67 protein-coding genes (1 of these 67 cut by a window edge) are annotated in these 82128 nt (G+C 57.7%); 39 read left to right on the top strand and 28 right to left on the bottom strand.

Going from position 1 to position 82128, the window contains the following annotated elements; translation table 11 throughout:
- Positions 1-8 precede the first annotated feature (8 nt).
- A protein-coding gene (locus AB5Z05_RS11330) for an IS3 family transposase (RefSeq protein ID WP_368150226.1) occupies positions 9-1171 on the bottom strand; the annotation gives its coding sequence in 2 pieces (ribosomal slippage) (positions 9-916 and positions 916-1171; 1164 coding nt in all).
- Positions 1172-1429: 258 nt separating this feature from the next.
- Entirely contained in the window at positions 1430-1873 is a 444-nt protein-coding gene (locus tag AB5Z05_RS11325; RefSeq protein ID WP_080630556.1) for an antitoxin Xre/MbcA/ParS toxin-binding domain-containing protein, read from the bottom strand.
- A gap of 547 nt (positions 1874-2420) precedes the next feature.
- Between AB5Z05_RS11325 and zorA the strand changes: the two genes are divergently transcribed.
- From zorA to zorD, 4 genes are read left to right on the top strand one after another with little or no spacing between them, the layout of a single operon-like run.
- A complete protein-coding gene (zorA, locus tag AB5Z05_RS11320; RefSeq protein ID WP_088869620.1) occupies positions 2421-4928 on the top strand; it encodes an anti-phage ZorAB system protein ZorA in 2508 nt (835 codons plus the stop codon).
- 11 nt (positions 4929-4939) lie between these two features.
- Complete coding sequence (gene zorB1, locus AB5Z05_RS11315) at positions 4940-5683, top strand: type I Zorya anti-phage system protein ZorB1 (protein ID WP_024941361.1); 744 nt, start codon at positions 4940-4942, stop codon at positions 5681-5683.
- Positions 5683-7674 carry a type I Zorya anti-phage system protein ZorC gene (gene zorC, locus AB5Z05_RS11310; protein ID WP_368151548.1) on the top strand — a complete coding sequence of 664 codons (1992 nt, stop codon included), beginning with the start codon at positions 5683-5685 and terminating at the stop codon, positions 7672-7674. Before zorB1 ends, zorC begins: the two co-directional genes overlap by 1 nt.
- Entirely contained in the window at positions 7674-10916 is a 3243-nt protein-coding gene (zorD, locus tag AB5Z05_RS11305) for a type I Zorya anti-phage system protein ZorD (protein ID WP_368151546.1), read from the top strand. The genes zorC and zorD overlap by 1 nt, the downstream gene beginning before the upstream one ends.
- Positions 10917-11287: 371 nt before the next feature.
- Here zorD and AB5Z05_RS11300 read toward each other — a convergent pair whose 3' ends face one another.
- Complete coding sequence (locus tag AB5Z05_RS11300) at positions 11288-12841, bottom strand: methyl-accepting chemotaxis protein (RefSeq protein WP_368151544.1); 1554 nt, start codon at positions 12839-12841, stop codon at positions 11288-11290.
- A 203-nt stretch (positions 12842-13044) separates the two neighbouring features.
- Between AB5Z05_RS11300 and AB5Z05_RS11295 the strand changes: the two genes are divergently transcribed.
- Entirely contained in the window at positions 13045-13755 is a 711-nt protein-coding gene (locus AB5Z05_RS11295; RefSeq protein ID WP_368151542.1) for an HAD family hydrolase, read from the top strand.
- Between the two features lie 125 nt (positions 13756-13880).
- Here the strand turns inward: AB5Z05_RS11295 and AB5Z05_RS11290 are convergent, their stop codons facing one another.
- Complete coding sequence (locus AB5Z05_RS11290) at positions 13881-14951, bottom strand: permease (RefSeq protein WP_368151540.1); 1071 nt, start codon at positions 14949-14951, stop codon at positions 13881-13883.
- Positions 14952-15057: 106 nt separating this feature from the next.
- On the opposite strand from AB5Z05_RS11290, the gene AB5Z05_RS11285 reads away from it, so the two are divergent.
- Positions 15058-15384: a helix-turn-helix transcriptional regulator gene (locus AB5Z05_RS11285; RefSeq protein ID WP_128815807.1), complete on the top strand. Its 327-nt coding sequence runs from the start codon at positions 15058-15060 to the stop codon at positions 15382-15384.
- A 100-nt stretch (positions 15385-15484) separates the two neighbouring features.
- Here the strand turns inward: AB5Z05_RS11285 and AB5Z05_RS11280 are convergent, their stop codons facing one another.
- Positions 15485-16867, bottom strand: coding sequence for an amino acid permease (locus AB5Z05_RS11280; protein WP_005333893.1), 1383 nt, complete (start codon positions 16865-16867; stop codon positions 15485-15487).
- Between the two features lie 347 nt (positions 16868-17214).
- Here AB5Z05_RS11280 and AB5Z05_RS11275 point away from each other — a divergent pair, with 347 nt between their 5' ends.
- Complete coding sequence (locus AB5Z05_RS11275; RefSeq protein WP_323875106.1) at positions 17215-17550, top strand: hypothetical protein; 336 nt, start codon at positions 17215-17217, stop codon at positions 17548-17550.
- A gap of 239 nt (positions 17551-17789) precedes the next feature.
- Here AB5Z05_RS11275 and AB5Z05_RS11270 read toward each other — a convergent pair whose 3' ends face one another.
- Positions 17790-18602 carry a pyruvate, water dikinase regulatory protein gene (locus tag AB5Z05_RS11270; protein WP_005333888.1) on the bottom strand — a complete coding sequence of 271 codons (813 nt, stop codon included), beginning with the start codon at positions 18600-18602 and terminating at the stop codon, positions 17790-17792.
- 347 nt (positions 18603-18949) lie between these two features.
- Here AB5Z05_RS11270 and ppsA point away from each other — a divergent pair, with 347 nt between their 5' ends.
- Complete coding sequence (ppsA, locus tag AB5Z05_RS11265) at positions 18950-21322, top strand: phosphoenolpyruvate synthase (protein ID WP_368151537.1); 2373 nt, start codon at positions 18950-18952, stop codon at positions 21320-21322.
- Positions 21323-21391: 69 nt separating this feature from the next.
- Here ppsA and AB5Z05_RS11260 read toward each other — a convergent pair whose 3' ends face one another.
- Together AB5Z05_RS11260 and AB5Z05_RS11255 are read right to left on the bottom strand one after the other, a co-directional pair.
- Positions 21392-21850 carry a hypothetical protein gene (locus tag AB5Z05_RS11260; RefSeq protein ID WP_106842997.1) on the bottom strand — a complete coding sequence of 153 codons (459 nt, stop codon included), beginning with the start codon at positions 21848-21850 and terminating at the stop codon, positions 21392-21394.
- 18 nt (positions 21851-21868) lie between these two features.
- Positions 21869-23743, bottom strand: coding sequence for a S8 family serine peptidase (locus tag AB5Z05_RS11255; RefSeq protein WP_368151534.1), 1875 nt, complete (start codon positions 23741-23743; stop codon positions 21869-21871).
- A 603-nt stretch (positions 23744-24346) separates the two neighbouring features.
- Here AB5Z05_RS11255 and AB5Z05_RS11250 point away from each other — a divergent pair.
- Complete coding sequence (locus AB5Z05_RS11250) at positions 24347-25132, top strand: MetQ/NlpA family ABC transporter substrate-binding protein (RefSeq protein ID WP_127007641.1); 786 nt, start codon at positions 24347-24349, stop codon at positions 25130-25132.
- Positions 25133-25218: 86 nt separating this feature from the next.
- On the opposite strand, the gene AB5Z05_RS11245 is transcribed toward AB5Z05_RS11250, so the two are convergent.
- Together AB5Z05_RS11245 and AB5Z05_RS11240 are read right to left on the bottom strand one after the other, a co-directional pair.
- Entirely contained in the window at positions 25219-27069 is a 1851-nt protein-coding gene (locus tag AB5Z05_RS11245) for a DUF3413 domain-containing protein (RefSeq protein ID WP_005352950.1), read from the bottom strand.
- A gap of 47 nt (positions 27070-27116) precedes the next feature.
- Positions 27117-27344: a YejL family protein gene (locus AB5Z05_RS11240; protein ID WP_005333874.1), complete on the bottom strand. Its 228-nt coding sequence runs from the start codon at positions 27342-27344 to the stop codon at positions 27117-27119.
- 73 nt (positions 27345-27417) lie between these two features.
- Here AB5Z05_RS11240 and yejK point away from each other — a divergent pair, with 73 nt between their 5' ends.
- From yejK to AB5Z05_RS11215, 5 genes are all read left to right on the top strand, one after another.
- Positions 27418-28467: a nucleoid-associated protein YejK gene (yejK, locus tag AB5Z05_RS11235; protein WP_005361452.1), complete on the top strand. Its 1050-nt coding sequence runs from the start codon at positions 27418-27420 to the stop codon at positions 28465-28467.
- A 408-nt stretch (positions 28468-28875) separates the two neighbouring features.
- Positions 28876-30057 carry a maltose/maltodextrin ABC transporter substrate-binding protein MalE gene (gene malE, locus AB5Z05_RS11230; protein WP_005333871.1) on the top strand — a complete coding sequence of 394 codons (1182 nt, stop codon included), beginning with the start codon at positions 28876-28878 and terminating at the stop codon, positions 30055-30057.
- Positions 30058-30132: 75 nt separating this feature from the next.
- Complete coding sequence (gene malF / locus AB5Z05_RS11225) at positions 30133-31785, top strand: maltose ABC transporter permease MalF (protein ID WP_042053124.1); 1653 nt, start codon at positions 30133-30135, stop codon at positions 31783-31785.
- Positions 31786-31797: 12 nt separating this feature from the next.
- A complete protein-coding gene (gene malG, locus AB5Z05_RS11220) occupies positions 31798-32688 on the top strand; it encodes a maltose ABC transporter permease MalG (protein ID WP_005333868.1) in 891 nt (296 codons plus the stop codon).
- A gap of 68 nt (positions 32689-32756) precedes the next feature.
- Positions 32757-33893, top strand: coding sequence for an ABC transporter ATP-binding protein (locus tag AB5Z05_RS11215; protein ID WP_005333867.1), 1137 nt, complete (start codon positions 32757-32759; stop codon positions 33891-33893).
- Positions 33894-34005: 112 nt separating this feature from the next.
- Here the strand turns inward: AB5Z05_RS11215 and ppk2 are convergent, their stop codons facing one another.
- Positions 34006-34821 carry a polyphosphate kinase 2 gene (gene ppk2, locus AB5Z05_RS11210; protein WP_005361444.1) on the bottom strand — a complete coding sequence of 272 codons (816 nt, stop codon included), beginning with the start codon at positions 34819-34821 and terminating at the stop codon, positions 34006-34008.
- Positions 34822-34949: 128 nt separating this feature from the next.
- Here ppk2 and AB5Z05_RS11205 point away from each other — a divergent pair, with 128 nt between their 5' ends.
- Positions 34950-35750: an alpha/beta fold hydrolase gene (locus tag AB5Z05_RS11205; RefSeq protein ID WP_368151531.1), complete on the top strand. Its 801-nt coding sequence runs from the start codon at positions 34950-34952 to the stop codon at positions 35748-35750.
- A gap of 111 nt (positions 35751-35861) precedes the next feature.
- Here AB5Z05_RS11205 and AB5Z05_RS11200 read toward each other — a convergent pair whose 3' ends face one another.
- From AB5Z05_RS11200 to AB5Z05_RS11190, 3 genes are read right to left on the bottom strand one after another with little or no spacing between them, the layout of a single operon-like run.
- Positions 35862-36668 (bottom strand): MipA/OmpV family protein, encoded by an 807-nt coding sequence (locus tag AB5Z05_RS11200; RefSeq protein ID WP_167569957.1) that lies wholly within the window; start codon positions 36666-36668, stop codon positions 35862-35864.
- Positions 36669-36703: 35 nt separating this feature from the next.
- The gene (locus AB5Z05_RS11195; RefSeq protein ID WP_005352935.1) at positions 36704-37774 is read right to left on the bottom strand and encodes an AI-2E family transporter; all 1071 of its coding nucleotides are present in this window, start codon (positions 37772-37774) and stop codon (positions 36704-36706) included.
- Positions 37775-37799: 25 nt separating this feature from the next.
- Complete coding sequence (locus AB5Z05_RS11190; RefSeq protein ID WP_069555700.1) at positions 37800-38033, bottom strand: sulfurtransferase TusA family protein; 234 nt, start codon at positions 38031-38033, stop codon at positions 37800-37802.
- Between the two features lie 121 nt (positions 38034-38154).
- Between AB5Z05_RS11190 and AB5Z05_RS11185 the strand changes: the two genes are divergently transcribed.
- Positions 38155-39609, top strand: coding sequence for a M48 family metalloprotease (locus AB5Z05_RS11185; RefSeq protein WP_005333848.1), 1455 nt, complete (start codon positions 38155-38157; stop codon positions 39607-39609).
- 90 nt (positions 39610-39699) lie between these two features.
- On the opposite strand, the gene AB5Z05_RS11180 is transcribed toward AB5Z05_RS11185, so the two are convergent.
- Entirely contained in the window at positions 39700-40182 is a 483-nt protein-coding gene (locus AB5Z05_RS11180; protein WP_064336686.1) for a TlpA disulfide reductase family protein, read from the bottom strand.
- Positions 40183-40242: 60 nt separating this feature from the next.
- Here AB5Z05_RS11180 and arsC point away from each other — a divergent pair, with 60 nt between their 5' ends.
- Together arsC and AB5Z05_RS11170 are read left to right on the top strand one after the other, a co-directional pair.
- Positions 40243-40593 carry an arsenate reductase (glutaredoxin) gene (gene arsC / locus AB5Z05_RS11175; RefSeq protein WP_128835936.1) on the top strand — a complete coding sequence of 117 codons (351 nt, stop codon included), beginning with the start codon at positions 40243-40245 and terminating at the stop codon, positions 40591-40593.
- Positions 40590-40973, top strand: coding sequence for a DUF2069 domain-containing protein (locus tag AB5Z05_RS11170; RefSeq protein WP_103251542.1), 384 nt, complete (start codon positions 40590-40592; stop codon positions 40971-40973). The genes arsC and AB5Z05_RS11170 overlap by 4 nt, the downstream gene beginning before the upstream one ends.
- Before the next feature lie 56 nt (positions 40974-41029).
- Here the strand turns inward: AB5Z05_RS11170 and AB5Z05_RS11165 are convergent, their stop codons facing one another.
- Positions 41030-41638, bottom strand: a complete 609-nt coding sequence (locus AB5Z05_RS11165; protein ID WP_106842988.1) for an ACP phosphodiesterase — start codon at positions 41636-41638, stop codon at positions 41030-41032.
- Between the two features lie 163 nt (positions 41639-41801).
- Between AB5Z05_RS11165 and iadA the strand changes: the two genes are divergently transcribed.
- Positions 41802-42932: a beta-aspartyl-peptidase gene (gene iadA / locus AB5Z05_RS11160; RefSeq protein ID WP_368151555.1), complete on the top strand. Its 1131-nt coding sequence runs from the start codon at positions 41802-41804 to the stop codon at positions 42930-42932.
- A 103-nt stretch (positions 42933-43035) separates the two neighbouring features.
- Here the strand turns inward: iadA and AB5Z05_RS11155 are convergent, their stop codons facing one another.
- Positions 43036-43938 carry a lysine exporter LysO family protein gene (locus AB5Z05_RS11155; protein ID WP_005337312.1) on the bottom strand — a complete coding sequence of 301 codons (903 nt, stop codon included), beginning with the start codon at positions 43936-43938 and terminating at the stop codon, positions 43036-43038.
- A 533-nt stretch (positions 43939-44471) separates the two neighbouring features.
- Between AB5Z05_RS11155 and AB5Z05_RS11150 the strand changes: the two genes are divergently transcribed.
- The 13 genes from AB5Z05_RS11150 (at position 44472) to dcuC (ending at position 58597) form a co-directional block, all read left to right on the top strand.
- Entirely contained in the window at positions 44472-45242 is a 771-nt protein-coding gene (locus tag AB5Z05_RS11150; RefSeq protein ID WP_005337310.1) for an ABC transporter ATP-binding protein, read from the top strand.
- A gap of 49 nt (positions 45243-45291) precedes the next feature.
- Complete coding sequence (locus AB5Z05_RS11145; RefSeq protein ID WP_005337307.1) at positions 45292-46065, top strand: ABC transporter substrate-binding protein; 774 nt, start codon at positions 45292-45294, stop codon at positions 46063-46065.
- Between the two features lie 211 nt (positions 46066-46276).
- Positions 46277-47017, top strand: a complete 741-nt coding sequence (locus AB5Z05_RS11140; RefSeq protein WP_005352911.1) for an ABC transporter permease — start codon at positions 46277-46279, stop codon at positions 47015-47017.
- 3 nt (positions 47018-47020) lie between these two features.
- Positions 47021-47713, top strand: a complete 693-nt coding sequence (locus tag AB5Z05_RS11135) for an ABC transporter permease (protein ID WP_139462178.1) — start codon at positions 47021-47023, stop codon at positions 47711-47713.
- Between the two features lie 175 nt (positions 47714-47888).
- Entirely contained in the window at positions 47889-48548 is a 660-nt protein-coding gene (locus tag AB5Z05_RS11130; RefSeq protein WP_139462179.1) for a TIGR01621 family pseudouridine synthase, read from the top strand.
- A gap of 26 nt (positions 48549-48574) precedes the next feature.
- Positions 48575-49243, top strand: coding sequence for an HAD family hydrolase (locus AB5Z05_RS11125; RefSeq protein WP_368151528.1), 669 nt, complete (start codon positions 48575-48577; stop codon positions 49241-49243).
- Between the two features lie 224 nt (positions 49244-49467).
- Positions 49468-50604, top strand: coding sequence for a 4-hydroxyphenylpyruvate dioxygenase (gene hppD / locus AB5Z05_RS11120; protein WP_040066486.1), 1137 nt, complete (start codon positions 49468-49470; stop codon positions 50602-50604).
- Positions 50597-51748, top strand: a complete 1152-nt coding sequence (locus AB5Z05_RS11115) for a homogentisate 1,2-dioxygenase (protein WP_040066484.1) — start codon at positions 50597-50599, stop codon at positions 51746-51748. Before hppD ends, AB5Z05_RS11115 begins: the two co-directional genes overlap by 8 nt.
- A gap of 10 nt (positions 51749-51758) precedes the next feature.
- The gene (locus tag AB5Z05_RS11110; protein WP_216977483.1) at positions 51759-52754 is read left to right on the top strand and encodes a fumarylacetoacetate hydrolase family protein; all 996 of its coding nucleotides are present in this window, start codon (positions 51759-51761) and stop codon (positions 52752-52754) included.
- A 139-nt stretch (positions 52755-52893) separates the two neighbouring features.
- A complete protein-coding gene (maiA, locus tag AB5Z05_RS11105) occupies positions 52894-53529 on the top strand; it encodes a maleylacetoacetate isomerase (RefSeq protein ID WP_172953960.1) in 636 nt (211 codons plus the stop codon).
- Positions 53530-53994: 465 nt separating this feature from the next.
- The gene (locus tag AB5Z05_RS11100; RefSeq protein ID WP_204476795.1) at positions 53995-55491 is read left to right on the top strand and encodes a C69 family dipeptidase; all 1497 of its coding nucleotides are present in this window, start codon (positions 53995-53997) and stop codon (positions 55489-55491) included.
- A 484-nt stretch (positions 55492-55975) separates the two neighbouring features.
- Complete coding sequence (gene pepT, locus AB5Z05_RS11095) at positions 55976-57214, top strand: peptidase T (protein ID WP_111900579.1); 1239 nt, start codon at positions 55976-55978, stop codon at positions 57212-57214.
- Positions 57215-57223: 9 nt separating this feature from the next.
- The gene (gene dcuC, locus AB5Z05_RS11090; protein WP_368151525.1) at positions 57224-58597 is read left to right on the top strand and encodes a C4-dicarboxylate transporter DcuC; all 1374 of its coding nucleotides are present in this window, start codon (positions 57224-57226) and stop codon (positions 58595-58597) included.
- A 102-nt stretch (positions 58598-58699) separates the two neighbouring features.
- Here the strand turns inward: dcuC and AB5Z05_RS11085 are convergent, their stop codons facing one another.
- The 5 genes from AB5Z05_RS11085 to AB5Z05_RS11065 all read right to left on the bottom strand — a co-directional run bounded on the left by AB5Z05_RS11085 (position 58700) and on the right by AB5Z05_RS11065 (position 64216).
- Positions 58700-59224 carry an acyloxyacyl hydrolase gene (locus tag AB5Z05_RS11085; RefSeq protein ID WP_368151523.1) on the bottom strand — a complete coding sequence of 175 codons (525 nt, stop codon included), beginning with the start codon at positions 59222-59224 and terminating at the stop codon, positions 58700-58702.
- 244 nt (positions 59225-59468) lie between these two features.
- The gene (asnB, locus tag AB5Z05_RS11080) at positions 59469-61133 is read right to left on the bottom strand and encodes an asparagine synthase B (RefSeq protein WP_159158689.1); all 1665 of its coding nucleotides are present in this window, start codon (positions 61131-61133) and stop codon (positions 59469-59471) included.
- Between the two features lie 192 nt (positions 61134-61325).
- The gene (locus AB5Z05_RS11075; RefSeq protein WP_368151521.1) at positions 61326-61694 is read right to left on the bottom strand and encodes a cupin domain-containing protein; all 369 of its coding nucleotides are present in this window, start codon (positions 61692-61694) and stop codon (positions 61326-61328) included.
- Positions 61695-61837: 143 nt separating this feature from the next.
- Positions 61838-63412: a cation:proton antiporter family protein gene (locus AB5Z05_RS11070; RefSeq protein ID WP_139444273.1), complete on the bottom strand. Its 1575-nt coding sequence runs from the start codon at positions 63410-63412 to the stop codon at positions 61838-61840.
- 54 nt (positions 63413-63466) lie between these two features.
- The gene (locus tag AB5Z05_RS11065) at positions 63467-64216 is read right to left on the bottom strand and encodes an HAD-IIA family hydrolase (protein ID WP_005337281.1); all 750 of its coding nucleotides are present in this window, start codon (positions 64214-64216) and stop codon (positions 63467-63469) included.
- A gap of 197 nt (positions 64217-64413) precedes the next feature.
- Here AB5Z05_RS11065 and AB5Z05_RS11060 point away from each other — a divergent pair, with 197 nt between their 5' ends.
- Positions 64414-65478 carry an adenosine deaminase gene (locus AB5Z05_RS11060; protein ID WP_368151519.1) on the top strand — a complete coding sequence of 355 codons (1065 nt, stop codon included), beginning with the start codon at positions 64414-64416 and terminating at the stop codon, positions 65476-65478.
- Between the two features lie 113 nt (positions 65479-65591).
- On the opposite strand, the gene AB5Z05_RS11055 is transcribed toward AB5Z05_RS11060, so the two are convergent.
- The 4 genes from AB5Z05_RS11055 to AB5Z05_RS11040 form a co-directional block, all read right to left on the bottom strand.
- Positions 65592-66578, bottom strand: a complete 987-nt coding sequence (locus AB5Z05_RS11055) for a zinc-binding dehydrogenase (protein WP_368151517.1) — start codon at positions 66576-66578, stop codon at positions 65592-65594.
- A gap of 146 nt (positions 66579-66724) precedes the next feature.
- Positions 66725-67846: an alkene reductase gene (locus tag AB5Z05_RS11050; protein ID WP_368151515.1), complete on the bottom strand. Its 1122-nt coding sequence runs from the start codon at positions 67844-67846 to the stop codon at positions 66725-66727.
- A 195-nt stretch (positions 67847-68041) separates the two neighbouring features.
- Positions 68042-69577: a TerC family protein gene (locus AB5Z05_RS11045; protein ID WP_368151513.1), complete on the bottom strand. Its 1536-nt coding sequence runs from the start codon at positions 69575-69577 to the stop codon at positions 68042-68044.
- A 301-nt stretch (positions 69578-69878) separates the two neighbouring features.
- Complete coding sequence (locus AB5Z05_RS11040) at positions 69879-70805, bottom strand: cation diffusion facilitator family transporter (protein ID WP_368151511.1); 927 nt, start codon at positions 70803-70805, stop codon at positions 69879-69881.
- Between the two features lie 167 nt (positions 70806-70972).
- On the opposite strand from AB5Z05_RS11040, the gene AB5Z05_RS11035 reads away from it, so the two are divergent.
- From AB5Z05_RS11035 to AB5Z05_RS11010, 6 genes are all read left to right on the top strand, one after another.
- Positions 70973-74044 carry an FAD-binding and (Fe-S)-binding domain-containing protein gene (locus AB5Z05_RS11035; protein ID WP_368151509.1) on the top strand — a complete coding sequence of 1024 codons (3072 nt, stop codon included), beginning with the start codon at positions 70973-70975 and terminating at the stop codon, positions 74042-74044.
- Positions 74044-74532 (top strand): hypothetical protein, encoded by a 489-nt coding sequence (locus AB5Z05_RS11030; protein ID WP_139740347.1) that lies wholly within the window; start codon positions 74044-74046, stop codon positions 74530-74532. The genes AB5Z05_RS11035 and AB5Z05_RS11030 overlap by 1 nt, the downstream gene beginning before the upstream one ends.
- Positions 74533-74700: 168 nt before the next feature.
- Complete coding sequence (locus AB5Z05_RS11025; RefSeq protein ID WP_257725400.1) at positions 74701-75162, top strand: hotdog fold thioesterase; 462 nt, start codon at positions 74701-74703, stop codon at positions 75160-75162.
- Positions 75163-75342: 180 nt separating this feature from the next.
- Entirely contained in the window at positions 75343-77244 is a 1902-nt protein-coding gene (locus AB5Z05_RS11020) for a DEAD/DEAH box helicase (protein WP_005337260.1), read from the top strand.
- A 333-nt stretch (positions 77245-77577) separates the two neighbouring features.
- Positions 77578-78060 carry a molybdopterin-dependent oxidoreductase gene (locus AB5Z05_RS11015; protein ID WP_335841812.1) on the top strand — a complete coding sequence of 161 codons (483 nt, stop codon included), beginning with the start codon at positions 77578-77580 and terminating at the stop codon, positions 78058-78060.
- 1 nt (position 78061) lies between these two features.
- Entirely contained in the window at positions 78062-79978 is a 1917-nt protein-coding gene (locus AB5Z05_RS11010) for a putative bifunctional diguanylate cyclase/phosphodiesterase (RefSeq protein WP_368151506.1), read from the top strand.
- Positions 79979-80111: 133 nt separating this feature from the next.
- On the opposite strand, the gene AB5Z05_RS11005 is transcribed toward AB5Z05_RS11010, so the two are convergent.
- Together AB5Z05_RS11005 and rnt are read right to left on the bottom strand one after the other, a co-directional pair.
- Positions 80112-81434: a Na+/H+ antiporter family protein gene (locus AB5Z05_RS11005; protein ID WP_005344933.1), complete on the bottom strand. Its 1323-nt coding sequence runs from the start codon at positions 81432-81434 to the stop codon at positions 80112-80114.
- A 273-nt stretch (positions 81435-81707) separates the two neighbouring features.
- Positions 81708-82128, bottom strand: the 3' portion of a protein-coding gene (gene rnt / locus AB5Z05_RS11000) for a ribonuclease T (RefSeq protein WP_005333780.1). The gene runs 257 nt beyond the window's last position; the window shows 421 of its 678 coding nt (coding positions 258-678); the start codon falls outside the window, past its right edge — the gene reads right to left on this strand; its stop codon occupies positions 81708-81710.

Raw genomic sequence — 82128 nt, 5'->3', positions numbered from 1 at the left:
TGTAGTGGTCAACTAAATCCGGACACTTGGTTAGGCCGATCCTCGGCTTTTGCTGGCGGTATCCCGTCATTGTATTGATGTGGACGTCGCCAGTTGTAGTGATCCATCAGGTAATAACTGATATCCCGCTTTGCTTCCCGCAGGCTCATATATCCCCTTGCCGGGAGCCACTCTGACTTCAGGCTTCTGAACAACCGTTCCATCGGGGCGTTATCCCAGCAGTTGCCACGCCGACTCATACTCTGGGTCATGCGATAGCGCCACAGTCGTTGCCGAAATGCCCGGCTGCCATATTGGCTGCCCTGGTCAGAGTGAAACAGCACGCCTGACGGACAACCCCGCTGCTGATACGCCATCTCAAGTGCTTTGATGGCCAGCTCGGCATCTGGTTTATCTGACATCGCCCACCCCACAACCCGCCGGGTATGCAGGTCAAGCACCGCTGCCAGGTAATGCCAACGACCACCTGCCCAGACGTAGGTGATATCGCCACACCACACCTGATTGGGTTGTTGGACATCAAATTCGCGGGCCAGCAGATTGGGAATGTCCGGTCGTTCAGACCGTGCCACCTTATAGCGGTGTGCGCCCGGCTGTTTGGATGCCAGGCCGGCTTCCTTCATCAGGTTACGTACTTTGAATCGACCAATCTGATACCCCAACTCTCGCATCATCGACATCAAGGCGCGGCTGCCAGCCGAATCCCTGCTCTCTTTGAACAAACGGCGCAACTCAGAGCGCTGTTGCATGCGCTCACGGTTAATCGTCCGCCTGCGAGCCAGATAATCGTAAAAACAGGAGGTGGGAACATCGAAGGCGCAGCAGACCAGAGTGATGGGGGCTTGCTCCCTTAATCGGTCTATCAGCGCGTACGTGTGAACTCGTCCGTCATCAAGAGAGCAGTAGCCTTTTTTAGAATGTCCTTCTCACGTTCGAGCCGGTTGATGCGGGCTTCCAGTTCCTGAATTTTTTGCTGCTCCAGAGTCAGTGCTTTGCTGATTGGGGTAGTGCCACTGCGTTCGGATTGCAGTTGCCGAACCCAGCGGCGAAGTATGGTTTCACCGATATCCAGTGAACGACTGGCTTCGGGGACAGAATATCCCTGGTCGAGCACCAGGGATGCGGCTTCGAGTTTGAATTCGGCAGTAAATGAGCGACGTAATCTTGTCATTGAACACCTCAGGTCATGGTGGCGACTGTACCACCTAAAATGGTGTCCGGGATGATTAGACCACTACAGATCAATTTGGGAAAATTGAAGGCAATCGAGAGCTTATCTAACCACGATTTGAGTGGTTGTGTTGATCAGCTCATCAAGTGAGCCGATTGGTCGAGGTGATCGGCTCATCAAATGAGCCGATTGGTCGGGGTGATCGGCTCACCAAATGAGCCTATTGTTGGTGCTTTATGGTCACGTATGAACTGTTAATCAACAGGGGATGCCATGCCTAATCCGGCCGACAAGATCGATAACTGCCTGCGCTCCCATAGGCGTAGTAATCACATCGGCCGGTTTTTCACCACCTAATCCCCACGCAGAGCGGGTGAGCCATCTCATCGTTTTAGCAGTATCTCCCCGGTGTAGGGATATGGCTGCGTCCACTGCTAAGGCTGCCCAGTAAACGCGATCTCCCTGAGCTGTCGATAAGCGATTGCCCCGTTTGATTTGGCGATTCAGTGTGTCTCGGCTAATGCCAATCATCTGGCAAATTGTTCGGGTATTAGACCCCAATAGCTTGCTCAGTTTGACGACGATCTCAGGAGATACACCAGACACTATGTGCTGATGGGCGGCTAGCCAGTTACGTGGTAGACCGAGCGACTCCAGAACAGATAGATTGCTGGTTGGGGGAGATTGCTCTACATGAGTCATTATGAGTCTGCGCCTCCGTCTGGGGGTTGTTGATGGCAGCCCAATGCGAATCATCACTCAGGAGTTCATTGGGTCATCATCTAGTTTGGGGCATTTCGCAAGTCGTTGGCTAAAAAATTGACATTATAATTTAATTCAATGTAATCAATGCGTTAAGTGCATTCATTCCAATTGGATTCGTCATCGCTCAACACAAGCGCGCACCGATTGGTTGATGGTCTCCATATGACAATTATCGTTCGCTCAATCTGTTCCCTGCCTGGCTACTATTAATCAACCTATTCGCGGCTCTACAAATATTCAATCCTCCAGAGCTGCCATGGCCTCTCGTGAGAATCAAAGGTTTGGCTTCAGGCCTAAATTGCATGAAAAGTGTGGTCGATTTGCGAAACGAGGCCGGTAATTAAACATAATGGGGTCACTTTGAATAAGTTTTTTCGGGGGATAGCTATCGAGCCTTCTTCACTGGACCCAATTGCATGATTTCGATTAAAAAAGTGTTCATTGGAATTGGTATACTGCATCACTTCAAAATCGGGAGTGATGCATGAATTTCACCTTGTTGTTCGATTGGCTCAAGCTTCTTGAGCCGACTTCTGCCCCTACTTTCGTGGTCTGCCTGGTCGGGCTGCTGTTAGTGCTTTTTGGCTTGTTCTATCTTTGGCCATCTCTGTTTGTGGCGAACAATCTGAAGCAGGCAAGCAAAGGATTAGAACCACTGCGTGACCTGCCTGCTTTTGAGAAGTTGGAGCAGGCAACAGCAATGTTTGCATCGCCAAAATTTATAGCTATGAAGCATGCGTGGAAAGAATATGAAGACACTTTGCATAAGCAGAGTGAACTGGCCGAGGGAGAGAGTCGCTTGATAGCTGTTCGCGCGACAACCCTGTCAGCGACCTTCTTCTCAGTGCCAAGTATGGTGGAAATGCCGCTTCGCACTGAGGTTTTCAAGCATCTACCAGGCGTACTTACTGGTATCGGTATTGTCGGCACCTTTTTAGGACTGATGTTGGGATTGTCGCATTTTGATGTATCAGATCCCGCGAAAGTGACCGAAAGTGTTTCTCGCCTGCTCAGTGATGTACTTTACGCTTTTGTTGGGTCTTCATTTGCAATTTTGGCCTCTATTTTAGTTACTGGGTTTGAGAAGGCTCGATGGGGACGTTGCCTTGTATTGCTGGAAAAGCTGACCGAGTCCATTGATGAACTCTTCAAGGGGGGGGTGGGTGAGGAATATTTAGCCGACCTGGTTAAGGCCAGCAATGAAAGTGCAGTGAATGCCCGGCAACTGAAAGACAGCTTGGTGAATGACCTACGCACCATGTTGCAAAACCTGGTTGATACCCAGGTACAGGAAAACTTCAAATTAGCCAACACTCTCTCAACCTCTTATCAAGAAGTCGGTGCGTCTTTAGCTAACCAAATTGGGCGTTCTATCGAAGATAGTCTTAAAGACCCGTTGGAAAAAATTGCTGGATCTGTGAAGCAGGCAAGTGGCGATCAGTCGGGCCAGGTACAGCATCTATTGACTGATGTACTGAGTGCTTTCATGAGCAAACTAGATGCATCTTTCGGCCAACAGTTCAGCGGTTTGCATGAGATGCTCGGTCAGTCCGTAACAGCAATGCAGTCCATGCAGCAAGGCTTTATGGCATTGGTTGACGATATGCGACGAGCTGGAGAATCCTCTTCTCAGCAAAGTTCCTCCATGATCGCGCAACTTCTTGCTGATATGCAGGCTGGCCAAGCAAGTATGCAGACGGGCATGAATGAAATGCTGTCACAGATGCAGACTACGGTAGAACGAATGGGAAGTTCGGGCGAAGATGCCAGTGAGCGTATAGCTCACCAACTTGAGAAATTGTTTGCTGAGAGTGAGGTTCGTCAGCAACAGATGGCCGAAAGTCTGACCAGCTTTATAGAGCAGGTCCAGCAAAGTGTTGGTCAGGGACAGGAAGAGATCATGAGCAACATGTCCACCAACTTGACTCTCTTGAGCTCCCAACTCAACCAGATGTTCCAGACCTTTTCCTCTAACCAAGAGGGAATGGATGCTGCTCATCGTCAGGCACAGGCCGATATCAGGAACACAACGGAGACTGTTATTGGTGGGTTGGATAAGCAGCTTAAAGAGACGCTGCAATTGGTCGAGCAGCAGAGAGAAGTGGCACAGCGGGCTAGCGATAGCCAGCAACAAGCAATGGTTGAGAATCTGGATCATTTTATTGCTCAGATTCAGCACCGAGTAGGTCAGGGGCAAGAAGAGGTTATGGCGAGCATGTCGAGCTCACTAACTCATTTGGGCTCCAAGCTTGAGCAAATGTTCGAGACGTTTGCGACCAATCGAGAGGGCATGGATACAGCGCATAGCCAAGCATTAACTAACGTTCGTACTATGACTGAGAACATTGTTGATGGTCTGCAACAACAGATTCGAGGTTTGATGGCGCTGGTAGAACAGCAGCGCGAAGAAGCGCAGCAAGTTATTGAGGTTCTTGGTCAGCAAACAAGGGAGCACTTGCAGCAGATGGCACAAGGGGCGGACAAAATGCGCCTCGCTGCGGATCGGTTCGACACGGCAGGCAATAGTGTGGCTCAGGTTGGTGAAACTACTGCCAAAGTGATGGAGTCGGTACAGCAAGTTGGTGGAGACCTGGCAGGCGCTTCTCGTGAGCTCACAACTATCATCGCAGAATACCGCGCTCATCGAGAGTCTGCCGTCAAAATTCTGGGTACTATCGAGTCTGTTGTCGCTGGAGCGCAGAGCGAACAGAGCCAGCGAGTGCAACTTATTAGCGATCTTAAACAACACGGTGAGCGAATGCGTGATCTGAACCGTGAGGCTACAGAATACCTCGACCAGATCGGCAACGCGATGGCAAAGGGGTTCAACGAGTTTGCCGATGGGCTGAATCGAAATCTGGTTAAGACCATGGGGAGTTTGGATAGCGAGTTGGATAAGGCAGTGAAAGGCCTTGCTGGTGGTATTGATGAAATGAAGGAAGGGATTGAGGATCTTTCTGAGTTGTTTGAGTCGGTCAAGGTACGACGCTAAGGGGCTAACTTATGTTCGGGATGAAAGGGGCCTCAACCTCACGTCGCTATGATGAGGCGGAAAAGCCATTTTGGATATCTTATGCCGATCTGATGACCGCCATGATGGTGTTGTTCCTAGTGGTTATGGTTGCCTCACTTGCATCTGTGACCCAGCGAATTCGGGAAGTAGAGGCTGGGGAAAAGCAAAGAGGACAGGATATTACCCGTATCTGTCAAAGCCTGGAGATTCAGGCGCGAAAGAAGAGCAATATCATCAAGGTAGACTGTCGCGACAACCGAATTAGCTTTGGGGAGGCTGGTCGCTTTGGCCACAACCAATATTTTCTCGACCCACAGGGTCAGCAGGCATTGCAGGATGTGGTGCCATTGATCTTGGATGTTGCCGATAGCCCGGAAGGGCAACGTTGGATGAAGCAAGTGGTGGTCGAAGGTTTTACTGATACGGATGGTTCTTACCTCTATAACCTCCATCTGTCCCTACAGCGTTCCGAGTGGGTAATGTGTTCTCTGCTTGATGGGCGGAGTCAGTTGCAGCAGTCCCTATCAGCCGAGCACCAACAGCAGATCCGCAGCTTGTTTTTAGCTGGAGGCGTTTCTTTTAACAATGCAAAGGACAGCAAAGAGGCAAGTCGTCGAGTAGAGTTGCGCATGCAATTTTATGGACTCAAGGAAGACAAGCAGCAGGCAGTGGAGAGCGCACCTCATTTTTCTGGTTTGATGACTGCTGAACGCTGTCAATTGGAGATGCGTTGATGGTGGATGCAATTTCCCGTTTTACCGCGACCTTGGAGTCCAGTGTAGAACGGGTCAAGGAACACTATCTGGAGCGACCTCTACATTCTTTTGCTGCTTTGAAGCAAGCTAGTGCTGAGGTTGAGGCAAGCTTTGACCAAGCGGATGCTGCACCAGAACCACCGAAGGAGAAGCGTCATGCCGCTTTGGCGGCTTTCCTGCGCAATGAACCACTCACTCGACGACAGTGGCGGCTGGTATATGCAGGACTTGTTGACTCTGTTGAGGCAGGTAAACAACTACTAGATGATGAAAGAGTCTTTCCACGAGTGGGTAGGCATGTTCGTGCTCACATCGATAACAGTGGGTTAGCTCGTCGAGATTGGTTGGCACTTTGTTTTAGCTATTTTGGCTATCAGGCAATCGATCCAGAAAAGAGTCAAAACTGGCAACAGTTGCGCACCTATATCCGGGATGGTTACCGAGTTTTACGGAATCCGGCGAAGCTGAAAGCTTGGATGCGGATAGTTGATGAGCACCAAGATCTTTTTCAGAGTGAGGCTGGCTTGCAGTTAGGGCAGCAGATATTTGAGGGGACTGTAACAGACCTTACTCAGCTTCAGACTCTTGCCCAGATCCCGGCAGAAAGTTGGCTCTGGCATCAAGTTATCGCGGTCGTGCAGAAGAAAATTACCGAACTTGATGAGACGAGATTTTTAGCCCGGTTACCGGAGTTGCTGACGCTTATGGGGGTTAACAATAGACGACATGCTGACGAGATCTTAGCCGCTTGTCTTACTCGGTATCGTGATTGTCACTGTCATGCTCAGCCACAACCCCATTTGATGCAAGATGGTCTGGAGATCTGGGGAAATCCCCAGTTGAAGTCAGAGCAGAATCGTTGGCGCCACCATGTAGGCAAACCAGTGTGCGACATGGTGGGTGCTTGGCTTGCCAAGCAGGATTTACAACATTTCTTTAGTTTACTTAAAGGCGAAGGTGAGGTTGATCAGGCTCGCCTCTTCTATTGGCTGCGTTTTGCTGATCAAATGAGCTACACCCGTATCGTAATGGGACAAGATGCTAGAGAGAATAAAAATGAGGATTTTGTCCAGTTTCGCAAAGAAAATATGGGACGTTTTGGGAGCCTAATGAAAGAGGCTGGAACAAAGCCAGCGGATAATGCGGTCATTATGCAGATTGGTGACTACATCTTTGTCGAGTTTTCGCACACAGGAAATGCTTGTTATGTATACCGAGCTGATTCCTGTGGATTTAATCCTGATGCAAGCACACTGTACTTAACTCGTGATTTGAAACAAAAAAAACTTGCGAAGGGGCGCTGGATACATGTCCCCAAACCATTGAAGCCCAATGCGATGGACGGGTGGCAGCAAAAATATGATGATGAGTTACGGTTGCTTGGCATTGTTCCAACCTCACAGGGCGCCAGTCAGTCGTGGAGTCAAGTTGTCAAGCCAACAGCTCAATCCAATCAAACATCCTCTACCAAATCAGAACCTAAGCGCCAACCTGACAATGCACCTGAATGGCAGACGGCAGTCACTCACTCAGCGCATTCAGAAAGCAAAGGAAAAAGGGATTTTACTCTGTTGCTCGAGCTGCTTGGCGATAACTTGCTGCACTATGTGGATAACCGCAGCAAGTATGGGACTTTTCATATAGAGCTTAGGGAACGGCATGAACGGAATGAACAGTTATTAAAAAACTGTAACTTCATCGCTGACAAAATCAAACCTCTCATGTTCAGTACCGTTGTTCAGGACAATGAAAGCACTATTACTCCCCAACCGGTAGTGTCGATAAAAAATGATTTCTCTCTACTGCTAGAACAGTTAGGCGGAAACCTGCGGCGCTATACCGATCATCGCGCTAAGGGTGGAGCCTTCCACATTGTTCTCAATAAGCACCTTAGCGAACATGCATTGTTGTTAAGGAAGCATGGTTTTGTGAATAAAACGGGCATGTTGCTCGAATATTGGAAAAAGTGATGCTTGGACGTTGGTTTAGCAAATTGGGGAAAAATAAGCATGACCCGGTTGATCTCAGCCCATGTTGGCAGGCGGATCAGAGAGGGCTCGTGTTTGCCGAAAGTATACAGGACGAACCTGCGCGATGGGCCTTGGTTGCCTATTTGGAACAGCTTGCTGAGGAGGATTACGCCGCAGAGCTTAGCGACCGCTGGCTCCTAACTTGGCGTAACTTGTATCGATTACTAGCGGATCCCGAGCATGAAAGCAGTCTGGCGTTGTTATCTTTGCCTCACTTTGCTGATGTACGCCCCAAATTGGAATGTATTGGTAGCCTGCTTGATGCTCATTTTACCGTTGCGATTACTCACTGGTGTGATGGCGTAACAGGAGAACATGTTGAGTTAAAACGCCAAGGGGCGTTAGTAACAACGGCAAAAGGACAGGGTTTGCTGAGCGAGGCTAGCTGGCAGCTCTGTGAAGCGTTGCGTGATCTTGTTCGTTGTCAGAAGGATCAACCAGGTGAGGCGACCAACTATGAGGGATGGGCCGTTATTCGCAGCGCAGCTAAGGCAGCTAATGCTGACATGGATGGTTTTCTTGCCAAGACCGTGGTTGTCAAACCTCAGCGACTAGCCTTGCGACCACGGAAGGCTGAGATCGATTCCTGTCCCGTCATTGAGGTTAGCGTTGATTTTCCTGAACAACCGGCAGGGTTCCTTTCCTCATTTGATGCCACGCAACGGGTGCAGGATAGATACCGTATAACGCAGCCAGATGGCACTATTGCTCATGTGGTGATAGAGCCTGAAATTAAACATGTGCTCGAAGCCATCAAGGCGATCCCTGGCAGAAGAGTTGCTGGGGATTCGGCTTTGTCTTTGTTACGTAACCCCTATGCCCTGCTAGGAGAAAAGACCAGCGTAGTACTCGATCCAGATCAGCACGAGCAATCGCTTGTCGATGCGGGGATTTATTTTCATCACTTTCGTCTGGAGCCGCAATTCGAGGTCGAGAGTGGGAAAATCACCATCGTATTGCTGCACCTTTCCCCAATAAGCCGAAAGCCACTCCCAGATGTAATCCTTTGTTTCAATTCACCAGGAGTATTTGCTCCTTTTGTACAAGAGCTTCGCCTTAAGATGGCTGCTGGTATGAGTGCAGGTTTCTGGCAGGGTTTTGAGCTTGAGCTCGGCGACTTTGACGAACAGCAGTTGTTCGACATCGAAAAGTTGCTAGATCGCTGGCAAAGAGAGGTGGCCGGAGAGTTGTTCGATTCTTTGTTTGAGCTTTCTCGCTATGGGGATCGCATCATCGGTCTGGGCGAAGTCGTTCCTGTTTCATCGCCCTTTCTGGCTAGAACCACGGGGCAGGATTGGCTATCGAGCGCGAGCGAGTCGCATGAAATAGAGGAATCCTTGGGAGATGCTATCGCACAGATCAATTTTGATGATTCAGCTCTGCTAGATGAGTTGTCAAAGAGGATTGATGCTGCGCTTGCAAACGACATTGGACATCTTTGTTTGCCCGGTTCTGAGCAACCAGTCCCGTTGCGCTTGGCTGAGCAGTTACAAAAGGAATGGCAAAAGCGCCTTCAAAGCGAAGATACAACAGTTCAAAAATCCATGAGGAAAAATGGCATTGGCTTGTTGATGGAAGAAAACATCGATGAGGTGGGTTATGCCAAGTGGCGACAAGATGTGATTGAACAGGCGCATCTTTCTTCCCCTTCCTTACCGGAGAGACTTAAGCCAGAAATTTCGCTGCGTGAGCACCAATTGCACGGTGTGGCATGGTTACAGCATCTGTTCGAACTGTCGCCAGAACATGTATCTGGTTGCCTCTTAGCCGATGACATGGGCTTAGGTAAAACGATCCAATTGCTGACCTTTGTGGTTGATTATCTGGAACGTCAACCTAGTGGCGATCCTGTTCTTATCGTTGCCCCGGTTTCGTTATTGGATAACTGGGAAGCAGAATTGCGAAAGTTCTTCTATGCCGATGACATTGTCGTCATGCGACTCTACGGTGACGCTCTATCAGAGGCAAAGTTTCGTAGCTATGAAATCCCAGAATCATTGCGTCAGCAGGGTGTAACAAATTTGCTGCGTCCCGGTTGGTTGAAGGAGGCTCGTATCGTGTTAACAACATACGAGACGATGCGTTCCCAAGAGATCTCCTTGGGTCGTCAGTCATGGGCCATGGTGATCTGTGATGAAGCCCAAAAAATCAAAAATCCGGCAGCTATGGTGACTAGGGCTATAAAAGCCATGAAGTCTAGGTTTCGTATCGCTTGTACTGGGACTCCAGTAGAAAACACCCTGATCGATCTTTGGAGCCTGTTTGATTTTGTCCAGCCTGGTTTGCTCGGGGCCTTGAACCAATTTGGTCGTGAATACCAAAAACCAATTGAAGAGGGAGAGTGCAAGGATCTAGCTGCTCTGGCTCGATTACGCTCCTTGATTGAACCTCAAACCTTACGGCGAACCAAGCAGGACGTTGCTAAGGATTTGCCTTCCAAGATAGAAGATCGCACTTGCCGCAATCTGACCATGGTTAGTCGGCAGCGTTCTCTCTATAACCAGCAGATTGGTGAATATCGACAGCGACAATTGGTGCAGGAGGCCGCAGGGAGTAAAGAGAGTTTCATCCTTCCTGTGTTGCATAAACTCAAGCTGGTCTGTGCTCACCCCTATTGTGTGGAGCCTGACCTTTGGTTACGTGAACATTCCCCTAAGATGAGGTGGCTTTTAGAACAACTGGATAACATCCGTCGCAGCGGGGATAAGGTTATCATCTTCACCGAACTACGGGATGTTCAGCGTGAAGTACAGCACGCGGTTAAGGTCCGTTTCGATATATCCCCAACAATCATTAATGGGGACACCAGTACAAGTAGCGATAGCCTGAATAGTCGCCAACGTCTGATTGATCGTTTCCAGGCTGTGACCGGTTTCAATGTAATTATTCTTTCCACCGTGGCGGTGGGGTTTGGTGTCAATGTGCAGGGAGCAAACCATGTGATCCATTTCACCCGATGCTGGAATCCGGCCAAAGAAGATCAGGCGACCGATCGAGCATACCGTATCGGCCAGACCAAGGATGTATTTGTCTATTATCCAACCATACGTGATGCTGAAATTCAGACCTTTGAGGCAACGCTCGATGATTTGCTGGATCAGCGGAGATTGTTAGCGAGTGATATGTTGCAGGGGAAAAAGGATTTACAACTATCGGATTTTGATGGTGTGCTTAACAAATGATGTCATTGCCACACTTTTCAACACTAGCATGTAGCCTTTCTCCTAACGCGCACAAATGACAAGCGTCTGCTCACTAATCCTCATAAGAGGTAATTAGCTGTTTTGTAATTTAGTTACATAGTCACTGTCACGGCAAACAGAACTTGGTTTCCAACTTCAATGTCCTGCTTGTTGGTTGAGCTGGCGGAGGATTGCTATTGAGTTTCCAACTTAAATGTCACTTGTGGGGTCGCTAAGTTACTGAATCGATTGATCAGCTAGTTTCCAACTTAAATGGTCATGATCATTTAGGAGCTACATTTAAGCCTTATAAACAACAGGGCCACCCAGACGGGTGGCCCTTCGTTTACATGGACTTTATCTGCATGCTGCTATCCGAACGTCCGGCTTAAGTCCTTGAGCTGGCTCGCTTTGCTCTGCAAGTTGGCACTGGTTTCACTCACTTGATCGATTTTGAGACTGTTATCGTGAGAGAGCGAGGATATCTGGTTGATATTGCGACTGATCTCCTCGATGACCGCTTGTTGCTCGGTGGCCGCGGCGGTGATCTGGTTGGAAAAATCAGAGACCTTGTCTATCTCGACCACAACCTGATTCAGGTTGCCGGTACTTGCCCGGGTAGTGGCGAGGCAGGCGTTGGTTCTGGTCACATTGAGATGCATCATCTCTTTCCATCCCCCCAGGGTTTGCTGGATATGGCCAATGCTGTTCTGGATCTGCTCTGTCGCCTTGTGGGTTCTGGTCGACAGGCTGCGAACCTCGTCCGCCACCACTGCAAAGCCGCGCCCCTGATCGCCTGCCCGTGCGGCTTCGATGGAGGCATTAAGCGCCAGCAGGTTGGTTTGATCTGCAATGCCGCGAATTTCGCTCATGATGGTGCCGATCCGCTCGGATTCGCTCGCCAGCTCAACGGCTGACTGGAAGGCCTGCTCCGCCTGGGTGGCCAGCGCCGACATCTCTGCTCCTGCTTCCGAAAGCTGGGTGCTGGTGGTGATGCAGTGGCTGCGGGCCTCTTCAATCTGGCTGTTGCTGTCTTGAATATTGCGGTTGATCTCCTCGGCGGCCGAAGCCATCTGGGTGACAGCGGTGGCAATCTGCTGGATCTGCGTGTCTTGCGAAGAGATATCCTGGCTGGCCAGCGAGGCGGAGCCGCGCAGGTCATTGGCCATGGCATTGAGCGACGCGGTGGTGTCATCCACCCGGCCGAGTACGGTACGGATCTTCGCTTGCCCGAGCTTGATATGGAAATCGGCAATGCTGTGAGGGGCATCCCCCGAGAAGATAAGGCGGCTGATGCTGTCGTAATCCTGTTCGAGTTGCTGCAAGAATCGCGGTGTGAGGAAGAGAGGGTGGCGATTGAACCAGATGGCTGCCAAGAGGGGAATGATGACCCAGAGCGCCTGCAGCGGTGAGAGCAGCCAGACCGCGCTGATCACGCTGACGAGCAGCAGGGGGATGGTCATCATGGCCGGTGTGAGTTGACGCAGGCCCATGTGAATGGCAGAGCCGGTTTCACGGGCTTTAAGGGTTTTGTACATCTTGCTGGCACGCGCTTTGTGCTCTGCGGCGGGACGGCAGCGGACGGATTGGTAACCCACCATCTTGCCATCTTCATAAATCGGGGTGACATAGGCATCAACCCAATAATAGCGACCATCTTTGCAGCGGTTTTTTACCATGCCTCGCCATGGTTTGCCTGCCTGCAGGTGGGCCCAGAGATCGGCAAACGCTGCCTTGGGCATGTCGGGGTGGCGCACCAGATTGTGATGCTGCCCCAACATCTCTTCCAAGCGATAGCCTGCCACCTGACAAAACGCCGGATTGGCGTAGGTGATGTCCCCTTTGAGGTCGGTCGTCGATACCAACTGGATATCGTCGGCAAATTCAACCTCGGTATCTGTGGTGTGAAGCGAGCTGGTTACCATGATCAGGCTCCGGTTTCGGCGTAACGGAATACTTCGTCTGAGTATGGCAGAGGATGTTCATTTATTGTGTTGTTGCACATTAACTCTTGTGCTACTGCGTGGGGACGGGATGGGTCTCACATTTTTACAGCACGGTTTGGCGAGGGGAGGCAAGCCAAGTAACATGGGGTGACTTATGGCTGTGCAGCGAGACAGATAACGCAATGAAGTTGGATGCGATTTTATGGGATTATGATGGCACCTTGGTCAATTCGGTGCCGAAGAATATCGATATCACCAAGCAGATCCTGGCTGAGGTCGCCCCCCATCTGACCGGAGAGCATCTGCCGCGCTATCTGCGCAGCGAAGCGGAGTATCACCATGCCAATCACGCCGCCAAGAACTGGCAGGCGCTCTATATGGATTACTACGGTTTGTCGCGGGACGAGATGGTGCTGGCTGGCAGTCTGTGGGCCAAGCATCAGGAGATGAACCGGACCGAGGTGAGTTTTTGTGCGGGGCTGGAGGCGGTGATTGACCATTTCTCTGCCATTCCCCACGGAATTTGTTCGCAGAACTCCCAAAAGAACATTCGCCGGGTACTGGAGCAGCATGGCGTGAACAGCCTGTTCAAGGCTGTGGTCGGCTATGATGACGTGCCCGGACAGCAGCAAAAACCCAATCCTTACGGTGGCCTCAAATGTCTGGAGTCTATCTTCGGCCCAGCCAGGTGCCAGTCGCTGATCTATATCGGTGACCATGAAGCAGATGTGCAGTTTGCCCGTCATTTGCAAGCGGCGCTTGGCGAGCAGAGCCGTGTGATCTCGGTGGCTGTCGCCTATAGCCGCGCGACCCCGGAGCGCTGGGAACACCAACCCGACCATATCGCCCGTGACGTCGAGGATCTGCTCCCCATCGTCGGGCAATATCTGTAACGCCGGTTGCAGATTGCCGTACGGAATAGACAAACGCCGATCAGTTGATCGGCGTTTGTCTATGGGAAGCCTGATGGTTTCACACTCAGCTGGCTTAACACCCTGTCTGTTTAATGATGGGCGACTTAAAACAGCAGTTGCGTCAGGTAGCCCATCAGGATCGCCATGCCAAGGATCACGGTAAGGAAGGCCGCAATCATCGGGGTTCTGAACATGGATTTGAGCAGGATCACCTCGGTCAGGCTGGCGCCGGCACTGCCGATGATCAGCGCCATGACGGCGCCCATCCCCATCCCTTTGCCCAGCAGCACCGATGCCAGCGGGATTACGGCCTCGGCACGGATGTAGAGCGGGATCCCGACGATGGCGCTGAAGGGAATGGCCAGCGGGTTGTCGGCGCCGGCATGGGCGGCGATCCACTCGGCCGGAATAAAACCGTAAATAAACGAGCCGATGAGCACCCCCAGCAGCAGGAAGGGCAATACCGCTTTGAACTGCTGCCAGGTATCGATGCGAGCTTTGACCCAGGCGGTGGGGAGCAGTGGTGCTCTGGTCAGGGCTGCCGTGCCATCGCCGCAGCAGGAGAGGGTGGCCTGTTCTGCCATCTCTGGTTGAGGTGCCGGGCTGCATGCTGCCCCGTTGAGGGGTTTGATTGCACGAATGGTGCTGCGTTGGTTGTCACTGCAATGTGCTTGAGTGGTGGCGCGGGTCGCCGGGCCACAGCCGCTACCGCAAGAGGGGGTGGCCTCTTTGGGGTCGATGACATGGCGCTCGAACCCGAGCCTGTCGAGCTGCATGCTCGCCATGATGGAGACGCTGGCAGCGATCACGGCGTAGAGCAGGGTCACTTTCCAGCCGAAGGTGGCCCACATCAAGCCGACGATGATGGGGTTCAGCAGTGGCGAAATAAACAGGAAGGTGAGGGTGGGGCCAAAGCCAGCCTTGGCCGAGAGCAGCCCTCTTAGCATGGGGATGGTGGAGCAGCTGCAAAAGGGGGTGACGGCACCGAGCAGGGCCGAGAGCAGATAGCCCTTGCCATGTCTCGCCCCCAGCATCCGCTGGATCTTCTCGTCGGGGATCTTCTGACGGATCAGGCTGACCCCGGCGCTAATGACCAGAAACAGCACCGACAGCTCGACAGCCAGAAACAGGAACATCTGGGCTGCATCGGTCAGCATGGTTAACCACTCATTCATTGTCGTATCCTCACTTGGTTTCTATATTTCCAAAATAATCGAAATGAATGGTCGGTCAAGATATTTCTGGTATTATCGAAATATCAAATTTGTGGAGGGCGCAGAGATGCAACTGGAAGAGGTCGCCAAGGCATTGAAAGAGCTGGGTCATCCGACCCGGCTGTTTATCTTCAAGCATCTGGTCAAGGCGGGAGAGCAGGGGCTGCCGGTGGGTGAGCTGCAAAAGCAGCTGGTGATCCCCGCTTCCACCCTCAGCCACCATATCGCGGCGCTGGTCTCGGTGGGGCTGGTGAAGCAAAACCGGGAGAGTCGCACCCTGCTTTGCGTCTCTCAATACGCGGTGTTGGAGGAGATCATCGCTTTTTTCCGCGATGAGTGTTGCGTCAACAGCCCGGAGCATCGGCAAGATCAAAGGCAAGAGCTGCCTTCCTGAGGGCTATGGCTGCTAGTAGTGCGGTCAGTTGCGCTGCGCGCAATAAAAAAACGCCGATCATGTGATCGGCGTTTTGCATTGATGTCGCTAGATTCGGGCATTAACCCAGATTGGCTGCGACCTTGCTTTGGGCTTGTCCTTTGCGCTTGATGACAAAGCCAATGCCCAACACCACCAGCCAGGCGGGGATCAGTTCGACCGAGATGCGGAAATCCGGGGTCATATACATGATCACCAGGATACCAGCCATGAACGCGAGGCAGAGGTAGTTGCCGAAGGGATACCAGAACGCCTTGAACTTGGGCTGGACGCCTTCTGCGACCTTGGCCTTGCGGAACTTGAGGTGCGCGAGGCTGATCATCGCCCAGTTGATCACCAGTGCGGAGACCACCAGCGCCATCAGTAGACCGAACGCCTTGCCCGGCATCAGGTAGTTGATCAGCACGCAGAGCAGGGTGGCGATGGCCGAGACCGAGAGGGCAACCAGCGGCACGCCGCTCTTGTTGGTCTTGAGCAGGGCTTTCGGGCCGTTGCCCTGTTTGGCCAGACCGAACAGCATCCGGCTGTTGCAGTAGACGCAGCTGTTGTAGACCGACAGTGCCGCCGTCAGCACCACGATGTTGAGCACGGTGGCGACCAGATTGCTGTCCAGAGCGTGGAAAATCATCACGAACGGGCTGCCGCCTTCCACCACTTTACCCCAGGGGTAGAGGGACATCAGGATAGCCAGAGCGCCGATGTAGAAGATGAGGATGCGGTAGATCACCTGATTGGTGGCCTTGGGAATGCTCTTCTCGGGATTGTCCGCTTCGGCGGCGGTAATACCGACCAGCTCCAGACCGCCGAAGGAGAACATGATCACCGCCATCGCCATCACCAGACCGCTGATGCCGTTGGGGAAGAAGCCCCCTTGTGCCCACAGGTTGGTGACGCTTGCCTCGGGTCCGCCGGCACCGGAGATGAGCAGATAGCCGCCAAAGCCAATCATGCCGATGATGGCGACCACCTTGATGATGGCGAACCAGAACTCCATTTCGCCAAACGCTTTGACGTTGGAGAGGTTGATGGCGTTGATCAGCACGAAGAAGAAGGCTGCCGACATCCAGGTCGGGATCTCGGGCCACCAGTACTGGACATAGATGCCCACCGCGGTCAGCTCGGCCATGCTCACCAGCACGTAGAGCACCCAGTAGTTCCAGCCGGACGCAAAACCGGCAAACTCACCCCAGTATTTGTAGGCAAAGTGGCTGAATGAACCGGCTACCGGCTCTTCCACCACCATTTCACCGAGCTGGCGCATGATCAGGAAGGCGATAAAGCCGCCGATGGCATAACCCAGCAGGACTGAGGGGCCTGCCATCTTGATGGTTTGGGCAATGCCCAGAAAGAGGCCGGTGCCGATGGCGCCGCCCAAAGCAATCAACTGAATGTGGCGGTTTTTAAGGCCGCGCTTCAGCTCCTCACCGTCTTGTTTCAAATCCATGGGTCTGTCCTTACGTCTCTGTTGTCTCTGGTCGGTGTTGGGCTCATCCTGAGCAGGCCGCATTGCGTAGCCAAAACCTGACGAAATCTGTATTTATTTCGTTACGCCATGCCGTTTTCAATTTTTAATGTTGGCTGGCAACCGAAGCAGAATAGTGATAATCCGCCATGAATGCACCTATTTTCCATCTCTAATGGCCGTATTTTGTACCAAAGGCAGCTTTTTCATGATTTGAAGAGGCTTCTTGGTAGTTTTTGGTTGATGTTTGTGCAATCGAATTCTGTTTTGTTGACATTTTGTCTTGTTGGTGTGCTTTTGTGGTGCCAAGCCACAAATGGATGCAAATGATGCCAAACAAGCAAGAGTACAGGGAAGAGTGCAGGGAGTTGGAGTACAGAGAGCGCGAAAGCGTGCTGCAACAAGGGGTTGCCCGGGGTGTGCTGGTGGCGCTCTGGTTAGGGATTGCTGCCAGTCCGCTGTTGTTGCTGGTGGCCGCGATTATGTTGCTGGGTTGGCTGTTACTCGGTGATCAGGGATTGCTGCACTACTGGCAGCCGCTGTTGCTGATTGGTGGGGTAACGGGGGCGCTCGTTGGCGGCTGGCTGGCGGAGCGGGTTCGCCTGCGCCACGGTTTGCTGGCCTTCTATGCCCGGTTGATGAACAACCCTGAGCTCAATCGTTAGTGAACGCTGGCTGTTTGCCGAGCGCAGCAGAACGGAATCGAATAGCGGCTAACTGGCAGCAGGTGACAAGGGCACAACGCCAAGGTCGACAAGAAGAGGGATAAGCATTTGTGGTGCTTATCCCTTTTTTATCCACGCTTTTCACTGTCATCTATGTGAATTGCAGTTCGCCACAGCTGACTTTCGCCGCGACACTGTAATTTTTATCTTTTGTTGATGCCGATAGCTGTCAAGCTGGCTTAACAGAGCTGGCGGCGCAGACCGGTCGCCTCGAGGACCTTGGCGCTGATCTCCTCCACCGAGTGGGAGCTGGTATCGAGGAAGCGGATCGCCTCCTGGCGAAACAGTCGCTCCACGCAGGCCAGCTCCTGCTCGCATTGTTCGATGGAGGAGTAGCGGCTGTTGGCACGGCGCTGGTTACGGATCTCATGCAGCCGCTGCGGCGCTATGGTGAGGCCAAACAGCTTGTGACGGTTGGCCTTGAGGGGGGCGGGCAGCTCCAGCATCCCCATGTCCTGCTCGATAAAGGGGTAGTTGGCGGCGCGAATGCCGAACTGCAGCGCCAGATAAAGGCTGGTGGGGGTCTTGCCGCAGCGGGAGACCCCGATCAGGATGATGTCCGCCTCATCGTACTCCCTGGTGGTGATGCCATCGTCGTTGGCCAGTGCGAAGTTGACCGCCTCGATGCGATCGTCATAGAGCTTGCGGTTCTCCATGCCGTGGGTGCGGTGGAGGCGGGGCTCGGCTTTTACCCCCAGCTCCTGCTCCAGCGGGCTGACGAAGGTGTTGAGAAAGTCGTGGCCGCACGCCTCCGATTTCAGTACCTCTTCCCGTACCAGCGGGTCGACGATGGTGTGAAACAGGATGGGGCGTACCCCGGTCTGACGGAACTGCTCGTCGATCCGCATTCGTACCTGACGGGCTTTCTCCAGTGTCTCCACAAAGGGGATAGTGATCTGCTCGAAGGCCAGCGGAAACTGGCTCAGTACCGCGTGGCCGAACACTTCGGCGGTGATGGCGGTGCCGTCTGAAACATAAAATACGGTGTGCACGTAGGGCTCCTGTGATACCGCGGGTGGGGTCGCATGGGGTAAGGGGTGAGAAGTATCTCCCGAAACCATACCAGTTTTGTCAACCGGTCTGCTGTGCCCAAGTTGTGAAGTGGCTTGCAAACCTGAATCGTTATCTTTTTGTGTCGCCATTGTAGAATGTTCCGGTCATTCGACCATCCCCACCTCTTGCTCGGGGATTTTTTTGAAAACCAGTAGAAAACGTTTTCATTGTCGTTGGCAACAAAAGAAACAGACAATAACGCACCTGACTTACCCATAACCTCATCGATTAAATCGGGCGCACGAGGTGCTATGGCATCGGTGCCCACCAACCTGGAGACATCCAAGTGCAACAGTACGTGCTCTGGTACGAACAACTCCGAATGCAGGACGTAGAACGAGTTGGCGGCAAGAACGCATCCCTTGGCGAGATGATCAGCAACCTCTCTGGCGCCGGCGTATCCGTGCCGGGGGGCTTTGCCACCACCGCCTTTGCGTTTAACGAGTTTCTGGAGTCAAGCGGCCTAAACGGCAAGATCCACCATCTGCTCGACAATCTCGACGTGGACGATATCGCCGCCCTCAACCGGGCCGGTCAGCAGATCCGCGACTGGGTGATCGAAGCCCCGTTCCAGCCCGAGCTGGAGCAGGCTATCCGGGTTGCCTATGAAAAGTTGAGTGCCGGTGTCGAGGCCTCGTTTGCGGTGCGCTCCTCCGCCACCGCCGAGGATATGCCGGACGCCTCCTTTGCCGGTCAGCAGGAGACCTTCCTCAACGTACGTGGCATCGATGCCGTCATGACGGCGGTCAAGCATGTGTTTGCTTCCCTGTTCAACGATCGCGCCATCTCCTATCGGGTGCATCAGGGCTACGACCACAAGGGTGTTGCCCTCTCGGCCGGGGTACAGCGGATGGTGCGTTCCGATCTCGCCGCCTCCGGCGTCATGTTTACCCTGGATACCGAGTCCGGTTTCAACGACGTGGTCTTTATCACCGGCGCCCATGGTCTTGGTGAGATGGTGGTGCAGGGCGCGGTCAACCCGGATGAATTCTATGTGCACAAGCCGACTCTCAAGGGGGGCCGCCCGGCGGTGGTGCGCAAGACCCTCGGCTCCAAGCTTATCAAGATGACCTACTCGGACGATGCCGGTCACGGCCGTCAGGTGAAGATTGTCGACACCAATGAGGCCGAGCGCAGCCGCTTCTGCATCAGCGATGAGGAGGTGATGGCGCTGGCGAAACAGGCCCTCATCATCGAGCAGCACTATGGCCGCCCGATGGATATCGAGTGGGCCAAGGATGGTCAGGATGGCCAACTCTACATAGTGCAGGCACGCCCGGAAACCGTGCGCAGCCGCCAGGAGGCTAACACCCTCGAGCGTTTTGCCCTCAAGCAAGCGGGCAAGGTGCTGATCGAGGGGCGGGCTATCGGTCACAAGATTGGCGCGGGCCCGACGCGGGTCATCTCATCCATCAGCCAGATGGACGAAGTACAGCCCGGCGATGTGCTGGTGACCGACATGACCGACCCGGACTGGGAGCCCATCATGAAGCGGGCCTCCGCCATCGTCACCAACCGGGGGGGGCGCACCTGTCACGCCGCCATTATCGCCCGTGAGCTGGGCATTCCGGCTGTGGTCGGCTGTGGCAACGCTACCGATCATATTCAGCCGGGCCAGCGGATCACCGTCTCCTGCGCGGAAGGGGATACCGGTTTTATCTATGACGGCGAGCTGGACTTCGATGTGGCGGTGACCGAGGTGGGCAATATGCCGCGCCTGCCCATCAAGATCATGATGAACGTCGGCAACCCGGACCGCGCTTTCGACTTTGCCCAGTTGCCCAATGCCGGGGTAGGGCTGGCGCGTCTTGAGTTCATCATCAACCGGATGATCGGGGTGCACCCCAAGGCGCTGCTGGAGTTTGACCAGCAAACCCCAGAGCTCAAGGCCACCATCGGCAAGATGATCGCCGGTTACGACAGCCCGCGGGAGTTCTATGTGGCCAAGCTGACCGAGGGGATCGCCACTCTGGGGGCCGCCTTCTGGCCGGAGCGGGTGATCGTGCGGATGTCGGACTTCAAGTCCAACGAGTACGCCAATCTGGTGGGCGGTCGTGGCTACGAGCCCCACGAGGAGAACCCGATGATCGGTTTTCGTGGCGCATCCCGCTACATCGCCGACAGCTTCCGCCCCTGCTTTGCCCTCGAGTGCGAGGCGATCAAGAGGGTGCGCGATGTGATGGGGTTGACCAACGTCGAGGTGATGATCCCCTTCGTGCGCACCGTGGGCGAGGCGGAGCAGGTGATCGACATCCTGGCCGAGAACGGTCTGCGCCGCGGCGAGCGGGGGCTCAAGGTGATCATGATGTGCGAGATCCCAAGCAACGCCCTCTTGGCAGACAAGTTCCTCGAGCACGTGGACGGCTTCTCCATCGGCTCCAATGACATGACCCAGCTCACCCTTGGGCTGGATCGGGATTCCGGGCTAATCGCCCATCTGTTCGACGAGCGTAACGAGGCGGTCAAGGCGCTGCTGGCGATGGCTATTCAGGCTGCGCGCAAGGCGGGCAAGTACGTGGGGATCTGCGGTCAGGGCCCATCTGATCATCCGGACTTCGCCGCCTGGCTGGTGGAGCAGGGGATCGATTCGGTGTCTCTCAACCCCGATACCGTGGTCGATACCTGGCTCTATCTGGCGGAGCAGCATGGTGCCAAGTAAGCCACTATCAAAATGAGCTGCACAGAAAGGGGGCCATAATGGCCCCCTTTGTTATCTGTGTGTCGCGGCCTATTTCGGCTGCTGTTCGGTCCCCGACAGCTCGATCTGCACATTCACCCCTTCGCTCTTGAGCTTGGTGGCGATGGCGTTGAGATCGGTGCCCGGTTTGGCCTCAAGCAGGGCAATGCCACCGCTGCTCTGCTTGAAGTTCAGGCCGTGGCGCGTCGCCAGCGCCTTGGCGCTGGCATCGTCAGCTTCCACCAGCAGGGTGCCGCTTACAGTCAGCTCCGGGCTAGCGGCCCCTTGCATCAACACGTCACCGCGGCGCAGGGTCTGTTGCGGGACCTTGCTGTCAAGGCTGCGGGCGACTCGCTTCTTGCTGCCGTTGTCGGGAATGAGGTAAGTCTGGCCGTTCACCTCTATGGTGCTGTATTGTTTGCCATCCATGGTGACGGACTCCTGGGCGCAGAGCTGTCCCGAGAGGGGGGCCAGCAGGGTTGCCAGAAGCAAGGTAACAGGTTTGTTCATGGTAATACTCCTAGCGTGTTAGCTGCGGTTGGCATCGTGACCCAGGACCCGCAGGGACCATGAGATCAGCTTGCCCGGTTGGCGATTGTTGCGCTCGGTCAGGGTGGTACGCTCACGGGTCTCGCGATTGAGCAGAGAGACCTGACGGGTACCGTTGGCAACGTCGGTTACTTCCAGTCGCCATGTGCCTTGCGCCGATTCGCCGTAGAACTTGTTGGATAGCATCCGCATGTCGCGCAATCCCTTGGTTCGCACAAAGCCCAGCTGCTGCTGGTCGAGAGATTGGCCGACCAGGCTGTTGAAGGGGCTCAGCAGGATGCTGCGGGTGCCAGCGGGGGAGACCAGTTCGATCAGCAGATCGGGCAGGCGCTGATGATCCAGACTCACCATCACCTGAACCGCTTCTACCGTCAATGGTGTCGCGATGCGGGTTGTCGAGCTGGTCGGGCTGTTGCCCACATCCGCAATGGCGGCGGCACTGCCGCTGACATTGATCTTCTGCCATGGCAGTTGCACCAGCGGGGGCAGGGGCTGGTGATTGGCTGCCAGCTCAAGGGCCTTGTTGACGTCGATCAGACCAAAACCGTAAGTCGGGCTGAACCACATGCCGGCGGCATTGCGCTCCCACCCTTCCAGCCCTTTCACATCGCGCACCTTGCCGGTGCTGCTGGTGTAGCTGACCATCACAGGTTTCTGTGTGGCATCGACCCGGGTTGCGCTGCGCGCCAGCAGATCCCGCAGGTCACGTACCGACAGATCCGGGTAGGCAGACATCAGCAGCGCCATGGCGCCGGAGGTGCTGGGGGTGGCGGAGGAGGTGCCGTTCATCACGCCGTTGTAGTCGCAGCTGGCATCCAGTTGCGGGTTGCCGTGCAGCCGGTTGGTGCTGGGATCGTCGGTGCGGTTGTAACCCATGTCGCAGCCGGGCAGATCAGTGGTCACCATCGCCGGAGCGTCGGTACCGTACTCGCCGCCGGTCGCGCTCAGGAAGATGTTGCTGCCGACGCTGGAGTAGGAGGATCTGACGCCATCGGCGTTGAGCGCGCTCACCACCAGGTTCCAGAAGTTGCTGTTGGAGGGATCGAGGTTGCTGTTTTCAAACGGCAATTTAGGACCATTGCCGGTGCGGTTAAGCACATAGCCGCCCGCCGCTATCTTGTTGAAGCCGTTGCCAGCGGCCTTGATATAGGCCGCGCCCTGCGCCTTGAGGGTTTGCTGTTCAAACAGACGATCAAGCTGGGATTGGTCCAGAGAGTTGGCAGAGCGGGGATCCACCACACTCATGCCGTAGCTCTGGTTGAACACCCGGTTGTCGCGGCTGGCATCGCTGTCGCCAAGGGCGTAGAGCCAATCCTTCTGCAACTGCTGGCTGTTGTCATCCAGCAGGTTGAACCCCTGCAGCTGGGCTCGCGGGGCAATCCCCTTGGTACCGATGGCGTTGTCTACCGCCGCAATAATGCCGGAGACCGAGGTGCCGTGGGCCGTATCCGGATCGGTCGGTGTCGGGTCATCGCTGCCGGTCACCACGTTTTTCGAACCCGGACGCACGTTGTCCGCCAGATCCGGGTGGGCGATGGCCAGACCATCATCCACCACGGCCACATTGACTCCCTGGCCCAGCACGCCGGTGCGATGAGCCCACCAGAGGTTGAGATCATTGCTCGCTATACCGCCACGGGCGCTGAACCCATCCTGGCCGCTGTTGAGCAGATACCACTGCTGATCCTGCAGGGGATTGGTACCTGGCAGGCAGCGCTCGGTGCTGCTGCGTCCGATATCCATGCCGCTCTCCTTGCCGGTGAGCGGCGCACAATCTTCATTTGCCTGAACGAGCGCACTGGGCAGGGTCGACAGCAATGCTGTGATCGCCAGTGCTAACGATGTTTGCTTCATTATTTTTTTAACTCCATCTTGGATCGCACCATCCTGAGTGCGACGGAAATCTATACACGGGTGGTAGGGGTTCAAAAAGAGCCATTTTTAAAAAACGCAATGAGGTTCAAAGAAATCCGATCTGGTTTATGGTAGGTATTCCAATGACGCTGGTTATGTGTTTTATTGAGAATGGTTCTCACCGCTCACTACTGATCTTTTTATCTGTAATTCACTCCTCTCGCGACTCTCCTTCGCCGCAGCCATCTCGATTCGGGGCAATCCCGAGGGGAGCTCGTGCGCTCTTGAACGTGAGCGGCATGGTTGTGTGTGCCAACGTGAGTACAGCTATGCATTCGGGGGTGACAGCAAGGGTGATGAGGTGGAACCAGCGGTTTATTGCTTGGCGGCGGTGGATGGCTCTGTTATGGTAATTAAAATAGCCGTTTGGATGGCTAGATTGCTGCTGTTTGAGGGGCTTAATCTCTGAGAGCCACCCCGCCGCAGTCCCATAGCTTGATGCGTACCTGACAGGGAGTCCCTATGCCGTTTCGTTCCTTCTTATCTTCTCCTTTGACTGCTTCCTTGCGCGCCAATGCTGGCGCCAGCACCTTTATTGCCGCGATGGCGGTCGGGAGCCTCTCTTTTTCCGCGGCTGCCGCCGATGCGTCCTTGCCGACCAAACAGGAGATCGTGATTGGTACCACGGTGGGGGATTTTGCCGACATGGTGACCGATTCCATCAAGCCGCAGCTGGAGGCCAAGGGGTACAAGGTCAAGCTGGTGGAGTTCACCGACTATGTGACTCCCAATATTGCTCTGGCTGACGGATCACTGGATGTGAACTGCTTCCAGCACAAACCCTATCTGGAGAGTTTTGCCAACGATCGCGGCTTGTCGCTGGCGCCCATTACCCAGGTGCCAACCGGTCCGATGGGACTCTATTCCGGCAAGCTGGCAGCACTCGACAAGGTGAAAGAGGGAAGCACGGTGGCCATTCCCAACGATCCCACCAATCAGGCGCGGGCGCTGTTGATGCTGCAGGATCTTGGTTGGCTCACTCTCAAGGAGGGGATAAACCCGCTAAAAGCGAGCGAGTTTGATGTGGTGAACAATCCGCACAATCTCAAGCTGGTACTGCTGGAAGCCGCGCAGTTGCCCCGCTCGCGGGAGGATGTGGACTTCTCGGTGATCAACGGTAATTTTGCCGCCTCCAGCGGAATCCCGTTCAGTGAAGGACTGTTTCTGGAGCGCAGCTACGATTTTATCAACTGGGTGGTGGTGAAAAGCGCAGATGCGGATCAGCCTTTTGCCAAAGATGTGGCGGCGGCCTACAACTCGGCGGCTTTCAAAGCCTATGCAGCCAAGCGTTTCGTCGGCTACAAGTACCCGCAAGGGTGGGGTGGCTAACTGTCGTGAACGTGGCCCGGCTATACAACGAAAAACGCCCCGAATTCGGGGCGTTTTTTTATGGTATCAAGCCATCAACGGGCGCTTCACTGGTTGCGATAGAAGCGGTTCAGCTCGTTCATCACCTGGATCATGGCGCCCATATCCGGGGTGCCGTGCTTGATCGGGCGATAGCTGTTGCGCTCCAGCAGTTCGAAGTCACCCTGCTTGTTGAAGTGGGTGATGGTGTCCCCTTCATAGATGGCGAAGTCGTTCTGATCCCCGGCCAGCAGCCAGTTGCGCGGGCTGGTATCAAACAGCGAGCGGCCAACGCTGTAATCGCGCGCCGGATTGCGCACGCCCAGCATCCCCTGCATCAGGGTCGGCGCCAGATCGAAATGGCTGCTCGGTTGTTCCCGAACGTCACTGCCGCGCCCCGGCCAGGCCAGTACCAGCGGTACCTGCACCTGATAGGGTGAGTAGTTGCTGCCTGCGCCCCAGCTGTTGCTGCGGGTGTCGTTGAACTCCTGACCGTGGTTGGAGGTGATGACGACGATGGTGTTGCTGTCCATCCCCTGCGACTGCAATTTGGTCAGCATCTGCTCAAGCAACTGGTCGGTATAGAAGACCGAGTTCTTGTAGCGGTTCTCCAGTTTTTGCAGGTTCTCCGCCCGATAGGCGGTCGCCGGATTGAAGTTGGCAAGCTCCGGTTGGAACGGCCCCTTCATGGTAGCGGGCAACTGGTAGTCGCCAGGGCTGGAGAGATAGACCAGCGAGAACCAGGGACGCTCGGGAGAGCGCTTCTCCAGCCACTGTTGCCAGTCGGTCAGCAGCTTGCCATCGTCACTCTGCTCTGAGACAAACACCTGTTTGCGCAGACCGGCGAGGATGCTCTTGCGATACTTCTGGGCATCTTCCATCGCGCCGAACAGCCCGAACTGGTAATCCTGGCGCAGCATCTCGTCGAACAGCACCGGTGGACGCTTGTCGCTGCTGATGTCCTTGTAGTAGTGACCGGGCAACCCGTAGAAGAGGCTGAACATGCCCATCAGGTCGTCGTTGCCGCCACTCAGGTGATTGCGGAACGTCAGATGCTGATCCGCATAGCGCTGCAGATTGGGCATGTTGATGTTGTTGAGCATGTCAAAACGCAATGAGTCGACCACCACAATCAGCAGATTGTTGTGAGTCAGGGGGGCGTTGACGTTGAGCGGGCGCAGCGGATAGTGCATCCGGCTGTCGCTGTTATCCCCCTGGGAGGCCGCCTGCTTCTCGTACTGATCCAGATCCAGCCAGCCATGTTTGGCCAGGAAGGAGCGGGCCGTCATGGGGTAGGAGAGGGGGAAGTTGGCTCTCTGCATGGTGATCGGCTGATAGAGGGTCGCATCCGCCCAGCTGTTGACCACGTGGGTCAGAATAAAGCAGATCAGCAGGGCCAGCCCCACCTGGTTGCCGTACTGGCGGCGCTTGCGCTTGTTGATCTTGCGCCAGACATAGGCCGACAGCAGCAGTTGCAGCAGGAAGATGGTGGGCACGGCAACGAAGATGATGCTCCAGATTGAGCCCTCTTCGGTCTGCGCCTGATCCAGCAGCAACTGCCATACCTGACTGTTGAGGTGGAACTTGAACAGCCGGAATACCTGGGTGTCGATCAGCAGCAGCACCAGCGCCAGGGTAGCGATGATGGCCGAGATGAACCGCAACGACTTCTCCTTGGGCAGCACGAAGCTGAGCGGGAAGATCGTCAACAGGTAGGTGACAAAACTCAAAAACGAGAAGTGGCCAATCCAGCTTACAACGAGATAGATCACGCCAAGCGTGGTCGATGGCCAGCTGATGGCACCCAGATAACGGGTGGCGATGAGCATGGCCAGAATAATGTTGAAGAAGGAGAACCAATGCCCCCAGGTGATCAGGCGAGAGACATTATCACGATAGGGGTTACCGGTTTCGACCATAGTGATCCATCTGCGTTGAGAAACGTCAAATCAACAGAGTCGGGGACTCAGTGTGCGTCGTGGCGATTATCGACCGATGCGGTCAGGGCCTGGACAAACTTTTCAGTGATGGCCTGGCGCTGGGCCGGTGCCATACCGTTGATGATATTGGTGGTCAGATTGCCAAGCACCATAAGGCTGAGATCTACCGGCGCTTTATGCTTTTCCAGCGCGGTGATCAGGTCGTTCATCAGGGCGTCAAATTGCTCGTTATTGTACTTTGATACGATAGGCATAATCTTCAGTTCATCTCGGTTCAAAGCGCCTTATAATACTTCACCCTTTCGGCTAACACTATGGCTTTGTGACATGAGTCTCGATATCGACAAGATCATTCTTCACTCCTTGCGCCAGGGCGGCGATGGTCAACCCCACGCCGATACCCGCAGCCAGACCCTGCCCCCTGATGAGGCGGTACAGGGACTGATGGCGGAACTGCATCGGATCTACAACGGCAAGGGCGGCAAGGGCTTTGGCTTCTTTGCTGACCCCGAGGCCGCCGTCGCCGAGCTGGCCGACGGCATCGATGCTCCCAAGCAGCCTTCACCCGCGTTTCGTATCGCCCTCGAACAGCTGCTCGACGAGCAGACCGAATTCGTTCCCTTCTCGGTCACTGTGACCCAGATGCTGGTCAAGCAGCTGGTGGAGCACGCCCTCGATGAGCAGGGGGTGCTGCTGTTTGCCAAATATAACTACGTCGGGGTCGATTATCTGCTGATTGCTCTGCTGGAGGGCAAGGAGAGCGTCACCGTCAGCGAAGCGCTGGAATTACGCCATATCCAGTATCTGGATATAGGCAAACTCAATCTGGTGGCCCGCATTGATTTGACCGAATGGAAAACCCAACCGGATTCGCGCCGCTATATCACCTTCAGCAAGGGACGCATTGGTCGCAAACTGGGCGATTTCTTTATGGATCTGCTGGGTGCCCGCGAGGGCATGGATGCCAAGGTACAAAATAAAGGCTTGCTGCAGGCGGTCGAAGATTATTGCGACAGTCGTCAGCTCGAACCGACCGAGCGCAATGACTATAAAAAGCAGGTCTTCAAATATTGCACCGAACAGGCGAGTGCCGGTGAAGAGATCGAAATCAAGGAGTTGTCTGCAGAATTGCCTGGCGACGGTGACCTCGATTTTTACAGCTTTATCGGTCAGGAGTATGAGCTGGAAGAGCGTTTCCCGGCGGATCGCTCTACCCTGCGTGGTTTGACCAAGTTTGTCGGCTCCGGCGGCGGTCTGACTCTGAGCTTTGAGCAGAAGCTGTTGAACAGCCGGATTTTTTACGACCCCCAGACCGACACCCTGACCATCAAGGGTGTGCCGCCCAATCTTAAGGATCAGCTGCTGCGCCAGTCGTAGTCATGCTCCCGAGTGTGATCAACTCGTCATTTCTGGCAAAAAGAGACTCCGCCCCGGCGGGGTCTCTTTTTTTATTGCGCCCGGGCAGACCTCGAAACTGGCGCGGTACTTTGTTAACAAATCAAACAAAATAAACCATCTGAAAGGGTTTTCATTGAGGTGAAAACCCTTTCATTCATGAAATTTTATTTCATTTTGGTAATTATTATTCTGTGGTTGTCTGGAATTAAGTCGATAAATGGCCGTAATTCCCTGAAATAAGAAAATGTTTTCAAAACTTTCTGGAAGGAAATACGTAATTGCATTTCAAAAATGCGAGTTGCGTCATGTGAGCCGTTTGCCGCTTGGGATAATATTCATCTCGCACACAATGCTCTTACAGCGCGGAACTAATACAAGGAAAGGCTCATGAAAAAGAAATTGCTGTCATCCCTGATCGGTCTGGCCACTCTTGGCGTCGCTTGCTCTGCTACTGCTGCCATCGATGAAGGCCAGCTGACCATCTGGATCAACGGTGACAAGGGATACAACGGTCTGGCTGAAGTGGGTAAGAAGTTTGAAGCAGAAACCGGCATCAAGGTTACTGTGGCTCACCCGGATCAGGTTGAAGTGAAATTCCAGCAAGCCGCCGCCACTGGCAACGGCCCGGACATCTTCTTCTGGGCTCACGACCGTTACGGTGAGTGGGTCAAAGCCGGTTTGCTGGTTCCGGTAACGCCGAACGCTGCCACCAAAGGCAAATTTGAACAGCTGGCATGGGATGCCATGACTGTTGATGGCAAAACCTATGGCTACCCGGTTGCCATGGAAGCAGTCAGCCTGATTTATAACAAGGACCTGCTGCCCGAGCCGCCGAAAACCTTCGAAGAGATCGCCAAGATTGACGAGACTCTGAAGAAAAACGGCAAGCGCGCCATCATGTGGGCTTATGACACCCCGTACTTCAGCTATCCGCTGGTGGCTGCCAACGGTGGTTACGCCTTCAAGAAAACCGCTACCGGTTATGACGTGAAAGATACCGGCGTGAACAACGCAGGTGCCAAGATGGGCGTGGGCTACATCTCCGAGATGATCAAGTCCGGTCACCTGGAAAAAGGCATCGACTACGGTGTGATGGACGCCAAGTTCAACAAGGGCGAAGTGGCCATGATGATCAATGGTCCCTGGGCCTGGAGCAACCTGGACAAGAGCGGCATCAAGTACGGCGTAGCGCCGCTGCCGACCCTGAACGGCAAGCCGGCCAAAGCCTTCGTTGGCGTACTGGGTGCCACCATCAACGCTGCCAGCCCGAACAAGGATCTGGCTATCGAGTTCCTGGAAAACTACCTGCTGACCGATGCCGGTCTGGCGCCGGTTAACGCCGACAAGCCGCTGGGTGCCGTTGCGCTGAAATCCTTCCAGAAGACCCTGGAATCCGATCCGCACATCAAGGCCACCATGCTGAACGCCCAGGCTGGCGAGCCGATGCCATCCGTTCCCGAGATGAGCCGTTTCTGGTCTTCCTTCGAAACTGCCCTCAAGAACGTGACCTCCGGTCGTCAGGGTGTTGACGAAGCTCTGGATACCGCTGCCAAGCGTATCGTTCAGTAAGTACGCACTACCCGGGAGGCCGTCATGGCCTCCCACTCTCTCAAATCTCTCTTGGCGTTATAAAGGTTAATTGGCATGGAAGTAGTACCTTCTGTTGAGTCCTATGCCGGTCCGAAGGATAAGCACACCTGGCTTAAGTGGACCATAGCGGCCCTGGTTGCCATCCTCAACGGCTACGCAGCCGTGATGATGTACGCCAGTGGCGAGTGGGTATTCGCGCTGCTGGATCTGGTGGTGGTTTCCGTCGGTCTGTATGTCTTCATGAACAAGAAGACCTATGCCCATCGCTACATCTTTCCGGGTGTTGCGGGCATGGTTGTGTTTATCATCTTCCCTCTTGCCTACACCATTGGCATTGCCTTCACCAACTATTCGGGGTCCAACTTGCTCTCCGTGGAGCAGGCGCGGGACTACCACCTGAAGAAAACCTACAAGGTGGCGGGCGGTGAATTCGATTTTACCCTGCTGGGTGGCGACAACGGCCAGTTCCAGCTGCTGCTGACACAGGATGATCAATCCTTTATCAGCCAACCTGTTTCCCTGATGACCAACAAGGCCCGTGAGCTGGCGTCCCGCGAGGGCCGTGTGCAGAACACCCAGCAAGTGGTCGAGCTGCAGCCCTTCACTGGCGAAGCGGCCAGCAAGGCCGCACCGATCCGCGCCATTGTTGAGCATCGTACTCATCTGAGTGACCTTGATCTGGTACTGCCGGATGGCGGTACCCACCTGACCCTGAGCAGCCTGCGCAAGTTTGCCGCCCAGAAGCAGCAATACATCCGCTTGGTTGATGGTATCAAGCTCGAATCCGGCGTGGTGATCAAAGACAGCAACTTGCTGCGTGATACCCAGAATGGCGAGCTGATGCTGCCCAATGGTGAGACCGGCTTCTATCAGTACATCGACGAACAGGGTCAGTTTGTCGGCAAGGGTATTGCTCCGGGCTTTGTGGTGAGCGTCGGTTGGAAGAACTTCGCGCGCATCGTCACCGATCCGGGCATCCAGTCACCCTTCCTGCAGATCTTCATCTGGACCGTGATCTTCTCAACCTGCTCCGTCGCTTTCACCTTGGCTATCGGCATGGTGCTGGCCTGTCTGGTGCAGTGGGAAGAGCTCAAGGGGCGCGGTTTCTATCGGGTCATGTTGATCCTGCCCTATGCGATCCCGGCGTTTATCTCCATCCTGGTGTTCAAGGGGTTGTTCAACCAGAACTTCGGTGAGATCAACATGTTCCTGGAAGCGGCGTTTGGCATCAAGCCGGACTGGTATACCAACCCCTTCCTGGCCAAGGTGATGATCCTGATTGTCAACACCTGGCTCGGCTACCCCTACATGATGATCCTCTGCATGGGCCTGCTCAAAGCCATTCCGGAAGATCTCTATGAAGCGTCCGCCATGGACGGTGCCGGCCCGGTACAGAACTTCTTCAAGATCACCGTGCCGCTGCTGATGAAGCCGCTGACACCGCTGTTGATTGCCTCGTTCGCCTTCAACTTCAACAACTTCGTGCTTATCCAGTTGTTGACCAACGGTGCGCCCGACATCATCGGCGCCAGCACCCCGGCCGGTACCACCGACTTGCTGGTGAGTTATACCTACCGGATTGCGTTCCAGGGATCGGGTGGTCAGGACTACGGTCTGGCCAGTGCCATCGCCACAGCTATCTTCCTCATCGTAGGTGCGCTGGCGCTGCTCAACCTGAAATTGTCCAAAGCCGACAAGCAGCTGTAAGGAGGCTTCAACATGGCAATCGTACAACCCAAATCAGTCAAATACCGGGTGTGGGCAACCCACCTGGTCATGTGGGGCTTCCTGGCGTTGATCATCTTCCCGTTGATCATGGTTATCGCCATCTCGTTCCGTAACGGTAACTTCGCGGTAGGGGAGATCATCCCCTCCAATCCGACCCTGGATCACTGGAAGCTGGCGCTGGGCATGTCTATCACCAACGCCGACGGCAGCATCACGCCGCCGCCGTTCCCGGTGCTGACCTGGTTGTGGAACTCCATCAAGATCGCCGGCATCACTGCCCTGATGATCGTGACGCTCTCCACCACCTGTGCTTACGCCTTTGCCCGCCTGCGCTTTCGTGGCAAGTCCACCATCCTGCAGGGCATGCTGATTTTCCAGATGTTCCCGGCAGTGCTGGCACTGGTAGCCATCTACGCGCTCTTTAACAAGATTGGTGACTACATCCCCTGGCTCGGTCTCAACACCCACGGTGGCCTGATCCTGGCGTACATGGGGGGGATTGCCCTCCACGTCTGGACCATCAAGGGCTACTTCGAGACCATCGACTCCTCCCTGGAGGAGGCGGCGGCCATCGACGGTGCGACCCCGTGGCAGGCATTCCGTCTGATCCTGTTGCCCCTGTCGGTGCCCATCCTGGCGGTAGTGTTTATTCTGGCCTTTATCGGTTCCATTACCGAGGTGCCCATGGCCTCCATCCTGCTGCAGGATGTGAACAATCTGACCCTGGCGGTCGGGGCCCAGCAGTACCTCTATCCGCAGAACTATCTGTGGGGTGATTTCGCGGCGGCCGCAGTGCTCTCCGGTTTCCCCATCACAGTGGTCTTCCTGTTGGCACAGCGCTGGTTGGTTGGCGGTCTGACTGCTGGTGGTGTGAAAGGTTAAGTTTATGGCCGGGGGAGCTCACTCCCCCCGCTATCACGATTTGCAAAGATTCAAGAGCGGAGCTCGTCATGGCTGAAGTAGTACTCAACAACGTTCGCAAAAATTACGATCCGGCTGTTCACAAGGACACCCTGCGCAACATCAACCTCTCCATCAAGGAGGGCGAATTCATCGTCTTCGTCGGCCCGTCCGGCTGCGGTAAATCCACCCTGCTGCGGATGATCGCGGGTCTGGAAGACATCACCAGCGGTGAGCTGACCATCGGCGGTCGCTACATGAACGACGTGCCGCCGGTAGAGCGCAACGTCGGCATGGTGTTCCAGTCCTACGCCCTCTATCCGCACATGAACATCTACGAGAACATGGCCTTTGGTCTGAAGCTCAAGAAAATGGACAAGGAGAACATCCACAAGCGGGTGATGCGCGCTGCCGAGATCCTGGGTCTTGAGCCGCTGCTGGACAGAAAGCCCAAGGCGCTCTCCGGTGGTCAGCGTCAGCGGGTCGCCATCGGTCGCTCCATCGTGCAGCAGCCGCAGGTGTTCCTGTTTGACGAACCGCTCTCCAACCTGGATGCCGCGCTGCGGGTCAAGATGCGGATCGAGATCGCCAAGCTGCACAAAGAGCTTAACTCCACCATCATCTACGTGACCCACGATCAGGTGGAAGCGATGACCCTGGCCGACAAGATTGTGGTGCTGAGCCCGCTCAAGGCCGAGGCTGCTACCAACCTGGAGCAGTTCGGTTCACCGCTGGATCTCTACCACAACCCGGACAACAAGTTCGTGGCGGGCTTTATCGGCTCTCCCAAGATGAACTTCCTGGCGGGCGAGTTGCTGGAGATTGGCGAGCAGGAGTGCCTGGTCAAGTTGACCTCTGGCGATACCGTGCGGGCCCGGGTCGATGCCCGCAGTGGCGCTGTGGGTGACAAGGTGGAGCTGGGTATTCGCCCCGAGCACCTGATGCCGCTGGATCACCCCCATGCGCACAGCAAGGTGAGCGGGATCGTGCAGGTGGCCGAGCACCTGGGCGCCGAGTCCTTCGTTTATATGGATGTGGATGGTCACGACTTTACCGTCAAGGCCACCTCGGATGTGGATGTGGCGACCGGTCAAACCTACAGCGTGGGTATCCCGGCCGAAGCCTGCTACCTGTTCGATGCCAAGGAGCAGGCGTTCCCCCGTACCGCCAAATATATCCGTACCTGATTTTTTGTTGTGCTGGTTTTCCTTTCTTAATAATCAATGCCTTTTTGCCGGTCGTCAGACCGGCTTTTTATTGCCTGCGATTTGAACATGCAGATAGGCAAGGTAGCCCGGTTCAAGCCTCGAGTTCGGCGGTAATATCGGGCACAAAGGTCTGGCTGGCCAGCGGCGGGCGCTCATACCCTTCGGTCTTGATGGGGGGGAGCTTGATAGGCTCGTAGTGGATCGCCTCGTAGGGCACCTTGCTCAGCAGATGGGCGATGCAGTTGAGGCGAGCACGGCGCTTGTCATCCGCCTCCACCACGAACCAGGGGCAATCCTCGGTGTCGGTGTAGGTGAACATGTCATCCTTGGCGCGGGAGTATTCCACCCAGCGCGAGCGGGACTGCAAATCCATCGGGCTGAATTTCCAGCGCTTGATGGGGGTGTTGATCCGCTCCTTGAAGCGCTTCTCCTGCTCCTCGTCGCTGACCGAGAACCAGTATTTGATCAAGGTGATGCCGGAGCGGATCAGCATCCGCTCAAACTCGGGGCAGGCGCGCAGAAACTCGCGATACTCGGCGTCGCTGCAAAATCCCATCACCCGCTCGACTCCGGCCCGGTTGTACCAGGATCGGTCAAACAGCACCATCTCGCCAGCGGCGGGCAGGTGGGCCACATAACGCTGAAAGTACCACTGGGAGCGCTCTCGATCGGAGGGGGCGGGCAGCGCCGTGACCCGGCAGACCCGGGGGTTGAGCGGCTCGGTGATCGCCTTGATGACGCCCCCTTTACCGGCGGCGTCGCGTCCCTCGAACAGTACCACTACCTTTAACCCCTCCTGCTTGACCCACTCCTGCAGCTTGACCAGCTCCTCCTGCAGATGGGCAAGGTGGTGCTCGTAGCACTTCTTGTCCAGACGTGGCCGCTTCTTGCTCTTCTCCTTCGCCATGGGCTTCTCCTTTTGGCATCCTTTCATGGGTGACTTCTTTGAGTCACTGTCAGCTTGCACCAGGGAGGCGTCACCTGCCAAGGGGGACGTGATACACTGCCCGCCCATCGCTGGCAACAGGAGATAACATGAAGCATTTTATGGAGATAGCGGGCCGCCGGATGGCCTATCTGGACGAAGGGCAAGGGCCGGTACTGCTGTTTGGTCACAGCTATCTGTGGGACAGCGCCATGTGGGCGCCGCAAATCGAGGCGCTCAAGGGCAGCTATCGCTGCATCGTTCCCGAGCTGTGGGGCCACGGCGATTCCGACCTGCTCCCCGAAGGTAGCTGCACCCTGGCGACTCTGGCGCGGGATCACCTGGCGCTGCTCGATGCCCTCGGGGTTGACGAGTTCGTACTGGTGGGCCTCTCCATCGGCGGCATGTGGGGTGTGGAGCTGGCGCGCATGGTGCCAAACCGCCTTAAGGGTCTGGTGCTGATGGATAGTTTTGTCGGCTTGGAACCGCAGATCACCTGCGAGCGCTACCTCGGCATGCTGGCGATGATCGAGCAGCTCGGCACCGTGCCGGCGCCCATCATCGAACAGGTGGCGCCGATCTTCTTTGCCAACCAGCCCGATGCCGACTTGCTGGCCGATTTCAAGGCGCGTCTGGCCGTCTGGCCAAACGAGAAGATTGCCGCCATGGTGGCGGTGGGCCGCAGCTTTGTGACCCGCGAAGATCGTATCGAGTGGCTGGAGGAGATCACCACTCCCGCACTGGTGATGACCGGCTGCGAAGACAAGGCCCGTCCGGTGCTGGAGGGCTATCTGATGGCCGAGGTGCTGGGTTGCCCGTTCAAGGAGATCCCGATGGCTGGCCACATCTCGTCGCTGGAAAATCCGGCCTTCGTCAATCAGCAGCTGACCGAGTTTCTGGCGGCGCTGTAAGCCTGAATTGGCAGCTTGAGCAGGCTGTACTACCAGCCTGATGGTCGTGAAAAAGGGAGCCGAGGGCTCCCTTTTGTTTGGTCGTGTCTCACGGTTCAAGACTCATAACCGTTACCAGATATAGCCCAGCGCAAAACCCGCATAGAGCTCGCCATCGTGCTGGACGATGGGGCTGTTTTTGATGTCCCGATCATACCATTCGTAGTTCATGGCAAACATGCCAATCCAGTTGGGGCTGAAGCGGTAGCTGGTGATGAGGGCCGCCATCGGGGATAGGGTGGTACCGGTATCCCAAGCGGGCCGCTGGGCAGTCGCCTCGCTCTCGGAGATGCCGCCGAAGTAGTAGTTGGCCATTTTGTCGCTGCGCAGCATCAGCCCCATCCCCGGCATGATCAGCAGGTTGTCGCGCAGGATGGGGAAGTCGGCCCACAGCAGCAGTTCCTGCCCCTTGCTGCGGCCGGTGACATCGCTGTTGGCCCGCACGGTCAGCAGGGCGTAGGGGGTGATGATGTTGCCACCGATCCCGCCTTCCAGCTGCCATTTTCGCTGCTCCATGCCAGTAAAGGCCGGAGAGTCCTCGGGATCCAGATTGCCAAAACGGACCCGGCCATAGCCGTAGAGGGCCACGTTCTCATCCTTGTGGAAGTAGTAGCGGGCCCGATCCCCCAGAAACATGAACTGGTCGCCAAAATAGATAAAGCCGGGGATGGCGTAGAGGGCGTTGTCCTGCGCTTCATAACGGGCCTGTCCCCCGATGAGCGCCGCACCGGCGACAAAGCCCTGTGGCACCGGGCTGGTAGGGCTGTCGCTGGTGAGCAGATCCATGGCGCCAAGATCGATATCGGCACGCGCTGGGAGGGCTGCAGCGAGGAGCAGGGCCGTCAGCCCTGCCGCTCTGATTTGACGAAAAAAGGTCATGGACACTCCGTTGTCACGATTGCAGGGGAAGTTGGTTATTTTGCGGCACTGGGCATCTCTTCACGTTTTGGCCAGGCATTGATCACCGCCTTGACCAGGGTGGCGAGGGGAATGGCGAAGAAGACACCCCAGAATCCCCACAAGCCGCCAAAGACCAGCACGGCGATGATGATGGCCACCGGATGGAGGTTGACCGCTTCCGAGAAAAGCACCGGCACCAGCAGGTTGCCATCGAGGGCCTGAATGACCAGATAGGCCACCATCAGCCAGGCAAACTCCGGGGTGAGCCCCCACTGGAACAGGGCGACCATGGCGACCGGTACGGTCACCACGGCGGCGCCGATATAAGGGATCAGCACTGAGAAGCCGACCGCCACCGCCAGCAGCACCGAGTAGCGCAGTCCCATCAGGGCGAAGGGGACATAGGTGGCGATGCCGACGATGAGGATCTCGATCACCTTGCCGCGGATGTAGTTGATGATCTGGTTGTTCATCTCGACCCACACCCGGTTGACCAGGGTGCGGTTGCGCGGCAGGAAGCGGCGCAGGCTGCCCATCAGTACCCGCTTGTCTTTGAGCATAAAGAAGACCATCAGCGGCACCAGAATAAGGTAGATCATGATGGCGACCACGTTGACCAGCGAACTGAGGGAGGCGCTTACCAGATGCTCGCCGCCACTGAGGATGCGCTGGCGAATATTGTCGATGACGGTCTCCACCAGACTGACGTCGATGAGCTCGGGGTATTTGTCAGGCAGGGTGCGCACATAATCCTGAGCGTGGGTCAGCATGGCCGGCGCCTCTTTGGCCAGATTGATCCCCTGACTGACCAGTGTCGGGATAAGACCCAGCAAGGAGGCGACTGCTACCGCAATAAAGAGGATCAGAATGACGCTGGTGGCCAGGGTGCGCGACAGCCCCGCTTTTTGCAGCCGGGCGACCGGCCACTCCAGCAGATAGGCCATTACCAGCGCCACCAGCAGGGGGGCCAGCAGATCGCCAAACAGCCAGATGATGGTGAAGCAGAACACCAGCAACAGAAAAAGGGTAACGGCATCGGGATCGGAAAAACGGGTCTGATACCAGCGCTTCAATACTTCTAACATGACGGCATCCTTACATCACTGGGGCTCAAGATGGTTGTTTCGCCCCGACAACCAACTGCAAAGAGAGGGTTTTGTCCGCTTCTTGCTGCACCTCGACATGGTGGCCCTGACGGTGCAGATAGGCCGGAATATCCTGCCGGGAGCCCGCATCGGCCAGCCGGATGGTGACGGTTTGACCGCTTTGGGCCTCCCTTAACCAGAGCTTGAGCCGGATCAGCGGCTCGGGGCAGCGCCAGGGGGTCAGGTCGAGAACTTCCATGGGGGCTCCATCAGGCAGGTGGCCGCTATTATGGCCGTGATAAGAGCATGAAACAACGCTTGTAGCCCTTGATGGGCAAGGGTATTCTGCCGAGGCCCTTTCTGATGGAGATAGAGATAACGTGGCACGTTTTTCCCCCCTGATGGCATCGCTTCCCCTGCTGGCTTCCCTGATGGGCGCCACGTTTCATGCCGAGGCCAACAATCAGCTTCCCGACATCGGCACGGCCGGGGTTGCTGCCCTGCCCATCGAGCAGGAAGTGCGTTACGGCAACGCTTTTATGCGCTTTGCCCGTGCGGGTCTGCCGATCATCGATGATCCGGTGCTGAGCCAGTACATTGACGATCTGGGTCAGCGACTGCTGACCAACGCCGATGGGGTGCGTTTCCCGTTTACCTTCTTCCTCATCAATGATCCCAGCATCAACGCGGCCGCCTTCCTCGGCGGGCGGGTCAAGGTGCACACCGGCCTCTTCCTCTACGCCGACAGCGAGAGCGAGCTGGCCTCGGTACTGGCCCACGAAATCACCCACGTGACCCAGCGCCATATCGCCCGTTATATGGAAGCGCAGGCGAGCAGCTCGGCGGTGACCCTGGCCGGTCTGGTGGGCTCCATCGCGCTGGCGGTGATCAACCCGACCGCCGGTATCGCTGCGTTGCAGACTACGCTGGGCCTCTCCATGCAGTCGGCCATCAACTACACCCGCGACAACGAATATGAAGCGGATCGCATCGGCATGAAGACGCTTTATGATGCCGGTTTCGACCCTATGGGGATGGCCAACTTCTTCCAGAAACTGGCTGCCGAATACCGTTACGCCAGCAAGCCGCCGGAAATGCTGCTCACTCACCCGCTGCCGGAGACCCGGATCAGCGAGGCCCGCGCTCGGGCGGGCAGCTATGGCCGCCGCGACTTGCCGCCCAGCCTCGACTTCTGGCTGGCCAAGGTGCGGATTCAGGTGCGTTTTGGTACCGATACCCCGCAGGGGTTGCTGAGCTACTTCGATAGCCGGATCCAGAAGGGGGATTATCCGCTCAAGGATGCCGCCATCTATGGCAAGGCGCTGGCGCTGATCCAGCTCAAGCGCACCGACGAGGCGGATACCTTGATGCAGGAGCTGGCGGCCCGTCATCCGGAAGATCTCTTTATCGTCGATGCCCAGACCGACATCGATCTGGCCAAGGGGCGCAGCGCCCAGGCCATTGCGCGCCTCGAGAAGTTCCGCAGCCGGATGCCGGATAACGAAGTGGTGGTGGTCAACCTCGGCAACGCCTACCTCGAGAGCGGCAACTACAAGAAGTCCATCGCCATCCTCGACCCTTATGCCCGCGCGCATGAAGAGAACAATCTGGCCTGGAACCTGCTGGCCGATGCCTATCGCAAGGCGGGCAGAATGACCGAGCTGCATATGGCGCGGGCCGAGATGCTCGCACTGCGCGGGGATTATCAGGCGGCCATCGACGAGCTTATCGTGGCACGCGGTACCACCAGCGATCGGATGACCCTGGCTCGTCTGGAGGCGCGCATCACCGAGCTGGAGCGGGCCAAGAAGGATCTCGACAGCCTCAAGGGCTAACGAAACCTATCAAACAAGGGCGCACTATGGTGCGCCCTTGTTGTTTATGGCGGTGGCGTTGATGTGGGGGACGGTGATAGCAGTGATGGGCTAGTGACTCATGCTGCTGGCGGTCGCCTTGAGCATCTCGATCTGCTGCTGGTCGAGCTCGCCGACCAGCGTCTGCTTGAGCTTGCCCTCGCTATCGAGCAGATAGCTGGTGGGCAGGCCGCTTGGGCGAGGGAAGGGGAGCCTGGCATCTTCATTGGCAATAAGGAGCGGCACCTTGATGTGGTACTGCGCAGCCAGCTTGTCCAGCTCTGCTGGCGTGGTCGGGTCGTAGTTGATGGCCACCACTGTGATCTGGCCCTCCGCTGCCAGCCCGTTGAGGCGCGGCATCTCCCGCAGGCAGGGAGCGCACCAGGGGGCGAAGTAGTTGACCAAGAGCGGCTTGCCAACCCAGTGGCTCAAGCTGATCGGCTGTCCTTTGGCATCGGTAAATTCAGGGGCGGGCGTGCAGGCGCCCAGCAGGCCAGCCACAATCAGCCAACAAATTCGTTTCAATTCCTTTCCACTGCCGCTTACCCTGACCATCACTTTCCCCTACAATAGCGCCGTTTCTAGTCCCATCTTGCGATTAATCAGGGAGTTACCATGAGCGAGACCCAAATCTACCACAATCCGCGCTGCTCCAAGAGTCGCGAAACCCTGGCCCTGCTGGAACAGCACGGGATCGCCCCTGATGTGGTGCTCTATCTGGAGCAGGCCCCGAGCGAAGATGAGATCCGCAACCTGCTCTCTCTGCTCGGCTTTAACGATCCCCGCCAGCTGATGCGCACCAAGGAAGAGCTCTACAAGGAGCTGGGATTGGCCGATGTCAGCGGTGATGCCCTTATTCGCGCCATGCACCAGCATCCCAAGCTGATCGAGCGCCCAATTGTCATCAAGAATGGTCAGGCCCGCATTGGTCGCCCGCCGGAGCAGGTGCTGGAGATCCTCAAGTGAGCACCCGCTTCGCACGTTGGCTGACTCTGGTCGGCTTCTTTGGTCTGCTGTGTTGGGTCATCCTCTGGCATCTGTGGCTGTCGCCCCATCCGGACCTCAACCCCTGGCTGCTGCCGGTGATCTGGACGGTGCCGCTGCTCTTCCCTCTCAAGGGGATAGTGCAGGGCAACCCCTACACCCACGCCTGGGGCAACTTCGTGTTGATGCCCTATTTCCTCCACGCCCTCACCCTGATCACCACGGATGAGGGGGAGCGGTGGCTGGCGGTGGTGGAACTGCTCTTCACCACTCTCGCCTTTGTCGGCACCATCTATTACGCCCGACTGCGTGGTCGCGAACTTGGCTTAAGCATTCGCAAAAAGAAAGACGAAGCCAACTGATGACAAACGCCCCGCAAGGGGCGTTTTTTATGGGGAAGCTGCTCTATCCAGAGGGATCACTGTGCCCCTTGGGCTGCCCGATATTGGGCCAGCTGCTGCTGGCTAAAGGCCATCAGCTGGGGATAGAAGCGCAGAAATCCCGCCTCGCATGTTTGCCACTGCGACTCATCAAGGGTCAGCAGCGCCTCTCCCAGTTGTACCGGGCGGCGCAGTCGGCGACCTATGCCATTCAGCGCTTGCCCCAGCCCCTCCCTGTGGCGGTAGGAGGCGATCCAGTTCTGCTCGGCCATCCGCTTGAGGGGAAGCGGCAGTCCATCCGGCAGGCGTGGGTGATCCGCCAATAGCTGATCATAACTGCGTTGCAGGAAGCGGGGCAGGGGTTCGGTACTGAACAGCCCCCAATGCTGGCTCAGCCAGTGGTCGTAGATCATATCCACCACTATGCCACCAAAGCGGCGCCAGGGGGCCTCGAAACAGGCGACGGCCGCCTTGTGCTCTGGGTGGCTGTCGGTGAAGGCATCAATTTTGCGGTGTAGCCAGATCCCCTCATCGAAGTGGGCGGCAAGCCCCGTGGGCAGCGTGCCTTTGACGAAATCGCCGAGCAGATTGCCGGTGAGGGAGCTTCGGGTGTGGGCAGCCAGATGGAGATGGGCCAGAAAGTTCATGATGAAAGCGGGGCCTGCGAACGGATAGTGCCGCTGAGAGTAGCGGATCTTCCATCTCTCATGAAAGTCTTGTTCAGGAAGTGCTTTCACCGGCGCGCCAATAGTGGGTAAATAGTTCATCTGCCTGATGGCATGTCACGGTATTGAGCAAGGAGTAACCATGATGTTGACCCTGATCGAGGGGGCCGAGATCTTCAGCCCCACCCACCTTGGCCAGCAGGATCTGCTGGTGGCTGATGGCCGCATTGCCTGGATGGGCAAGGGGTTGACGGTGCCAGCAAACTGGCCGTTGCACAGGGTCGATGGTCGAGGCCGCTATCTGGTACCCGGGTTGGTGGATCCGCTGGCCCATATCACCGGCGGCGGCGGGGAGGGGGGCTTTGCCTTTCGCACCCCGGAACTGGCGGCGAGCGAGGCGTTCAGGGCCGGTGTCACTACCCTGGTGGCGGCGCTTGGCACAGACAGCCTGACCCGCACTCCCGCGCAGGTGCTCGGCAAGGTGCGCGAGTTTCGCGCCGCCGGGGTGAGCGCTTTTATGTATACCGGTTCCTACCATCTGCCGGTCAAGACCCTGACCGGCACAGTGGAGTCGGACATCATCCTGATCCCCGAGGTATTGGGGGTGGGGGAGGTGGCCATCAGCGACCACAGATCCAGTGCGCCGACCCACGATGAGCTGGCCAGGCTTGCCAGCGAGGCGCGAGTGGCCGGGCTGCTTGCGGGCAAGAGCGGGGTCAGCTTCTTTCATGTCGGGGATGGCAAGGGGGCATTGGCCCCCCTGCGGGCCCTGCGCGATGAGACCGACATTCCGCTGCGCCAGCTCTATCCCACTCACTGCAACCGCAACCCCTGGCTCTTTGCCGAGGCCATCGAGTGGGGCAAGGCGGGAGGTTGGGTCGACCTCACCACCTCGAGCTTTCCCGATCTGCTGGAGGATGGCGAGCGGCTTGCCGCCGATGCGCTTCTCGAGCTGCTGGCCGCCAATGTGCCTGTCGAGCGCATCACCTTCAGCTCGGATGCCAACGCCAGCCTGCCCCGCTTTGATGGCGAAGGGCGGCTAATCGAGATGCGCTGCGGCCAGATTGCCAGCCTGTGGCAGCAGTGCGTGCGCGCGACCCGGCTCGGTGTCTCGCTGGAGAGGGCGTTGGCCGTGGTGACGAGCAATCCGGCGCAGGCGCTGGGGCTTGGCAGCAAGGGGCGTATCGGGGTCGGGCAGGATGCGGATCTGCTGCTGGTGCACGACCGGACGTTTGCTATCGAAAGGGTGATGAGCGGCGGCCTGTGGCGCGAATAAGGCTGTGGGCAATATCGCAGCCAGTGCGAGTGCGTGGTTGCTCCAAACAGCAAAAGCCCGACAACAAGGTCGGGCTTTTTTATCTGCAATGTGGGAATAAGGCTTAGATCGCCAGAAACCCGAGGATCAGGATGGGGCCGAGCAGGCTCAGGATAAAGCCGGAGACAATGGCCACCGGCACCACCTGAATGCCCCCTGATTTCTGGATGACCGGCAGGGTGAAGTCCAGCGCCGTGGCGCCGCCGTAACCGATGGCCGCCGAGGGGTGGCGTCGCATCAGGACCGGGATGATCAGAATGGCGATAAGCTCACGCCCAAGATCGTTGATAAAGGCAGCAGAACCGAGCACCGGCCCCAGTTTGTCGGCCACCAGAATGCCGGAGAGCGAATACCAGCCGAAGCTCGAGCTCATCGCCAGACCATGGGCAAAGGGCATGCCCAGCAATTGGGCCGCCAGCAGGCTACCCAGCCAGCTGCTGAGGATGACGGTGGCGGCGATTTTCATCCCCCAAGGGTTGAGCAGGATCTGGCGCAGCCGCATGCCGGAGTTGCGCATCTGCACCCCGATGAGAAACAGCAGCAGCATCAGGGCCCACTCGCTCCACTTGTCGATGGGCAGGGCGCGCAGATCCACCAGTAGACCCAGCAGCACACCGCCGAGCACCACAAAGCAGAGCTGCAGGGATTCCCACAGCAGGTGTAGCTTGCTCGGCATCTTGGTATCACTCGCCTCATGGGTCGGCGGTGTGCGCTTGTCGAGCCACCAGAGGGCCAGCAGGTTGCAGACCGTGATCGCGGTCAGCATCACCCCGGCGACCTTGAAGATCACCGCCAGATTGCTGCCCAGGTTCTCCACATAGGCAAGCCCGAGCCCCATCAGAAACAGAATGAGGTAGACCATCTTGCCCAGACTCTGGTTGACCAGCTTGATCAGCCGGGCAGAGGAGAGGGGAACCAGATAGCCGATTGCCAGTGGCAACAGGATCAGCAACACATTGAGCAGCATCGAGGCCTCGATCACAAAAACTGATAAAAACACCACCTTATCATTACTTATTGGCTCTGTGTCACATATCTCTCGCTTTCATGGCCGAAAACAGCCCTTTTGGGGGCAGATTGTTACTTTTTTGCCACAACCTTTCTGTTTGATAAGGTTCTGTGCGAGCCCGAGTGCACCAATGAAATCAAGTTGATCCAATCGGGGGGCTGATATTTCGCTCTGCAAGGGGGTGCATAAAGCCATTTTGGTGCCGGTTTGGCACACATCACGCTTTTCTCTTGCCACTGATATGATTGGGGTATAAAAAGGCGGTATTGGAATAGCCATTGAAACGGCTGTTTATGCAAACAAAGTGCTGAAAAATACGCAAAGAGCGAATAAAAATAGAGCGAATCCCCTGAAGACCCTCGTTCTGTATTGTTTTTTCACTATCCGGGTGATATTTTCGCTGAAGGTTGCCATCGGTTAACTTTTTGTTAAATGGACGATGGTTGAGTCACGCCCCCTGCGGCGTCTAGGGACAGACAAGGTTGTAATGGATGAGCGACGTTGCCGCACTGGAAGTACGTGATCTGCACAAATATTTTGGCACCCACGAAGTGCTCAAGGGCATCGACATGACCGCCCACAAGGGGGATGTGATCTCCCTTATCGGCTCCTCCGGCTCGGGGAAGTCGACCTTTCTTCGCTGTATCAATCTGCTCGAAACCCCCTCATCCGGCACCGTCTCGCTCCATGGCGAGCTGATCCGGATGAAAACCAGCCGCGCCGGCGAGCGGTTGCCCGAGGATATGCGTCAGGTGGAGCGGATCCGCAGCCGGCTGGCCATGGTGTTTCAAAGTTTCAATCTCTGGTCACACATGACCATCATGCAGAACATCATCGAAGTGCCAATCCAGGTGCTCAAGGTGCCTCGCGCCGAAGCACTGGCCAAGGCAGAGCAACTGCTCAACCGGGTTGGACTCTGGGAGCGGCGTGACTACTATCCCGGCCACCTCTCCGGTGGTCAGCAGCAGCGGGCCGCCATTGCCCGTGCGCTGGCGGTAGAGCCCGAGGTGATGCTGTTTGACGAACCCACCTCGGCGCTGGATCCCGAGCTGGTGGGGGAGGTGCTCGGCCTGATGCGCGAGCTGGCTGAAGAGGGGCGCACCATGCTGGTGGTGACCCACGAGATGTCGTTTGCCCGGGATGTATCGAACAAGGTGATGTTTCTGCATCAGGGGCGGGTGGAAGAGGAGGGCAACCCCAAGGAGATTTTCGCCCATCCCAAATCCGAGCGGTTCAAGCAATTCATCTCCTCCATCTACTGATGGCGGGATGCCTGGTTACCCAATCAACTGTTTTATCAAGGAGAGATACATGAACAAGCTGATGCTGGCGACAGCCGTAGTTACTGCCCTTGCGTCCGGTAGCCTGATGGCCAAGGAGTGGAAAGAGGTCCGGATCGGGGTTGAGGGTGCCTATCCCCCCTTCTCCTGGACCGAGCCCAGTGGCGAGGTGAAAGGCTTTGATATCGACATCGCCAACGCCCTGTGCGAAGAGATGAAAGTGAAATGCACCCTGGTCAAGCAGGACTGGGACGGCATCATTCCGGCGCTGCTGTCACGCAAGTTTGACGCCATCATCGCCACCATGGACATCACCGAAGAGCGCAAGAAGAAGGTGGACTTCACCCAGAAGTACCAGCACATTCCGGCCCGCTTCGCCGCCAAGAAGGGCACTGACGTGCAGCTCGACAAAGCCTTTATGGAAGGCAAGTCCGTCGCGGTGCAGCGTGCGACCTCCATGGATACTTTTATTACCGACAACTTCCCCAACGCCACCATCAAGCGTTACGGCACCGCCGATGAAGCGTATCTCGATCTGAAATCCGGTCGTGTGGACTATGTGCTGGCCGACTCTGCCGCCATCACCGACGGTCTGTTGAAGAAAGAGGGCGGTGATGCCTTTGAATTCGTCGGCCCGAAACTGACCGATCCCAAGTGGTTTGGCGAGGGTGCCGGTATTGCGGTGCGCAAGGCTGACAAGGATCTGAAAGAGAAATTCAACGCCGCCATTCTGGCGCTGCGTGCCAACGGCAAGTACAAGGAAATCAACGACAAGTACTTCGAGTTCGACGTTTACGGAGAGTAAAACAAAGAGACGTTTACGGCGAGTAAGTCCAAAGACGTCTACGGCAAGTAACGATAGGTTGATCCCGTCAGTAGTCATCGGGCCCGTCACCTCCCTGAGGGAGTTTACGGGCCCGCATTGATTGCAATGGAGCTGCACATATTTCATTCGGACTGCTATGGAGCCTTCTGGTTAGCAGGTGCGTGAAGATTCAGTGGCGATGGAGCTGCATATGTTTGATTTGAAAGGATACGAAGCCTCGCTGCTGGAGGGCGCCTGGGTCACCCTGGAAGTGGCGCTGGCCTCCCTGCTGCTGGCGTTGCTGCTGGGGATGCTGGGGGCGCTGGCCAAACTCTCTCCCTACAAGTGGGCCCGGGCCATCGCCACCGGCTACACAACCATCATTCGCGGCATCCCCGATCTGGTGCTGATGATGCTGCTCTTCTTTGGTGGCCAGGTGCTGATCAACGGCATCTGCACCTGGGTCAACGAGACTTACAACAGCTGGTTACTGGAGAGTAATCCCAATCAGGAGTGGGTCTCCCTGCTCCCGGACTATATCGACATCAGCCCCTTTGTGGCCGGTGTCGCGACCATCGGTTTTATCTTCGGCGCCTACATGACCGAGACCTTTCGCGGCGCCATTCTGGCGGTGGACAAAGGCGAGCTGGAGGCAGCACGGGCCTTTGGCATGCGGGCAACCCAGGTGTTTGTGCGGATCCTCTTCCCCCAGATGATGCGTCACGCTCTGCCCGGGTTTGGCAACAACTGGCTGGTGCTGCTGAAAACCACCGCGCTGGTCTCCATCATCGGCCTCGATGACATGGTGCGCAAAGCCTCGCTGGCGGCGGGCTCGACCCAGCAACCCTTCACCTTCTACATGGCGGTGGCGCTGATCTTCCTGATCTTCACCGCAGTCTCCACCTCGGCGCTCAAGTGGGCCGAGCGTCACTATGCCATCAAGACGAGGTAAGCCATGGATTTCTCAATCATTCTCAAAGAGTGGCCCACCTACTGGGAGGGGCTCTATACCACCGTCTGGCTGGTGGCCCTCTCTCTGAGCCTTGGGTTGATGCTGGCGGTGCCCATGGGCATCTTGCGCAACAGCCGCAACTGGCTGATCAAGGGGCCAATCTGGGCCTATATCTACTTCTTTCGCGGCACCCCGCTGCTGGTGCAGCTCTTTATCATCTACTACGGCGCCGCCCAGTGGGAGTGGCTGAAGAACAGTGCCGCCTGGTCGCTCTTCTCCGAAGCCTGGTTCTGCGCTCTGCTGGCCTTTACCCTCAATACCGCCGCCTATACCGCCGAGATCGTGCGCGGGGCGGTACACAACATGCCGCGCGGCCAGATTGAGGCAGCCAACGCCTTTGGCATGACCCGCTGGCAGACCCTGACCCGGATCATTTTGCCCAACTCGTTTCGTCGGGCACTGCCGGCTTACAGCAACGAGGTGATTTTCATGCTGCAGGGCTCGGCGGTGGCGGGCATCATCACCATCGTCGATCTGACCGGCGCGGCGCGGATCATCAACTCTCGCTACTACAGTCCGTTCGAGGCGTTTTTGACCGCAGGGCTGCTCTATATGCTGCTCACCTTTGTCATCGTCTGGCTGTTCAAGAAGTGGGAAGCGCGCTGGCACGCCCACCTGCGCCCGCGCAATGTGTAAGGTGTGATCTGCCAAGATGGCCGAAAATGGCCCCGCCTGTTGCAGGCGTGGCCATTTTTCATCTTCATCCTCTGCCCGCCGGTTTGCCAAATGGCGGCCGAGCAGGGAGAATGCAGCACTCCCGAGCGCCGCCAGCCGTTGGCTGCGTGTCTTATCCCCCAGTTCCCGAGGTTTTATGTACCGGATATTGTTTGAGCATCCCGCTTTCCTGGTTATCGACAAGCAGCCCGGCATCGGCATGCACGACGAGAAGGGCGACGGGGAGTCGGTCAATCCGGGGCTGGTCAATCGCGTGAAGGCCGATACAGGGCTGACCCTCTATCCGGTGCACCGGCTCGACAAGATGACCTCCGGCTTGGTGCTGCTGGCCCGCACCACTGAGGCGAATCGTGAGCTGAGCATGGCCTTTGCGGCCCGCGAGGTGAGCAAACAGTATCTGGCGCTCTCCGATCGCAAACCCAAGAAGAAGCAGGGCTGGGTGAAGGGGGATATGCAAAAGGGGCGCGGCGGCAGCTGGATGCTGGTGCGCACGCTGGATAATCCTGCCATCAGCTGGTTTGATTCGGTATCGGTGCGTGAGGGGCTGCGGCTCTATCGCATCAAGCCCCAGACCGGCAAAACCCACCAGATCCGGGTTGCCCTCAAAAGTATCGGCGCCCCCATTCTCGGGGATGAGCGCTATGGCGGTACGCCAGCCGATCGCGGCTATCTGCACGCCTGGCGACTGAGTTTTACGCTGGCGGGCGAGCCGTTCGACTTTGTCTGCCCGCCCGATGTGGGGAGTGAATTTGTCACTCCCGAGCTCACGGCCGCCATCGCAGCCCTTGCGCCCTGATGCTTATGCGCCCAGCGTCTGACACCATGATCCATTCAGCGAAAGAGCGTGATCCTGACGGACGTGCACCGCGCTGGATCCTGGCCGACTTTGACGACACCCTGGCCCCCGGCGACAGCCACGCCGGTCTGCTGCGCTATATCTTGCGCCGCCGGATCTGGCCGTTGTTGCTGTTGCCAGTAATCGCGCTCGGTGGCTTGGTCTATCTTGCTCCCAGCCAGCGGCGGCGCGGTATCTCCCTTATCTGGTGGGCCATCACGTTGGGGCTTTCCCCTTTGGGCTGGCGCAAGCTGGTGCGTGCCTATTGCCGCACCAGGCCGGGGCTGTATCGTCAGGCTCGCGAATTGCTGCAAAGCGAGGGCGCGCGCTGCTGGGTGATCTCCGCCAGTCCCTGCGCGCTGGTGCGAGCCCAGCTCTATCAACAATTGCCCGGCCAGTTGCCCCACCGGATCATTGGCTCGCAGATGCACTACCGTTTTGGCGGCCTGATGCCGCGCTTCTATTGCCACGGCCAGCACAAGCTGCTGCCGAAGATCTGCGCCCTCGATGCCGAATTGGCCTTGAGTGACAGCCTGCACGATCTGCCGCTGCTGGGGTTGGGGAAAGAGGCGTGGTTGATCAATCCGACGCCCACGCGACTGCAAAAGGCCCGGGCCTGCTTGCCCCATCTGATGGTCAAAAACTGGCAACTGTAAGGCAAAGCTGACAGTCCTGCGGGTCGTTACCGTTTGATCCGCAAGGCTGCGGCTTGAATGTCACAATCCATTTACATCTTTTGCTGCCAGCTGCGAAAAACTATCTGCAACCCGCCTCTTCTCTTCCTGCTACGCCCTGCTTCTAATGAAACAAGTTGTTAACACTTGCCGCGCCGCTGGGTGCTGCAATCCGTTTTAACCGAATCAAGAGCAAGGAGCGCCCGATGAATGCCACCTCTTCCGCCACCCATACCATCAATCCGTTAGGCACGGACGGTTTCGAGTTTGTCGAGTACACGGCCCCCGATGCCAAAGGGATTGCCGCCCTCAAGAGCCTGTTCGTTTCGCTTGGGTTTGCCGAGGTCGCCAAGCACAAACACAAGCAGTGCTGGCTCTACCGGCAGGGGGATATCAACTTTGTGGTCAATGCCGAGCCTCACTCCCAGGCGGAGCAGTTTGCCAGCCTGCACGGGCCGAGCGTTTGCGGCATGGCATTTCGGGTGAGCGATGCGGGCAAGGCACAGCAGTTCGCCATCGCCAAGGGGGCCAAGCCTTTTGTCGGCAAGATTGGCCCGATGGAGCTCAATATTCCCGCCATCTACGGTATCGGCGAGAGCACCCTCTCCTTTGTCGACCGTTATGGCGACAAGGGCTCCATCTATGAGGTGGATTTTGTCTTCTACCCCGACTGGCAGTCCCGGATGGCAGAGGTAGATGCCGGTCTTATGGAGATCGATCACCTGACCCATAACGTGCATCGCGGCAATATGGATGTCTGGTCCAACTTCTATGAGCGGATCGGCAACTTCCGCGAAATTCGCTACTTCGATATCGAGGGCAAGCTGACCGGGCTGCATTCACGCGCCATGACCGCCCCCTGCGGCAAGATCCGTATCCCCATCAACGAGTCGGCGGATGACAAGTCCCAGATTGAGGAGTACCTGCGTCAGTACAAGGGGGAGGGGATCCAGCACATCGCCATGGCCTCCAGCGATATCTACCACACCATCCGCACCCTGCGCAGCCGCGGTACCGGTTTTATGCCGACCCCGGATACCTACTACGAGAAGGTGAACAGCCGGGTCGAGGGGCATCAGGAGGATCTGGCGGCACTCAAAGAGCTGCGCATCCTCATCGACGGCTCCCCCACCAAGGATGGCATTCTGCTGCAGATCTTCACCGATACCGTGATAGGCCCGGTCTTCTTCGAGATCATCCAGCGCAAGGGCAACGAAGGGTTTGGCGAGGGCAATTTCAAGGCACTGTTTGAATCGATCGAGCTGGACCAGATCCGCCGTGGCGTGCTGGATGGCGGCGAGGATGAGAAGGGTGCCCGCAAAGAGGGAGCGAGCGATGCGTAACTGGATTAACTTCCCCCATCGGGAGGGGACCCACTCCCGGCAAGCCCATGCCGACCTGCCGGAGCAGGCCATCTATGAGCGCGAGCTGGGGCGAAGCGGCTTTTTCGGCCCAGCTACCCACATGCACCACAAGCATGCCCCCACTGACTGGATCAGTTGGGAGGGACCGCTGCGGCCACGGCTGTTTGACCTCAATGCCCTGCAGGATGAGGTGAGTTCCCTCTCCCCCTGGGTGGCCCCCGATATTCTCAGCAACCCCCACTGCCGCTATCGCATCTGGCGGCTCTCCGAGGCGATGCCGTTTCTGGTGCGCAACGCCGACGGTGACGAGCTGCTCTTTATCCACGAAGGGAGCGGAGAGTTCTTCTGCGACTACGGCCACCTGACTCTTCGCGATGGCGACTACGTAGTGATCCCCCGCGGCACCATGTGGCGCATCGAGCCGACGGCGCCCCTGTTCATCCTGATGATCGAGGCGACCAACGACAGCTACCAGCTGCCGGATAAGGGGCTGGTGGGCAATCACGCCATCTTCGACCCGGCGGCGCTCGATGTGCCCGCCATCAATGAACGCTTTTTAGCCCAGCAGGATGAGAATCCCTGGTCGCTGCAGGTGAAGCGCCACGATCAGGTGTCGGTCATCACCTGGCCCTTCAACCCGCTTGATGCGCAAGGTTGGCACGGGGACTTGTGCGTGGTGCGCCTCAACTGGCGGGATATCCGCCCGCTGATGAGCCATCGCTACCATCTGCCGCCGTCGGCTCATTCGACCTTTGTGGCGAGCCGCTTCGTGATTTGTACCTTCGTGCCGCGCCCCATCGAGAGCGATCCCGGCGCCCTCAAGGTGCCCTTCTATCACAGCAATGACGATTACGACGAGGTGCTCTTTTACCACGCGGGGGATTTCTTTAGCCGGGACAATATCGAGCGGGGCATGGTCACCTTCCATCCCGCCGGTTTCACCCACGGCCCCCATCCCAAGGCGTTTGCGGCAGGGCAGGCCTATGCCAAAAAGTTCACCGACGAGGTGGCGGTGATGCTAGATACCCGCGATGCGCTGAACGTCGGCAGTCTGTGCGAAGGGATCGAGAACACCCGGTATGTCTCCAGCTGGCAGCGCCCGGACGCTGCTGCCGGCAAATAAGGAATCGCTTATGAAATTGGCAACATTGAACAATGGCAAGCGCGATGGCGCTTTGGTGGTGGTGAGCCGGGATCTGAGCCGTGCGGTACGGGTGAGCGAGATTGCCCCGACGTTGCAGGCCGCCCTCGATGAGTGGGCCGAGGCCGCCCCTAGGCTTGAGGCTGTCTATCAGCAGCTTAACGAGGGCCGACCGGCAGACTCGTTCACCTTTGACGAAGCGTCTTGCCTCTCTCCGCTGCCGCGCGCCTACCAGTGGGCCGATGGCAGCGCCTACGTCAACCATGTGGAGCTGGTGCGCAAGGCCCGCGGCGCCGAGATGCCGGAGAGCTTCTGGCACGATCCGCTGATGTATCAGGGGGGCTCCGACAGCTTTTTGGCTCCCCGTGGTCCGATTGTCATGGGCTCAGAGGAATGGGGGATCGATTTCGAGTCGGAAGTGGCCATCATCACCGACGACGTGCCGATGGGGGTAAGCCCGCAGGGGGCTGCCAGTCACGTCAAATTGCTGATGCTGGTCAACGATGTGAGCCTGCGCAACCTCATTCCGGGGGAGCTTGCCAAGGGATTTGGTTTCTTTCAGTCCAAGCCGTCCAGCGCCTTTTCGCCGGTGGCCATCACCCCGGATGAGCTGGGCGATGACTGGCGCGATGGCAAAGTGCATTTGCCGCTTCTGACCCACCTCAACGGTGCGCTGTTTGGTGCGCCCGAAGCTGGAGTGGACATGACCTTCAACTTCTTCGAGCTGATTGCCCATGCGGCCAAGACCCGTCCCCTTGGTGCGGGATGCATCATCGGCTCGGGCACCGTCTCAAATTACGATCGCAGCGCCGGTTCATCCTGCATCGCCGAGCGCCGCATGCTGGAAATTCTTGATTGTGATCAAGCTATAACCCCCTATTTGCAGTTTGGTGATAGAGTGTCGATCGCGATGGAAGATCGCTCTGGCCAAAACCTGTTTGGCACCATCTCTCAACAGGTGGTGCCCGCGAGCGGTCAGGGAGGTTGATGGCCAGCGCCGGTTGGCGGCAAGGATATTCGGGATATGTCCGGATCACGACGAGCCCTCAACCGGTGCCGGGTACACAAGGAGGCAGGTGGCGAGCACCTGCCGGGCTTCGGGCCCAGATAAGATGCAGGGACAGATTATGTTGCAGTTGTTTGGCTATTGGCGTTCGTCGGCAAGTTTTCGGGTACGGATCGTGTTGCAGCTCAAGGGGCTCGCCTACGAGCAGCATCCCATCAATTTGCGGCAAGGCGAGCAGAGCGAGAAGGCCTATCGCCGGATCAACCCCCAAGGGCTGGTGCCGTTTCTGGTGGATGGCGATGTGCAGATCGGTCAGTCGGTCGCCATCATGGAGTACCTTGACGAGACCTATCCAGCCTACTCCCTGATGCCCTCTTCCCCCGACGCGCGGGCCCGAGTGCGCCAGATCGTCAACATGATCGCCTGCGATATTCACCCGCTCAACAATCTGCGGGTGCTCAACTATCTGGAAGAGCACTTTAGGGCTAACAACGAGCAGGAGGCTCGCTGGTATCGCCACTGGATTGACGAGACCTTCACCGCCCTCGAACAGCTGTTGATGACCACCGCCGGTGTCTACTGCGTCGGCAACGAAGTGACCCTGGCCGACTGCATGCTGGTGCCCCAGGTCTACAACGCCCGCCGCTACGACATGACCCTTGACGATTACCCCACCATCCGCCGCATCGTCGCCAACTGTGAACAGTTGCAAGCCTTTATCAAGGCGGCCCCTGCCAGTCAGCCGGACGCGCAGTGACAACCTGACTTAACGAACATCGCGGGATGGCGTCAGCACGCCATCCCGCGCGCTATCTCCCCTCATCTCTTCATTTCCCCCTCTCTGTGCCCCTTGCGCGCCTCGTATTGACGTCTGAATGTCGACAGGAATTCCGCGCTTGTCACACTTATCGATATTTTTAATTAGTCTGTGCCACTTCGTTGGTGTTTTGAGTTGCCAATCACACTTGTGCCAGTTGATTAGGCCTAGTATCGCCACGCCTGCGGAACAGGGGAAAGGAGAGATGCGAACAGGTCGCCTATCAGGGGCTCCGGGGTTGCTCTCTACTTTCCACGATCTGTTCGCACCTCTCTTTTTCATTTTTTACGGTTTGATGGCCCGCACTGTCCGGCCCGTGTCACCGCGCAGATCCCTTGTGACAGCGGCAGGTTGACTGGCGCGCCACCGCTTATTTGCAACCACTCTGTGCAACAAGGAGATCTCATGCATTCCTTCAAAAAGTGCGTCGTCGCACTCTCCATCAACCTTGCTCTCTTCTCGTCGGCGTTCGCCTGTACCACCTTGCTGGTCGGCAGTGAAGCCAGCGCCGATGGCTCCATGATGGTGGCCCGCAGCGCCGACAGCGATGCCCTGAAAGCCCAGTATTTCGTGATCCATCCGGCCAAGCAGGGGCAGAGCGGTATGCACAGCTCCAAGGCCCACAACGGCGCCAATGATTTCAGCTATCCCTTGCCGAAAAACTCCCTGCGCTATACCACGGTACCGAACTGGAAGACCCAGCTGCACGGCGCCACCGGGTTCAACGAGAAGGGAGTCGGGGTGAGCGGCACCGAGTCCATTTTTGCCTCACCCGAAGCGCTCGCCTTTGACCCCTATGTGGAAGATAAGGGGATCACCGAGGATGACATTCCCGATGTGTTGCTCTCCCGGTCCACATCGGCCCACGAGGCGATCGCCTTGCTTGGCAACATCATCGAGACCATAGGCGCGGGAGAGGGATTTGGTGTCGCCGTGGTGGATGATAACGAGCTCTGGTATCTGGAGACTGCCACCGGCCATCACTGGATGGCGCAGCGTCTGCCGAAAAATCACTATTTCGCTACCGGCAATCAGGGCCGCCTGCAGCAGTACGATCCAGCCAGTGCCGACATGATGGGATCGAAGAATCTGATTGAGTTTGCCACCGAGAAGGGGCTCTACCATCCGCAAAAGGATGGGGTTTTCAACTTCTCGAAAGCCTATACCCGCGATGACGAGCGGGACCGCACCTATAACGATCCGCGAGTCTGGACTATCCAGCAGATGTTCAACCCCTCGCTCAAGCAGGCGGTGGATGCCGGTCGCCAGTTCCCGGTCACCCTCTCCCCCGAGAAGAAGATGACGCTGGAGGAGGTCAAGGCGGTGCTGCGCAATCACTATGACGGCACCGAGCACGATCCCTACAGCAAGGGGTTGAACGGTCAGGAGCCGTGGCGCCCTGTCAGTGTGTTCCGCACCTACGAGTCCCACGTGATGCAGGTACGCCCCTGGATGCCGCGCGAGGTGGGGGAGGTGACCTATGTGGGCCTAGGCATGGCGGACTTGACGGCCTTCGTTCCCTACTACAGCGGTCTGGAAGCCTATCCGGCGCACTATGCCATAGGTAGCGACAAGGCCGACAGCGACTCCATCTACTGGAAATATCGCAAGCTGCAGACCCTGGTAATGACCGACTACCCAAAATTGGCCCCCATGGTGAAGCAGGCGTACCAGAGCTGGGAGGCGAAGATCGCCAAAGAGCAGAAAGAGATGGAAGCCAGCTATCTGAAAACGGTCAAAACCGACAAGGCCGCCGCCAACAGCATGCTCAACGACTTCAATCTGCGGGTGATGCAGGAGGCCGAAACGCTGACCGAGGATCTGACCAACCAGATCTTCACGGTGCGCACCCAGGATATTCAGGCCGATATCTTCTTCGCCAACAAGGCGAAGAAGGATTAACCGCGACGCACTCATCATGCCAACGAGGGGGATCGACGGTCAGCCTGAGCGGTCGCCGGGCAGATCGGTTTCTCTGATCACTTTCCCACTATCGATGCCGGAGCCTGTGCTCTGGCATTTTTCCTTTATGACATCCCGCCAATGTGTCTGGCCCGGGTAGTGGATTTCGCTACCCGATACGAAAGCAGAGACTTTCATTCAGGTTTTTATTTCGCCTTTCAGCATATCGGTTACGTGATCAGCTACCCACTTTTGGTTATCTGAGAGCTTTTATGCGGTCTTTCTGTGTTATTTATCACTACCCATTGATTCGACTGTGATGGGCACTCTCTTTATCCATCTCATTTTTTCTCGTTAATCCAAGGCGTTATCGCTTCATCAGACGGCTGTTTGCAGAAAAAAGCGGCTGCTTTCTGAATAAGGCGACCGCGCCGCCGGATCTCGTCACGGCATCATATCCGTCACTACTCACAGGACTACCGCAATGCATATTGTCGACAGATTTTTGGGATACACCGCCATCAATACCACCACCAATCGTGAAGCGGGCGCCGCCGGGGTAATGCCCTCCTCCCCGGGGCAGCGGGTGCTGGCTGACAAGGTGGCAGAGGAGCTGATCGCCCTGGGGTTGACCGTGGAGGTGGCGGATAACGCCATCCTGACCGCCACACTTCCTGCCAATGTGGCGGGGGATCTGCCCACCGTGGCCTTCTTTGCTCATCTCGATACCAGTGCTGAACACACCAACGATACCCATGCCCAAGTAGTGGCCTATGAAGGGGGCGATATCTGCCTCAATGCCGACCAGCAGATCACCCTGCGTCTGAGCGAGTTCCCCGAGCTGGCCAACTATGTCGGTGATCGGATCATCGTGACCGACGGCACCAGCCTGCTGGGGGCCGATGACAAGGCGGCCATCGCCGCCATCGTCAATGCGGTTGCCTATCTGCAGGCACATCCGGAGATCCCCCACGGCACCATCAAAATTGGTCTGGTACCTGACGAGGAGCAGGGATTGCGCGGGGCCAAGGCGTTCGATACCGAACGTTTTGGCGCTGACTTCGCCTATACCCTCGACTGCTGCGGCATTGGCGAGCTGGTCTATGAGAACTGGAATGCGGGGGATGCGGAGTTTGTCTTTCACGGTGCCTCGGCCCACCCCATGTCGGCCAAGGGCAAGCTGAAGAACTCGCTGCTGATGGCGCACAAGTTTATCGCCATGCTGCCGGGGGGCGAAGCGCCCGAATATACCGAGGGGCGCGAGGGTTACTACTGGGTCAAGCAGATGCAGGGCAACAGCGCCCAAACTGTGCTCAAGCTGGATGTGCGCGACTTCACTCAGGATGGGTATCAGCAACGAATGACCCTGCTCGACACCCTCGGCAAGAGCTGTCAGGCCCTGTGGGGTGAGCAGAGCGTGAGTTACCACTTGAGCGATCGCTACAGCAATGTCTTCAACAGCTTGCAGGGGGAGAACCGCTATCCCATCGAACTGGCGCTGGCCGCCTACGAGACCCTTGGGATCACCCCAAACCCCATCCCGATGCGCGGTGGTTATGATGGTGCCGTGCTCTCCCAGAAGGGATTGCCTTGCCCGAACCTCTTCACCGGTGCCCACAACTTTCACTCCATCTACGAGTACCTGCCGGTCAGCTCCCTCGAGGCGGCCAGTGCCGTGGTGATCGAGATAATCAAGCTCACCCACACCCGTTTCAGTCGCTAAGGAGTCGTCATGTCTCAGGTAGTTATTTCAGTGCTGGTCATCGTGCTGGTGGCCAGACTGATCCTCAAAGGCTATCGGGCCGAACCGGTGCTGTTTGCCGCCGGTCTGGTGCTGATGGTGGCAAGCCAGCTGGCAGGGTGGGGGAGTGTGCTGCCCAAAGGGGTCGAGAGCACCGGGATTGCCCTGTTCGATCCTTTTGAGGTGATGCGGGATCTCTTCAGTTCGCGTGCGGCCGATCTGGGGCTGATGATCATGGCGCTGATGGGCTTTGCCCATTACATGGATCATATCGGTGCCAATGATGCGGTGGTTCGCATTGCGATTCGTCCGCTGCGCCGGTTGCGCTCTCCCTATGTGTTGCTCTTTTTCTCCTATCTGCTGGCCAGCGCGCTGCAACTGGCGATCCCCTCGGCGACCGGTCTGGCGGTACTGTTGATGGCGACCCTGTTCCCCATCATGGTGGGGCTGGGCCTCTCTGCGGCCTCGTCGGCCGGGGTGATTGCTACTTCCCTCGGGGTGGCCTATACCCCGACTGCTATCGATGCCATCCGTGCAACCGATGCGGTGGGCATGGGCCACAACGTGATCGAATATGTCTACACCTATCAGGGCCCTGCCGCGCTGGCGACTGTGCTGGTGGTGGGCTTGATGCACGTATTTTGGCAACGTCGTTGCGATCTGCAGGAGGGGCATCAGCATCAGGGGGCCGCTGCGGTGGACGAGTCGGCAAACGAGGTCGGTGTCCCCGGCTTTTATGCCATCTTGCCGATGCTGCCCATCATCATGGCGGTGGGCTTCTCTTCCCTGTTTGTCGATCACATCAAGCTCAATGTCATCACCATCGTGATGATCTCGATGTTTATCAGCATGGTGGTCGAGGCAGCCAGAACCCGTGACATGAAGCAGGTGTGCGGCGGTTTCAGCCACTTCCTCAACGGCATGGGGTCAGCGTTCAGCAAAGTGGTGGGGCTGCTGGTGGCGGCGGGGATCTTCGCTCACGGCATCAAGGTGCTGGGGGTGATCGATATCCTGATCGTCGGCGCCGAACATGTGGGGCTGCCCGCCTTTGCCATGGCGATCGTTTTTGCACTGGTGACGCTGGTTGCCGCCATCATCATGGGCTCCGGCAATGCGCCCTTCCTCGCCTTTGTCGAGCTGATCCCGCAGATCGCCGCCAGCATGGGGGTCAACACCGCCTCCATGATCCTGCCGATGCAGCAGGCTTCCCACATGGGACGCGCCATGTCGCCAGTCTCCGGGGTGATTATTGCGGTCTCCAGTGGCGCCAAGCTGACCCCGTTTGCGGTGATCAAGCGTACCTCGCTGCCCCTGATGGTCGGTTTTGTCTTCCATACCCTGATCGTGGGGATCTTCTATCTGTAACTGCCCCTTCGGGTTATCAGGAGATGAAATAACGAAAAGCCCTTCACCGTTGTGAAGGGCTTTTTGCATCGCGTTATGTTGCTTGCAGTGGGGCGCGTCCAGCTAAAAACGGTACTCGATATGGAGGGTATGGCTGTCCAGCCCTGGGTTCTTGTCATACATATAGGCGTTGGACATGTGCTCATACTGATAGCCGATCAGCCAATTCTTGGTGATGGCGTAGCCGAGGCCGATACCCAGAGCGAACTGGAAGGGGCCGCCGTAATCCTTGTAGCCGTGGCCGCGAGTCCCAAATTGGTACTGATCGAGCCAGACAATTTCGCCGGGGAGCCAGGTCACCCAGTTACCCCATTGGCATTCGATACGGGCGCCGCCCCCCAGTCTGGCGGTCTCTTCATCTTCTACCTTGAGAGTTCCGGCACGTACCCCCAGCCCAAATTGACAGCCAGAGTTTCCCCAGCGCCAGAACATGTGGTGGAACTTGGCGTCGGCGATCTTGATGTCGAGCTTTTCATTGCTGAAGGCCTTGCCAAGCTGCAGTAACACGATATTGTCATTCGCCATTGCAGACGGACTGGCGAGCAGTGCTGTCAGCAGGCCGATCCTTGATAGAGTGTTAGCGTCCATGCCCCCTCCCGATCTTTGTTGTCATTTTGGTGATCCTGTTGATCACCCTTCAGGCATAGTCAATCGACGCGCTCCCTGTCAATGCATGGTCACTCGGTAAAAAATTAAATATTTATGAAAAATCAACTATCTACATGGCCTGATGTGATTTGGCGGGCGTGACCGCGGGGAGATGAAAAAGCCCTTCACCATGGTGAAGGGCTTTTTGCTATCTGACGTTATCCGCTCGGTTTGGCGTGTAGGCTCAGTAGCCCTGCTGGTGCACGTCCATTACGGCGCGGCCTGACGGGTCGGCCATCTCCTTGAACTTGGCATCCCATTCCAGCGCGGTGGGGGTGGAGCAGGCGACCGACTTGCCGTAGGGCACGGTGCGGGCAGCGGCTTCCAGCGGGAAGTGCTCGTCGAAGATGGCGCGATAAAAATAGGCCTCCTTGGTGAGCGGTGTGTTGATGGGGAAGCGGAATGCGGCCGCCTCGAACATCTGATCCGTCACTTCGGTCTCAACCATGGCTTTAAGGCTGTCGATCCACGAATAGCCTACGCCGTCGGAGAACTGCTCCTTCTGACGCCATGCCACTTCGTGGGGCAGCAGATCCTCGAACGCTTCGCGCAGGATGTGCTTCTCGATCTTGCCCTTGCCGCACATCTTGTCGGCGGGTTGCAGGCGCATCGCCACGTCCATGAACTCCTTGTCGAGGAAGGGCACGCGACCCTCCACACCCCAGGCGGCCATCGACTTGTTGGCGCGCAGGCAGTCATAGAGGTGCAAAGAGGCGAGCTTGCGCACGTTCTCTTCGTGGAACTCTTTGGCGTTGGGTGCCTTGTGGAAATAGAGGTAGCCACCGAACAGCTCGTCGGAGCCTTCACCGGAGAGCACCATCTTGATCCCCATCGCCTTGATGTAGCGTGCCATCAGATACATGGGCGTGGAGGCGCGGATGGTGGTGACGTCATAGGTCTCGAGGTGATAGATGACGTCGCGCAGGGCATCCAGCCCCTCCTGCACGGTGAAGTGGATCTGGTGGTGGATGGTGCCGAGGTGATCAGCCACCTTGCGGGCGGCGGCGAGATCCGGCGACCCTTCCAGCCCTACGGCGAAGGAGTGCAGTTGCGGCCACCAGGCTTCGCTCTTGCCATCGTCCTCAATGCGGCGCGCCGCATAGAGCTTGGTGATGGCGGAGATGACGGAGGAGTCCAGCCCGCCGGAGAGCAGCACGCCATAAGGCACGTCGCACATCAGCTGGCGTTTGACCGCCGCTTCCAGCGCCGCTTTCAGCTCGGCCTTGTCGCTGACGTTGTGCTCGACCGCGGCGTACTCCATCCAGTCGCGCTTGTACCACTGTTTGAGCTCGCCATCCTTGCTCCACAGGTAGTGTCCTGGCGGGAAGGTTTCGACGCTCTTGCAGACCGGTACCAGCGCCTTCATCTCGGAGGCGACATAGAAGTTGCCGTGCTCGTCGCGGCCGGTATAGAGGGGGATGATCCCCATGTGGTCGCGACCAATCAGGTAGGCATCCTGTTCGGCGTCATAGAGGATAAAGGCAAAGATGCCGTTGAGATCGTCAAGAAACGCCGGGCCCTTCTCCTTGTAGAGGGCCAGCAGCACTTCACAGTCGGATTTGGTCTGGAACTGGAAGTCGACCTTGAGGGTTTTCTCCAGCTCTTTGTGGTTGTAGATTTCGCCGTTGACCGCCAGTACATGGGTGCGTTCGGGGTTGTAGAGCGGCTGGGCGCCATTGCCCGGGTCGACGATGGCCAGACGCTCGTGCACCAGAATGGCTTTGTCGGAGCTGTAGACGCCGGACCAGTCAGGCCCGCGGTGACGAAGTCGCTTGGACATCTCCAGCGCCGATTTGCGCAGGGCGACTGCATCGGACTTGATATCCAGAATGCCGAAAATTGAACACATTGGCGGTAATCCTCTTGATTTTTATATGAGCCCCCCACGTTTGGGCTCGAAATTCCATTTACATTCCTCGTCAGACACAATGCCTAGCGGAAAAACCTTTTGCAAGCGGGAAAACCGCAGAAAATCATGCCGTAAGCGTCAAGCGGATTAACAGAATAATAGTTGCGGCAACGGGGCAGGGTGACGTGAACGTCAAGCCGAGGCGGGTTCGAAGATCACATAGACCTTGCGACAGGGGGTAAGGGTCTCCCACTCGCCGACAAAGCCGGCCGGAATCACGAATTGATCGCCGGGTTTGAGGGCCAGCTGGCCACCCTGACTGTCGTGGATCACCACATCCCCCTCCAGCAGTTGGCAATACTCGTGCTCGGTGTAGTGAATGGTCCAGCGGCCCGGCTCGCAAGCCCAGAAGCCCACGTGAAACTGCTGGCTTGGGTCGGAGTAGTGGTTCCACACCGTTTGCGCCGGGTTGCCCGCTTTAATGCGCTCGGGGGCTGGCATCAGCGGGGTAGGGACCGCCTTATGGCGATCGAGCAGGATCCAGTCGTTGAGGGTCTTCATGGTGCCTCCTTGGCTTCGGCAGATAGGAACGCGGGGCCATCCCGGCCCCGCGTTTGTTCGCTTTATTAAACGAGGTTGTGCATAACTTAAACGATGCGTTCCTCCTTGCCAAGAGCCCTTGCCAAGGGCTGCTGGCCGATAACTCAAAGCGGCTGCAAGCGGCGGATCACATGGCGGGCAAAGCCGCTGCCCGCTTCGTTGTAGACGTTGAATACCGCATCCACTCCCTGCTCTCTGAGGGAGGCGATATCGTCCTCGAAACGGACGATGGCGGCGATCTTGCCGTTGAATCCGTGGCTGCGCAGCTTCTCGATGGCGTAGAGATTCCCCGAATGGTGGGGCATCGCCAGCAGCACCAGATTGACCTGATTGGAGAGCAGCACCTTGTCCCAGAAGTCGGTATCGGTGGCATCCCCCTCGATGACGTTCATCCCCTGGGCGCGCAGGGTGGGCAGCTTCTCGCTGTCGTTCTCCACTCCGAGGATGACGTTGCCGTACTTGTTCTCCAGCTCGAAGTAGGCCCCCTGACCGATCCGCCCCATGCCGAGGATGATCACCTCGGCATCGCCCAGCTCGATGGGCCTGTCTTCCGGATGGAGGTTGCTTGCCTGCAATCCCCGCAGCCAGTGGCCGATACGGTGGTAAATGCGCTCGCTCTGGGCATTGAGGGGAGCGGAGATCATAAAGCTGGCCGCCAGTGCCAGCGAGACTGCCACCAGCCACTCGTGGGAGAGCCAGCCCGCCTTGGCGGCGATAGCCGCGACGATCAGGCCAAACTCCGAGAAGTTGGTGAGCGCCAGGGTAGAGAGCAGGGCGGTACGCACCCTAAGGTGGGCGCCGCTGTAGACCAGATAGTAGAGGACACTTTTGAGCGGCAGGGCCAGCACCAGCGCCAGTGCCAGCAGCATGGTGTCGTGGGTCGGCAGGCCGTTGAGGCCGATGGTGAGAAAGAAGCAGACCAGAAAGAGGTCTTTGAGGTTGAAGAGCGCCTTGGCCAATCCCGCCGCCGCCGGATGAGAGGCGAGCAGCATGCCGATGATCAGCGCCCCGAGATCCGGCTTGAGGCCGACCACTTCAAAACCGGCTGCCCCGACCACCAGCGCCAGAAACACCCCGAACAGCACCTGCAATTCGCCGTGCCCGGCACGCTCCAGCAGCTTGAACAGCAGCGGGCGCAGCAGCGGCAATCCCAGTACCCAGAGCGCCCAGATACTGGGCCACTTGCCGCTGGAGAAGGCCAGAAACGCCACGGCGAACACGTCTTGCATGACCAGTACCCCGATGGCGATACGGGCGTAGAGGGCATTCATGTCGCTGCGATCTTCCAGCACCTTGACTGCGAAGACGGTGCTGGAGAAGGAGAGGGCAAAGCCCAGCAGCAGCGCCAGCTTCCAGTCCAGCGAGAGGGCAAGTTCAAGCCCCAGTCCCTTGCAGACCAGCAGCACCACGGTAAAGAGCAGGGTGGAGAGCAGCAGGTGCAGGCTGGTGGTGCCCCACACATCGCGCCGCATCAGGGTCTTGATATTGAGCTTGAGGCCGATGGTGAACAGCAGCAGGGTGACGCCGAGATCGGCCACCTCGCTTAGGGCGGGGGTATTTTCATATCCCATGCCGTTGAGGATAAAACCGGCGGCCAGGAAGCCGAGCAGGGGGGGCAGGCCAATCAGATTGACTACCATGCCGCAGCCAAAGGCCACGGCGATCAGAATGGGTTCCATAACAGATCCTGCAAGGGCAGGAGAGACCTGCCCTGTTTAACGCTTGGGTGGTGATTAGACGATATCGATGTCAACCACGGAGTCGAAGATGTGATTCGGCCGAAACGGCATGCGGTCTATATCGGCGACCTTGCTCACCCCGGAGAGCACCAGCACCGTCTCGAGACCGGCCTGAAAGCCCGCCAGAATGTCGGTGCGCAGGTTGTCGCCGATGATGATGGTGTCGTCGGAGTGGGCCTCCATCCGGTTGAGCGCCGCACGGATGATCCAGGCGCTCGGCTTGCCGACATAGAACGGCTTCTTGCCGGTCATTCGCTCTATGGGGGCGCACAGGGCGCCGCAGGCCGGGTGCATCATGGGGCCGTGGGTATCGGGGTTGGTGGCGATAAAGCGGGCCCCCTGATCGACGAACTTGGCCCCCTGTTGCATCATGGTCCAGTTGTAGTTGCGGGTCTCCCCCACCACCACGAAGTCCGGGTCGATGTCGGTGATGGTAAAGCCGGCCTTGTAGAGCTCGTGGGTCAGCGCCCCTTCACCGATCACATAGGCCTTCTTGCCATCCTGACGCTTGAGGAAGTCGGCGGTGCCCATGGCGGAGGTGTAGAAGCACTCTTCCGGCACTTCGATCCCGGCGGAGCGGAAGCGGTTTTGCAGATCTTTCTGGGTCTGGGCCGGATAGTTGGTGAGGAACAAGAGCTTGCTGCCCTGCTCCAGCAGGCGATGGACGAAACGGTCGGCACCGGGGATGAGATCGTTGTTGTGCAGGATGACACCGTCGATATCGCAGATGACGTTCTTCTTCATGAAAACTCCTTGTCAGGGCGCAGGCGAGCCGCCAATCGTTAAGATGTTCAATCATTTATGATTTTTGTGACGCCATTATAAGTCTGTTTGATGACAAGTCTCCCCTGTCTCGCCACTTCGGTGCACAATAAAGCTGCCGTCGGGTCAGTCTGGTGGAGGGGCTGACGCCGGATCACTTTGCTGATGGAGCCGTCGCTATGGACACCCCGATTTCCAAGCCAGTCACACCCGAACACCTCACCGCCGCGCAATTTATCGCCGGACTGCCGAAACTGGAGCTGCACCTGCATATCGAGGGCAGCCTCGAACCCGAGCTGATGTTTGAGCTGGGCCGCCGCAACGGTGTGCCATTGCCCTGGCCCGACGTGGCCAGCGTGCGCGCCGCCTATGACTTTGACTGCCTGCAATCCTTTCTCGACCTCTACTATCGCGGCGCCAGCGTGCTGGTGACCGAGCAGGACTTCTTCGACCTCACCTGGGCCTATCTTGAGCGGTGCGCCGCTGACAAGGTGGTGCATGTGGAGATCTTCTTCGACCCGCAGACCCACACTGCCCGCGGCATCTCCTTTGCTACCGTGCTCGGCGGTATCGAGCGGGCGCTGCAGACCGGGGAGAAGGAGTTTGGCATCAGCTGGCGCCTTATCATGAGCTTTTTGCGCCACCTGAGCGAAGAGGATGCCTTTGCGACGTTGGCAGAGGCTATGCCCTTCCTGTCACGCATTCACGGTATCGGCCTCGACTCGGGGGAGAAGGGCAATCCACCGACCAAGTTTGCCCGGGTCTTTGCCAAATGCCGCGAGCTGGGACTGCCGGTGGTGGCCCATGCCGGTGAAGAGGGGCCTGCCGACTACATCTGGCAGGCGATCAACGAACTGCAGGTGCGGCGCATCGATCACGGGGTGCGCTCGGCCGACGATCCCGAGCTGCTGCGCTATCTGGCCGATACCCGGCTGCCGCTCACCGTCTGCCCCCTCTCCAACACCCGGCTCAGGGTGTTCGGCGATATGGCCCAGCACAATGTGTTGCGACTGCTGGAGCAGGGGCTCTGCGTCACCATCAACTCGGACGATCCCGCCTACTTTGGCGGCTATATGAATGCCAACTTTGCGGCGCTGGCCGATGGCCTTGGCGCGACCATGAGCCAGCTCTGCCGCTTGTCGCTCAATGCGGTGGAGGCGAGCTGGCTCTCTCTGGCCGACAAGGCGCGCCTGACCCGGGAGATCCGCAGTTATGCCGAGACCCACGGCGTGCTCTTGCATTGAGTCAGGCGCCAATGAAGTCGAGATGAGATGCACTAGATATAAAGAGAGGCCCGTCATCACTGGCGGGCCTCTCTTATTTCAATGGCTGGAGTGGTTGCAGGAGGAGGGCTGTATTACGCCACTCGCACCAGAAACTTCTCGCCCTGTCCTTCGCGCTTGAAGCGCTCGAGCAGGGTAGGCAGTGCCTCAAAGTCGCCCACCACCAGCGGCGGCAGGGTCAGTTCGCCGCTCGCCATCTGCGCCATCATGGCGACACCGGCGGCCACCAGTCGGTTCCACTGCTTGTCGGTGCCAAAGGCGTGCTGGGCGCCCAGCGCAATCTCGTGCAAGGAGTGGCAATGGCTAAAGGCGGGCAGCGGGTTGTGCGGGATGCGCCCGAGCACAGTCACCATGTGACCGTAGTAGCCCAGCGCGGGCAGCAGGCTCTCTGCCTGTTGGCTGGAGACCAGATCGATGATCCCCTCAAACGGCTCGTTGCCGTTGGCAGTCTGCAAGGTGGCCAGCCAGTCGGGATCCCGATAATCGGCCACCCCCTGCACACCTATCTGCTTGAGCCAGTGATGGTGGCGTGAGCTGGCACTGGCAAAGACCCGCGCTCCTTGCTGGAGGGCGAGCTGCACCGCAAAACGGCCGACGCTGCTGCCAGCACCTGTGATGAGCAGCGCTTCCCCGTGCAGGCGCGGCAGCTTGGCCAGCGCCTGCCACGCGGTGAGGCCGGGACAGGGCAGGGCGGCGGCCGCCTCGTCACTCAGGGCATCGGGCACCGGCAGCAGGGCGCGGGCCGGTACCCGGGTGTGGCGGGCAAAGCTGCCGTGGTGGCGCAGGTCGGTGTGATAGGCGACCCGGGCACCGAGGCGCAGATGGCTGACGTTGGCACCGAGGGCCACGATAGTGCCCATGCCATCGACGCCGGGCACCTGACCGTCCTGCCAGTTGGAGTGGCCATATTCGATCAGCTTCCAGTCCACCGGATTGAAGGCGATAACCCGATTGGCTACCAGTACCTCGTCAGGGGCGAGCGGTGCCAGGGGCAGATCGGCGAGGGTAAGCTGGGTCGGTTCACCGGGGGCATGCCAGCACCAGGCTTGGGTGTGATTCATGATGACTCCTTGTGAAAGCGAGGGGAGAAAACAACGAGGTCATTGCAACAGCAATACAGAGAAACTGCCACTGCTGCGAATGGGCAACAATACAGCAGGCCCCAACCAGTGGGGCCTGCTTTACGTGGCCGGTTGGCCATTGGCAATCAGCGGCTGGTCGCTGCGTCATCGGCCTGATAGACGGGGTAGTCGGTCAGCCCTTTTTCGCCGCCGCCAAACAGGGTGGCTGGATCGTGGGGGGCCAGCGGATAGCCGTGGCGCAGCCGGTTCGGCAGATCCGGGTTGGCAACGAAGGGGCGGCCAAAGCCAATCATGTCGGCCCAGCCCGCGTCGAGGGCGGCGCGTGCCCGCTTGCCATCATATTTGCCGGCGTAGATCAGGGTGTTGGGGAAGGCATCCCGCAGACCCAGCTTGAAGTTCTCCGGCATCAGGGGGGCATCGTCCCAGTCCGCCTCGGCAATGTGCAGGTAGACCACGTTGAGCTGGCCCAGCAGACGGGCGGCCGCCAGATAGGTCTCCTGCGGATTGGCATCGACTGTGCCGTTGAGGGTGGTGAGCGGCGCAAGACGCACCCCGACACGTTCGGCCCCGATTTCGCTACTGACCGCCTCGGTCACCTCTTTGAGAAAGCGCAGCCGGTTTTCCAGCGATCCGCCATAACTGTCGGTGCGGGCGTTGGATTCGGAGTCGAGGAACTGGTTGATTAGATAACCGTTGGCGGCGTGCAGCTCGATGCCGTCAAAACCGGCGCTGATGGCGTTGCGGGCCGCCTGACGGAACTGGCCCACCACTGCATTGATATCGGCTTGAGTCATGGCGCGCGGAGTGACGGTCTCGACAAAGCCCGGCGCATCGCTGCCGTTATCGACGAACACCTTGACGCCCACTGCGGGCAGGGCTGAAGCGGAGATGGGCTGGGCGCCGCCGATGTTGTCCGGATGGGTGACCCGGCCCACGTGCCAGAGCTGGGCGAAGATGGTGCCCCCCTTGGCATGCACGGCATCGGTCACCAGTTTCCAGCCAGCGATCTGCTCTGCGCTGTAGATCCCCGGCGTCCAGGCATAGCCCTTGCCCATGGGGTCGATTTGGGTGCCTTCGCTGATGATCAGGCCCGCCTCGGCGCGCTGGGCGTAGTAGCTCGCCATCATGGCGTTGGCCACATCACCCGGCTGACTGGCACGGGAGCGGGTCATGGGGGGCATGACGATGCGGTTGGCAAGGTGCAGCTGGCCGAGGCGCAGCGGGCAGAACAGGTGATCGTGGCTCATCTTGAGTTCCTCATGGTGGACGTGAGGCCACTTTATGCCGCCATCTTGTTGTGAAAAAGAGGGGTAATTGCACAAGAGAATTGTGCTTGATGCAGCAATCAGTGCAAACCGTCGGGAAAGAGGCGTTGAGGCATAAAGTTGAAGCATAAAAAAGAGGGCCGTCTGGCCCTCTTCTGTATTCTGCTGGTGGCAGGCTCAAGCCGTGGTGGGCATCACTTTCACCCGCTCGATGCGCCGCTCGCTCACCTCGATCACCTCGAAGTTGAGTTGCTGCAGTTGCAACTGCTGGCCCGGGGTGGGCAGGGTGCCGAAGTGGGAGAGCAGCATGCCGGCCAGGGTCACGTATTCATCGCTCTCGCTCACCAGCCCCTCGTGCTCCAGCACCTGCTCCACATGATGGATGTTGGTGCTGCCGTTGATCAGCCACCCTTCGCCATCGCGCACGATATCCGGGGTTTCGTCCTCGTCCGGCAGCTCGCCAACGATGGCCTCCAGCAGATCGTGGGTGGTGACCAGCCCCTGGATCACGCCAAACTCGTCGGAGACCAGAATAAGGCTCCCCTTGGCTTTGCGCAGCTCCGCCAGCAGGCGGATCACGTTGATGGTCTGCGGCACGATTATGGGATCGTTCTGCTTGGCCAGTTCGCTCAAGGATTGCCCTTCGTTCAAGGCAAACAGCAGATCGCGCGCCTTGACCACTCCGATCACCTCGTCCAGATCCCCGTCACAGATGGGGAACAGGCTGTGGGGCTCGCGCTGCAGCAGGGCACGGATCTCGTCGCTGGAGTCGTTGATATCGATCCAGGCCATCTCCGAGCGCGGGGTCATGATGGTGCGAATGGAGCGCTCGGCCAGCGACAGCACGCCGGTCACCATATAGCGCTCCTCCTCGCCAAAGCTCACCGGCACTACGGCAGGGGCATCCAGATCGTCATCCGGCTGATCCTGATAGGCCTTGCTGCCCATCAGCTTGAAGATGGCGGCGGTGGTGCGCTCGCGCAGGGGCTGTTTGGATTCGTGACGCATGGCGCTGCGCTGGGCCAGCTGGTTGAAAAACTCGATCAGCACCGAGAAGCCGATGGCCGCGTAGAGGTAGCCCTTCGGAATATGGAAGCCAAATCCTTCCGCCACCAGGCTGAAGCCGATCATCAGCAGGAAGCTCAGACAGAGCACCACCACGGTGGGGTGGGCGTTGACGAAGCGGGTCAGCGGTTTGGAGGCGAGCACCATCACCACCATGGCGATGGTCACGGCGGCCATCATCACGCCCAGGTGTTCCACCATGCCGACGGCAGTGATGATGGAGTCGAGCGAGAAGACCGCATCGAGCACCAGAATTTGGGCGATCACCACGCCGAAGCTGGCGTAGGCGCCGACCGGGCCATCATCCTGGGGTTTGGCTTCCAGCCGTTCATGCAGCTCGGAGGTGGCCTTGAACAGCAGGAACAGGCCGCCCCCCATCAGGATCAGATCCCGACCGGAGAAGGGGTGATCCCACAGGTGCAAAATCGGGGTGGTCAGGGTGACCAGCCATGACATGACGCTCAAGAGCCCAAGTCGCATCAGCAGGGCCAGCGACAGGCCGATGACGCGTGCCTTGTCCCGTTGGGCGGGGGGCAGTTTTTTCACCAGGATGGCAATAAAGACCAGGTTGTCGATCCCGAGCACGATTTCCAGAATGATCAGGGTAAACAGACCAATCCAGATATGGGGATCCAGCAGCAATTCCATTGTGACGACCTCAATAAAAACAGACAGAGCAAACAGTGATCACGGCGCAAGATGGCCGCAGTAACAGCAAGGCAAAGGTGTTATTCAGAGGCGCTGATTAAGCAGAAAAAGATAGGCTTTGACAGAGAGAGACGAAGGGCAACTTCGGGGATTGTCCATGATGGGCAATAAAACCTCGGGTGAAAAATGAGCCCTGATGATAGCGGCTGGCGCCAATTTGGCAAGTGCAGCATCAGCGGGGCGTGATGGGGTGGTGATGAGACAGGGGGAGGCGGCCGGGCCGCGCTCCCCCGTGCGGTCCTTACAACCAGCGCTTTTCGCGGGTGAAACAGACCGACAGCCAGGCATCCCCCAAGGTATCGCCGAGGCGGGACCAGAGCTCCTGGCGCAGGGCATCCTGACGTTCGACAGGCCACTCCTGACCCGGTGCTACCAGAATGTTCAATTCCAGATCGAAACGGCGACCGCTTTTGGCCAGATGGCTGTAGCACTCGATGCCGTGGCGTTGGCGCAGCGCCTCGATTTCCCGCTCGACTTGGCGGGGCACATCCCCCTTGGGGGCGATCTTCAACACTTCCCGCAGGTTGCGACTGAGCACCTTGATGGGAATGAGGGTGGCACACAGGGCCAGCAGCGAGACCAGAACCGGGTCTATGTAGCGGTTGTATTGGCCGTAGCCGATGGCATCGAGGCCGATGGCGACCACGAAACCGATAAGCAGGGTGGCGCTGAGCAGGGTATCCACCAGCCACTCCTTGGAGTCGACCCGCACCAGCTCGGAGTCTACCTGTTCGGCAACCTGGGCTTCGATGCGATAGATGATGGCGCAGAAGAAGGTGGAGACGGCGGCATATATAAGGGCGTGGCCGAGATCGATCTCTCGTCCGCCATCCAGCAGGGTGGTGATGCCGCTATAGAGAGCGCCAAGGCAGAGCAGCAGAATAATGGTGCCATTGATGACGTTGGTGATGGGCTCGAAGTGGGCATAGCCGTACTGGAAGCGCGCATCGGAAGGGCGGGTAACGAGATAGGCAGTGATGAGGCCAAGGCCCGTCATACCCATGCTGAACAGGGTGAAGATACCATCGAGCATGATGGCGTTGGAACCGACGAAGAGGCCGTAGCCGATGCCGAAGATGGCAAAGGTGATACAACCGAACAGCGACAGGGTAAGCGCCTGTTTTTCGGTGGTGACCAGCGTACTGATAACATGGCTGTGGTGAGCCATAAAAGTCCTCCTTTCAAATGGTGAATATTGCCAAGCGCAAGCGGTTTTCTAGCTGATATACTGCCCGCTCACATGTGAGCGGACTGGCCTGACTGCCATTGACAGGTGGCTGGCCAGTCGTTGTCGCCGGCGTGCCGGCATCAAGCAAAGGATGGGAACAAGGATTCATGATCCCGAGACTCGATTACCAGGACAGTTTGTCACCCGCAACCCTGCAGTTTCTTGAGTTGCTAGAGCGCAGCGCATTTCGTGGTGATATCGAAAAGTCTTATGCAAGCCGGTTGGCGATGGCGACGGATAACAGCGTCTATCAGGTAGTACCTCAGGCGGTTCTCTATCCGCGCAGTGCGGACGACATAGCAGCAATGCTCAAGCTGGCCGCAGAGCCGGCGTTCGCCTCCTTGAGTTTTTTCCCTCGCGGTGGCGGTACCGGCACCAATGGCCAGTCATTGGGCGGCGGCATTATCGTCGATCTCTCCCGTTATATGAACCAGATCATGGAAATTAATCTGGAGGAGGGGTGGGTGCGTGCCCAGGCCGGGGTGGTGAAAGACCAGCTCAACGCCTATCTCAAGCCCCACGGTTACTTTTTCTCGCCGGATCTCTCCACCTCCAATCGCGCCACCTTAGGGGGCATGATCAACACCGATGCCTCGGGGCAGGGGTCTCTGGTCTACGGCAAAACCTCGGATCACGTGCTGGGCCTCAAAGCCGTGCTGGAGAATGGCGACATCATGGCGACCGAGCCGCTGACCGGTGAGCGACTGGCCGACAAGCTGGCGCTGGAGAATCGCGAAGGGGAGATCTATCGCACCCTCTATCGCATCGGTAAGGAGCGCCGCGCCGACATCGAGGCGACCTTCCCCAAGCTCAACCGCTTTTTGACCGGTTACGATCTCAAGCATCTCTATCAACCCGATACCGACACGCTGGATGTCAGTCGCGTGCTGTGCGGCTCTGAAGGGTCTCTCTGCTTTATCACCGAAGCCAGACTCAATATCACCCCCATCCCGCGCTATCGCACCTTGGTCAACGTCAAGTACGACAGCTTCCCCTCCGCCCTGCGCAATGCCCCCTTTATGGTGCAGGCCCAGGCGCTGTCGGTGGAGACGGTGGATTCCCGGGTGCTCGGGCTGGCCCGCGCCGACATCATCTGGCATTCGGTGAAAGAACTTATTCAGGATGTGCCAGGCAAGGATCTGCAGGGGCTCAATATCGTCGAGTTTGCCGACACCGATGAAGCAGAACACAGGGCCAAGGTGGCGGAGCTCTGCCGCCGTATCGACGAGCTGCTGGCCAAGGGTGAAGCCGGGATCATCGGCTATCAGGTGTGTGACCACCTGCCGAGCATCGAGACCATCTACACCATGCGCAAGAAGTCGGTGGGGCTGCTGGGCAACGCAGAAGGGCGCAAGAAGCCGGTGGCCTTCACTGAAGATACCGCCGTGCCGCCCGAATCCCTGGCCGATTTCATCATGGAGTTTCGCGCTCTGCTGGATGCCCACGGCCTCGACTACGGCATGTTCGGCCACGTCGATGCCGGTGTGCTGCACGTGCGCCCGGCGCTGGATTTGTGCGATCCCGAGCAGGAGGTGCTGCTGCGCCGCATCTCCGATCAGGTGGTAGCGCTCACTGCCAAATATGGCGGCTTGATGTGGGGGGAGCACGGCAAGGGCTTTCGCTCCGAATACAGCCCCGCCTTCTTTGGCGAGCTGTGGGAAGAGCTGCAGCGGGTCAAGGGGGCGTTCGACCCGGCCAACCGCATCAACCCGGGCAAGATCTGTATCCCCTACGGTAGCGGCGCCGAGCTGGTATCGGTGGATGGGCCCAAGCGCGGCAAGTATGACCGCCAGATCCCGCTCGCAGTGCGCACCAGCTACACCCGCGCCATGGATTGTAACGGCAACGGCCTCTGTTTCACCTTCGAGACCGACTCCCCCATGTGCCCCTCGGTCAAGATCAGCCGTGATCGCCGCCACTCCCCCAAGGGGCGGGCGGGCCTGATGCGTGAATGGTTGCGTCAGCTGGCGGAGCAGGGCTTTGACCCGCTGGCGGAAGAGGTGGCGCTGCAATCCGGTGGTGTGCGCTTCAAACAGCTGGTGGACAAGGTGCGCAACAGCTGGGCCAAACAGCGTGGCGTGTATGATTTCTCCCACGAGGTGATGGAGGCGATGGCAGGCTGTCTGGCCTGCAAGGCGTGCACCAGCCAGTGCCCGATCAAGGTGGATGTGCCCGATTTTCGCGCCCGCTTTATGCAGCTCTATCACGGCCGCTACCTGCGCGCCCCCAAGGATTACTTCGTCGGCACGGTGGAGAGCTATGCGCCGTTGCTTGCCAAGGCGCCGAAGCTGGTCAACTTCTTCCTCGAAAAAGAGTGGGCCCAGAAGGCGACCGAGAAGAGTATCGGCATGGTGGATGTGCCGCTGCTCTCGGTGCCGACCCTGGCCGAGAGCCTGCACGATAACCGCGCCCGCTATTTTGATCTGCCGGGACTGGAGCGGATGAGTGCCGAGCAGCGCAAGCAGGTAGTGCTCATCGTGCAGGATCCCTTCACCAGTTATTACGATGCCCCCGTGGTGCGCGACCTGGTGAAACTCGCCAGCAAGCTCGGTTTCCAGCCCTATCTGCTGCCCTTTAAACCTAACGGCAAGCCCCAGCATATCAAGGGGTTCCTGCGCGCTTTTGCCCGTACCGCGGCCAACAGCGCCCAGTTCCTCAACAAGGTGGCGGCGCTTGGCATTCCCATGGTGGGGGTGGATCCGGCCATGGTGCTTTGCTATCGCGACGAGTATGCCAAGGCGCTTGGGTCGGCCCGCGGTGATTTTCAGGTGTTGTTGCCGCAGGAGTGGCTGCTCTCGCTGCCGGCAGATCAACTGCCTGCTAGCGCCAACAAGACCAAGATCGAGGAGGGGAGTGAGCCCTGGTATCTGTTTGCCCACTGCACCGAGAAGACCGCCAAGCCCTCCACTCACGGTGACTGGAGCACCCTGTTTGGCCGCTTCGGGGCCAGTTTGCAGCCGGTCTCTGTGGGGTGTTGCGGTATGGCGGGCACCTATGGTCACGACGTCAAACAGGTGGAGAACTCCAAGGGCATCTATGGGTTGAGCTGGGCAGACCCGCTCGCCCGCCTGCCCAAGGGACGCTGTCTGGCGACCGGCTATTCGTGCCGCAGTCAGGTCAAGCGGATGGAGGGGGAAAAGCTCAAACATCCATTACAAGCCCTGCTGGAGCTGCTCTGATGCTGACGTTCCCCAAGCGGTTTCGGGTGCCGAAGGCCTATCGGCATCCACGTTTCTTGCTGTTACCCGCCACTCCCGCTCAGGCGGTGGTGGAGTTTGTCGCCATGTTGCGCGAGCGCGAGCAGCTCCATCAGCTGTTTCGCCCGAACGATCTCTGGCCCTCCGCCAACTTCAGCCTGAGCCAGCACGAAGGGGATCTGGAGTGGCAGCAGTCGGAGTTTCTGGCCAAGCGCTCCTTTGCCTATGGCCTCTGGAGCCCAGATCGGGAGCCGCAATTTTGGGGCGGGGTTTATCTCTACCCCTCGGTGCTGCCGGAGGTAGCGGTGGAGCTCTTCTTCTGGAAGGTGGCCGAGGCGCCCATCACGGATGAGGAGCTGGAGATTCAGCTGCGCGAGTGGCTCGCCAGGGTGTGGCAGTGGCCAGCCCCCCGCTTGCCGGGGCGAGATGTGCCTTGGTCCGAGTGGCCCGGCGTTACCTACCCCTGGTGACATCCCGCTTAAGGGCATGATTGTGTAACACGCAGCGCCGGGTCGGGGCTGCGTTGTTAACACGTCACCTGGTAACCAACAACTCATATAACAGAACCATGTTGCCGATGGAGGGCGTTTCACTCATATCGGTACGCATTCATCGCTTACATAAGGAGTCTGCTCGCAATGAGTCACGATATTGCGCCCATCTGGCGTAAACCCATGAATCTGGAGGGGCTCAACGCCACCTCTCGCAACACCCTGATGGCCCATCTCGATATCGTCTACACGGCTTTTGGCACCGATTGGCTTGAAGCGACCATGCCGGTGGATCATCGCACTCACCAGCCCCTTGGCATGCTCCATGGTGGCGCGTCCGTGGTGCTGGCGGAAACCTTGGGATCGATTGCCGCCAATATGGCGGTCGGGCCAGATAGCTACTGTGTGGGGCTGGAGGTGAATGCCAACCATCTGCGAGCTAAACGGGAAGGGGTGGTGACCGGGCGTTGCACGCCGCTCCATCTGGGAGCAACAACCCAGGTGTGGCAGATTGAAATTCGGGACGAACGTGAGCGTTTATTGTGCACCAGCCGACTGACCATGGCGGTGCTCAAACACAAGCGGGGCAAGGACTCCAGCGAGGAGTGATCCGCAATAACGCACTATGAGTGCAAAATAAGCAAGCCATACTCGTCAGATCCCTCTATAATTGCCAACGTCTTGAGAGGCTTATCACATTTTTCAAGACAGCAGAACAAAGTGGCGCTATAATCGCCGCCTTTTTGCTATTCCGCGGTGTTAGCCGCCTGCCTTAATCTGGAAGAATCTATGTCTGATACCGAACAACTGCCCCTTTTTAGTGAGCTTGGACTGGCCGCGCCTGTATTGAAAGCGCTGCAGGACGTGGGCTATGAGCGCCCGTCACCGATCCAGGCCGCAGCAATTCCCCACCTGATGGCGGGACACGATCTGCTGGGGCAGGCGCAAACCGGTACAGGGAAGACCGCTGCTTTTGCCTTGCCTCTGTTGTCTCGTCTGGAAGCTGGTAACCGCAACACCCAGATCCTGGTGCTGGCGCCTACCCGCGAACTGGCGCTGCAAGTGGCTGAAGCGTGCCAACGCTACGCCCACCACATGCCTGATTTCCACGTACTGCCCATCTACGGCGGTGCCTCCTACGAAACCCAGACCCGCGCCCTGCGTCGTGGTGCCCAGGTTGTCGTTGGTACTCCGGGCCGTGTGATGGATCTGATCCGTCGCAAGAACCTGGACCTCTCCGGCCTGAAAGCTCTGGTACTGGACGAAGCTGATGAAATGCTGCGTATGGGCTTCATCGACGACGTTGACTGGATCATGGAGCAGTGCCCGAGCACTCGTCAGGTTGCCCTGTTCTCTGCCACCATGCCGGAGCAGATCCGTCGCGTGGCCCAGAAGCACCTGAAGCAGCCCAAAGAGATTAAGATCGCCTCCAAGACTGCTACCGCTACCACTATTCGCCAGCGTTACTGGCAGGTAACCGGTCTGCACAAGCTGGACGCCATGACCCGTCTGCTGGAAGTGGAATCCTACGAAGCTCTGCTGGTATTCGTACGTACCAAGAACGCTGCCGAAGAGCTGGCTGGCAAGCTGGCCGCCCGTGGTCACGCCTGTGAAGCGCTGCACGGCGACATCCCGCAGAAATTGCGTGAGCGTACCGTCGACAAACTGCGTCAGGGCCAGCTGGATATCCTGATCGCCACCGACGTTGTTGCCCGTGGTCTGGACGTTGAGCGTATCACTCACGTAGTGAACTACGACATTCCGTACGACACCGAATCTTACGTTCACCGTATCGGTCGTACCGGTCGTGCTGGTCGTAAAGGCGAAGCCATCCTGTTCGTCGCTCCGCGCGAGCGTCGTATGCTGCGCGCCATCGAGCACGCAACCCGTCAGGCCATCGAGCCAATGAAGATGCCGAGCACCGAGGACATCAACCAGCATCGTCTGGCCAAGTTCAAAGAGCGCATCCGCGAAACCATGATGGGTGAAGAGCTCGAGATCTACCACAACCTGGTCAACGAGCTGATCGAAGAAGATTCTGCCGATCCGCTGGAGCTGGCTGCCGCACTGGCCAAGCTGGTACAGGGTGACCAACCGCTGCTGCTGGATGACTCCATTCCGGATCCGCTGCTGAATGCTGGCAACGATCGTGGTGGCTTCGAGCGCCGTGACTTCAACGACCGTGGCGGTCGTGACTTCGGTGACCGTGGCGATCGTCCTGCCCGTCGCATGCCGTCCCTGGAGCCGCGTCCGCTGAAAGACAACCCGGACGTGGAGATGGAGCGTTACCGCGTAGACGTGGGTGCCCATCACGGCGTCAAGCCGGGCCAGATCGTGGGCGCCATCGCCAACGAAGCGAACATCGAGAGCCGCTTCATCGGCAACATCGACATCGCTGATGACTTCTCCACCGTCGATCTGCCGAAAGGCATGACCGCCGATGTACTGGAAGTGATCAAGAAAGCCCGTGTTTGCCAGCGTCCGCTGCAAATCACCCGCTACACCGAAGTGCCGGCCGGTGGCAACACCAGCAGCCGTCCGCCCCGTGGTGATCGTCCGTTCCGTGGCGACCGTCCTTTCAACAAGGATCGCCGTCCCCAGGGTGACCGTCCGTTCAACAAGAGCGGGGAGCGCCGTGAAGGTGGCTTCAACAAAGATCGCAAATTCGGTGGCAAGCGTCGCGAAAGCTGATTGCTGATCCCGTTATGAAGAAGGCCGCTCATTGAGCGGCCTTTTTTTGTATCTGCGATAGGGACTGTACCGTCAGTTTGCCTGTATGGGGGTCATATTTCTGTTCCACAAGCCAGGTCGTGAACCAAAGGGACATGAATATTTTCCGGTGCGGTTGCGACATTCGGAGCCAGGATGCCATGCTTTTGGTGGCATTCGGGTACAGCCTGATGCTGGTTGCCTGTTGTGGTGAGCTGGTTGCAGCAACATGGTTTTGCATTGTGACTCTGCCGTTGTCATGTGGGTGAGCAGAGTGAAACCAATAAAATAAACAGTACGATACGGAGGTCTATCATGGGTGGATGGCTTGGCAGGATATTGCTGTTATCCGGTTGTCTCGTTTCTGGCATGGTGTTGGCTGATGATCCTTTCCTCAAGATCAAGGGAAATGGCTGTTGCAATGGTAAAGGGGAGGTCGTGTTGACCCGGGCCGAGTTTGAGGCCTTACCTCAGACAGAGGTCAAGACCGAGACCCCCTGGACTGAGGGGGATCACACTTATCGTGGCGTGCTGCTGCGAGATCTGGTCAAGATGTATGGTCTCAAGAATGGGGAGGTCAAGGCGGTCGCCATCAATGACTACTGGGCTGCGGTGCCGCTGGAAGATGGGGATAAATATGCGGTATTGCTGGCCGAGAAGCAGGATGGCAAGGCGTTGACCCTGCGCAACAAGGGGCCTCTCTGGATCATCTATCCCCTCTCTGATCACCCGGAGCTGAACAAGGAGCTCTATCACAGCCGGATGGTGTGGCAACTGACGGCGATTGAGAGCAAATAAGATGCTGCGCGGCAAGTTTCTGAGCTTGATCCTGATGGTGACTGCCTTTTTGGGGGTCGCCATCTGGTCGGTCTGGAACTATGACCGTGCATTCAATGCAGTGACTCGCTATACCCAGCTCTCCGCCTGGGCGTTGGCGCAGCTGGAGTTGGAAATCCATGGCTTTGATGAAGCGCTCTCTCTCTATCGCACCGGTTCGACCAGTCAGGAAGAGATGAACAAGCGCTTTGATATTGCCTGGAACCGGCTCGATGTCTTCCTGCACGGGGAGGAGGCCAAGCCGGTGAGAACCCGCTTTGGGGCTGAACAGGCAGCAGGCAAGATCATGACTCTGTTCGAGAAGTATGAGCAGGCCGTGGTCAGCGGAGAGCGAGATTCAAAAGAACTTGCTCGTTTTGCCGAGGAGTTGGCTCGGGATCTGGCTGCGATCCGCGATGTGATGGTGAAAAATTTCACCGGCCCATCCGCTATTGCCCAGCGGGAGGTACTCAACTCGTCGCGTATCCAGAACTTCTTCATTCTGGCTTTCTTGATGTTGGCGACCGTGGTGATGCTGCTGATGCTGTTTCGCGAAGTGCGCCACCAGCACTTTCTTGCGTGGAATGATGCGCTAACCCGCTTGCCAAACCGGGCCTCCTTGATCAAACACCTCAAGCAGCTGACGGGACATAAAGGGGGGCGCAGCAGCGTGACCGTCTGTCTGGTGGATCTTGGCCATTTCAGGGAGGTAAATGACAGCCTGGGCTACGAGGTGGGGGATGCATTGCTGACGCAACTGGCCGAGCGGATCCGCGCCGTATCGGTTGACGGTATCTTTGCCGCCCGCACCGGTAGCGATGAGTTTGCCATCATTATTTCCGGCGTTATGCCCACCTATTTGCGCTTTCCATTTCTGGAGCAGCTGCGTAACGAACTTGCCGGGCTTGCCTTGGCGACTGACCCCGCCCACCGGGTGCGGGTCTTTATGGGGGTCAGCCAGTACGTGCGACCGGTACACACGCCGGAGGAGATGCTGCTGTTTGCCGATATCGCCCTCGACAGTGCCAAGCGCAAGCGGCTGAATCGTTACGTGGTTTTCTCCAGCAGCATGTATCAGCACTATCTGCGCAACCGCCGTTTGTCGACCGAGTTGCGCGAGCTGATCCAGCACCACAGCAATTTGCAGTTGAGCCTCTACTATCAGCCTATTGTCCGTGGTCAAGGTAGGGTGCGACTGGGGGCTGAGGTACTGATCCGCTGGAATCACCCGGAGTACGGGTTTATTCCGCCCCTCGATATCATCTCGCTGGCAGAAGATAACGGGCTGGGGGAGGCGCTCGGGTTATGGATCTTCCGGCGCTTGCAACATGATCTCGCCACTTTCCCGAGCGACTTGATTGAACCGCTGGAGATCTCGGTCAACCTCTCGAGTTCCATGTTCACTATGGAGTTGGCAGCCCAGCTGGATGAGAACATGGGAGAGGGGCCGCTAAGCCTGCAACAGCTGATCGTCGAGCTGACCGAAACGATTGCTCTGGATGATATCGAGTTGAGCAAGCATATCATCGATACCCTGCGTCAGATCGGGGTGCGGGTGGCCCTCGATGATTTCGGTACCGGCTGGTCATCGTTCTCCTACTTGCGGGAACTCTATTTCGACAAGCTCAAGATTGACCGCTCATTTATCACTGCCATCGACAACGATACCCGTCAGGCCCTGTTCGTCGAGGCGATCACCAGCCTCTCTCATCAACTCGGTGTGTGGGTGGTGGCGGAAGGGGTGGAAAACAATGATGAGCTGAAGGCGGTGCTGAGTATCGGGGTGGATGAAATTCAGGGCTATTTCTACTCCAGGCCCTTGCCGCTGCAGGACTTTTTGTTGTTCTGCCATCGCTACTTTATCAATCGGAGCATCATGCAGGAGGTTGCGCTGGGTTAGCGAGCGGTACCCTTTTCACCGTTACCACAAGCTACCGTGCTGTTGTTCATCTAGCCGAATAAACAAAGAAGGCGACCTGATGGTCGCCTTCTTTGTTTATTATGACGTGCAGAGTTCGCAGCCTAAGGGGCTATCAGAGCACCATGGCGGCAATCCAGCCGAAGATCACCAGCGGGATGTTGTAGTGAATAAAGGTGGGCACCACGCTGTCCCAGATATGGTCGTGCTGGCCGTCGGCGTTAAGGCCGGAGGTGGGGCCCAGCGTCGAGTCGGAGGCCGGTGAACCCGCATCCCCCAGCGCGCCTGCGGTACCGACCAGTGCGATGATCGCCATCGGTGAGAAGCCGAGCTGCAGACAGAGCGGCACATAGATGGTGGCGATGATGGGCACGGTGGAGAAGGAAGAGCCGATCCCCATGGTGATGAGCAGACCCACCAGCAGCATCAGGAAGGCGGCGATCCCCTTGTGCTGGCCGATGCCGGAGGCGACCACCTGAACCAGAGAGTCGACACCGTGAGTTGCCTTCATCACCGCGGCAAAACCGGCGGCAGAGATCATGATGAAGCCGATCAGCGACATCATCCGCACCCCCTGAGTGAAGGCATCCTGGCTTTCGCGAAACTTGATGACGCCGCCGCAGGTGAAGATGACAAAACCGGCTAGCGCACCCAGTACGATGCTGTTGGTCATCAGTTGCAGACCCAGCGCTACGCCAATGGCCAGCAGGGCCACCCAGATGTGGGTGAGGTTGAGCTCGACCGCTTCGGGCTCGGCATCCAGGATCTTGGCCAGATCGTACTGGCGCGGTTTGCGATAGCTGATGAATACCGCAATCAGCAGGCCCAGTACCATACCGGCGACCGGAATGGCCATCGCCAGCGGGATCTGGCTGGTGGTGATGGGCACGCCGTTATCGATCAGGTTCTTGGCCAGAATGTTATTCAGGAAGATGCCACCAAAGCCGACCGGCAGCACCATATAGGTAGCTGTCAGGCCAAAGGTGATGACACAGGCCACCTGACGACGGTCGATCTGCATCTGTGCCATCACATGCAGCAGCGGCGGGATCAGGATGGGAATAAAGGCGATGTGAACCGGGATCAGGTTCTGGGAGGAGATCGCCACGGCCAGCACGGAAGAGAGCAGCAGGGTTTTGACCCACATGATACGGGTCGAGCTGGCATCCTTGCCCAACTGGCTGATCACCTTGCGGGCCAGCAGGTCGGTGATCCCGGAGCGGGAGATGGCAACCGCAAAGGCGCCCAGCATGGCGTAGGAGAGGGCAATCTCGGCGCCACCGCCCAGACCACCGCTGAAGGTGGTGAGGGTATCGGTCAACGACAGCCCACCGACCAGGCCGCCAGCGATGGCCCCCAGCGCCAGCGAGACCACCACATTGATCCGCAGCAGACTGAGCACCAGCATCAGCCCGACTGCGATAACAACTGGATTCATTTGATTTCCTTATAGTTTGTTATTGCTGTCTGTCATGTGAAGGGGAGTTAGTTTGCGAAAAATGTGACAAATGTCGAGTAAAAAATCAGTCAAACCCCTTATATCGCAGCAGCATGTGGCACAAGGTTGCTCAACATGAGGGGTTGTGACCTGTTTGTCTCCGTGCATCCCGTGCGCAGCGGTGGATAGTGACGTTGATAGCGATTTCCGGTGCGCTGTGCAATCAATCACGTCCCCAAAAAGCGAAGGCTGCCAGTGGCAGCCTTCATCCGTTTATTCTTGTCCCTCATCGTCGGCAGGGGCATCGGTTGTGTCATCATCCGGATGCGCTGGCGGCCAACCCCCCATGCTCTTCCAGCGGTTAACGATATGACAGAACAGCTCTGTGGTGCGTTCGGTGTCATAGAGGGCAGAGTGCGCCTCTTTATTGTCAAACGGGATGCGGGCGCTCTGGCACGCTTTGGCCAGTACGGTCTGACCCAGCGCCAATCCGGAGAGAGCTGCGGTGTCGAAAGTGGCAAACGGGTGGAACGGATTGCGCTTGAGGCCAGCGCGCTCGGCGGCAGCCATCACGAAGCCGTGATCAAAGGTGGCGTTGTGGGCCACTATGATGGCGCGGCCGCAATCCTGCTCCTTCATCCCCTTGCGGATCCCCTTGAAGATCTCGGTCAGCGCCTCTTTTTCCGAGACAGCG

The sequence above is a fragment of the Aeromonas sp. R2-4 genome, assembly GCF_040908365.1.
Classification (GTDB): Bacteria; Pseudomonadota; Gammaproteobacteria; order Enterobacterales; family Aeromonadaceae; genus Aeromonas; species Aeromonas veronii.
Note: the sequence above shows the minus strand (reverse complement) of the source record. Positions and strands in the feature narration are given on the sequence as shown.

Excerpts from the sequence above, each read along its gene's own strand:
- AB5Z05_RS11325 (WP_080630556.1), bottom strand. The coding sequence starts at position 1,873 with ATGACTCATGTAGAGCAATCTCCCCCAACCAGCAATCTATCTGTTCTG.
- zorA (WP_088869620.1), top strand. The coding sequence starts at position 2,421 with ATGAATTTCACCTTGTTGTTCGATTGGCTCAAGCTTCTTGAGCCGACT.
- zorB1 (WP_024941361.1), top strand. The coding sequence starts at position 4,940 with ATGTTCGGGATGAAAGGGGCCTCAACCTCACGTCGCTATGATGAGGCG.
- zorC (WP_368151548.1), top strand. The coding sequence starts at position 5,683 with ATGGTGGATGCAATTTCCCGTTTTACCGCGACCTTGGAGTCCAGTGTA.
- zorD (WP_368151546.1), top strand. The coding sequence starts at position 7,674 with ATGCTTGGACGTTGGTTTAGCAAATTGGGGAAAAATAAGCATGACCCG.
- AB5Z05_RS11300 (WP_368151544.1), bottom strand. The coding sequence starts at position 12,841 with ATGGTAACCAGCTCGCTTCACACCACAGATACCGAGGTTGAATTTGCC.
- AB5Z05_RS11295 (WP_368151542.1), top strand. The coding sequence starts at position 13,045 with ATGAAGTTGGATGCGATTTTATGGGATTATGATGGCACCTTGGTCAAT.
- AB5Z05_RS11290 (WP_368151540.1), bottom strand. The coding sequence starts at position 14,951 with ATGAATGAGTGGTTAACCATGCTGACCGATGCAGCCCAGATGTTCCTG.
- AB5Z05_RS11285 (WP_128815807.1), top strand. The coding sequence starts at position 15,058 with ATGCAACTGGAAGAGGTCGCCAAGGCATTGAAAGAGCTGGGTCATCCG.
- AB5Z05_RS11280 (WP_005333893.1), bottom strand. The coding sequence starts at position 16,867 with ATGGATTTGAAACAAGACGGTGAGGAGCTGAAGCGCGGCCTTAAAAAC.
- AB5Z05_RS11275 (WP_323875106.1), top strand. The coding sequence starts at position 17,215 with ATGCCAAACAAGCAAGAGTACAGGGAAGAGTGCAGGGAGTTGGAGTAC.
- AB5Z05_RS11260 (WP_106842997.1), bottom strand. The coding sequence starts at position 21,850 with ATGAACAAACCTGTTACCTTGCTTCTGGCAACCCTGCTGGCCCCCCTC.
- AB5Z05_RS11255 (WP_368151534.1), bottom strand. The coding sequence starts at position 23,743 with ATGAAGCAAACATCGTTAGCACTGGCGATCACAGCATTGCTGTCGACC.
- AB5Z05_RS11250 (WP_127007641.1), top strand. The coding sequence starts at position 24,347 with ATGGCGGTCGGGAGCCTCTCTTTTTCCGCGGCTGCCGCCGATGCGTCC.
- AB5Z05_RS11245 (WP_005352950.1), bottom strand. The coding sequence starts at position 27,069 with ATGGTCGAAACCGGTAACCCCTATCGTGATAATGTCTCTCGCCTGATC.
- AB5Z05_RS11240 (WP_005333874.1), bottom strand. The coding sequence starts at position 27,344 with ATGCCTATCGTATCAAAGTACAATAACGAGCAATTTGACGCCCTGATG.
- yejK (WP_005361452.1), top strand. The coding sequence starts at position 27,418 with ATGAGTCTCGATATCGACAAGATCATTCTTCACTCCTTGCGCCAGGGC.
- malE (WP_005333871.1), top strand. The coding sequence starts at position 28,876 with ATGAAAAAGAAATTGCTGTCATCCCTGATCGGTCTGGCCACTCTTGGC.
- malF (WP_042053124.1), top strand. The coding sequence starts at position 30,133 with ATGGAAGTAGTACCTTCTGTTGAGTCCTATGCCGGTCCGAAGGATAAG.
- malG (WP_005333868.1), top strand. The coding sequence starts at position 31,798 with ATGGCAATCGTACAACCCAAATCAGTCAAATACCGGGTGTGGGCAACC.
- AB5Z05_RS11215 (WP_005333867.1), top strand. The coding sequence starts at position 32,757 with ATGGCTGAAGTAGTACTCAACAACGTTCGCAAAAATTACGATCCGGCT.
- ppk2 (WP_005361444.1), bottom strand. The coding sequence starts at position 34,821 with ATGGCGAAGGAGAAGAGCAAGAAGCGGCCACGTCTGGACAAGAAGTGC.
- AB5Z05_RS11205 (WP_368151531.1), top strand. The coding sequence starts at position 34,950 with ATGAAGCATTTTATGGAGATAGCGGGCCGCCGGATGGCCTATCTGGAC.
- AB5Z05_RS11200 (WP_167569957.1), bottom strand. The coding sequence starts at position 36,668 with ATGACCTTTTTTCGTCAAATCAGAGCGGCAGGGCTGACGGCCCTGCTC.
- AB5Z05_RS11195 (WP_005352935.1), bottom strand. The coding sequence starts at position 37,774 with ATGTTAGAAGTATTGAAGCGCTGGTATCAGACCCGTTTTTCCGATCCC.
- AB5Z05_RS11190 (WP_069555700.1), bottom strand. The coding sequence starts at position 38,033 with ATGGAAGTTCTCGACCTGACCCCCTGGCGCTGCCCCGAGCCGCTGATC.
- AB5Z05_RS11180 (WP_064336686.1), bottom strand. The coding sequence starts at position 40,182 with ATGGTCAGGGTAAGCGGCAGTGGAAAGGAATTGAAACGAATTTGTTGG.
- arsC (WP_128835936.1), top strand. The coding sequence starts at position 40,243 with ATGAGCGAGACCCAAATCTACCACAATCCGCGCTGCTCCAAGAGTCGC.
- AB5Z05_RS11165 (WP_106842988.1), bottom strand. The coding sequence starts at position 41,638 with ATGAACTTTCTGGCCCATCTCCATCTGGCTGCCCACACCCGAAGCTCC.
- iadA (WP_368151555.1), top strand. The coding sequence starts at position 41,802 with ATGTTGACCCTGATCGAGGGGGCCGAGATCTTCAGCCCCACCCACCTT.
- AB5Z05_RS11155 (WP_005337312.1), bottom strand. The coding sequence starts at position 43,938 with ATGCTGCTCAATGTGTTGCTGATCCTGTTGCCACTGGCAATCGGCTAT.
- AB5Z05_RS11150 (WP_005337310.1), top strand. The coding sequence starts at position 44,472 with ATGAGCGACGTTGCCGCACTGGAAGTACGTGATCTGCACAAATATTTT.
- AB5Z05_RS11145 (WP_005337307.1), top strand. The coding sequence starts at position 45,292 with ATGAACAAGCTGATGCTGGCGACAGCCGTAGTTACTGCCCTTGCGTCC.
- AB5Z05_RS11140 (WP_005352911.1), top strand. The coding sequence starts at position 46,277 with ATGTTTGATTTGAAAGGATACGAAGCCTCGCTGCTGGAGGGCGCCTGG.
- AB5Z05_RS11135 (WP_139462178.1), top strand. The coding sequence starts at position 47,021 with ATGGATTTCTCAATCATTCTCAAAGAGTGGCCCACCTACTGGGAGGGG.
- AB5Z05_RS11130 (WP_139462179.1), top strand. The coding sequence starts at position 47,889 with ATGTACCGGATATTGTTTGAGCATCCCGCTTTCCTGGTTATCGACAAG.
- AB5Z05_RS11125 (WP_368151528.1), top strand. The coding sequence starts at position 48,575 with ATGATCCATTCAGCGAAAGAGCGTGATCCTGACGGACGTGCACCGCGC.
- hppD (WP_040066486.1), top strand. The coding sequence starts at position 49,468 with ATGAATGCCACCTCTTCCGCCACCCATACCATCAATCCGTTAGGCACG.
- AB5Z05_RS11115 (WP_040066484.1), top strand. The coding sequence starts at position 50,597 with ATGCGTAACTGGATTAACTTCCCCCATCGGGAGGGGACCCACTCCCGG.
- AB5Z05_RS11110 (WP_216977483.1), top strand. The coding sequence starts at position 51,759 with ATGAAATTGGCAACATTGAACAATGGCAAGCGCGATGGCGCTTTGGTG.
- maiA (WP_172953960.1), top strand. The coding sequence starts at position 52,894 with ATGTTGCAGTTGTTTGGCTATTGGCGTTCGTCGGCAAGTTTTCGGGTA.
- AB5Z05_RS11100 (WP_204476795.1), top strand. The coding sequence starts at position 53,995 with ATGCATTCCTTCAAAAAGTGCGTCGTCGCACTCTCCATCAACCTTGCT.
- pepT (WP_111900579.1), top strand. The coding sequence starts at position 55,976 with ATGCATATTGTCGACAGATTTTTGGGATACACCGCCATCAATACCACC.
- dcuC (WP_368151525.1), top strand. The coding sequence starts at position 57,224 with ATGTCTCAGGTAGTTATTTCAGTGCTGGTCATCGTGCTGGTGGCCAGA.
- AB5Z05_RS11085 (WP_368151523.1), bottom strand. The coding sequence starts at position 59,224 with ATGGACGCTAACACTCTATCAAGGATCGGCCTGCTGACAGCACTGCTC.
- asnB (WP_159158689.1), bottom strand. The coding sequence starts at position 61,133 with ATGTGTTCAATTTTCGGCATTCTGGATATCAAGTCCGATGCAGTCGCC.
- AB5Z05_RS11075 (WP_368151521.1), bottom strand. The coding sequence starts at position 61,694 with ATGAAGACCCTCAACGACTGGATCCTGCTCGATCGCCATAAGGCGGTC.
- AB5Z05_RS11070 (WP_139444273.1), bottom strand. The coding sequence starts at position 63,412 with ATGGAACCCATTCTGATCGCCGTGGCCTTTGGCTGCGGCATGGTAGTC.
- AB5Z05_RS11065 (WP_005337281.1), bottom strand. The coding sequence starts at position 64,216 with ATGAAGAAGAACGTCATCTGCGATATCGACGGTGTCATCCTGCACAAC.
- AB5Z05_RS11060 (WP_368151519.1), top strand. The coding sequence starts at position 64,414 with ATGGACACCCCGATTTCCAAGCCAGTCACACCCGAACACCTCACCGCC.
- AB5Z05_RS11055 (WP_368151517.1), bottom strand. The coding sequence starts at position 66,578 with ATGAATCACACCCAAGCCTGGTGCTGGCATGCCCCCGGTGAACCGACC.
- AB5Z05_RS11050 (WP_368151515.1), bottom strand. The coding sequence starts at position 67,846 with ATGAGCCACGATCACCTGTTCTGCCCGCTGCGCCTCGGCCAGCTGCAC.
- AB5Z05_RS11045 (WP_368151513.1), bottom strand. The coding sequence starts at position 69,577 with ATGGAATTGCTGCTGGATCCCCATATCTGGATTGGTCTGTTTACCCTG.
- AB5Z05_RS11040 (WP_368151511.1), bottom strand. The coding sequence starts at position 70,805 with ATGGCTCACCACAGCCATGTTATCAGTACGCTGGTCACCACCGAAAAA.
- AB5Z05_RS11035 (WP_368151509.1), top strand. The coding sequence starts at position 70,973 with ATGATCCCGAGACTCGATTACCAGGACAGTTTGTCACCCGCAACCCTG.
- AB5Z05_RS11030 (WP_139740347.1), top strand. The coding sequence starts at position 74,044 with ATGCTGACGTTCCCCAAGCGGTTTCGGGTGCCGAAGGCCTATCGGCAT.
- AB5Z05_RS11025 (WP_257725400.1), top strand. The coding sequence starts at position 74,701 with ATGAGTCACGATATTGCGCCCATCTGGCGTAAACCCATGAATCTGGAG.
- AB5Z05_RS11020 (WP_005337260.1), top strand. The coding sequence starts at position 75,343 with ATGTCTGATACCGAACAACTGCCCCTTTTTAGTGAGCTTGGACTGGCC.
- AB5Z05_RS11015 (WP_335841812.1), top strand. The coding sequence starts at position 77,578 with ATGGGTGGATGGCTTGGCAGGATATTGCTGTTATCCGGTTGTCTCGTT.
- AB5Z05_RS11010 (WP_368151506.1), top strand. The coding sequence starts at position 78,062 with ATGCTGCGCGGCAAGTTTCTGAGCTTGATCCTGATGGTGACTGCCTTT.
- AB5Z05_RS11005 (WP_005344933.1), bottom strand. The coding sequence starts at position 81,434 with ATGAATCCAGTTGTTATCGCAGTCGGGCTGATGCTGGTGCTCAGTCTG.